This window comes from Thalassospira sp. MIT1004, assembly GCF_001858545.1.
Lineage (GTDB): Bacteria > Pseudomonadota > Alphaproteobacteria > Rhodospirillales > Thalassospiraceae > Thalassospira > Thalassospira xiamenensis.
Map to the genome: position 1 here is coordinate 1 of NZ_MCAO01000042.1, position 115,343 is coordinate 115,343.

A 115,343-nucleotide genomic window follows, 5' to 3' on the forward strand; every position below is an offset into this window, starting at 1 on the left:
GATCGGCGCGCGCCTTGCCGATCTGAACCGCAGCCGCACCATTGCCCAAACCACCAGCGGGTCCCTTGTCACCGCCATTGCCACTATTTGATCCACCGGTTGCCCCGCTGCCAAGGCCGCCGCCGCCGCCGTTAGTGCCACTGACAACCGTGCCGCCATCGCCCCCCATGCCGCCGCCCCCGCCGGTGACCCCACTTGCGGTTTGTGCACCGCCATCACCGCCGGTTGCGGCGTTGTTTTGCGCGACAAGGTTGCTGATGGTGACGTTGGCGCCATCCTTGACGAACAGGGCCCCGCCAAGCCCGGCCCCGCCGCCGGCGGCCTGACCTGCGTCGCCGCCGGCCGCAACGGCGTTTTCAATGGTCAGGTCGTTGATTGCCACGGTGCCGGAATAAACGAACAGGCCGCGAAACGCGTTATTGCCACTCAGCGTATTGCCATTCCCGTTCAGCGTGATGTTGCTGTTCAGCGCGTTCAGATCGCCGCTGGTCAGCGTGATGGTGCCAAGGCCATTTTGGACATCGATGGTGTTGCTACCACCCGCAGCGTTGGCATCAAAAATCGCCTGACGCAGGGAACCGGCACCGCTATCGGCGGTGTTGGTCACGTTGAACGTTGCGGCCTGTGCCGATCCGATTGGTGCGGCGCATGACAGGATCAGGGGGACAAGACCGTATCGGGTGTGCGCAAAGATACCACGCCAGCAGGAGAATTGACGTGCCCGCCGGGATGGTTGATGCGGATCCATATGACAGCACGCCTTCGGTCATGAGAAATGATGATTTCCCAATCCTTTGGGCGACTTTTGCCAAGGGGACAACCCGCTATCTGGGGCCTTAGGCTTTATTCTGCGCAATCTGGATAAGGGGTTGCGCAAAGTGGATATTTGGCAGGTTTTTAAAAGATAAAAAGACCATCCGCCGGGCCGGATCATTCGGGATCAGTTTGCCGGTCTGGCATCGGCCCGTTGGGAAAGATCATCCATATAGGCCAGAAGATCGGCGATGGTTTCCGACGTGAAGGTGAATTCCGGCATGGTCAGTTGATCATGCGACACGGTGATGCCCTCGGCCAAGGCTTCTTCGAGGTTTTCAATCGGCCAGCGCTGGCCGAAGCTTGCGAGCGGTGGGGCGGTGGTGATTTCGGGGTCGGGATAGGGATCACCGGCAAATTCCATATGGCAGCGCAGGCAGGTCTGTTCTGCAATCGATTTGCCGCGCGCGATATCGCCCTGTTCCTCGCCGCGATGGGCCAGCTGGTTGCTGACGATCAGGAAGGTGGCGGCGGCGGCCCCGGTGATCAGGATGACGAGGCTGCTTTTGCGGATTCTGGTTTTCATGGCGGTTTCCCCCTTTCTTGCTTGCGCGGAGTATAGCGCCATTTGGTAAAGGAACGTTTTCGAATGTGGCGGGGAAGATTGCGAAAGATATTGATAATCAGTCTTAATATCTGTTAGTGACGTTTCCGGTTTCCGATACGCCATTGTTTGTGCCGGTCCAGAAGGAAGATACGGCTTTGTCCGCGAACCCCAATGCCCTTGTCCTTTTCATGTCGCACCGTCCGGCGCTGGTGAATTATGCCAGCAGCATCACGGGCAATCGCGTGCAGGCCGAGGATCTGGTGCAGGAAGCGTGGTTGCGGTTTGATGCGGCATCGGACGGGCGGCTGATCGAGGATGCGACCGGGTATCTTTACCGGATCGTGCGCAACCTGGCGCTCGATAGCAAACGCAGGCTGGTGCGTGAAAGCCGCCTGACATCGGCGGGGGATTATGACGAAGCCGCCCGGACATCGCCCGATGTCGCCCCGGACCCGGAAACCGTCGCCCTTTACAAGGATGAATATGCGATCGTGATGGCGGCGATGGATGAATTGCCCGAACGTACCCGCATTGCATGTGAAATGCATCGGTTTGGCGGCGCAAAGCTTAAGGAAATTGCCGCCTTCCTTGATATTTCCGTGCCGCTGGCGCACAAGCTGGTGGCGGACGGGATCGAGCATTGCAAGCAGCGGCTGGATCAGGCATGAGCCGGTTTCACAATATTTATAGAAAAAAGTTCCGCAAATGCGTTTAGTAGTTGCAGGGATTTTGGCTTTGGTTTTTTTCGGGGCAGGCCGGTCCGCACCCGCAATTTGCGAGACCGACCGGGGATAGAGACGAGAATGGCAGCGAACACAGATGCGATCCCGCCGCAGGCCTCACGGGAGGCGACCGACTGGCTGATCCTGTTGCAGGAAGAGCCGGACGATCAGGATATTCTGCGCGCATTCGCGGCATGGTGTGATGCCGACCCGGCCCATATGCAGGCATGGAATGCAACCCGCCTGGCAGCCGATGTGATGGCGGCAGGTGTGCCCGAACATGCCGACCGATGGCAGCCATTTGTGCATGAGATGCGGGCGGGCGGTGACGGATCATCTGTTTCATCATCATCGCGTAAAGACAATATTGTCCGCCCGACGTTCGGACGGCGGAAGATGCTGCTTGGTGGCGGGCTTGCAATTGCCGCATCGCTTTTTGCCGCCGTGGTCGGGCCGGGGATCGTTAGCCGTGCCGTGACCGGCTGGCAGGCCGATTATGTGACCGACACCGCCGAAATGCGGACCATCACCCTTGCCGATGCCAGCACGGTGACGATGGCACCGGAAAGTGCGATCCGGGTGCGGTTTGAGGCGGGGGAGCGCCATATCGCGCTTTTGGGCGGTGAAGCGTTTTTTGACGTGACGCCCGACCCCGAGCGGCCATTTCGGGTATCGTCGGAGGATGTCGATGTCACGGTGCTGGGCACCGGGTTTGACGTGCGGCGCAATGATGTCGGTACGCTGGTTGCGGTCGAACATGGATTGGTGCGGGTCGGATTTGATGCGATTAACCCGCCGGTTCATGAAATGCTTGAAGCCGGACAAAGTGCCAGTGTGACATGGCAGGGGGCGGTGGCGCGTGGCAGCCTTCCGGCCGGGCAGATCGCGAGTTGGCGTCAGAACCAGCTGATTGCGCAGGATCAGCCGTTGGGCACCGTGATTGACGGGCTGCGGCGTTATTATGCGGGCCGGATCATCATTACCGATGATACGCTGGCGACCCGGACGGTGACGGGGGTTTATAACCTTGCCGATCCGCTGGCGGCCCTTCGCGGGATTGCGCGGGCGCAAAATGCGGTGGTGCGGCAGGTGACGCCGTGGGTTTTGCTGGTGTCGGCATCCTGAGAACGGCCTGACGCAGGCCGTTTGACAAAAATCTGAAAAATTTTCCGAAGTTTTTTTGAAAAAAAATCCCCGAGGCACGTTTTGTGTTTTAAGCGCAAATGAGAAGCGTTTTTATTCTCATTTGCGATCATGGATATGACGCAGAACGGAGATGACGGAATGACCACAGGGGGTAAGGCGGGCATGCGGAGCCGCAGCAGACAGACGGTTTTTGCAGGCGCGCTTTTGGTGACAAGCGCATTGGTGCCGGTATTGATCGCGGCACCGGCGACGGCACAGCAGCAGGTGGCGCAAAGCGGGGCGGGGGTCCTTGGCGCGTCACATGCGTTTGAAATTCCGGCGCAGTCGATGACCAGTGCGTTGGCCCTGTTCGGGCAGCAGTCGGGGCTTCAGATCACGGTGGATGGGGCGCTTGTGCGCGGGATTGATGCGCCTGCGGTCAGCGGCAGCATGACATCGCAGCAGGCGCTGGACCGGCTGTTTGCCGGAAGTGGCCTGAGTTACAATATTTCCGATGACGGCACGGTGGTGGTCGAGCAGATCGTAACCGGTGCGGCGGCCGAAGGCGAAGTTCTTGATCCGATCCGGGTCGAGGGCAATGCAGAGCGGGCCTATGGCCCGATGGGCCCGACACGCGACAGCGTTGTTGCCAGCCGGTCGCGCACGGCATCGAAAACCGATACACCCATTCTGGATGATTCCGCCGCCGTGTCCGTGGTGACGCAGAAGGAACTGGAAACGCGGAATGTGCAGGATGTGCAGCAGGCGGTGGCCTATAGTGCAGGCGTGCAGGCGGGCGAATACGGATCGGATGTGCGGTATGACTATATCCGTATCCGGGGATTTTATTCGTCGCTTTCGACCTATCGCGATGGATTGTCGTCGCGGACCTATAACTTCACAACCGCCCGCCAGGAACCCTATGGCCTTCAGCAGGTTGATGTCCTGAAAGGATCGACATCAAGCCTGTTTGGCATGAACGGGCCGGGGGGCCTGGTGAATTTGATTACCAAGCGCCCTCAGGATGAAGCGGGGGGAGAGGTTTTCACGACCTTTGGCGAAGATCACGTAAGGGGTGGCGGGGATGTGACCGGGCCGGTCGCGGAAGGCAGCAACTGGACCTATCGCCTGACCGGGCTTTGGCAGGATGCGGAACGCGAACAGGATTATTCGCAGGATGACCGCATTTATGTGGCGCCTGCCTTTACCTATAAGCCGAAGGCAGGTACGGAATTGACGATCCTGACCAGTTACAGCAACCGCGAAAGCAATCTGGGTTATGGTTTCCCGACCGGGATCGAAACCAGCCGCAATGCGTTTTTCGGTGAACCGGATTTCAACACTTTCGATACCGAAGAAACCAATATCGGTTACGAGTTTTCACACCAGATTACCGACAAACTGCAATTCCGCCAGAATGCGCGATATACCCATGTCGATCTGGATTACGAGACGGTTTATCTGAACGACACCACGCCGCTTGGCAATCGTTGGGCTTTTGCGATTTACGGCGAGCTTGACCGTTTCGCCGTCGACAACCAGGTGCAATACGATACCGCACTGAATGAAACGTTCGATAGCAAGACGCTGGTGGGTTTTGACTTCAACCGGGATCAGAACCGGGAAAAACGTTTTGACGGGACGGCATCGCCGATTGATCCCTATAACCCGGCTTATTGCGGGCTTTCATGCATCAACTTTACCAGCAGTTCGGACACGGAAATCACGCAGTCGGCCTATGGGCTTTATGCACAGGAACAGCTTACGATTGCCGATGACTGGATCGCGACCGTGGGTGGGCGTTTCGATTATGTCCAAAGCGATACGGACACGATCAGCAGTGGCACGCTTGACGAACGTGATGACCACAAATTCACATCGCGCGTTGGCCTGACCTATAAGGCGACGGACGAGGTTTCGGTTTACGGGAACTATTCGGAATCCTTCCAACCGGTTTATGGCAGTGCGGCATCCCGCCCGGACGGGACCGCGCCACAGGAAGGCACACAATACGAGGTTGGTATCAAATATCAGCCGACCGCGATTGATGCGATGTTCACCGCGGCCCTGTTTGATCTGACGCAGGAAAACGTTTCGCAGTGGAATTCCACGACATCGACCTATCAGCAGATTGGCGAGATCAATTCGCGGGGGCTTGAGCTTGAAGGCAAGATGTCGCTTGACGCGCGGACCAACCTGACGCTGGCCTATACCTATCTTGATGCCGAAATCAAAGACGATGTGGTGACGGCCAATGTCGGTAACCGTCCGTCAAACGTTCCTGAACATACCGCGTCGGCGTGGCTGGATTATACCATTCCCGAACATGGGGTGTTTGGTGATCTGACGATTGGTGGGGGCCTGCGATTTGTCGGGTCACGCTATAACAACGATGCCAATGCCGATCTGCTGGGATCGCATACGGTGCTGGATGCCATGGTGAATTATATGGTGACGGACAATGTCAGCCTTGCGGTCAATGCGACCAACCTGCTTGATCGGGAATATGTATCGTCCAACACGTTTGGCAGCCGTTTCTATGGCGAGGGTCGCACGGTTCTGGCGACGTTGAAATATAGCTGGTAAGCCAAGGTGCTTTGAAGCATCCGCCGGTTTGCAAAAGACGGTCGTCCCATCGGGGCGGCCGTTTTTGGTTTGCGCATTTTCGCGCCGGGAGGAAGGAGGAAGTGAACTGGTTCACCGATAGCGGATTTGTGATTTGCTTGCCGATGCGGATTGCCGAAAACTTTTCGCATTCCTGCCACCGCATTCATGATTTCCGCCCCGGTTAATACCGAAGGGAGCCTGTGATGAACCGTTTGACGGCCAAAGATTTCTCGCCGCAATTGCTTGAACTTTATGATTTTTATGCGCACGGGATCATTTCGCGGCGCGAATTCCTTGACCGGGCCGCGAAATATACCGTCGGCGGGGTCACCGCGATGTCGGTTCTGGCGTCGCTTAGCCCGGATTATGCACTTGCGACACAGGTCGAGTTTACAGATCCCGATATTGCCGCCGAATATATCATGTATCCGTCGCCCAACGGTCATGGCGAGGTGCGCGGCTATTTCGTCAAACCGGCGAACGCGACCGGCAAGCTGCCCGGTGTGGTGGTGGTGCACGAAAATCGCGGGCTTAATCCCTATATCGAGGATGTCGCGCGCCGGGTGGCCAAGGCGGGCTTTATTGCCCTTGCCCCGGATGGTTTGACATCGGTTGGCGGATATCCCGGCAATGATGACAAGGGCCGGGAATTGCAGCGACAGGTCGACCCGACCAAATTGATGAATGATTTCTTTGCCGCCATCGAATTCCTGACCGCGCACGAGGCGACCACCGGCAAGATCGGCATTACCGGTTTTTGTTATGGCGGGGGTGTTTCGAATGCGGCGGCGGTGGCCTATCCGGAACTGGGTGCTGCCGTGCCGTTCTATGGCCGTCAGGCGGACGTGGCCGATGTGCCGCGCATTCAGGTGCCGTTGCTGTTGCATTTTGGCGAACTGGACACGCGGATCAATGAAGGCTGGCCCGCATATGAGGCGGCATTAAAGGAACATAACAAGGTCTATGAGGCCTATATCTATCCCGGTGCCAATCACGGGTTCCATAATGATTCAACACCCCGCTATGACGAGGAACAGGCGAAGCTGGCGTGGGATCGCACGATTGCGTGGTTTAATAAGTATCTGATCTAAGCGCGTCGCAGCCCGCACATCCATGACAGCCCGGTGGTTACTATTCCGCCGGGCTGTTTTGTTTTCGATGCGTGCTTGACGGGGACTGCTATTACGATACATCATAAGTTACATGATTCGATATGGCTTGTGATGAAGGAGCATTTCCGATGCAAAACGCGACCGAAAGGGCGGAAAACCCGGTTGAATTCTGGGAAGATCATTACCGGACAAAAAAGACCGATTATTCCGGCAATCCGGGAGAATTTCTAGTGCGGTATGTGGCCGACCTGACGCCGGGGCGGGCATTGGATATTGGCTGTTCGCACGGGGATGATGCGCTTTGGCTGGCCGGGCGGGGCTGGGATGTGACGGGGGCGGATATTTCGCAAACCGCGATAGAGCGGGCGCAGAAACGTCTGGTGGGGAGTGATTTTTCTGGCCGGGTGCTGTTTGTCGCCTGCGATCTGGAACGCGAAATACCGGATGGGGAATATGACCTTGTCACCGCGTCCTATTTCCAGTCACCGGTCGCCCTTGCACGGGCCGACATCCTTCGGCGTGCGATGGCAAAGCTTGTGCCGGGCGGATATCTCATGTGTATCGCGCACGCATCGGCCCCGCCGTGGCGGAAGGGCAATGGCGAACACCAATTCCCGACCCTTCAGGAAGAGCTGGACGGGCTTGATCTTAGACCCGATGAGTGGATTTTGCACAAGGCCGGGTACGCGGTGCGCAACGTTACCGGGCCGGAGGGGGAGAAAGCGGAAGTGAAGGATATCGTGCTGTTTTTGCAGCGCGGTTGATTTCTGACGACATGGAAAGGGCGGGGCCAATTGACCCCGCCCTTGTCTTTCATTCGCGGAACTTTTCGCGGGCGGGTGTGCCGCCACGCCCGCGTTTGAGGCTGGGCAGGGCCAGCATGGCAAGCACGAAAAGCCCGGTTGCCAGTTTCAGATCGGGCGGGGGCATACCGGCGGCCAAACAGAGTGACACCAGTTGATAATAGATGATCGCGCCGACAAACGGGGCGAGGAGCTGGCGAAAGACGCTGTGTTTACCAACGATGGCCTCGCCGATCATGAGGGCGGCCAAGCCATTGATCAGGATGCCAAGGCCCATATTCACATCGGCAAAGCCCTGTGACTGAACCATAAGCGCGCCGCTGGTGGCCGAAAAGGCGCTGGCAAGGCCGACACCGCCGATGGTCGAAACCCAGACGGAAATGCCTTGTGCCTCTGCCATTGCCGGGTTGGCCCCGACCGCGCGCATGGCTGTGCCCTTTTCGGTTTTGAAGAACCAGTTAAGCGCCACAAACACCGCCGCCCCGATGATCCCGGCAATGATGATCTTGGCCGCCGGGAAGCCCGGCGTGACAAAGGGCGCCCAGTCAAACACCGAACCGGTGCCAAAGATCGACAGGTTCGATTTGCCCATGATGCGCAGATTGATGCTGTAAAGCATCGTCATCATCAGGATCCCGGCCAGAAGCGTGTGAATGCGAAACCGCAGATGGATGAGTGCCGTACAGCACCCGGCAGCAAAACCGCACAGAAGGGCCGCGATGATGGCGAGTGCCGGATTGACCCCGGCGGCAATCAGAACCCCGGCAACACAGCCGCCCAGCGGATAGGCGCCTTCGCTGGTGAGGTCGGGAAAATGCAGGGTGCGGAACGGGATCATGATGCCCATGACGACGAAAGCCAGGATCAGGCTTTGTGCCAGCGTGACCGGCACCAGCGCCATATAGCTTGTGAAGGTCGAAGAAAGGAATTCCATCATCAATCAGGCCCCCAGCAACATGGCGTCAGACTTGACCGAGAAATGATCGATCAGCTTTGCCACCGTGACACCGGCCTTTTCTTCGCCGCCGATTTCCAGTTTGACCTTTCCGGCATCCAGCATGATGACGCGATGGCCGTAATCAACCGCGTGCTGCATGTTATGGGTGACCATCAGGGTGGTGAGTTTAAGGGCGTCAACCGCACGCACGGTTGCCCCCATGACAAGATCAGCGGTGCGCGGATCAAGGGCGGCGGTATGTTCATCAAGCAACAGCAGATCGGGCGATCCGCCGACCGCCATGATGAGGGATAGCGATTGACGTTGCCCGCCGGAGAGCAGTTCAACGCGGGTATCAAGCCGGTTTTCAAGACCAAGACCCAGGATCGACAGGCGTTCCTTGTAATCCGAAAGGCGTTTGGCATTAAGCCCACGGGCGAAGGTGCGGCTTTTGCTGCGCAGTTCGGCCAGAAGCATGTTTTCGGCCACCGTCATGCTGGCAGCAGTGCCGAGCATCGGGTCCTGAAACACACGTGCAATGCGCATGGCGCGTTTATGCACGGGCATATTGGTGACATCATCGCCATTGATCAGGATCTGGCCGCGATCAAGGGGCATTGCGCCGGAAATGGCGTTTAGCATCGTGCTTTTGCCCGCCCCGTTGGAGCCGATGACAACACCGAATTCGCCGGTCTGGAGAGCAAGCGACAGGTCGTCCAGCGCGATCTTTTCGTCGGGCTGGCCTTTATAAAAGGTTTTTCGTGCAGACCGGATTTCAAGCATCCGTATCCTCCGTAAAGCAAAATTGGCGCCCCCCGGACAGGCCGGAATGCGGGGCGCCAACAAAAAGACAAGGCCGGAATTTATTCGACGATGCAGCCGCAATCGTTGAATTCGGCCGGGATTTCGATGCCAAAGGCGGCGGAGGCCTTTTTCGAAATCATCGGGGCGTGGTTTTCATAGGATGGTGCGGATGGCGGAATGGTCGCCGGGTCCTTGCCATTGAGGATTTCGGCGGCAATCTTACCGGCATTCAGGCCGACCTGTTCGTAATCGACCGAGAAGCTGGCGGGCACGGTGCCATTGGCAACCGCCGAGCTATCGGAATTGACAATCGGAATGCCGATCTGACGCGCAGCGGCGGATACCGCAGCAATTGCCGGCTGGATCAGGTTTGAGGCCGGGGTATAGATGACATCGGCCTTGCCGGCGACGGCGGTGATGCGTTGCTGTATGTCATTGACGTTATCGATGCCGACCGGAACAACGGTAAAGCCCGCGGCGGGGGCGAGTTCCTGAACCTTTTCAAGCAGGGCAACATCATTGGCTTCGCCCGGGTTATAGGGCACGGCAAGACGTTTGGCATCGGGCAGGAATTTGTGGGTGAATTCAAGAACGGCTGCGATGTCCTGAAGATCGGACGCGCCGGTCATGCCTTCGTCGCCCTTATCCCATGACGGGACCAGTTTGGCGGCCACCGGATCGGTCACGGCGGAAAACACGATTGGAATGCCCGAACCCGCCAGTGCCTTTTTGGCGATCTGGGAGACCGGGGTGGTGATGGTATAGATCAGTTTGGGATTTTCGGCCTGCAATTTCGCGATCATCTGGGGCACCAGAGACGCATCGAAATTGGTGTGGCTTTCGGAATAGACAACGTCGGTGCCCTCGGCAAAGCCGTTGGCGGCCATGGCTTCCTTGAAGCCCACGATGGACGCGTTAAGCTGCGGGTGTTCACCGAAATTGGCAATGCCGACCCTGATCGGTTCGGCGGATGCGCTGTTCATGGCGGCAATCATTGTACCCGCGATCAGAAGGCCTGAAAGCGCACCGGATTTGAAAAGTTTCATGGAATGAGGCTCCCTGATTTATTGGGTCGGCATGTGGCAGGCCGACCGTGCCACCGGATCATGCGAAGTTCCGCATTATCCGTCAACAGGATGTCGCAAGGGGCGCAAAGCATTGCCGGGAATGAGGGAGCATACGGACAGGGTATCTAAGCCCGGTCAGGAACCGACTGCAAAGGCCCGGCTGGAAATCGAAACCGGATTTCCGGACGGGTCTTTCATATTGGCGAATTGATAGCCATCCGCCTGATGGATCGGGCCGACATCAACGCCATGGGCCACCAGTTGCTTGCGGAAGGCTTCAACATTCTTGACGTCAAATACCAGTTTGATGAGCGACTGGCCTTCTTTCTGGCCCTTGCCCGCGGGATGGAGCATCAGGATCAGCCCATCAAGGGCAGGCCTGAGTTCGACGATGCGGTCACCTTCGAAGCGGATGGCCTGATAGACGAAAAGATCGCAGTAGAAATGGACCATTTCGTCGATCTTTTTCGTGTAGATCACGATCCGGTTGCAGGTCGTCGGCATCAGGTTTTCCGTTGTTATCAGCTGCCACTTGCGGCGCTGAATACCGTTACGCCATTCACGACAATCCGGCCATCGCGCAACAGTTCGACATCGTAATTCGTCATGCCTTGTTGACCGGGTTCACCGGCGGCAAGGCCATCGACGGCAAAGGGCACCAGCGCGCCCAGCAGGGTCGGGCTTTGCGGGGTGCCGATCAGGTCCTGAAGGCGTTCGCGTCCGATCAGGTCAAGGTCAAGCTGGCCTGCAAAGCCGTAGCGCGCGGCCTGCTGGGCGATGAATTCACCCTTGCCCAGTGCTTCGAGGCCGCGGCCTTCGACATAGATTTCATCAATCTTGACCGGGGCACCGTTATCGGCGGCCTTTTGCCAAAGCTCGTTGGCGATCTGGCGGCGGGCAGCGCGCGGCGCAAGACCGGTCAGCATATCATTGAAGCCCTTTTCAATGATTGGTTTGGCTTCGAGCCAGGGCAGGCCGGTGCTGCTGCTTTTGATGCGCACGGTGCGCGGTTGCAGCAGGCTTGGCAGCCAAAGGCCATCATGGGCGTAGTCAAGATGGGTTTCGCCATTTTCGCCGGGATAGAGCAGGAAGCTTGTCGATTTGACCGCGCCGCGTTTTTCCCGGTTCGGGCCGGTCCATTCGGCGGCCTGCCAGGAAATGCGGGCTTCGTCGGGCATCCAGCGAATGACAAGCCCGTTCATCAGCCAGTGTTTGCGCGTGATCGGTTCATCGCCAATCAGGAAATCGGCCGCACCCGTGAAATTGACCGCGGTGCCGTTTATGTAGTTCCAGCGCAGGCTGCCGAGCGCCTTGCGCATGGTCAGTTCGCGCTGGTCACTGGTGGCATCGGCCAGCATCTTGCCGCGTTCGGGCAGGGCAATGTCGATATCGACCTGATTGGCGATATCGGTATCGCTTAGCGTTACCCGGACATCTTCAAGGGCCAGTTCACGCGCGGTGCTGTAGCCACTGAGATCAAGGCGCACACCGTCATAGGTAAAGGTGACCGCACCGTTGCTGTTTTCCGCGGATGTTTCGGTTGCGGAAATGCCGTTTTGCATCAGGATTCCATCCATGATTTCGCGCGCCTTTTGCGTTTCAAGCGCAAAGGCATTTGCACCGGCGGCGCAAATGGAAATCAGAGAAACACCAATGCCGATGACAATACGGCGTACAGGCATGATCAAGACCCCTATGGGTAATGGTTTGAACGGTTCCATTGTTTAGCGCAAATTTGGTGAAGATGGGGCAGGGATTATGGTGAGGGCAGGCGAAGCACAGCAGAAAGACACAAGTGTGACATGGATCACATCTTGTCCTGGCTGTCATCTGGAAAGCATGGAGGCGTTGCCGGTCAGTCGGTGGCGCAGCCGATTTTGTCACGCTTGCTTTCGACGGTGACCCCACACAGGAAGACGTCGACGGCGCGTCTGACCCTTTTTGTGATCTCTTCCTCGCTGAGTTTCGGAGGAGAGATCATTTTCATCACCTGATTCTGCCAGTCGCCGACAATCATCGCATTGAAGATTTCGGCGTAATGGTTGGGGTCGTCGATGGCAAGATTCCCAAGGTCGTTCTGGCGTTTCAGGTAGTTTGCAAGGTGTTTGCGCGTGCTTTCGGGCCCGACTTCAAGGAACTTCTCAACCATTGGTATGAAATGCTGTCCTTCGGAGCACAGAATCTGCGTGAAGCGAACGGCTTCCTCGGTTAGTATCTTGGTCGATAGTTTAAAGGCGAAGTCGGTCAAAGCGTCACGAGGGGGGAGATTGGATTCCAGCGAAATATGCAGTTCGGCGGAAAACGCCATGCACCGTTCTGTCATAACGGCAGTCAGCAACCCATCCTTTCCGCCAAATGCCTCGTAGAGAGTTGTACGGGAGCCACCGGATCGAGAAATTACGTCATTTAGCGTAACGCCAGAAAAGCCTTTCTCTAGCAGAATCTGCCATGCAGCATCCATCATCGCGCGTCGCCGTGCGAAGCCGCGACTGGATTGTTTTCCTTGGGTTTCTGACGTTTCGCTCATGGTTTTTCGATCTTTTCTGTCGACGTTGGTTTTTGGCTCTTGATCGTGCAGCGCACAATGTGTACTGTACCGTACAGTATTTAATAATTCAATGGCAAAGCTGCCTGATATTCCCCGGCACGGCGGCGCTGCTTACAGGACTGTGAGAAGGAAAATCATTTTGTCGATGCGATCTTGTTTGAAACTTGCAGGCGTTGCTGTGCTTGCATTGATGGTTGCGGCCTGTGACGAGCAGAAAGAAGCGCAACAGTCGGATGCCAGCGCACAGCAGCAACCGCAGGCAACGCCGGTTGGTACCATGACACTTGAAGCGCAGACCGTTGGTCTGATCGAGGAAATGCCGGGTCGTACCGTTGCCTTCCGCAAGGCTGCCGTGCGCCCGCAGGTCGATGGTATCATCAAGGAACGCAACTTTACCGAAGGCGCGTTTGTTGAAGCCGGTCAGCAGCTTTATATGATTGATCAGGCCGTTTATATGGCGGAACTTGACGCGGCACAGGCGGAACTTGCCAAGCAGCGCGCAACCCTTGATCAGACGACCAAGACGCTGGCGCGTTATGAAAAGCTGGTCAAGACACAGGCCGTTTCAGAACAGACCTATGATGACGCCGTTGCCGCCAAGGCACAGTCAAATGCAGATGTTGCCGCCGCACGTGCACAGGTCGATCAGGCGCGGATCAATGTGGAATATACCACGGTGACCGCCCCGATTTCCGGCCAGATCAGTTCGTCTGATGTGACCGAAGGTGCGCTTGTGACCGCCAACCAGACGGACGCATTGACCACGATTACCCAGCTTGATCCGATCTATGTCGATGTGACACAGGCGGGTGGCCGGTTAATGAAGATCAAGCAGGCGATCCAGAGCGGCCGCATTCAGGGTGTTGAAAACGGCAAGATCGAAGTTGCCCTGATCATTGATGCGACCGGTGTTGAATATCCCCATACCGGGACGTTGCAGTTTTCCGACGTATCGGTGAATGAAACCACCGGAACGGTTCGTTTGCGTGCGGTTTTCCCGAACCCCGACGGTGTTTTGCTGCCGGGCATGTTCGTGCGTGGACAAGTGCGTCAGGGCAAGCTTGAAGGGGCCTTCCTTGTGCCGCAGAAAGCCGTGATGCGCCGTCCGGATGGCACAGCATATGTTTACACCATCGGTGACGGCAAGGTCGTTTCCAAGGATATCCAGATCGAACAGTCACAGGGTGAAAACTGGCTGGTGACCGCGGGTGTCGAAGATGGCGAACAGCTGATCGTCGATGGCATTCAGCGTATCGCACCGGGGGCACCGGTAACGGCGCAGCCTGTCGAGAATGCGAATGCTGCCCAGGGTGCCGCCCAAGGTTCAGCCCAGTAAGCTGACGATTAAGGACGATTTCTAATGGCAAAGTTTTTTATTGATCGCCCCGTCTTCGCCTGGGTTGTGGCCCTGGTGATCATGCTGGCGGGGGGGCTGTCCATTTTGCAGCTACCGATCGAGCAATATCCGTCGATTGCACCGCCCTCAGTAGAGGTCGAGGCAACTTATCCGGGCGCTTCGGCGGAAACCGTTGAAAACACGGTGACGCAGGTTATCGAGCAGGAAATGAACGGGCTCGACCATCTGCGATACATATCGTCAAACAGTAGCGCGACGGGCAGTGCGAGCATCACGCTGACCTTTGAGCCGGAAGCCAATCCCGATATCGCGCAGGTTCAGGTGCAGAACAAGCTGCAGGCCGCGATGTCACGTCTGCCTGCGGAGGTGCAGGAGCAGGGTGTTACCGTTTCCAAATCAAGCGGTTCGTTCCTGATGGTGGTTGGTTTCGTGTCTGCCGATGGTTCGATGAACGCCGAGGACCTTTCGGACTTTGTGGTGTCAACCATCGAAGACCCGATTGCACGTGTGAATGGTGTCGGTTCGGTTCAGGTGTTTGGTGCGCAGCACGCGATGCGCATCTGGCTCGATCCGAACAAGCTGATTTCCTATAACCTGACGGTTTCCGATGTCAGTTCGGCAATCGAAGCGCAGAACACGGAAGTCACGGCCGGTCAGATCGGCGGCGCACCGTCGGTGCCGGGCCAGCAGATCAACGCGACGATTACGGCGCAAAGCAAGCTTCAGACCGTTGACCAGTTTGCCAACATTCTGCTGCGTGTGAATACCGATGGATCGCAGGTCCGTCTGGGGGATGTTGCGAGTATCGAGATCGGCGGCGAAAGCTATAACGTCGTTGCGCGTTATAATGGGCAGGGTGCGACCGGTATCGGTATCAACCTTGCGACCGGGGCCAACGCACTTGATACCGCCGAGGCGGTGAAAGCCCGTCTAGAGGAGCTTAAACCTTTCTTCCCGCAGGGGATGGAAGTTGTTTATCCGTATGACACGACCCCATTCGTCAAGGTTTCGATCGAGGAAGTGGTCCGGACCCTGTTTGAGGCCATCGCGCTTGTTTTCGTCGTGATGTTCGTCTTCCTGCAAAACTGGCGCGCGACCCTGATCCCGACGATTGCGGTGCCGGTGGTTCTGCTTGGTACGTTTGGCGTTCTGGCGGCGTTCGGATATTCGATCAACACGCTGACCATGTTTGGCATGGTGCTGGCGATTGGTCTTCTGGTCGATGACGCCATTGTTGTGGTCGAAAACGTCGAACGCGTGATGCATGAAGACGGCTTGCCGCCGCGTGAAGCAACGCGCAAATCCATGAGCCAGATTACCGGTGCACTTGTCGGTATTGCGCTGGTTCTGTCGGCGGTGTTTGTGCCGATGGCGTTCTTTGCCGGTTCGACTGGGGCGATTTATCGCCAGTTCTCGATCACCATTGTTTCGGCGATGGTGCTTTCGGTGATCGTGGCGATTGTCCTGACACCGGCCCTTTGCGCGACCATGCTTAAGCCGTCCAAAACCGATCCGCATGCCAAGAAAGGTTTCTTTGGCTGGTTCAACCGCGGGTTTGATAAAACCAACAATTTCTATCAGGGCAGTGTTGGCCATGTGGTGAACCGCAAATGGCGTTATCTGTTCGTGTATGGCATTCTTGTCGGGGCTTTGGCCTTCCTGTTCGTGCGTCTGCCGGGTTCGTTCCTGCCGGAAGAGGATCAGGGGATCATGTTCTCGATGGTTCAGCTGCCGGCCGGTGCCTCGCAGGAGCGGACGGTCGAGGTTCTCAAGAAGCTTGAAAAGCACTTCATGGAGGACGAGAAGGAAGTGGTGAACGGTATCTTTACCGTTGCGGGCTTCTCGTTTGCAGGTAGCGGCCAGAATGCCGGTCTTGCCTTCGTCAACCTCAAGGACTGGTCGGAACGTACCGGGCCGGGACAGTCGGTTGAAGGGGTGATCGGGCGGGCCTATGGTGCCTTTGCCCAGATCCGCGAAGCCATGGTGTTTGCCTTTGCCCCGCCTGCGATTATCGAACTGGGGACGGCAAACGGTTTTGACATGCAGTTGGTGGATCGTGGTGGTGCGGGGCATGACGCCCTGATGGCGGCACGCAACCAGTTGCTTGGTATGGCGGCACAGGACCCGCGTCTGGTCGGTGTGCGTCCGAACGGCCTTGACGATATGCCGCAGTTTGACATCAATATCGATCAGGAAAAAGCAAGTGCACTGGGCATTGATCTGGCAAGCGTCAATCGGACGCTGGCGGCGGCCTGGGGGTCAAGCTATGTCAACGACTTCATCGAAAAAGGCCGCGTGAAAAAGGTCTATATTCAGGCCGATGCGAAATACCGCATGATGCCCGAAGATATGGATCATTGGTATGTCCGCAACAGCCATGGTGAGATGGTGCCGATTTCGGCTTTCTCGACCACGCAGTGGACTTATGGCTCGCCGCGACTGGAGCGCTTTAACGGTCTTTCGTCTGTCAATATTCAGGGGCAGGCGGCACCGGGCGTTGCATCGGGTGATGCGATGACGGCAATGCAGGAAATCGTTGCCAAGCTTCCGGGCGGCATGGGGCTTGAATGGCAGGGGCTTTCCTATGAGGAACGCGAGGCAGGCGAACAGGGCCCGGCCCTTTATGCCTTGTCGATGATCGTGGTCTTCCTGTGTCTTGCCGCACTGTATGAAAGCTGGGCCATTCCGGTTTCGGTGATGATGGTCGTGCCACTGGGCGTTTTGGGGGCCGTGATTGCAGCGCTGCTGCGCGGGCTTCCCGATGACGTTTACTTCCAGGTGGCGATCCTGACCACGATTGGTCTGTCGGCCAAGAACGCCATTCTGATCGTCGAGTTCGCGCGCGAACTTTATGATCAGGGGATGGGCCTGCTTGAGGCAACGGTCGAGGCCGCGCGTCAGCGTCTGCGTCCGATCATCATGACCTCGATGGCGTTCACGCTGGGCGTTCTGCCGCTTGCGATCAGTACCGGTGCCGGTGCGGGGGCGCGTGTTGCGGTGGGGACCGGGGTGATGGGCGGCATGATTGCTGCCACGATCCTTGCGATCTTCTTCGTGCCGCTGTTCTTCGTGCTGATTGTTGGCACCTTCGCCAAAAGCCGTTCGAAACGCGGTGATGTGAAGGCCGCCCACGAACATCCGGCGGAATAAACCAAAAAGCAAAGCCGGTCTGAATTAACAGACCGGCTTTGTCGGCGCGCTCGCGACGGTTGCAGACTTGTCTGCGCAGTCCCCCGACCCCGCCGTTGCGCGTGCGTAAGAAGGGCTGGTGCATTGCACCAGCCCTTTTGTTTTGACCGTAACGCCGATGGGCGTCAAGTCGCTTGCGCAAGGCAAAGGTCATTCCGGGGCCAAGTGTTTGATAGTTTTTCAATAAAAAAGCCCCCAACGCGGGGGCTTTTACGTTTGTTTGGCAGGTGATTTGCTACTTTCGTACCAATACTGCCAAAAGCTTGTCGAGGAACGCTTCGCAGCGTGCGAGCTGGTCGAGTTCGATGAATTCGTCGGGTTTGTGCGCCTGTTCGATGCTGCCGGGGCCGCAGACGACGGTGGGAATATCGCCCATTGCCGAGAATACACCGGCTTCGGTGCCGAAGCTGACCTTGCCGGTGGTGTTCGCCCCGGTCAGTTCCATGACCAGTCTGGTGACTTCCTCGTCATCCCCGGTGGCGAGGCCGGGCATGTCGGAGACGACTTCGATTTCGACCCCGACATCGTCATAGGTTTCGCGCATTTGCGGGATCAGGGTGTTGTCGAGATAATCGAAAATCAGGCCTTTGAGTTCGTTGCGATCATGATTGGGAAGATTGCGGAATTCGAAATCGACATAGCAATTCTGCGGGATGATGTTGAGCTGCGTGCCGCCATGGATAACCCCACTGTGGAAGGTCGTGTGATTGGGCACGAATTCATCATCATGCGGGCCTTCATTGCGGAATTTTTGGCCAAGGCGGCGCAGGAACACCACGAATTCGGATGCGAATTCAACCGCATTGACACCTTCGCCCGGAAGCGACGAATGGCCCGACCGGCCGGTGAAATGCGCGCGGGCGGAATATTTGCCTTTATGCTGGGTAATGACCTGCATGTTGGTGGGTTCGCCCACGATGCACATGGCGGGCTTGTGGGGCAGGGCGTTGATTGCCTCGACCAGGCTTGGCACGCCAAGGCAGCCGACTTCCTCGTCATAGGTGAAGGCCAGATGGATCGGCACGCGCAGATCGGCATTTTTGAAGGTTTCTGCCTTGGCCAGCAGGCAAGCAAGGAAACCCTTCATGTCGCAGGCCCCGCGGCCATAAAGTTTGTCGCCGCGGATATCGGTGGTGAACGGGTCGGATGCCCAGTTCTGGCCTTCGACCGGGACCACGTCGCTGTGACCTGACAGGATCACGCCGCCATCGACCGCCGGGCCGATGGTGGCATACAGGTTGGCCTTGCTTCTGGTTTCGTCAAACACGACCGCGCACAGATAGCCAAGGCTTTCCAGATAGCTTTGCGCCTGTTCGATCAGGGCAAGGTTCGGTGTCAGGCTGACACTTGGATGGCTGATCAGTTTGGCAAGCCAGTCAAGGGTTGCAGCAGACGGTATGGCGGTGGTGTTGGCGGCACTCATTCGACGAATTGTTCCTTAAGAATGCGTTCTTCCAGATTGTGTTCGGGATCGAACAGCAATTTGATTTTCATGTTGCTGTCTTCGCGGATGATTACGCGGGAGACATCGCGAACCTCGGTGTAGTCGGCCACGGCGGAAACCGGACGTTTTTGCGGATCCTGCACATCAAAAACGACTTCGGCCCCATGCGGCAGAAGCGCGCCGCGCCAGCGACGCGGGCGAAACGGGCTGATCGGGGTCAGGGCCATAAGGCCGCTTCCCATCGGCAGGATCGGACCGTGGGCCGACAGGTTATAGGCCGTACTTCCGGCCGGTGTGCAAACCAGTGCGCCGTCGCAGACCAGTTCGGCCAGCCGTTCGACCCCGTCGATCTTGATGCGAAGTTTTGCCGCCTGTCGGGTTTCGCGCAGAAGCGAGACTTCGTTGATCGCAAGCGCGCACATGCTTTCGCCCTGCATGGTGTGGGCTTCCATCTGAAGCGGGTGCAGTTGCACGGTCTGGGCCTCGGCAATGCGCTCGGGCAGGTCCATTTCACGGAATTCATTCATCAGAAATCCGACCGTGCCCCGGTTCATGCCATAGATCGGCACCTTGCGGCCCATATAGCGATGCAGGGTTTCCAGCATGAAGCCATCCCCGCCAAGTGCGACAATCACATCCGCCGTTTCCGGCGATACATGGCCATAGCGATGCTTTAACCGATACATCGCGTCCTGGGCAATTTTGGTGTCGGCGGCGACAAAGGCGATGGAATGAATATGCATCTGCTTTCCGATCGAATGCGATCCTGTCATCGCATGCCACCATAATCGTGTCAGGGTGGCGTTGGGCGTGGTTCCGGGCGTGGTTCTGAACGTTTCCGGTTTTATTTCTGGCCGGATATGGGGGCCGTATCACCGGCCCGCAATCCCGTAATAGAGACTGGTTTACATGTAATTGCAAGGGGCTGCATCATCGCACGCGCGGGGATACTGTGCGCAAGGTCACGTTGGGTTCGATGTGCTCTCATATTGACCTTGGGGCAAAAACAGGGGAACCTTGGACAGCCTTATCGAACATGGCACAAGATATAAAAATCATGAGCAAACCGCCCTTTAGCATTACTGCCGCACTGGCCCGGATTTCCCATCCGGATGATCCGGTCGATGAGGGCACGATTGAAAATGCCATTGCCGACCATGCGCAAAATGCGCTGGCGACGACCCGACAACCCCGCAATCCGCAGGCAACCCGCAAGCTGATCCTTGATGCGGCGTTCTATGAAATCCGCATGGCCGGGTTTGCCGGGGCATCGATCAATCAGATCCTGGAACGGACCGGCACGACCAAGGGCGCGCTTTATCATCATTTCCCCGGCAAGGCCAAACTTGCCCATGCCGTGATCGAGGAATGCCTGCCGCAATATATTGATGGTGTGTGGCTGCGGCCGCTTGACGGGGCGGATGATATCCTGCCGGTGATGATGGGGCAGGTGGATTGCCTTGGTACCAAGGATGCGCCAAAACTGCTTGAAGGCGGTTGTCCGCTGGCACGGCTGGCATCGGGGGCGGCGGAACTTGATGAAAATCTGCGCAAGCGGATTGATGGAGTTTACCGATACTGGCGGCGCGGTCTGGCGCTGCATCTGGGCCATGGGCAGTTCAATAAAACCATCCGCACCGATATCGAACCGTCTTCGGTGGCAGAATTCATCATCGCCGCCCTGCATGGCTTCCTGACCCGCCCGCCTGCCTTGCGCAACAGCGAAACCCATGGTGCGTTTGCGCGCGAATATGCGCGGTATCTTAATGGGTTGCGGCCCTAGCGTTTAAAGGTTGCGGTGGATGCTCAATCACTAATGTTTGTCATTATAACAAAAAATAACTGTTATTATATCTTAATTGACATCAGATGGATGGTGATTATATAGATTTCACAGATTTCTAATTCACCATATCGGAGACAGGCCCCATGCGTTCTCTTATTCTTTCTGCTGCTGCGGCAGTGGCGATTGTCTTTGCGGGTGCGGCAGCACAGGCCGAGCGCCTGACCGAAAAGCCGCTGGTTGATGCCGCGTGGCTTTCGGATAATCTTGAAAACCCGTCTTTGGTGGTGGTCGATATCCGTTCGCTGACCAAGGAAGGCAGCCCCTATGATGCCGGGCATATTCCGGGTGCGGTTTTTGCGCCCTATGGCAAGTTCGGCTGGCGCGCCAAGGTTGGCGATGTTGTCGGCCAGTTGCCGCCGGTTGATGTGATATCGGCCCGGATCGGCAGCCTTGGCATTGATAATGACAAACAGGTTGTTGTCGTGCCGGCCGGTCAGAATAGCTCGGATTTCGGTTCGGCGACCCGTGTTTACTGGACCTTTAAGGTGCTGGGCCATGATGCGGTGACCATCCTTGATGGCGGGCAGCGTGCCTGGGAAGCAGCCGGGAAGCCGGTTTCAACCGACGCAGTCGCCCCACAGACCTTGGCATTCAATGCCAATTTCCGTCCGGAGCTTCTGGCGACGGCCGATGATGTTGCCAAGGCGCGTGAAAATGGTGTCGCGCTGGTTGATGCGCGTCCGTCGGCACAGTTCCGCGGCGAGCAGACCAGCCCCGTCGTGGCGCGTGCCGGTGCGATCCCCGGTGCGGTCAATATCGAACAGTCGGCGTTTTATGATGATCAGAAAGGCCAGTTTGTTGCATCCGATGTGATCAGCGGCCTTGTTGAAAATGCCGGTGTGTCGAAAGACGGTGATGAAATCACCTATTGCAATACCGGCCATTGGGCATCGGTTGCGTGGTTTGGCCTTTCGGAAGTGATGGGCAACAAAAACACCCGGATGTATGACGGCTCCATGACCGAATGGGCGGCTGATCCGTCGCGCGACGTGGTTGTTCCGGAATAATTCGGAAATACGGCGTAACACCCCTATAATACACGATGTTTTGACGGAACCGGTTTGCCCGGTTCCGTTCGTTTTCAGGTTTCCAGTCAGATAGAGCGTCACCACCATGTCTGAAACGACCCTTAATGTCCGCGCTTCGGGCTTTAGTTTTGACAAAGGGCCCGCAGCCGTCACGGCCATCCTGTTTGTGATTGTCGCGTTGCTGATTGCGCAGGCCGTCGATATCCATCAGGCCGCGCTTTATGGCCTTGGCGGGTTGCTGGGCATTGCCCTTTATCATGCGTCATTCGGTTTTACCGGCGGCTGGCGGCGGTTTTCGGTCGAAAAGCGCGGCCGCGCGATGCGGGCCCAGCTTTTGATGATCGGCATTGCCGCGGCGGCGTTTATTCCCTTGCTTGCCATCGGCGCACCACTTGGCACCCCAATTGTCGGCGCGGTGGCACCGGTTGGCGTTTCGGTTCTGGTCGGCGCGTTCATGTTCGGCCTTGGCATGCAGCTTGGCGGCGGATGCGGATCGGGGACGCTGTTTACGGTTGGCGGCGGCAGTGCGCGCATGTTGCTGACGCTTGTGTTCTTTATCGTGGGGGCTGTGATCGGCACCGCACATTTGCCGATGTGGCTTGAACTGCCTTCCATGCCGCCCATGAGCCTCGGAACCGAATTTGGCATCTGGGGCGGGTTGGGCGTGACCTTTGCCGGTCTGGCTTTGGTGGCGTTGATCACGATCTGGGTTGAAAAACGCGCCCATGGTTCGATTGAAACCGCACCGGTGGCACCGCGTGCGGGCTTTGCCCGGTTGCTGCATGGTCCATGGCCATTGGTCGGGACGGGTATCCTTCTGGCCGGGCTTAATGTTGCAACGCTTCTGAGTGCGGGGCATCCGTGGTCGATCACGTTCGGGTTCGGGCTTTGGGGGGCGAAGATCGCCCAAGGTATCGGCATTCCGGTTGAAACCTGGGAATTCTGGAACTGGGCCGGTCCGGCCAAGGCGCTTTCAAATTCGGTGCTGGCGGATAATACCTCGGTGATGAATTTCGGCATCGTGATCGGGGCGGCATTGGCGGCAAGCCTTGCGGGCAAATTCGCGCCCAAAGTGAAGGTGCCGTTTGCATCCCTTCTGGCGGCGGCAGTTGGCGGGATTTTGATGGGCTATGGGGCGCGGCTGGCGTTTGGCTGCAATATCGGGGCGTTGTTTAGCGGCATCGCCTCGGGCAGCGTGCATGGCTGGCTCTGGTTTGTGATGGCCTTTGCCGGTAGCTGGATCGGTATTGCGCTGCGCCCGGTATTTGGCATGGACGGATTTAAAAAGTCATGAGCGAGAAAAATACAATCCTGTTTGGTGCGGTGTTCCTCGCGGCCAGCGGTGCGGTGGCGTTTGATCATTATCATCACACCAGCGCGCCCGCCAATCCACCGGCAATATCCAACCCGGCCAACAGTCCGGCGGTCGGGTGTAATCCGTGTGCGGGTAATCCGTGCGGATCGAACCCCTGTGCGGCGAACCCTTGTGCCGCGAATCCTTGTGCGGGCTATAACCCATGTGCCGCGAATCCCTGTGCCGCGAATCCTTGTGCCGCAGCGCCGTGCGGTGCCAACCCGTGCGCTGCATATAACCCATGCGGCGCGGGAAACCCCTGTGCGGCGTTTAACCCGTGCGCAGCAGAAAATCCGTGTGCGGCATCCAGTCCGTGCGAGGCGGGGAGCCGATAAATTCTTGAACGACGACAGGGCGGAAAGATCGCTCTGTCGTTCCATGGTTTTCAGACATCGCCTTGGCATAAGAACAAAACGTGATTCTTTGCTTGCGCAGAGCGATGGAAATACGGCATTCTTGTTTTGTTCACCCCGAAGGCAAAGCAGGCTTGACCCTATGGAAAACAGGTTCAATTTCCTCCGCGAACAGAATTGTTGGTCAATTGATGACGTGGCCGGTTGTTTCGGTGTATCAACTGATATTGTCGCCAGATGGGATAGTGGTGCTTGTGAAGCGGACCCTGAATGTCTGCTCGAGCTTGAAAACACGCTGAAATATAAAAAGAACTTTGACCGGGGCCTGCCGATGCACGATTTTACATTCATTGATTTATTCGCGGGAATCGGCGGAGTTCGAAAAGGTTTCGAGGCGGCGGGCGGTAAGTGCGTTTTTACCAGTGAATGGGATACATATGCGCAGCAGACCTACCGCGATAACTTTGATGTAGACCACGAAATTGCTGGCGACATTACTGAAGTGGAGGCCGAAGATATTCCGGCTCATGATGTATTGCTTGCCGGGTTTCCGTGTCAGCCGTTTTCCATTGCGGGTGTTTCAAAAAAGAATGCTCTTGGTCGTGCCCATGGGTTTATGGACAAGGCGCAAGGAACCCTGTTCTTCGATGTTCTCCGTATCCTGAAACATCACCGCCCTGCGGCTTTCATGCTTGAGAATGTCAAAAACCTGCGCAGTCACAATAAGGGCGACACATTCCGCACCATTATGGGCGCATTGCAACACGAGCTTGGCTATCACGTCCAGGCACGCGTGATAGACGGCAAAGGTTACGTTCCGCAGCATCGCGAACGCATTTTTATCGTCGGTTTCCGGCAGAATGTCGGGTTCGACTTCGATGCCTGCAAATTTGCCGATCCGCAGAATGGCCCGACGCTTGAGAGTATCTTGCATGCGCCTGGCGAGTTGCCGGAAGCGCAGTATACGCTGGCACCGGAAGATACGGGTGTAAATGAAGCAAGTGTTGTGAACGCGAAATACACATTATCTGACAAGCTCTGGAAATACCTTTTCGATTACGCGGCCAAGCATAAGGCAAAGGGGAACGGTTTCGGTTTCGGCCTTTGCGGACCAGAGGACAAGGCCAGAACCTTGTCGGCGAGGTATTACAAGGACGGTAGCGAAATTCTGATCCGTCAGGATGGGAAAAATCCGCGTCGTCTTACGCCGCGTGAATGCGCGCGGCTGATGGGGTTTGACTGTGGCGAAGAGAAAATGAAAATCACGGTTTCCGACACCAGGGCTTACAAGCAGTTCGGCAATTCTGTCGTTGTTCCGGTGATCAAGGAAATAGCTTGGCATATGAAGCCGTATGTCCTGAAAAGCATGGAAGCCAAGCCCGAGCGGGCAAAAATCCTGAGTGAAAACGTCGCCGCGGAGTAAGTCTTGACCGATATCGTTTCGCCCCGTAAACGCAGCGAGATGATGGCGGGTATCCGCGCGAAAAATACAAAGCCGGAAATGTTTGTTCGCAAAGCCCTGCACGCGCGGGGTTTTCGTTTTCGTCTGCACAACAAAAAACTTCCGGGCAAACCGGACCTTGTGCTGCCCAAATATCGGGCGGTGATTTTTGTGCACGGCTGTTTCTGGCATGGACATGATTGCAATCTTTTCAGGCTTCCCTCAACTCGTCGAGACTGGTGGCTCAATAAAATCAACGCTAACCGTACGCGTGACAGTCGGGTGGAATCTGAATTAGCGAAGCTCGGATGGCGATGGGCAATTGTCTGGGAGTGTGCGTTGAGGGGAAAATTTCGCCTGGAAGCGGGGGATGTTACCGAGGCATTGGCTGTCTGGCTTTTCGGTAGTATGGAAAATCTGGAACTTAAGGGGAATCCGGATGATTGACTCTCTGGCCAGTTTGCTGGCTCTCATGAAATTGCGCGGGGCGAAACGCTTTTATGCCAAGAAGCTTGCGGCTAATGATAATTCCAAGAACCAGGTTTACCTGGGAGGTGATTTTTCCGCATTGAACATTCTTCCGCATCAGGGTGTCTATACTGATGCGGCTGAGATGGCGGGAAGCAAGCGGGACCGGGCAAAGGCCGGAATCAGATTGTTTTGGGTCGACGAGGATGGGTGTTATCCGGCTCCAAACGCACAACTGATTTTGTATCCTAAATATCCCGAAGTCAGAATGTCCGGCTTTTTAAAGGGATGCGCTAAAAGTCCGTCAGACATTATGAGAGTTCGGGATGAAGGCCGTATCCTGTTCTTTGGAATATCCGATGACGGTGTGATCCTTTGCCACGCGGTTGGCGGAGATCATCCTCTTGCGCATGCCCTTCGGGCAATGGGCGAACTGACCGAGGCTGGTGTGTTTCTTGAAATTCCGGCAGGCCCGGACGAAGCCGATACACGTCAGCTTCTGCTTGCCAAGTTAACTGAAATCTATGAGCGAAACTGGATTCCTTCTCAAAAGCTTGGAGCAGACGGGATTCGTCATCCCTACAGGGCTGCGAACGGTGGTGGGTACACTCTTGAGGCTGAGTTGGGAATTACTCCGAATGGTTATTCGGAGCCGGACTATCTTGGTTGGGAGATCAAACAATACGGGGTTTCTGATTTTAAAGGTTTTCGGTCGAAAAGCCCGGTGACGCTTATGACGCCAGAGCCTACAGGAGGGATATATCGGGATCATGGTGTTGCCGTTTTTATGCAAAGCTATGGGTATCCTGACAAAAGCGGCAAAATCGACAGGATAAATTTCGGCGGCATCTATTCGGTTGGCAAAGATTTCCACATTGATACGTCCCTGCGCCTTGAATTGCTGGGATATGATCGCGAGAAGGGGGTAATCACAGATATGAGTGGTGGGATAGCGCTCCTGTCGCGAACTGGTGAAGTTGCTGCTCTCTGGGGATTCGCTGGCATAATGGATCACTGGAACCGAAAACATGCCAAGGCAGCCTATGTCCCCTCTCTGTTTCGCAAGCCACCGCCTGAGTATTCTTATGGTCCCAGAGTCCTTTTGTGCGAGCGGACCGATTTTAGTCTTTTCCTCCGTGCGATTTCGGAAAGCATTGTCTATTATGACCCGGCGATCAAAGTGGAAGGAGCTTCATCCCCAAAGCCTATCACCAAACGCCGCAGTCAATTTCGTGTCCGGCACGCCCAGCTTGTTCAAATGTATCATCGACATGAATACGTGGATCTGGTCGCGAGTAACGGGTTGCTCTGAAAGATAAATCCGGGCTCATCCAAACATGGTGTTTGACAAGCAGACAAAACTCTGCGCATGTTGCCCTTGTTATCTGATCGCTCCAGAAGCGTAGAGGGGACTTTATTGGCCTCGCCTGTTGAGTGATCTACCGGAAAACCGCATTGAAGGGCCCTACTACGCGGGCTTTTCCGAAAGAATATGCAAGGCGCAGAGCTGACGTAATACATTCAAGGGCCGATTCCCTTCCCTCTGCTGCCGCAATACCAAGAGATACTTTTATTTGACCCAATTTTCGGATCTCGGCCTGGCCGAGCCCGTCCTTCGCGCTCTCAAGCATGAAGGCTATGATGCGCCAACGCCGATCCAGGCACAGGCCATCCCATCTCTCCTTGAAGGCAAAGACCTTCTGGGGATCGCACAGACCGGCACTGGCAAGACTGCTGCTTTTGCGCTGCCGATCTTGGACCGTCTTTCCAAAAACGAAACCCGTACCCCGGCGAAATCATGCCGTGTGCTTGTGCTGGCGCCGACGCGTGAACTGGCCGCCCAGATTGGCGACAGCTTCCGTGCCTATGGCCGCTTCATGAACACCACGGTTGCCGTTGTTGTTGGCGGGGTTGCACATGGTCCGCAGATCAAGGCGATCACGCCGGGTGTTGACGTTCTTGTCGCAACACCGGGCCGTTTGCTTGATCACATTGATGCAGGCAAGCTGAAACTTAACAATGTTGATGTCGTCGTGCTCGACGAGGCCGATCACATGCTTGATCTTGGCTTCCTGCCGCCGATCAAACGCATTATCAAGATGCTGCCGCGTTCGCGCCAGAACCTGTTCTTCTCGGCCACGATGCCGTCGCAGATCGGGCAGCTTGCCGGTGATATGCTTTCCGATCCGGTCAAGGTTTCGGTGACCCCGGTTGCCACGACCCAGGAACGAGTCGAGCAGTCGGTCTATATGATCGAAAAAAATCGCAAGCGTCAGCTTCTGGCGGAATTGCTTGATAACCCGCTTTTCAAACGCACCCTTGTTTTCACCCGCACCAAGCGCGGGGCGGATCGTGTGGCGCGTCATCTTGAAAGCTGCAAAATCAGTGCTGCTGCGATTCATGGCAACAAAAGCCAGAATCAGCGCGAACGTGCCTTGAACGCGTTCAAGGATGGTCAGATCGGCGTTCTGGTCGCAACCGACATTGCCGCACGCGGTATTGATGTCGACGGTGTGACCCACGTTGTGAATTTCGAACTTCCGAATGTTCCGGAAAGCTATGTTCACCGTATCGGTCGTACCGCACGCGGTGGGGCCAGCGGTTCGGCGATTGCATTCTGTGATGAAGAAGAGCGCGGTCTTCTGCGTGATATCGAAAAAACCACCCGTCAGTCGATCCCGGTAATCGATCGTCGCGATGCAAAGGCAGCCGCCGAGCAGGACGCTATTTCAAAAGCCGAACGCGATGCCAATCCCGATCGTCGTGCCAGCAATGGTAACGGTAATGGGCGTGGCCGGAATGGCGGTGGTCGTCCGGGTGCAGGTGGCCGTAACGGTCAGGGGCGCAATGACGCCCGTGGTCGTAATGATCGCAATGACCGGAGCAATGATCGTCGTCGCACCGAAGAAACCACGCGCGATGTCGCCAGCGGATCGGAAAATTCCGGCCGTTACAAGGGCGGCATCAAGGGTGGTGCGGATCGTAACGAACGCAATGATCGCAATAACGAGCGTCCTGATCGCGCAGCGGCCCGTCCGCAGGCCCGCGACGGCGCGCGTCGTGACAGTCGCGATGCCCGTGATACCCGTAACGCCAATGGCGATAACCGGGTTCGGACACCGAAAAAGGTGACTTCGAACGGGACGGGCGGCGGTGACAACCGCATTGCATCCAACCTTTCATTCCTTGGCAGCTCGGACGAGCGCCGCACAACCGGCAACGGTGCGACTGCAAATGGTAAACCGGGTCAGTCCGGCAAACCGGCAACCCGCAACGCACGTCCGGGTCGTGCGCGCCCCGGCAAGCCAGTCGGTGGTCGTCCGGGCGCACGCCCGAATGGCGAACGCCGTTCTGAAAACAATTCCGGAAACCGCAGCAGGCGCGAAATCGCCTGAGGCAGCTTTCCAAACTGATTGGTGCATCCACGCGGGATGCGCCGTAACGCCAATCGACACTCTAAAGGAGATTTAAAGATGGCAACTGGTACCGTTAAATGGTTCAACGCAACCAAAGGCTTTGGTTTCATTCAGCCGGACGAAGGCGGAAATGACGTATTCCTGCACATCAGCGCCGTTGAACGCGCTGGTATGAACCACCCGCAGGAAGGCGACAAGATCAACTACGAACTGCGCACCGACTCACGTTCGGGCCGCGTTTCGGCTGACGATCTGACCGCTGCCTAATTCGGTTTGCCTTCGCTTGCGAAGGCGCTGATTTGCGAAACCCCCATCCGGGCAACCGGGTGGGGGTTTTGTTTTCGGGCCTGCTTTTTTATGGGCGCAGAAAGGCAATATTGGCCCGGGTCGCGGCACTGAGCACATGAAAGTGCATGGCATCGCGCGCACCCGATGGATTGCGGTCGCGTACATAGCGCAGGATCTGTTCATGTTCGCGCAACGGTGCCTTGATCGCGGCTGCATTGGCAAAGGGCAGCATCTGGTTTTCATGGATGGTTTGTGCGGCGGGAAAGATCGCAGCGGTAAATAACGGATTGCCCGATGCGGATAGCAATATTTCATGAAATTCGGTATCGGCATTGGCGGCCGTGATCAGGTCGTCAGCCTCGAACGCGGTTTGCATGTCATCGATGCTGCGTTGAAGGGCGATGAGATGATCGCGGGTGCGGGCCTGTGCGGCGAGGCCCGCGACATAGGGTTCTATGGCAAGGCGGAACTGATAGACCTGCGCGGCCTGACGTTTCTGATTGTCATCGCGCGGCATTCCGTCATGGGGATCGGCGACATAGGCGCCCTTGCCAGCCAGAACCCGGATCAGTCCCATGGCTTCAAGCGTTGCGAGCGCCTCGCGCAGGCTGGCGCGGCTGATGCCAAGGTCGGTTGCCAGTTCGCGCTGGGCCGGTAAAGAGTCGCCAGGACCTAAGCCGTTGCTTTTAATCAGGTTGCGAATGGCGCGCGCGGCGCGTTCTGGGGCAGTTTCAATGCGTGTCATGCGTTTTCCATAACTGGTCTGACCAGTTGTATCAAAATTTATCCGGCGCAAAAATCCAATATATTTAAGGGTTATAGCTTTAATCAGCTGGTGATTTTTCGCAAGTGCGAAATTTACCCATGGACAATAGCATAAATTTTATGCAGTTATTTTATGCAGATTAAAAATAAGTCTAATAATCCACTTTCATACGGGTAGAGGCAAATGAACAAATTTCTGAAATCAACCATCGCCGCGATTGCCATGATTGCGGCCCCGCTGGCAGGCGCATCAGCAGGGGCACTTGATACCATCAAGGAAGCAGGCGTTTTGAAAGTCGCCGTGCCGCAGGACTTTCCGCCGTTCGGAAGCGTTGGCACCGACATGCAGCCCAAAGGCTATGACATCGATATGGCGGCCCTGATCGCAAGCGACCTTGGTGTGAAGCTTGAACTGGTGCCGGTCGCGTCCAGCAACCGCATCCCTTATCTGACCACCGGCAAGGTCGATCTGGTGATTTCCAGCCTTGGCAAAAACCCGGACCGTGAAAAGGTGATTGATTTCACCGATGCTTATGCACCGTTCTATAACGGCGTTTTTGGCCCGGCTGATATCGACGTCAAGGGTGCCGAAGACCTTGCGGGGCATTCGGTTGGTGTGACGCGCGGCGCGATTGAAGATCTGGAACTGACCAAAATTGCCCCGGCGGATCTCGAAATCAAACGGTATGAGGATAATAACGGCACGATTTCGGCCTTCCTTTCGGGCCAGGTTGACCTGATTGCGACCGGCAATGTCACGGCGGCCGCCATCATCGAACGCAACCCGCCGCGCAAGCCGGAGCCGAAATTCCTGATCAAAAACTCCCCTTGCTATGTGGGGTTGAACAAGGAAGAGGATGCATTCAAAGCCAAGGTCAACGAGATCATTGCGGCGTCGATTGCCGATGGCCGTTTGAATGCGATTGCCGAAAAGTGGCTTGGCATTCCGCTGCCGGAAAAGCTCTGATCCTGACTTGATTGACTGATGGCTTCAGCCCTGACCGGATTGCTTGGTTTCAATGGCTTATGAATTCGATTTCGGTGCAATTGTCCCGCATTGGCAATTGCTGCTTGACGGGGTTGTCCTGACAACCGAACTGACCGTCATCGGAGCTGTGGTTGGCGTCAGTCTGGGGACTTTGGGGGCGTGGGCGCGCGCATCGCGTGCCCCCGTCATCAGCCAGATCGTTGGCATATATGTGGAACTGATCCGCAATACGCCGTTTCTGGTGCAGTTGTTCTTTATCTTTTTCGGGCTTCCGGCGCTTGGCGTGAAGCTAAGTGAATTTCAGGCTGCGGTTTTGGCAATGATCGTCAATCTTGGTGCCTATTCGACCGAAATCATCCGGGCGGGTATCCTTGCGATCCCCAAGGGGCAGATCGAGGCCGCCCAAAGCCTTGCGATGAACCGGGTGCAGATTTTCCGCTATGTCATTATACGACCGGCGCTCAAGAAAATCTGGCCGGCATTATCAAGCCAGATCGTGATTGTCATGTTGGGGTCGTCGGTCTGTTCGCAGATCGCGGCCGAGGAACTGACCTTTGCGGCGAACTATATTCAGGCCGTCAATTTCCGTGCCTTCGAGGTCTATTTCGTGGCGACCGCGCTTTATCTGGTGATGTCGGTACTGCTGCGCTGGGGTTTGAAGATATTTGGCAACTTCCTGTTTGAACGGCGCAGTCATGTCTGAATTCAGCCTTTGGGATATTGTTTATAATCTGCTGTTGGCCGCACGTTGGACGGTGTTGCTGTCACTTACCGCCTTTGTGCTGGGCGGGATTGTCGGGCTTTTGCTTTTGATGGTTCGGACCGCCGGTAATCCGTGGGCGATGCGACTGGTGCGCGGCTATGTCGAACTGTTTCAGGGCACGCCGCTTTTGATGCAGCTATTCATCGTGTTCTTCGGTCTGCCGCTGATCGGGATTGATGTGTCGCCCTGGATCGCGGCGATGTTGGGGTTAACGCTGTTTACCAGTGCGTTTCTGACCGAAATCTGGCGGGGGTGCGTTGAATCCATCGGGCTTGGCCAATGGGAAGCATCGGCAAGCCTTGGCATGAATTTCCGCCAGCAGATGCGCTATATCATTCTGCCGCAGGCGCTTCGTATTGCGGTGCCGCCGACGGTCGGTTTTTCGGTGCAGGTGGTCAAGGGGACGGCGGTTGCCTCGATCATCGGGTTTGTCGAACTGACCAAGGCCGGGACCATGATCACCAACGCGACCTATGCGCCCTTTACGGTCTATGGCTGTGTGGCGGTGATGTATTTCCTGATCTGTTTCCCGCTTTCGCTTTATGCCCGCCATCTGGAAGGAAAACTTCGTCATGTCGCTCGTTGAACTGCACGCTATCCACAAAAGCTTTGGCGAGCTCGAGGTCCTTAAAGGCATTGATCTTAAGATCGAGGAGGGGCAGGTGATTGCCCTGATCGGGAAAAGCGGGTCGGGCAAAAGCACGCTTTTGCGCACCATCAACGGCCTTGAAACCATCAATGACGGGACGATCATGGTGGCGCGCAAGAAGGTTGGTGACCGCGATACGGATGTGCTTACGCTTCGGCTTAACGTTGGCATGGTGTTTCAGCAGTTCAATCTGTTCCCGCATTACACAGCACTTGAAAACGTCATGCTGTCGCCGCAGGTCGTGAAAAAGCAGTCAAAGGCCGAGGCGAAAGAAGTGGCCGAGGAAATGCTGGCCAAGGTCGGGCTTGCCGACAAGATGATGCATTACCCCGATCAGCTTTCAGGCGGGCAGCAGCAGCGTGTGGCGATTGCGCGGGCGCTGGCCATGAAGCCACGTGTGTTGCTGTGTGACGAGGTCACATCGGCCCTTGATCCCGAGCTGGTGAACGAGGTTCTGGCTGTCGTGCGCCAGCTTGCCGAGGAGGGCATGACATTGGTGATGGTGACGCATGAAATGCGTTTCGCGCGCGAGGTTTGCGATAAACTGGTCTTCATGCATCAGGGCCGCATTCATGAAAGTGGTGCCCCCGAAGACGTTTTTGCCAACCCGAAAACCCCGGAACTTGCCAGCTTTGTTGGTGGGTTGGCGTGATCGCAGCCGGACAGGCTGTGATGGTTTTGTGACATCCTGATCGCGGGACGCGGAAAAAATTTCACTCTTTTTAGTTGAAACGCTAGAACGGTTCTTTGATATCGCCACCCGATAACAAGGACATCAGTGAAATGCGCGACGGGGTTACAGGACCGGATAGTCCCAATGAACAGCCTGCCATGAATGCCATGCTGGCACGGCTTGACCGATATCCGTTGCTGGTTCTTGCACTGGTGCTGATCGGGGCGTTTGCAACAAGCTGTGTTGCTCCCCTGACCGGGCTTTATATTGTTGAAGGACTGGGCGAACCACCCTGGAAAACCAGCCTTGTTGCGATTGTGCAGGTTTGCGTCACGCTTTTGACCAACCGGGCATACGGGCGCGCGATTGATCGCGGTGTGCCGATCCGTTTCCTTGTGATCCCGAGTATTACCTGCTTTGCCGCGGGTATGCTGTTGCTGGGTACTTTTCAGGTTTACTGGGTGTATCTGGCGATTGTGTCGGTGTTGCTGGGTGTCGGGTCCGGGGTTTTGTCGGTTGTCTATTCGTTTGGACGGCTCTTTGCCGAGCAGACCGGGCGCAATATCGCCAAATTCAACGGATTCCTGCGGATGCAGACATCGCTTGGCTGGATGGTCGGACCTGCGGTGTCGCTGACGGTTTTCGGGGCATATGGCTTTGCCGTGACCTATTACGCGATTGCGGCATTGGCGGTGATCTGGTTTGGCGTCTGTTTGATGGTTGTGCCTGCTGCGTTTCGGACCCACCATCCCGGAATGCTTGATCCCAATGCAAAGATTCCGTTCAATCGCGGGCTTTTGGTTGCCTGTATTCCGGTGTTCTTGCTGGGTTCCGGGAATGTGGTTTTTGTGTCGGCCATGCCGCTTTATTTCTCGACCGAGCTTGGTTTGATGCCGTCTGCAGCCGGTCTTGAGCTGACCGTTAAATGCTTTGTCGAAGTGGTGGTGATTTATTACTGCGCATCAATCATTCGCAAGGTCGGCGAACGCAAGGGCATGGTGATTGCAGCGATCCTTGCCATCATCTTCTTTGGGGCAATCCACAGTGCCGACAGTCTGGCCGATGTTCTTGTTCTGTCGGTGCTTGACGGGCTTTATTACGGCATCTTCGCAGGGATCAGCATGACGTTTGTTCAAAACTTTGCCCCCGAGCAGCCCGGTGTCGCGACCAGCTATTATATGAGTTCGCTTTTTGTTGGGGGACTGGTCGGCAATCTTTTGACCGGGCTTGTGGCCAGTGCATTTGATTTCCGCACGACAACACTTTTTGCCTGTGGCCTTGCGGCGATTGGCTGTTTTGTTTTGATGTTGATGCGCGAAGCAAAGCATTCAGAGCGGACAATAGGGACAGCGTGAAGATGGCTTGACTTTCATCGTGTCCCGGCGATGATCGCGCCATGTCAGAACAAACCCAAAATACGCGCCCGCGTTTGTTTGTCGATGCCGATGCCTGCCCGGTGAAGGCGGAATGCGAACGTGTGGCCGAACGCCATCGTCTGGAAATGATCATGGTGTCAAACGGCGGTATTCGCCCGTCGCGCAATCCGTTGGTCCAGATCGTGATTGTGCCACCGGAACCCGATGCCGCCGATGACTGGATTGCCGAAAATGCGGTTAGAAACGATGTAATCGTAACCAACGATATTCCGCTGGCATCGCGGGGGCTTGAAATCGGGGCACGTGTTTTGCGACCCAATGGTCAGGAATTTACCGAGGCGAATATCGGCAATGCGCTGGCGGGGCGTGAAATTGCCGCCCATATGCGCGAAGTCACCGGCGAGCAGGGCCGCAATGCGGGCTTTACCCAGAAGGACCGGTCGCGGTTTTCCAACATGCTGGAAGTCACGATACAGGCCGCCCTGCGCGGTTAAACGCAAGGCGGCCTGCCACAGGTCCCGGCCGATCATCTGAGGGAGTGCGACCGGGCTTCCCCCCTGCGGAATGTGATATTCCTAGAACGGATAGTGGCGTTTGCCGCTTTGGATCGTGATCCAGCGCATTTCGGTGAATTCATCAATTGATGCCTGCGATCCGAAGCGGCCATAGCCGCTGGCTTTCACCCCGCCAAACGGCATCTGGGCTTCGTCCTGAACGGTCGGGCTGTTGATGTGGCAGATGCCGCTTTCGATCCGTTTGGCGACTTCCATCGCACGCGGGATGTTGGTCGAGAAGACGGCCGATGACAGGCCATATTCGCTGTCATTGGCGATGCGAACTGCTTCGTCTTCGTTCCCGGCACGGATAACGACACAGACCGGGCCAAAGCTTTCCTCGGCATAAATCCGCATGGCGGGTGTGACGTGATCAAGCAGGGTCGCATCCATCAGCACGCCATCACGTGCCTTGCCGGAACCAGCGACCAGTTTTGCACCCTTGGAAACCGCGTCTTCGACCAGCTCTTCGATCCGGTTGACGGCCTCGACATTCACGACACCGCCCAGAATATGTTCGGCCTTTGCCGGGTCGCCAGCGGTCAGCGTTTTGGCCTTGGCGGCCAGTTTGGCAACGAAATCATCGGCAACCGCATTGTCAACGATCAGGCGTTCGGTCGACATGCAAATCTGGCCCTGGTTCATATAGGCCCCGAATGCGGCACCATTGACCGCTTCGTCAATGTCGGCATCGTCCAGCACAAGGAATGGTGCCTTGCCACCCAGTTCAAGCAGAACCGGTTTAAGGTGTTCGGCCCCCAGTTTGGCGATGATGCGGCCAACCCGGGTGGAGCCGGTAAAGTTGATGCGGCGCACCGCCGGATGGGCGATCAGGGTTTCGACGATTTCCGGGGCATCTTCCGGGGCGTTGGTCACGACATTGATGACACCGGCCGGGGCGCCAGCCTCGACCAGGCATTGCCCGATCAGGCGATGCAGGGCGGGGCACAGTTCGGATGCCTTGAGCACCACGGTGTTGCCACAGGCAAGCGGCATGGCAATCGCGCGCGTGCCAAGGATGACCGGCGCATTCCATGGCGCAATGCCCAGAACCACGCCAACCGGCTGTCGAATGCCCATGGCCATCAGGCCCGGCGTGTCGGACGGGATCAGGTTGCCCTGAATCTGGGTTGTCATTGCACCGGCCTCGCGCAGCATATTGGCCGCAAGATGGGCGTTGAAACCGCCCCACATGCGGGTACTGCCGGTTTCTTCAAGGACGAGACGACCAAACTCGTCGCCTTTGGCTTCCATGATGTCGGCGGCTTTGAGCAAAATCTTGCGCCGTGCGCCCGGACCCATTTTTGACCATTCAGGGAATGCGGCGGCGGCGGCATCGGCGGCCTTGCGCGCATCGGCGAGGCTGGCGGCAGCAGCAGAGGTTGCGACCTTGCCGGTGACCGGGTTCTTGCGTTCGAATGTCCGGTTGCTGGTGGCATTCACGGCTTCGTTGTTGATCAATAGCTTGGCATCGTTCACGACGTTTCTCCTGATTTCTTCTTTATGTTCTGCTGTGCTGCGGCGAAAGGCAGCTTTGCGCCGGGCAAGACCCGGAAAGGTCTTTGGGCGGTGATTCCGGTTTTCCCGCTTTAGCGTTACCTCAGGAAGATGGATACAGAAAATCTGTTATCTACTTTGATGTTCAAAGTAAAAATGTGACGTATCCTCCTGTCCGTTTACTCGCATGTGCAAAATAACGGAAACGCATTGTTCAATATGTCTTGTTGTTATTGGCGGTTGCTTTGACCGCAATATTAGTAAGCGCTGTAAGCGTTCCGATGTAAAGATGGTCAAATTGACATTTTAAGACGAAAAATTGTACTATTTTACATATAACCATTTGGAATGTTTCAGGATCAAAAAGGCATGGTTTCGCCGGTGATTGCAAAAAATCAATACCCGGAAGCGTTTGGCATCCAACCGTTCGGTGATCCGGTGCCGGTCACGACACAGGCAGTGATGTACCGTTTTGATCATGCATTGTCGTCCCAGGACTGGGTGATGAATGACCGGGCACGTCGGGACCGGTGCCATGCAGTTTTGATGCTGTCGGGGCGGGCGCATATCCGGTTGCGTCAGGGCACGATTGACTGTCATGCCCCGGCACTTGTGTGGTTGCCGCTTGGCGAAACGCAGGCGATATCCGTCAATGCCGGGGCGGATGGCTATCTGCTGTCGGTGGCGGACGATCTGGTGGCACGCCATTGCGGGGGCGGTTCAACCGGCACAAGTGTGCCGCCAGTGCCGGGCGGGGGGCTGCCGTTACGGTTTGCCGCCGATACGGTTCATAACGTCACCCCGGCGGAGGGCAGTAATAACCTGGCGTTACTTGCGCGCAGCTTTGATGCGATCCGGGCGGAGCTTATGCAAAATGGGCTTGGCGCTGGGATCGTGGTTGGTGCGCATCTTCAGATCATCCTGACGATGGTTTTGCGACTGGCCAAAGGGATGATCGAACAGCGCGATAAACATCGCCCCGGATCGATCACGTTTCAGCGGTTTTTGCAGGTGCTGGAGTTGCATTTTCGCGAACATTGGAACATTGCCGACTATGCCAAGGCCCTTGGCGTCAGCGAGAGGCGGCTGGGGTCGGCAGTGATGCGGGCGACCGGAAAGCCGCCCCTGACACTCGTGCATGAGCGGGTCATTCGCGAAGCCTGCATGCGGCTGGAACAAAGTCCGCTGGCGGTCGCGCAGATCGCCTATGGGCTTGGTTTTCGTGATCCGACCTATTTCAGCCGGTTTTTCAAACGTTACATGGGCGAGGCACCGGGCGCTTACCGCCGACTGCGCCGGGCTGAGGAACGGGTACGCGACCATACCTTTGCCGCGTGGCCATAAGGGCGCGCAAGGCAATTGTCGCAGAATTGTCGCAAAGTCTCACCGTTTTTTGATGCTGCTTTGCAAACCAATTGCCATTTTTTGATCTTATTTGTCGTTTCACATCGTAACATTAATGAAACGTGACATCTGACAGGATTGATTGGTGAGAAAAGGCAGAAATTTCATTCTGGGCCTTCTGGCGATGCTTGTGCTGCCGTTTGGCATCAGCCTTGCGCAGGATCCGCCCGCCGAAAAGGCCGAAAAACGCCAGACATGGCGTAATGCGCCGCGACATTCATCGGGCGTTGCCGCCGATCCGGTGGCAAATGCCGATATTGCGATTGTGCAGGTCATGGCGGCCCATACCTATGGCTGGCGCGGTTATTTCGCGGTTCATCCGTGGATCATCTATAAGCGGGCCGGTGAAACCAGTTACACGCGATATGACGTTGTTGGCTGGGGCGGGGGCAATGTGGTGCGCAAGAACTATGCGTTGCCCGATGGCCTGTGGTTTGGATCTGAACCACAAATTCTTGCCGATCATCGCGGCGAGGGTGTGGATGATCTGATTGATCAGATCGAAGCCGCGATCAAGGATTATCCCTATCCGGATCAGTATCGCAGCTATCCGGGGCCAAACAGCAACACCTTTGTAGCCCATATCGGGCGCAGCGTGCCCGACCTTGATCTTGATATGCCGGCGAACGCGATTGGCAAGGATTTCCGTGCGATCACCGATCCTGTCGGATTGTCATCCAGTGGTCAGGGCATTCAGGCCAATCTTTTGGGGCTGCTTGGTTTTTCCATTGGTCTTGAAGAAGGGATCGAGTTGAACCTGCTGGGTCTTAACCTTGGCATTGATTTCAATCGCCCGGCCCTGCGTCTGCCGTCTGTCGGTAGGTTGGGCATGGATAATGTTGCCCCGGTTGGCGATGTCGAGACGGTTAAAGCCGCAGAAGCCGAAGAAGCAGCGGATGCCGACGGTGCCGGAACGCCAGCGTATTGAGAGCATGAACCCAACGACAAAGCCCCGCTCATTCTGATTTGGCGGGGCTTTGTTTTTTTAAGGGCTTCTATGGCGGATCACTCGGCGAGTTTAACCAGCATCTTGCCGGTATTCTTACCCTTGAACAGATCGATAAAGGCCTCGGGGGCGTTTTCCAGCCCTTCGATCACGGTTTCACGGCTTTTGAGCTGCCCACTTCGGACCAGATCAGCCCCTTCGCGTACGAAATCGGGGTAACTGCCCCAATGGTCGCTAACGATGAAGCCTTCCATCTTCGCGCGTTGTGTCGTTAACCTGAACAGGTTGCGTGGGCCGGGTTGCGGGGATTTGTCATTATAGTTTGAAATCATGCCGCATACGGCAATCCGCCCGCCAGTATTGATATGATCAAGGGCGGCCTCAAGATGCGCGCCGCCGACATTTTCATAATAAACATCAATGCCCTGCGGGGCGACTTCGCCAAGGCTTCCTGAAAGGTCGTCGGTATCGCGGTAATTTATTACCGCATCAACGTTCAATTCGGTGCGCAGCCATTTTGCCTTTTCCGTATCACCGGTCGATCCGATAACCCGGCATCCCTTGGCTTTGGCGAGTTGGCAAACCACAGATCCAACCGCCCCGGCGGCGGCGGAAACAAAGACGGTATCGCCCGCCTTGCAATTGGCGATCCGGTTCAACCCCACCCATGCCGTCATACCGGGCATGCCCAGCACGCCCAGAAACTTTTCGGGCGGAATATCAGGCATATCGGGGATGGGATGCAGGTAATCACGTTCAAGCAGTGCATGGCTGCGCCAGCCGGTCATCGAGGTAACAAGCGACCCTTCGGCAAAGCGTGGGTCGCGGCTTTGCATGACCCGGCCAATCGCGTGGCCTTCAAGCGGGGCATTCAGTTCGAACGGCGGGATATAGCTTTTGCGTTTGGTCATGCGACCGCGCATATAGGGATCGACCGACATCCAGATATTTTCAATCAGGACTTCCCCGTCAAGCGGATTTGGCAGGGCGCTGTCTCTTACCGCGAAGTCTTCCGTGGTGGGAACGCCATCGGGGTAATGTAAAAGGTGGATTTCCTTTGCTGCAATGCTCATCTGGGCCTCCTCAGTCGGTTTTATGCACGCTAAGATGTGCCCGACGTAGGATTCTGACCGTCATTTCGCAATGGCGGATTTCGGTCGAATTTCAAAAGCCCTTTGGTTTCAGGAGTGTTTCAGGGGTTAAGAAAATAAATCGATCCGTTGAGCAATGTAGCGAAGCCAACCCACAATGCATAGGGCACCAGAAGCATCCCCGCCAGACGATCAATCCGCCAGAACATCGCGCAATTAATGATGATCAGGATCAGAAGCGGGATGATATCGACCAGCCCGAGAAATGGTGACTGCGCCCCGAAAAACAGGAATGACCACAGAAGGTTCAGGGTCAGTTGGGCGGCGTAGATGGCAAAGGGGCCCTTTGCACCGTAAATCCCGCGTTTAAGCCAGACGCGCCAGCCGCTAAAAGCGATCAGGAAATAAATCAGGCTCCATGCCGGACCAAACAGCCAGTTTGGCGGATTGAAAAACGGCTTTTCCAGTGTCGGATACCAGTCATGGACGCTGGTTGCCGTGACGGCCCCGCCTGCTGCCGAGATGATCAGACACAGCACCATGAATGCAATCAGCGCAAAAACGCGCGTGCGGTGATTGGGGTTAAAGATGGTGCCGGTTTGATTGGTCATGGTTTTATCCCTGTTTGCCATTGGACATCCAATAGATCGGACCAGAAGGCTTATCCGCAAGGGGAGGGAGTCCACGCGGGTATGAAGTCACAATAAATATAGCCGCATAAGTGATTAGTATCACAGCTGAAACATGTCTGGATATTGTATGCGCTTGCTATAATCTGATTATTCCCTCTGCCGGAAATGTAAAATACGGTGCGCTGGTGGTGGGATACTTGAAAAGAACAAAACGTTGCCAACATGTTGGCAACGATTAGGCACTGGCTTATGGGGATGGAAATGTTCAATCTGAATTCAATGAAGATCGGCACGCGAATGCTGATCATCGTCGCGGGGGCGATCCTTGCGGCACTGCTGGTTGGGGCGTTCGGTCTGACCGAATTGCGCAGCAATATGCTTGAAGATCGTAAGGCAAAAACCAAAAATCTGGTTGAATCAACAATCAGCCTGATTGGGCATTTCCATGCAATGGAACAGTCCGGCGAAATGACCACCGAACAGGCGCAAAATGCGGCCAAGGCGGCGGTGGCGGCCCTTCGGTATGACGAAACCAACTATTTCTTTGTGTTTGATTACACGCCGGTGGTTCTGATCCATGACATCAAGAAGGATCTTGTTGGCAAGAATCTGAGTGATGCGGTTGATGGATCGGGTAAACACCATTATCGCGAATTCGCCCGTGTCGCCAAAGAAGAGGGGCAGGGCTTTGTCGATTATACCTATCAGGTGCCAAAGTCTGACAAGCTCCGTCCGAAGCTTTCCTTCGTCAAGGCGTTCAAGCCGTGGGGCTGGGTTGTTGCCACCGGTATTTACATTGATGATGTGAATGCTGTCTTCATGCAGAGCATGCTGGTGATGGGACTGGTGGCATTGGCGGTCTTGTGTGCGGTTGTCGGTGTTTCGCTGATGATCAGCCGGGGCATTACCCGTCCGCTTTATGCCATTTCGGAAAACATGCTGCGTCTGTCGCAGGGCGATCACAAGATCGACGTCAAATATACCGATCAGAAAAGCGAGATCGGCGATCTGGCCCGCGCCATGGATATCTTCAAATCGAAAACAATCGAAATGGAAGAAATGCGCGAAGCGCGTGAAGAGCAGGAGCGTGTTGCCGAGGAAGAAAAACGCGCCGCACTTCGCAAAATGGCCGACAGTTTCGAGGCCAGCGTCGGGCAGGTGGTTGCACAGGTTATTCAGGCATCGGGTAACATGCAGCATTCCGCCAATGCGATGACCGATACCTCTAAACAGGTCGGACAGCGTTCGACCATTGTTTCCGCGGCTTCGCAGGAAATGTCGAGCAACGTGGAAACCGTTGCATCGGCAGCCGAGGAATTGAGTGCCTCGATTGCGGAAATCAGCAATCAGGTCGCGCAATCATCTTCCATTGCAAATGGTGCGGTTCGCACATCCGAAGACACCCACCAGAAGATCGAACTGCTGGCCGAGGCGGCAAACCAGATTGGCGAGGTCGTTTCGCTGATTACCGATATTGCCGAACAGACCAACCTTCTGGCGCTTAACGCTACCATCGAGGCGGCGCGAGCCGGTGATGCAGGCAAAGGCTTTGCCGTGGTGGCCAACGAGGTCAAAAACCTTGCCAACCAGACCGCACGCGCAACCGAGGATATCCGATCCCAGGTCGGTGATATTCAGGTTGCGACATCCAACGCGGTAACGGCCATTGCCGAGATTGCCGAAACCATCCGCCGTCTTGACGGTGCGACAACCACGATTGCAGCAGCCGTTGAAGAACAGGGTGCCGCAACCCAGGAAATCGCACGCAATGTCGAGCAGGCCGCACATGGCACCCGTGATGTTTCGGAAAACATCACGGGCGTTTCTTCGGCCGCGGATGATGCTGAAAAGCTTTCGAACGAGGTGCTTGGCCTTGCCGAAGGACTTGGACGTCAGGCGGCGGTTCTGAATGATGCCGTCGAAGCGTTCCTGGCCGAGGTTCGAAGCGCCTAAGCGGTCGGTTCGCAAGGGACATTATTGCCGCCAGCCTTGTTGAAAGGCTGGCGGTTTTTTTTTAAGCTGCGGCTTTGCGGCCCCAAACCGGGAACGGATCAGGCAGGGATTTATAGCGGTCGGGTTCAAAGATTCCGGCGTCCAATGCCGCGTCCTCGTCAATCAGGCAGGCGGCAAGGCGGGCGCGAAGGGTTGCTTCGTTCATCTGATCGGCAAGGCCGATAAAGACGATTTCCTGCCGACGGTCGCCGAAAGTCGGATCCCAGTTCGACAGCACCTTATCGCGCCATTCATTGTTGTCGGGCCAGCGATCACGCGGTACCGCACACCACCATGTGCCAAGGGCTTCGTGCTTTACCGCGGCACCGGCCTGACTGATTTCGCCAACCCAGTTCGGGCGGGTGGCGATCCAGAAATGCCCCTTGGCGCGGATGATGCCCGGCCATTCGGAATGGATGAAATCGTAAAAACGTTTGGGGTGAAACGGCAAAGGCGTGCGGAAGGTAAAGCTTTTGATGCCGTATTCTTCGGTTTCGGGCACATGATCGGCAAAGCCATATAGTTCCTTGGCCCAAAGCGGATGATCCTGCGCGCGGTCGAAATCAAACAGCCCGGTATTCAGGATTTCATGCGGATCAACCCGGCCATGATCGGTTTCGATGATTTTGGCATCGGCATTGAGTGCGCGAATGATGCCAAGAACGATTTTGCGTTCGTCTGCACCAATCAGATCAAGTTTGTTCAGCACAATCACATCGGCAAATTCGATCTGATCGACCAGAAGATCGACGATGCTGCGATCATCATCGTCGCCAAGGCTTTCGCCCCGGTCATTAAGGAAATCGGTACTGCTGTAATCGGCAATCATGCGCGCGGCATCAACAACCGTCACCATGGTATCGAGCCGGGCGATATCGCCCAGCGACTGGCCGTTTTCATCGCGGAAGTCGAATGTCGCGGCGACTGGTAGCGGTTCGGATATGCCGGTTGATTCGATCAGCAGATAGTCAAACCGGCCTTCCTCGGCCAGACGGCGGACCTCGATCAAAAGATCGTCACGCAGCGTGCAGCAGATGCAGCCATTGGTCATTTCAACCAGCTTTTCATCCATTGCCGAAAGTGCTGCCCCGCTATCGCGGATCAGGTCGGCATCTATATTGACCTCGCTCATATCATTGACGATTACCGCGACCTTCAGCCCGGCGCGATTGTTCAGCACATGATTAAGCAGGGTGGTTTTGCCCGCACCGAGAAACCCGGACAAAACCGTAACAGGAAGGCGTTGCATGATGGCTCCTTTTAAATGTTATGTTATAACATAACATTTATTGGGTTTGGGATTACGATGCAACCGGTTTTAAATGCCCCCGCCCGAACGGGCAGGGGCATTGCGCATAACAAATTGGATCAGGTGTTTTGGGTGCTTCTGGCGGTTTGGCCGAACAGGACTTTTTTGTCCTCTTCGCTCATCTCGCCAGATCGCAGACCTTCGCCGGCCTTATAGGCCGCGATGGTTGCCGGGCGGGCTTGGATGTTTTCAAACCAGCGTTTCAGGTTGGGGAAATCATTCAGGTCCTGCTGCTGTTTTTCATGGCTGACAATCCACGGATAGCAGGCCATATCGGCAATCGAATAATCGTCCCCGGCGATGAAAGTGCGGCCATCAAGGCGCTTGTTCAGTACACCGTAAAGGCGGTTGGTTTCATTGACATAGCGCGTGATGGCATAAGGGATTTTTTCCGGCGCGTAACCGCTGAAATGATGGTTTTGACCTGCCATCGGGCCAAGCCCGCCCATCTGCCAGAACAGCCATTCCATCACGGTTTTCTTGGCCCGCACATCGGTCGGCAGGAACTTGCCGGTTTTTTCCGCCAGATATTGCAGGATGGCACCGGATTCAAAAACCGTAATCGGATCGCCGCCATCTGCCGGGTTCTGATCAATGATCGCAGGCATGCGGTTATTGGGCGAAAAGGCGAGGAATTCCGGTTTGAACTGATCCCCGGCACCGATATTGACCGGATGGATTTTGTATTCAAGTCCCGCTTCTTCAAGGAAAAGCGTGATTTTGTGGCCGTTCGGGGTTGGCCAGTAATAAAGATCAATCATGGGGCGAAGCCTCCTTTGACTTTCATGATGTGTGGCTCATCTCAAACTATGACCTTGCCAACACGTTTCTGATACGTCAATTTAAACTGATCGTTCCATAATTCAAGGGCAGGCGAAAAATACGGTTTCGCGCCCTTATCAGGAGACCCCGATGATCCGCTTTTACTTCCACCCGACCCCGAACCCGGCCAAGATTTCGCTTTTCCTTGAAGAATCTGGTCTGCCTTATGAAATCCATCCGGTCGACACCAAAAAAGGCGAACAGCACAGCCCGGAATTCCTGGCAATCAACCCGAATGGCAAGGTCCCGGCGATTGTTGACACCGACGGGGCGGGTGGCAAGGAAACCCGCGTTTTTGATTCAAACGCCATCCTGATTTATCTGGCAGAAAAGACCGGAAAGTTCCTTGGTACGGCGGAAGATCGCGGTGAACTGCTGTCATGGTTGATGTTCATTGCATCGGGCCTTGGCCCGTTTTCCGGGCAGGCGGTGCATTTTCAGCATGTGGCACCGGCGGGCAACGATTACGGTGTGAACCGCTATCGCAAGGAAATCGAACGCCATTACAAGGTGATGGATGATCACTTGGCCCAGCGCGAATTTGTTGCCGGTGACAGTTACACCATTGCCGATATGTCACTTTGGGGCTGGATCGAGCGGGCGGCATTCGTCATGAAAAATGATGCGCCGCTTGATCCTTATCCGAACCTAAAAAAATGGTATCAGGGCATCTGTACCCGCCCTGCGGTGGAACGGGCACGCAAGGTTGGCAGTGACCATGCCTTCAAATCGGAAATGGATGACGTTGCCAAACGGGCACTGTTCCCGTCGAATTACAGCTGATAGTCCGATTTTAACAAAAACACCCCCGGTAGATGACTGCCGGGGGTGTTTCGTTTCACATAGGGTAAAGATCAATCAGTCGGTGTTTTTCTGTCCGAACTGCTTGTTGAAATGCAGGACGAGCAGAGTGACCGCCGCCCCCGAAAGCAGATACGCCCCAACGCCAATCGGGCCATAAGCCACGCAGAGCAGAAGGGCAATCAGCGGGGCGAAGCCGGCACCGAGCAACCACGCAAGATCGGATGTCAGGGCCGAACCGGTATAGCGATATTCACGTTTGAAGTTCGATGCCAGTGTCCCGGCCGCCTGACCAAAGCACAGACCCAGAACCGCAAAACCGCCCAGAACGATCATGCCTTCATTGATGATGTTATAGGCATAAAGCAGCGGGGTCAGGAGCGCACCGACCGCGATGATGGCTGCCGAATATCCCAGCAGGCGGCGGCGGCCGATCTGATCGGCAATGAAGCCCGATGCGATAATGCCAAGCGCGCAAAGCACCGCACCGACACCCTGGGTCAACAGGAACTGCCCCGGATTGGCCGGGGTGTAAAGCACGACCCAGCTAAGCGCGAAGACAGTGACCAGATGGAAAAGCGCGTAGCTGACGAGTGGCACAAGCGCGCCGAGAAGCACGGTCCGGCCGTGATGGCGGATGGTGTCGCGGACACGGACGGCCTGCAATTCGTTCTTTTCAAGCAGGCTTCCGAATTCGGACGTTGCGACCAGACGCAGACGGGCAAACAGCGCCACCACGTTGATCGCAAAGGCAACAAAGAAGGCATAGCGCCAGCCGAATGCGAGGAAATCCTCGGGCGACAGGGTCAGGATCAGGTAGGCAAACAGCGAGGATGCCAGAATGAAGCCAAGCGGTGCGCCAAGCTGTGGCATCATGGCATACCAGCCCTTACGATTATCAGGCGCGTTGAGTGCCAGCAGGGAGGCAAGACCATCCCATGCACCGCCAAGTGCCAGCCCCTGCGTAAAGCGAAGCACGCACAGCAGATAGATCGCAAACATGCCCGCACTGTCAAAGCTTGGCAAAAAGGCCATCGCGGCGGTTGAACCGCCCAGCAGGAACATGGCAACCGTCAGCTTTGTGCCGCGGCCATAGCGCCGGTCCACTGTCATGAAGACGAGGGACCCGATCGGGCGGGCGATGAAAGCCAGCGAGAATATAAAGAAGGAATGGATGGTACCGACGATCGCGCTTTCGCCGGGGAACAGGAGTTGGGGGAACACCAGCACAGAGGCGATGCAATAAACGAAGAAATCGAAAAACTCCGATGACCGGCCGATAATCACGCCAAGCGCGATCTGTCCGGGGTCGTTGACTGTGCCAGCCGAGTGTTGGCGTGCGTCGCGTTCCAGTCCAGAGGAGGTGGAGGTCGCTAAGGTATGAGTGGGTTGATTCACGCCTGTCTCCCTAATTATCTGACTTCATTGCTTCTCATTGGACCCATCTTGATTGGCCATCTTGATTGGATCGAGTCTAATTATAGACATGTGAATTGCAAACGTCAGTGTCAATTATTGTGTTGCGTTGCACAACGCATGGTTTACAGCTTTTTGATAATTATCATAAACACCAGCCGATGTTTGGCGGCCTGCTTGACATTGTTGCGGCGCAGCTATAGCTAGTGAGCGAAATTTTCTGCTGGTGATCTTTAAGAAAAAAGTTCGCCAAATTTGTGTCTCTTCCGTGGAAGTTTGGAATTTTAATTCCTATATGCCGCTACGGTTGGGGTACGACGTGTGCCGGTCCGGTGGGCTGGTTATGCGGCTCGCAAGCATATGGTTGCTTGTGAGAACATCTTCCAGAGACTGACAAAGTAGAAGCGCATGCTCTCAAAACTTGCACGCGGCGTCGCAATTGCTTCTGTGTTCACGTTACTGACCGGATGTAATCTGGTCGTGATGGATCCGTCTGGCGATATTGCGTCACAGCAAGCCGACCTTATCGTTGTTTCCACGATCCTGATGCTGATCATCATCCTTCCGGTGATGGCGCTGACTGTGTTCTTTGCCTGGAAATATCGTCAATCCAATAAGGATGCAGAGTACGATCCTGAATGGCACCATTCCACCAAGCTGGAAATTGTCATCTGGTCCGCCCCGCTTGCGATCATTATCGCGCTGGGTGCGATCACCTGGGTCAGTACGCACACCCTGGACCCATACCGCCCGCTGGATCGTATCGATGCGGAACGTCCGCTTGAGAAAGATCACAAGCCGATGGTGGTAGAAGTCGTTTCCCTCGATTGGAAATGGCTGTTCATCTATCCCGAGCAAGGGATTGCGACCATCAATGAGCTGGCCGCACCGATTGATACGCCGATCCAGTTCAAAATCACCTCTTCGGGGATCATGAACTCCTTCTATGTTCCGGCACTGGCCGGGATGATCTATTCGATGGCCGGTATGGAAACCAAGCTCCATGCCGTGATCAACGAGGAAGGCGTCTATGACGGGTTTTCGGCGAACTATAGTGGCGAGGGTTTCTCGCATATGCGCTTCAAGTTCCATGGGCTGAGCGACGCAGGCTTTGATGACTGGGTTGCCAAGGTCAAATCCGATAGCGCCACTTTGGGCCGTTCGGAATATCTGGAACTTGAAAAGCCAAGCATTGCGGAACCGGTCCACTATTTCGGTAATGTCGATCCGGAACTGTACACGGCCATCCTGAATATGTGCGTCGATCAGTCGAAAATGTGCATGAACGAAATGATGCATATCGACAAAAATGGCGGTGGCGGACTTGCGGGTATCTATAACGTTATGTCGCTGACATACGACACCCCGCGCGAACGTGGCAGCCAGCCTTTGCCGTTGACCGAATCATTCGTGGCAACGCTTTGCACGACGCCGACAGGCGGTCTGAGCCAGGAAATTTCTTCGATCCCGCTGTTTGAAAACGGGTCTGAAGACAGCCGGTTCAGCCCCGTTCCTGCCAGCGTATCGACAGGGTTCTGAAGCAGTGCCGGTTGATGTAAGTCGACCGGCCCTTCGCGGCTTGCGCACCGGCCTGGCCGGTGCGTTGCCGCATCGAAAAGAAGAGTAATCCGATGTTTTCAAATCCGGACCTTTTGCATTTTATATTTGGCCGGCTTTCACTCGACTCCTTCCCGATGTTCCACGAGCCGATCCTGGCTGTGACATTCGCGGGGGTTGTTCTGGGTGGTATCGTCGTTGTTGGCGCGCTGACCTATTTCAAACTGTGGGGTTACCTGTGGCATGAATGGATTACATCTATCGATCATAAAAAGATCGGTATCATGTATATCATTCTGGCCCTGATCATGCTTTTGCGCGGCTTTGCCGACGCGATCATGATGCGTGCCCAGCAGGCGATTGCCTTTGGCGATGTTGCTGGCTATCTGCCGCCCGATCACTACGACCAGATCTTTACCGCCCACGGCGTGATCATGATCTTCTTCGTGGCGATGCCGCTGGTGACAGGGCTTATGAACTTCGTCGTGCCGCTTCAGATTGGAGCGCGTGACGTTGCCTTCCCGTTCCTGAACAATTTCAGCTTCTGGATGACGGCGGCGGGTGCGATCACGGTGATGATCTCGCTGTTTGTTGGCGAGTTTGCCAAAACCGGCTGGCTGGCCTATCCGCCGCTTTCGGACATTGTTTACAGTCCGGGGGTCGGGGTTGATTACTATATCTGGGCCTTGCAGATTGCCGGTGTCGGTACATTGTTGTCGGGCGTGAACCTGATTGTGACCATCGTCAAGATGCGCGCACCGGGCATGTCGATGATGAAAATGCCGGTCTTCACCTGGACCGCGCTTTGCACCAACATCCTGATCGTTGCCGCCTTCCCGGTTCTGACCGCAGTTCTGGTTCTGCTGTCGCTTGACCGTTATGTCGGCACGAACTTCTTCACCAATGATCTTGGCGGTAACGCCATGATGTATGTGAACCTGATCTGGATCTGGGGTCACCCGGAAGTTTACATCCTGATCCTGCCGGCATTTGGCGTATTTTCGGAAGTGGTTTCGACCTTCTGCCGCAAACGCCTGTTCGGTTACAGCTCGATGGTTTACGCAACGATCGTTATTACCATCCTGTCCTATCTGGTCTGGCTGCATCACTTCTTCACCATGGGGTCGGGTGCCAGTGTGAACGCCTTCTTTGGTATCACCACGATGATCATCTCGATCCCGACCGGGGCCAAGATATTCAACTGGCTGTTCACCATGTATAAGGGCCGCATCAGCTTTGACGTCCCGATGCTGTGGACGATGGGCTTTATGCTGACCTTCGTGATTGGTGGCATGACCGGTGTGATGCTGGCGGTTCCGCCTGCAGACTTCGTGCTGCATAACAGCCTGTTCCTGATTGCGCATTTCCACAATGTCATCATCGGTGGTGTGGTGTTCGGGATGTTTGCCGGTATCGTGTACTGGTTCCCGAAGGCGTTCGGTTACAAGCTTGACCCGTTCTGGGGCAAAATGTCCTTCTGGTTCTGGCTGGTCGGGTTCTATTTCGCCTTCATGCCGCTTTATGTTCTTGGCCTGATGGGCGTTACCCGCCGCATGAACCATTTCGATGACGGCTCGCTGCAAATCTGGTTCATCATTGCTGCCTTTGGTGCGGTTCTGATTGCCATCGGTATTGCATCGTTCCTGATGTCGCTGGTCGTGTCCTTCATCAAGCGTGAAGAACTGCGTGATGAAACGGGCGATCCGTGGGATGGCCGTACGCTGGAATGGTCGACCTCGTCGCCGCCCCCGGCATACAACTTTGCCTTCACCCCGGTCGTTCACGATCTTGATGCCTGGGCTGATATGAAGAAACGCGGCTTTGTGCGTCCGACTTCCGGTTTCCTCGACATTCACATGCCGAAAAACACCGGTGCCGGTGCGATCCTTGCCGGTATGTCGCTTGTCCTTGGTTTCGCGCTGATCTGGCATATCTGGTGGCTTGTCGCCGTCAGCTTCATCGCCCTGATCGGTACCGCGATTGCGCACACCTTCAACTACAACCGCGATTACCACATCCCGGCCAGCGAAGTTGTCGCAACCGAAGACGAGCGTACCGCCCTTTTGGCAAAGCAGCAGGCGTAAGGGAATGACAATGGCGAATACAACTGCCTCTCAGACCGAAGCGCCGGTCTTTTATCTGAAGGAAGAGCATCACCCGCAGAACGGGACGATGCTTGGCTTCTGGCTCTATCTGATGAGCGACTGCCTCATCTTTGCGATCCTGTTTGCAACTCATGGCGTGCTTGGCCGCAATTATGCGGCCGGGCCGGCACCGGTGGATCTGTTTGATCTGGAACTGGTTGCGATCAACACCTCCATGCTGCTGTTTTCCTCGATCACCTATGGCTTTGCCATGCTGGCGATGGAAAAGGGCAGCATCAAGGGAACCCAGATGTGGCTGGCGATTACCGGCCTGTTCGGTGTTGCCTTCGTCGGGTTGGAAATTTACGAGTTCCATCATCTTTGGAGTCTCGGCGCCACACCGATGCGCAGTGGTTTCCTGTCGTCGTTCTACACGCTGGTTGCGACGCACGGGCTTCATGTGACGTTTGGCATCATCTGGCTTGTCACCCTGATGGTTCAGGTTGCCAAGCGTGGTCTGATCGTCGAAAACAAGCGTCGTTTGATGTGCCTTTCGCTGTTCTGGCACTTCCTTGACGTGATCTGGATCGGCGTCTTTTCCGTTGTTTACCTGTTGGGAGTTCTGGGATGAGCACGCATTCTCATGCACATGATGACCATCACGGTCATGATCATGCTGACGGTGCCAGCCACGGCACCTTCAACAGCTATCTGATCGGCTTCATCCTGTCGGTAATCCTGACCGCCATCCCGTTCTGGCTGGTGATGGATGGAGTTCTTGACAGCAAGGTGGCAACCGCGGCCTGGGTCATGGGCCTTGGTGTCGTGCAGATTGTCGTCCATATGGTCTACTTCCTGCACATGAACACCAAGTCCGAAGGCGGCTGGAACATGCTGGCGCTGATCTTTACCCTTGTGATCGTGGCGATTGCCATCGCCGGTTCGCTGTGGGTGATGTATCACCTGAACACCAACATGATGCCGCAGATGGATCATGAAATGATCCGAAGCTTCGGCTAGGTTTTGCTGATGTAATTGGGGCGCGATACTTTCACCGGTATCGCGCCCTTTTTTGTTCCGATGATGTTTTGAAGGTCATGAAGATTATGGCTGATACGGATATGTCTACCGCCAAGGGACCGTCGATCAGGACCCGCATCGTGGTTTGCATTCTGGCCGCGATCCTGTTTTCGGGTTTTGCGGCCCTTGGTGTCTGGCAGGTTGAACGCCGGGCGTGGAAGCTTGATCTGATTGAACGGGTTGATGCCCGCGTTCATGGTGACCCGTTAACCGCACCGGACCGGGCGGATTGGGAAAATGTTACCCGCGAACGTGACGAATACCGCAAGGTTACGTTGCTAGGCCGTTATCGCAACGATCTGGAAAGCCACGTTTATGCTGCCACGGATTATGGTGCGGGATACTGGGTCATGACCCCGTTCGAACGGGTCGATGGCACCATTATCATGATCAATCGCGGCTTTGTCCCAACCGACCGCCGCGAACCTGATAGCCGGACGGATGGCTTGGTTTCGGGCGATACGCGCGTCACTGGTCTTTTGCGGATGGATGAGCCGGGCGGTACCTTTATCCGGGACAACGTGCCTGACGAAGACCGCTGGTATTCGCGCGATGTGCGCGCCATGGCCGCGAAACGCGGCCTTAACCCGGATGATGTCGCACCATATTTCATTGATGCCAATGGAAGTAACAATCCCGGAAAACTGCCGGTGGGCGGGCTGACACGGATCAGTTTCCCCAACAATCATCTGATGTATGCGATAACGTGGTTTGGCATGGCGGCGCTGACGCTGGTGGCGGCATGGATCGTTCTGCGTCCAAGGCGTAGCAGAGATGATGACAGTGATCCTGAATAGAGTGATCGCTGTCGCTACTGTCTTGCCGTGGATCACATGCGGCTATCAAAATTCCCGCGGTCTTCGGCGATAACCCGAAGAGCTATCGAAACAAAAGGGCCGGTTTCTGCGAAATGAAACCGGCCGTTTCGTTTTTCAAAGTGTCACCGCGCAGTGATCAGATATTTGTATGATCAATGACTTCGCCGCGTGCCGGATAGTTTTTGGCAATGACAAAATCAAGCGCCCCCAGAATCTCGGCAAAGGCCGGGCGGGCGAATGGCATGGTTTGAACGGTGCCAAAATAAAGTGTGCCATCAGGCCGGACAAGGAACAGGCCCGGTTCGGAAAACAGGGCCGGTTCTTCTAACCCGGACGAGGTCACGCCGTTGCTTGACGAAATATACAGGCCCCATTCGCGGGCTTGTTCGAGGCTGAGGCCATAACCGAGATCAAGGTTTTCAAGGGCCCATTTTTCTCTGGCCGTTTCTGCGCGGTCCTGTGTATCCGATGACAGGACAATCACATTGACACCTCGTTTGGCGAAGTCGGCCAGCTTGTCATCAAGGTCTTTAAGGTATTTGCCGCAGATCGGGCAATGCAGGCCGCGATAGAACACGACCATGGTAAAGCTTTCCGGCGTCTGATCGGCAAGCGACCATGTGCCGCCACCGACAAGCGGAACGGACAGGGCAGGGACCTTTTGGCGCGGCATCAGGGGCGTAATTGTGGACATTTCGTTCCTCATGAATGTTATCTGGCTGAATGACGAATAATATGGAATGATCATTCCGAAATAACAACAAACAAATGATTCTATCACTGAACTGTGATGGCGGATGGTCTGGAATCAGAGTTTGCGGGCAACCACGAAACGGGCATGGTCCGAGGCAGGGTAAAGGCCGGTTTCGATGATTTCGAAACCCTCGCTTGTGATCATTGCGTCCAGTTCGCCATAGCGCAGGGAATGGACAAACGGCGCAAAACCAAGCTTGCGCATTACGACAATGACAAGGGCCAGGAACCGACCGGCTTCACCAAGGCAGCCGGTTTTTGAAATGAACAGCCCGCCGGGTTCCAGTCGCTGATGAATTGCACGGATTTCAGCAGGAATATCGCGGACAAGATGCAGGACATTAAACGCCAGAACGGCATCAAATACCTGATCGGCAAGATCGCCATCGGACAGGCGGGCGGTGCGGAAATGGACATTCGGGTGTTTCCCGTCGGCAAGCTTATTCTGTGCAATGGCGATCATGGCAGGGGACAGGTCGGTTGCTGTGATCTGTCCGACCGACGGGGCTAGCAGCAAGGCGGTTGAACCAGTGCCGCATCCGATTTCAAGAACATTTTGGTCCGGTCTCAGATAATGACGGGTGCGATCCAGAGTTTCGGCATAAGCCGACTGATTCCTGACCGGTTTTCGGGCATATTTCGTCGCGGCCTTGTCCCAGAATTTTGTATCTTGGTCCATGCCATCCCCCGTATATGGTTCCGTGACCCGCGATGGGTATACACGCAAAACGGGTGAATGTGAATTCACCCATCCGGGGAAGGGCGACATTTTGCAGAGATCTGGGTTCAGTCGAGCGTGGACAGGATGATATCGACGTAATCGTCAAGTGTATCCTTGTCCGCACCACGGCGCGCCATCAGATGTACGCCCTGAATGGAGCCGGCCAGAAAGCGCGAGAAGGAGCGGATATTTTTATCCTTGCTGATGGTGCCCTGTTCAACGCCGCGATGAAGTGCGCGGGCAAACATATCTTCGACCCGGCGGAATGACGCCTGTGCAATTGCTGCGGTTTCGGGATCGTGTGGGGCCAGTTCCATGCCGGAATTGACGATCAGGCAACCCTTGTGGCGGCCTTCGCCGCAGCCCTGTCGTCCGGCATCGCGGAAGGTCGCGACGATGGCCTCGCGGCCATCGACGGTTTCGCGCAGTTTGGCAAAGCGAACCGTGCTGACCTTCTGGCTGTAATGGTCTAGAACACGGAGGAACAGGGCCTTTTTATCGCCGAAGCTTGAATACATACTGGCACGGTTAATACCGGTTTCCTCGACGAGATCCTGCACCGAGGTCGCCTCGAAGCCTTTGCTCCAGAAAATGTTCATGGCGTTATCAAGAACGCTTTCTTCGTCAAATGTGCGGGGGCGGGCCATCGGCAATCCTTCCTTGTTCCAGTAACTGGAATGGATGTTCTGAAACATATTCAAAAATAGGCGCGGGAGCGCGCAATATCAACTGACAAAGTCAGAAACAACCGGTAGTGCGCACATTCCCGATATCTATTGTTCCTTGCGCTCTGCCAGCAGGTCGCGGATTTCGCGCAGAAGGGCGACATCCTCGGGTGTTGCGGGTGGGGGCGTTTCACCGGCTTTTTCGTCTTCTTTTTTCTTGGCCTTGTTGATTGCCTTGACGACAAGGAACAAGACCCAGGCAATGATTGCGAAATTAAGCGCAATGGTGATGAATGCTCCATAGCCGATCACGGCACCCTGTGCCTTGGCATCGGCGTAATTCGTTGCGGTTACGGCGTCCGACAGAGCAATGAAATAGTTGGAAAAATCGAGCCCGCCAGAAACATAACCGATCACCGGCATGATGACGTCCCCGACAAGAGATGTGACAATCCGCCCGAATGCCGCCCCGATGATCACACCGATTGCCAGATCGACAACATTGCCGCGCAGGGCAAATTTCTTGAATTCTTCAAACATGTTTACCTGTCCTCTTTCATTCTTGGTTTTATCGGACAGGCGGTTTGATGCCCTGCCGATAAAAAAAACTTTAGAATTGAAATGCGAAAACAGGAATTGTTTTGTTTGGTTGAGGAGGGCTATCCAATCAGCTCGCCACCAAAAGGCGATTTAACGTGACAAAGCTGTAATCCGGTCCATCGGGATTTTTAATGGTGGCACGCGAGGTTTCCTGCCATTTTTCGGCGGGCAGGGGATCAAGAAACGCATCGCCATCAATATCATCATGGACTTCGGTCAATTCATACCGCGTGGTGTAAGGCAGGGCGAGTTTGTAAATCTGCGCCCCACCGGCAATGATGACCTCGTTGACATCATCCTGTGCAGCGATCTGATCGGCCAGTTTTATCGCACTTTCGATGTCATGGCAGACGCGGACATTTTCGTGATCAAATGTCCAGTCCTTATCGCGTGTCACCACGATGGTGGTGCGTTTGGGAAGCGGTTTGCCAATCGCCTCGAACGTCACGCGGCCCATGATCATTGGTTTGCCAAGGGTGAGCGCCTTGAACCGTTTAAGGTCCTCGGGCAGGTGCCAGGGCATCCAGCCATCCTTGCCAATCGCACCGTTTTGGGCGGCGGCAACCACAGCAACCCGTTCGATCCGGTCGTTATTGTTGGCGGGCATCAGACGGCCACCTTGCCCGCGATATGCGGATGCGGGTCATAGTTGGTCAGTTCGAAATCGTCATACTTGAAATCAAAGATCGATTTGACTGCCGGATTGATTTTCATGGTCGGCAACGGGCGCGGTTCACGCGACAGCTGCAATTCGACCTGTTCAATATGGTTGGTGTAAAGATGGGCATCGCCCAGTGTGTGGACGAAATCACCAACACCAAGATCGCAGACCTGCGCGATCATCATGGTCAGCAATGCATAGGATGCGATATTGAACGGCACGCCCAGAAAGATATCGGCACTGCGTTGATAAAGCTGGCAGGAAAGTTTGCCATTCGCGACATAGAACTGGAACAGGCAGTGGCAGGGCGGCAGCGCCATGTTGGGCACATCGGCCACATTCCATGCCGAAACGATCAGGCGACGGCTGTCGGGATTGTTTTTGATCTGGTCGATCAACTGGGTGATCTGGTCGATGGTTTCGCCGTTTGCCCCGCGCCATGACCGCCACTGGCCGCCATAAACCGGGCCAAGTTCACCGTTTTCATCGGCCCATTCGTTCCAGATGCGTACTCCATTGTCCTGAAGATATTTGACATTGGTGTCACCGGCCAGGAACCAGAGCAATTCATGGATGATCGATTTCAGATGCAGCTTTTTGGTGGTGACCATCGGAAAGCCCTTTGACAGGTCAAACCGCATCTGGTGACCAAAGACCGATACCGTGCCGGTGCCGGTGCGATCTTCCTTATGTGCGCCAGTATCGCGCACCAGTCGCATCAGATCGAGATATTGCTGCATGCCGCATCCTGTTGTTCGGAATCGTGTTTGGGGCAGCATAGTTGGCAATGGATGGGGCGGCAAGTCACCCGGTGACGGTATCAGGGCTTGGGTGCTGTATGGCAGGGCGTCGTTCGTTTGCTTTGTCGGCTTAAAGGTCGATCTGGTGAAAGTTTTTGCCAATTCCCTTGCGAAAGCAGACCCATTTGCCCTATATAGGGGCTGTCGGGGCAACCCGACTATGGCGTTACACGACTTGGCAGAATAGACATTACGGACCCGGGGGCGGTACCCGGCGGCTCCACCAACTTTCATCTATCTGACTTCGTCCGACTCAGGCGAAGATGTTGGGGCCGAAATAGGATCGACGTGTGTAGTAAAAGCCTCTGTTGGCGCTCGGCATGGTACCACCGTTATCGGGCTAATGTTTGTAAACGCAAACGACAACAATGCTCCGGTTGCTGTTGCCGCCTAAGCGGTACTAGCACCAAAGCGAAATTCCGATTGCCGGGAGCGGTAGTCTGGTGGGGGATGGGGCACCTAGCAACAGAACGCCCCGCTCTTGTATTTTTTCCCCTCTCCGTTATGAATAGAAGCAATTCAATTGCGTCATCTGCAAATGACGCGATCAGGTGCCATATATAAATGACGGGCATATCCTGAAATCATCAGGGAACCCGCCAGACACAGGATTATCGATGCAGGAACCGGAAGAATTCCGTTACGACCTTATGGTCGATCAGGCGCTGCGCGGCGTGGTGAAGCAGATCCTTTCGCGCGTGGCCGAAGAAGGCCTTTTCGGCGAGCATCACTATTACATCACGTTCCAGACCAATCATCCCGGCGTTGCTTTGCCTGAAGGACAGCGCAAGGCACACCCGGACAATATCACCGTGGTATTGCAGCACCGGTTCTGGGACCTGAAAGCGGAAGACGATCATTTTTCAGTCGGCATGAGCTTTGATGGCATGCCAACCACGGTGGTTGTCCCGTATGATGCCATGCTGGCTTTTGTCGATCCGTCCGCCAACTTCATGCTGACCTTTAGCGTCGAAGAAGAGATGGGTGACGATGATTTCGATTACGACGAAGATGACGATCTTGACTCCGATCTGGTCGATGGTGACGAGGATGCAACCCCGCAGCTGGTCACCGAACCCGCCAAACGCAAAAAGAAAAAACCTGCCGAGCAGGGTGAAACCGGCGAAGTCATCGCCCTTGATGCGTTTCGTAAAAAATGAGTTTCAAAGGGGCGGGCATTTGGCTCGCCCTTTTTTCTTTCCCGCATGCCCGGTCCGGTTTCCCGCCGATTGCCGGAAGTCTGTTCATCTAACGTATCGTGGAAATTTACCGCGTTTGGCGTTATGAACGGCACAAATTAAAACAAACCCACCTTGTTTTTGAGAGAGACGAGAACTTATCCCATGAGTGATTTTGTCTATAAACCCATGTTCGAGCAGGGTAAGGACACGACCCCTTACCGCAAGATCGGTGACGAAGGCGTTTCAACCGTTGAGGTCAATGGCGAGACGTTTTTGAAAGTCGAACCCGAAGCGATTGAGAAACTGACCCTTCAGGCGTTTTTCGATTGTTCGCATTTGCTGCGCCCGGGCCATCTCGAACAGTTGCGCAAGATCCTTGATGACCCGGAAGCAACGCCGAACGACAAGTTCGTTGCGATGGACCTTCTGAAAAACGCCAATATCGCATCTGGCGGCGTTTTGCCGATGTGTCAGGATACCGGTACGGCGATTGTCATGGGCAAGCGCGGTGGCAAGGTCATCACCAATGGTGCCGATGAAGAAGCCCTGTCGAGGGGGATCTGGCGCGCCTATCAGGAACATAACCTCCGTTATTCCCAGGTTTCTCCGGTCAATATGTTCGAAGAAAAGAACACCGGTTCGAACCTTCCGGCGCAGATTGATCTGTATGCGACGCCGGGCGATGAATACAAATTCATGTTCATGGCAAAGGGCGGCGGTTCGGCCAACAAGACGTTTTTGTATCAGCAGACCAAGGCGCTTCTGAACCCGGAAAGCCTGCGAAAGTTTCTGGACGAGAAAATCAGAACGCTTGGTACCTCTGCCTGCCCGCCCTATCATCTTGCCATCGTGATTGGCGGGACGTCGGCGGAGGCGGCCCTTAAGACCGTTAAAATGGCATCGGCGCGGTATTACGATAACCTGCCGACCGAGGGCGGGGTGTATGGTCAGGCCTATCGTGATCTTGAATGGGAACAGAAGGTCCTTGAGATGACGCGCGAAATGGGCATTGGCGCACAGTTCGGCGGCAAGTATTTCTGCCACGACGTGCGGGTTGTCCGCCTGCCGCGTCACGGGGCAAGCTGCCCGGTGGCGATTGGTGTTTCGTGCTCTGCCGACCGTCAGGTTCTGGGCAAGATCACAAAGGACGGTATTTTCATCGAAGACCTTGAACACAATCCGGCAAAATACCTACCGGAAGTGTCGGACGAGCATCTTGATGACAATGTGGTCAAGGTTGACCTGAACCGTCCGATGGATGAAATCCGCAAACAGCTTTCGCAATATGCAGTCAAGGCGCGTCTGGCTCTGACCGGGACCGTGATCGTGGCGCGCGATATTGCACATGCCAAGATCAAGGAACGTCTTGATGCCGGTGAAGGCATGCCCGATTACATGAAAAAACACCCGGTTTATTATGCGGGCCCGGCCAAAACGCCCGAAGGCATGCCGTCGGGTTCGTTCGGCCCGACCACGGCGGGCCGCATGGATGCCTATGTCGAACAGTTCCAAGCCGCAGGCGGGTCGTTTGTCATGCTTGCCAAAGGCAACCGTTCGAAACAGGTCAAGGATGCCTGCAAAAACCACGGCGGGTTCTATCTTGGTTCCATCGGTGGCCCGGCCGCGCGCCTTGCACAGGATTGCATCAAGAAGGTCGAAGTCCTTGAATATCCGGAACTGGGCATGGAAGCCGTCTGGAAGATCGAGGTCGAAGATTTCCCGGCCTTTATCGTGATCGATGACAAGGGCAATGACTTCTTTGCCGAATTCGGCATCTGATATCGATATTGATGATTTGAAACAGGGCAGTGCGGGCAATCCGTGCTGCCCTGTTTTCGTTTCCGGCCGGCTATGCATAGCTGACCCACAGTCAAAATTCTTGCCATGATCCGTGGTGCATGGTCTGATTTTTGCAAAATCAACCCTTTAGCGGGAATGCTGATATGTCTCGAACTTCTGCTGTTGCTGTTTCACCGGCAACGGAAAGCCGTCTGGTCGGTGTGGCATCGGCCCTGGCGACGGTGACGATCTGGGCGGCGTGGCTGATTGTCACGCGCTATGCCATGACATCGGATTTTACCGCGGTCGATATCGGGCTTTTGCGCTTTGTCGTGCCGTTTGTGCTGCTGGCCCCGATCTGGCTTAAACGCGGTATCTGGCCCAAGGGGCTTTCGATTGCCAATGGTCTGATCATGCTGGTGGGATCGGGGGCGTTTTATACGTTACTGGTCGCCAGTGCCCTGCAATATGTTCCGGCGAGCCATGTGGGCATTTTGCTGCCCGGTGTGATGGCGGTCTGGGCGGTTCTGATTGCGGTTGTGATGTTTGGCGAACGTCCGGGCTGGGTCCGACTGGCGGGTTATGCCACGGTGATTACCGGTATCGTCCTTCTGGCGGTGCTTAAACCCGGTCATTCGACCGGCGACACGATCCTTTGTGGGTATGGGCTTGTATCGGCGGGGGCGTTTATGTGGGCGTGTTATACCCATGCGATGCGCCAAAGCGGCCTTGGCGCGCTGGAAGCGGCAGCATTTGTCGGCTTCTGGTCGTTTGTGATCATGGCAATAGTGGCCCTGTTCACCGGAAGCCATATCCCCGATGCGCCGATGGATGATGTGTTGCTGTTGCTTGTGACACAGGGATTGCTGGCGGGATGCGTTGCGGTGGTCACCTATGGGCTTGCGGTGCGTCACATCGGATCGACCGGTGCATCAGCCTTTGGCGCGATGACCCCGGCATTGACCGCGTTGGGCGGTGTGTTCCTGCTTGGCGAGGAAGGCAACCTTGCGCTGGCGATTGCGGTGGGATTGGTAATTTTCGGGGTGATGGTCGCATCGGGTGTTTTCCGCAGGGTCTTGCGTTAGTCACCTGCTACCAAACACATGTTTTAAGGCACCGGTGGCGGGATCATTCAGCCCGCTGCCGGTGCTTTTTTCTTTGGGATGCGCAGTTCTGCCTATGCATACAGAAAATTCTTTTCGCAGGTGCAAAATGACGTTAGCATCATATTCTTGATTGCAAAGGCGCAGTCACGAACAATCGGCAGGCAACGAGGCTTGCAAGACAATCGCGCGACCAGATGGCGTTATGCCGGGTCGATTTCAGATGTCCCATGCCTCGGAGAAGATCAATGTTTGCCGGTTTTATGCGTTCCGTTTCCCCCGATGATGATGTCCGTTCAAAACAAGGCCGCGAGGCAGGTCTTGGCGATATTCTGCGCCTGTTGCGCACGGTCGGAACGATTGCCGATGATGCAAGGCAAAGTGACATCGCGATTGCCGGTATCCTTGATGCGGTTTGCGATTATTGCCATTGGCCGGTCGGGCATGCCTATCTGCGGCGTGACAATGATACATTGTCGTCGGCGGGTATCTGGTCCATCGGGCGGGGCGTATCACCGGGTGATATGGCAGATTTTCGGTCGCAGTCGGAGGCAACGGTTTTCACCATCGGGCAGGGCCTGATCGGGTCGGTGGCAAAGACGGGGGAACCTGTCTGCATCGAAAACGTTACAACAAAGGACGGCTTCCTGCGCGCCAGCGGGGCTGCCCGGAACGGGTTGCAGGGCTGTTTCGCGCTACCGGTCAAAATGGCTGGTAAAGTGGTTGCCGTCATCGAATTTCTCAGTCGCGATATCGCCCGTCTTGATGACGAGATGCTTGAACTGCTTGGCTTTGTCGGCGGGCAGGTCGCCCGCGTGCTTGAACGCGATGCTGCACTGGTTGCACGCGAAAAGCTGGCATCGGATTTTGAAAATCAGGTTCAGGGTACGGTCGGCATGCTTGGTGCTGCGGTCAGCCAGATGCGAAGTGCGCTTGATGTGCTGGGTGATAGCAATCGGCGGACGGACGAATGCAGCAAGGGCATTGATCAGGCGGCCCATGCTGCCCTTTCCCGGATTGAAAATGTCGCCGGGCAGATGGATGCCCTTCAGGCTGCGTTGACCACGATTGGCGACGATGCCGGGATGAATGTTGAAACCACCCGTACCCTTGGGACGCAGGCACGTGACATGAGCGATGAATTTGCCAAACTGCAGGCGCGTGCGGCCGATGCGGGCAAGATGCTGGCGACGATTTCGGCCATCGCCAGCCAGATCAAATTGCTGGGGCTGAATGCCTCGATCGAGGCGGCACGTGTTGGCGAAGCAGGTAAAGGATTTGCCATTGTCGCCAAGGAGGTCAAGGCGCTGGCAGGGCAATCCGAAGCCGCAACCGCCGAAATCGCCCAATGGATGGATGGTGTCACCGGCGCCATTTCAAAGGCCGGTGGGGATATTGATCGGATTTCCGATGCGATGGGCGATTTGCAGGCACGTGCCGAAATTACCGCGGATCAAACAGGCGGGCAGGTTGAAATTTGCCGCACGGTGGCGGGGAATGCGCTTGATGCGTTTAAACAGGCGCGTGTAGTCGGTGCCAGTGTTGCCGATATCGCAGGCGCGATTTCCCATAACGGGCAGGTCGCGGGCGAACTTTCCGATGCGGCGCGGAACCTTGAAAAGCAAGGATCGGACCTTAGCCATCGGGTGGAGGGCTTTGTTGGTCAGATCCTTGCGATGTGAGGGTTAGACTATCCTGTCGGGGAATTTCGATGTGCGCTTTGCCACCATGCGGGCCAATGGTGGACCAAACAGCAGAACCATGAAAAAGCGCGTTGCCTGTAACACCAGGATGAAGGACAGGTCGACATTGGTGCTGGCCGCGATGATGGCGACCGAGTCAAGTCCGCCGGGGCTGGTGGCGAGATAGGCGGTCAGTGGATCGACATCCATGAAGATCACCAGCAAAACCGAAATCCCGGCACAGAACGCAATCAGAACGAAAATCGAAATCAGGATTTTCGGCAGTGCATAGGCCGCGTGACGCAATACCGCAGGGGTGAATTTCAATCCGATCATCCAGCCGATCACGGCATAGGTCAGACCAAGAAACCATTCGGGCAGGACGATATCGACCATACCGGTGATGCTTAGTACCATCACGACGATCATCGGCACCAGAAGTGGCCCCGATGGCAAACGTGACTTTGCCCCGACAATGCAGAGGATGACGGCAATTGCCAATGTGATGCCAAAATCGCCGATATCAAACGGGCTAAACCATTGATGCGGATTGGCCGCGGCAAGTGCCGGATCGACCCAGAAATTGGCAACACTTGACGCCACGGCAACCACAATCACCACCCGGACATATTGCATGAAGGCCACAAGCCTGGCGTCGGCGCCAAAGGCCTCGGCCATAATGACCATGGCGGAGGCGGCACCCGGTGATGATCCCCAGATACCCGCCGTCCCCGGCAGAACCTGCTTGATGCAAAGAACCCAACCCAGAAAGCTGCTGGCGATCAATGTCAGTGCCGTAACGCCCAGAACAAGCGGCCAGTCATGCATGAAGGATGTGATGATCCCGGCGGTCATCGACCCGCCAACCATGCAGCCAAGCACCGATTGTGCGCCAAGATAGATCGGCTTTGGCATGGCAATGGTGGCGCCATTGGTACCCATGGCAATACCGACAATCATCGGGCCGAGCAAAAGGGCGGCGGGGATATCGGCATCATGCAGAATGACGGACAGGACAAGAGAAACACCGATCAGCAATCCCCATTGCAGCAGATGGGGCATTTTACCGAGCTTTTCCCGATCTGATGGTGGTTCGGATTTTGGGGGCTGGGGCGCGTGGGGAGAGGTATCTGGCACGGGGAAGCCTTTGTTGGGGGCAGCGATGATTATTGGGTGGCAAAGGTCAGTTCGGTTGATTGGCGGATGAGCGCAATACGTGGCAGGATTTCAGTGATTGAAAACTGGTGCATTTCGGCTGATTTGGTGGCTGTGGTATCTTCGGCAATCACGACGTTATAGCCGTGTTCCCAGGCGCAACGTGCGGTCGACTCAACGCCGAAATTGGTGACAACACCGCCAAGAATGATGGTGTCGATGCCGCGACGGCGAAGCTGAAGATCAAGATCGGTGCCGTAAAACGCGCCCCATTGATGTTTGGTAATCAGGATATCGTCGGGCTGTTGCAGGCCATCAGCAAGGGTGCCCCAATCTTCGGGCGGGCATTTCTGTGGGACGGATGGCAGATCGACCATTTGTTGCGGGGCATCGGCCATATAAGAAGACCAGTACACGCGGACCAGAACGATGGGGGCGTTGGCCGAACGGAATTTGGCGATCAGATTGCGGGCATTTTCGAGCACCGCATCACCGCTTCGCGGATGCAGAGGCTGGGCCAGAATGCCGTTTTGCAGATCAATCATGACAAGGGCGGTACGCGCCGGGTCCAGCAGGATTTGATCTTTGGACATGGGAACACCTGATTGGGGTAAGGTATCGGATCGGGGCAGATAGTGACGCCATTTGGGTTGGCGCACAGCTTTGGGGAGTGTGATGATAAACCGAAACATACTGATATGGCGAGTTTTTCGGATGAATAGCGGGGAAACAGCGGGCAAGCAGGGGATTGGAACTTGGCCCGGTTAATCGCGATGGCTTATGTTTTTGAACACCGTAAGAACAGGAAAACCCGATTGCCATGACCATCGATTTTGTCTTTGACGGGCCTGATGATGCCAGGCAGACCATTGTTCTGGCGCATGGGGCGGGGGCCGCGATGGACAGCCCGTTCATGAATGAAATGGCCTTGGGACTTGCCGGGTGTGGTTATCGCGTGGTGCGGTTTGAATTTCCCTATATGGCGAAATGCCGATTGGACGGGAAAAAGCGTGGGCCGGATAGGGCCCCGGTTCTGATCGAAACTTATCAACAGGTTGTGGAACAGCTTGGCACACCTGAAAATCTTGTGATCGGTGGCAAATCAATGGGCGGACGGATTGCCAGTATGGCCGCAGATGATCTTGGCGTGCGCGGTGTTGTCTGCCTTGGTTATCCCTTCCATCCGCCGGGAAAGTCCGAAAACCTGCGGACTGCGCATTTACAGAAAACGAAAACACCAACCCTGATCTGCCACGGAACGCGCGATCCGTTTGGTAGCCCGAACGAAGTGGCGGGTTATGGTCTTTCGGATGCGGTGGCGGTGCACTGGGTTTCTGACGGCAATCATGATTTTGAACCACGCAAGAAGTCGGGCCACACACAGGAAGGCAATATTGCCGGTGTGGTCGCCGCGATTGATAACTTTGTCAAGACAACGGGATGATGCAATGACTGCATCATCCCGCTTTTGATGTTTGTGGCAAAAACATCGATTGGTGGTGACGCGAAGGGGATTAGGCTGGGATGCTTTCGACCGGCATCAGGAAATCCTTGGCATATTCATCACTCATTTCCGCTTCCTGACTGGCGATATCGATCCTTACTCCATTGGGGTCAAGCAGGGTGAAATGACGTTGGCCCCATGGTTCATCGCGGAGTTCAAGGGCGAATTCAAAACCCTTGGCGCGAAGTTCTTCGGCGGCGGATTTGGCGTTGTCGACGCTGATTCCAAAGATACTGCCTTCGCCCATTGTGCGACCCTGAAACAGGGGCGGCTGGGTCGGGTGGTCTGGCTGCATCAATCCGATCTGCACTTCCATGCAGTCGGGCCAGACAAGGTGAATGTACCAGTCGCCGGCAAAGACAGCGACAAAGCCCAGTTTTTCGTAAAAAGTCCGGCTTTCTGTCAGTTTCTCGGTGACAATAATCGGAAAGGCGCTGGTGATTTTCATTGGTTTGTTCCTGACGAATGTTGAAACCCTGTTCCCGATAATTGTCATGTTTGCACATGCCTCCTGACAGGAGCCTGTCAGGAGCGTTATGATAAATTCTCGGTCATGCTGAGAAAGGAGCGAACATGAGAAGGGCCGACCGACTTTTCCGTCTTGTGCAGATTTTACGCCGTCGCAAACTGTGCCGGGCGCGCGAACTTGCCGAGGAACTGGAAGTTTCCGAACGCACGATTTACCGCGATATTCGCGATCTTGCCGCGTCCGGTGTTCCGGTCGAAGGGGAGGCGGGTGTGGGGTATATCCTGCGCGATGGATATGACTTGCCGCCATTGATGTTTGATGCCGACGAGATCGAGGCATTGGTGGTCGCCGCCCGCATGGTGCAAAGCTGGACCGATCCGCAAATGGCACGTGCCGCAGGCGATGCCCTGACCAAGATCGAGGCGGTCTTGCCGGAAAAAATGCGGGGCCTTATTGGCGGGGTGCCGATTGCGATTGCCGAAATCGCCCAGGCCCCGATTGCAATTTCGATGCCCGATTTGCGGCGTGCCATTCGCGAACGGCATCTGATCAATATCGATTACACCGATGCCAAGGGGGATGACACCAACCGGCGGGTCTGGCCGTTGGGGATGCTGTTTTTTGGCACCATCTGGCTGTTGGCAAGCTGGTGCGAGCTGCGCCAGGCCTTCCGCGTTTTCCGTGCAGACCGGATCAAGAACATGCAGATCACCGCAGATCATTTCCGACCGACACCAGGGCGGACATTGCGCGATTACCTGATTTCCGAAGGGGTAGAGGGGGAAAATCTGAATGGCATCGGACGATAACGAATTTGTCCATATGGCACTTGGCGCGGCGCATCGTGTGGCATCGGCAAAGGTTGCCAAAGCCAGGCGCAAAAAATCGAAACCCGGCAGCAAAGGATAAAAGTTTTCAGGGAAATCGCGGCAAAATCATCCGATTGTTTAAGGTCGCACTGAAAGGGCTGCATTTGCCGCGGGTTTTCGTATAAGGTTTTCCTGTAGTAAGAAAACCACGGGGAAAGCGCATCGGTGTGGCGTTAAAGGATTTGTGCCGGAACATTGTCGGGACGTTCCGCGTTCGGGAAGATCAACCCGAACTGGTTCGCGCACAGGTCAAGGCCCTTTCCCGTCAAATCCCGCTGCTATACATCCTTCTTTTTGCCAATGCGGTCGCGCTGGCTTTCACGCATTACGGAACCGCACCTGACTGGATGACGGTTTATATTCCAGCCGTTCTGGGGATTGTGTGTCTGATCCGCGGACTTGCGTGGATGCGATTGCGTGATACGGCAAATGATTTTGCCAGTGCGGTGCTGCATTTGCGCCGTATCCGCATTCTGGCCGTCGTGATCAGCGTTGTCTTCACCGCATGGGCAATCAAGATGTTTGGCTATGGGGACGCCTATCAGCAGGGGCATGTCGCCTATTTCATATCGATCACCGTGGTCGGTTGTATCTTTTGCCTTCTGCATTTTCCCCCGGCAGCCCTTTTGGTCGTCATCATCGTTCTGGGATCTTTCATCCTGCATTTCGGGACCACCGGGAACGAGGTCTATGTCGCGATTGCGGCCAATATGGCGATGGTGTCGTTGATGATCGTCCAGATCATCCGAAGCTATTACGCGGCGTTTTCCGGACTGGTGGAATCCCAAATCGATTTGGAAAGGCAGCACGCTAAAACCATCGAGCTTTCCAACCAGAACCGTGAACTGGCCTTTCTTGATGCGTTGACCGGGCTTTCCAACCGACGTGCATTCTTTTCCCATCTTGACGAAGCGGTAGCACGCGCAAAGGACATCGGGCGTTTTGCGATTGCGATGATTGATCTGGACGGGTTCAAGCCGGTCAATGACGTGCATGGCCATCCGGCTGGTGATGATGTGCTGGTCAAAGCCAGCGCCCGCCTGCGCGAGATTCTGGGGCCGGATGTCCTGTTGGCGCGGTTGGGCGGTGATGAATTCGGTGTGATCCTTGACGGTGTCACGGATGCGACTGAACTGATTCGCATCGGACGGGAGTTGTGCGGAACGTTAAACGATCCATTCGAAGTTGGCGGGGGTACGGTACAGCTTTCCGCATCGCTTGGTTTTGCGACTTATCCGGCGGTGGCACGCGAACCCAATGCCCTGTTCGAGCGCGCCGATTTCGCGCTTTATTACGCCAAGAAAAACATGCCCGGTCATCCGGTTCTGTTTGCCGCCCATCATGAAACCCTGATCCGTCATGACAGTCAGATTGAACAGGCGTTGCGCAAGGCCGATCTGGAAAGAGAATTGTCGATCCACTATCAGCCGGTTTTTGATTTGCGCAGCGGCAAACTGCATTCGGTCGAGGTTTTGGCGCGGTGGGACAATGACAAAATGGGGCGGGTTTCGCCGGAAATGTTTTTCCCGGTGGCCGAAAAAACCGGACAGGTCGGAACTTTGTCGGCAGTCCTGTTTCAGAAGGCCCTGAAATCCATGATCACCTGGCCGCAGGATGTGCCGCTGTCGTTTAACCTGTCGGCCCGCGATATTGTTCTGCCCGACATGGCTCACTGGCTGATTGACCAGATCAAATTCTTTGGAATTGATTCGGGACGTTTGACATTTGAAGTGACGGAAACGGCTTTGCTGCGGGATTTTGTGTCGGCCCGTGCCAGCATTCGTTATCTGCGTCGCCATGGTGCAAAGGTTGCGCTGGATGATTTCGGGATCGGATATTCCAGCCTGCGCTATGTTCATGAACTGGAATTTGACTGTCTGAAGATTGATCGCAGTTTTATCGAACCGATTGTTACCAGCGAACGCAGCCAGCGGATTGTCAAAACCGTGATCGACATGTGTGACAATCTGGGCACCGATTGCGTGATCGAAGGGATCGAGACACCCGAACAGCGCGACCAGGTCCTGCGTCTTGGCGGGCGTCTCGCACAGGGATATTTCTTTGCCCGGCCATCGGCCAGCATTGATTGGGATGCCTTGCCCAATGTGGCAGATCGGGATTGGACAGAAACCCCATCGGATGTCCGACAGGTCGACGCAAAATCATAACGTTTCCTTCATGAAGCGGGTGATCGCAAATAGGGCAAAACCGGCTGCATCTTTGCCCTATTGATGTCGGTTTCCCGGTTAATCTTCCCGCAACCCAATCAGGGTATTCTTCTGGTCATCCGGCATGGCAGATAGTGGCATATGCCCGCGTCGCGCGCCGGACTGCACCGGATACCGATTTTGCGGCCGATCTAAGCAATTGAAACGACTCGTTGTTTTTATTGGCTATTGCAAGGATTCAGGCGAGTCGTTACGATTCTCCATCTTAGACGGGAACAGGGCTTCGGACAGATGTCAGGCCAGACGCACATTTCATCCCAGATAGCCGCTGTCAAGATTGATGGCATTGATCTGGCGCCTGAAATTCGCACCCGTCTTCGCAATCTGATCGACACACTGCCTGACCAACCCGCCCGATTACGGGTAATGGGGCATGTTCTGCTGGATATGGGGCTTGGCAGTCTTGCACTTGATGCGTTTGGACGGGCCCTGTTGCTGGATGATCTTGATCCGACAACGCATCTGGGATTGACCCGGACCTATTTGCAGAACGGATCACGCGACATCGCGCTTGAACATCTGGAAATCGCAATCAGCCTGCGGCCTGATGCCCGCGAGTTGCGCGTGGTGGCCGCCGATCTTGTCTCTTGCTGTGATCGCATGAAGGCATTCGATCAATTGGGTGCGGTCCTGTCGAGAGATCCGGATCACGCGGGCGCACGCAAGGGGCTTGCGGCATTGATACGATCCGTGATCACAAGCCGCATTCAGGAAAGCAGATCTTCTGCGTTAAAGGTTACGACCGATACCACCCATATCTGGGATTTACAGGATCATATGCCGGAACGGGAACTCTCACCGCCCCAGCCGTGGTTTTTGAATTAGCTGATTGTGCCTGATGTTATTTTCCTGACCGGGTAAGGGCATTGGGCTGTAATGACACGACGGTGAAGTCGTCATGCAGCTTGACCGGTGCGCGATCCATGAATTGATCGGCAAGGTGGGATGCCAGGTCGGTCATGCCACCGGTTTCGGAAATTATGTCCTGAACCATTTTCAAAAGCCGTTCACCTTCAAGAAAAGCCCCATCATCAAGCACGGTTTCGATCAACGCATCGCTGTAAAGCAGCAGGAAATTATCGATCCCGAAGGGTATTTCGCGGGTTTCATATCTGGCATCGCGGATAACGCCAAGCGGCACACCAGAGCCATCAAGAAACGTGGTTTCACCGGTTTTGATGTTACCCAGAACTGGCGAGGTGCAGGCCGCACTGGCGTAGCGGAATGTTTCGGCGGTTCGATTGATAACACCATACAGCATCGTGGCGTATTGGCCGACCGGGAGCAGACCCTTGAGGTGGCGGTTAAGAGATTCCAGATAGACACCCGGATCATCATCATGCTGGTCATCCGACCATATCAGGGAATGAAGGCGGAATGTATTGAGTGCGGCACCAAGTCCGTGACCGGCAAAGTCAACGATGTAAACACCCAGCCGGTCGTCATCAATCGGGGCCAGTCCCCACATGTCACCGCCAAGTTCAGATGACATCTGGAAGCTGGCACTGATGGTCATGCCATATTCAAGGCCGGTCCCCCGATATTGTTCCGCCTTGGGGATCAGCATTTCCTGCATGTCACGCGCCATTTCCAGTTCGGACTGCGTACGTTCCTGATAGGCCTGCAACTGTTTGACCAGCAGGCGATTTTCAAGATGGATACGCGTACGCGCGATCATTTCCGCCTTGTTTAGCGGCTTTAAAATAAGGTCGGTCGCTCCGTCCTCGAAAATCCGCGTGCGCCCTTCGTTTTCTTCAAGCGCGGTCTGGGCAATGATCGGGGTTTCGGCAAATAGCGGGTCGGCACGCAGGGCCTTGCATACCTCGTAACCATCCATTTTGGGCATGATGATATCAAGGATGATCAGGTCGGGATTATGCTTTTGCGCCTGTGCCAGTGCATCTTCGCCGTCCTTGGCGAAAACCAGATTGGTAAACCCGTCCGAACGCAAATACGACGCGATGATTTCACGCGATATCATGGTGTCATCGGCAATCAGGATCATCGCATCACGCGGGTTGCGAAGGTCTCCTTCCCCGGCGGCCCGTTCGGCGGCCTCGAGACCCGCGACGAAATTGGTATTAAGCGGCAGGGCTGCCGATGCATCGGGGGCAAAAGTCAGCCGGATTGTCCGCCCGCCACGATCAAAGGTGACATCGTGGCAAAGGCTTCGGATCAATGGCAGGCCACGGCCAAAGGTGGATTCAGCGCCGGGTAATTTTGGAAGCGGTGTCTCATCGGGCGGGACAAAGCCTCTGCCCTGATCATGGATCGAAATTTCGACATTGCCGTTGCGCCGTTTTTTCGCCGTCAGCATGATCGCGCGGCCACCATGGATCGGGGATGCCAGGCGGCGCGCCGTTTCCTCGCCCAATTCGTTGAAGCGGTCCATCGACAGATGGCCTGTCGTATTCATTTCCAGGTTGCCGTGAAGCATCGAATTTGCAAACGCTTCCTGAACGGCCATTTCGACCGTCGGCGCGATGGTATCGTGAATGATGTCGCGGTGGCGAAGGGCGGTGACGAATTTTCGTGCCATTGGCAGTTGATAGGCACTTTGCGTCGACATGCAGACCAGAAGGTCCCAATTCGCGCCCCGTTTGGCGGTTCGCAACGGTCCAAGATCACCCAGATCAAGCCCGTCATAGCATTCGACAAAATAATTGCAGTTGAGGCGCACCAGCGCGCCAAGCCATTCCCGACCGGTTTCGGACGGTATCAGGCATAATTGATATCGGTTGCGGTGTTCAAAATCTTCGGGGCTTCGGCCAAAGAAAAGTTCCGCATTCGCGCCTGCGCCATCACCGAAAATATGCTGCCCCCCCAGAACCTTTGCCGCGCGGGCTTGGTCAAGCGGTTCGGCAACCGCAACAAGGGGGCGCGGGTTGGCCTCGCCGGTTGTCGGCATGTGTCAGTCTTCCAGCTTGAACAGGGTATCGAAGCGGGCAACTTCGAGCATGCGTTTTACCTGTCCCTGCGCGCCTTTGAGAATGACCGTTGCACGCGACTTCTCACCTTCGTCACGGGCGAGCAGCAGCATGCCGAGCCCGGCTGAGTCGATGAACTCGACCCCGGAAAGGTCAAGGATTTGTGTTTCGGCTTCCTGACTGCGGATTTCTTCGATCAGTTTGCGAAAACTGGAATGGTCCCCAAATGTAAATCGGCCATTCAGTTCGACCTTGATCGTGTCGCCGGATTTTTCGGTGGTGTAATTCAAGCCGTGATACTCCCGGATGCGAGCAATGTTACTGAAACTATGCCTTTTTTAACCAAAAGCTGATTTCTATGAGATAACGAATCAGCTGACTAGAGGTTAGCAGTTGTGCATGTAATGTCACTATCGGTATGGTTCCGGTAGATGAATAGATCGGGACGTGAACGGCAAAATGCCAGAACAGGCACGCATTATCGTTGTCGAAGACACGCTGTCGCTTGCGCGGGTGTATCAGGACTACTTGCGCGCGGATGGCCACAAGGTCGAGCATGTCGTCACTGGTCGTGATGCTATTCAAAGACTGCGAAATAATCCGCCTGACGTTCTGGTTCTTGATCTTATCCTGCCGGACATGGATGGGCGTGATGTTCTGCGCGCCGCCCATCAGGCCGCACCGGAATGCAAGGTGGTTGTGATTACCGCCCACGGTTCGGTCAATGTCGCGGTCGAGGCGATGCGTGACGGGGCGTGGGATTTTCTTCTGAAGCCTTTTACCGCCGACAAGCTTCGGATCACGGTCAGTGATGCCTTGGAAGGCCGGTCTGCTATCAGTCATGCGGTCCAAAAATCTGATGGCGTCGATACCGTCGACGAGATGTATTTTGACATCATCGGCGCGTCGGACACGATGCATGATATCTATCGTATCATTGAAAATGCGGCCCCCAGTCGGGCAACAGTTTTCATCACTGGTGAGTCAGGGACCGGTAAGGAACTTGCGGCAGAAGCCATTCACCGTCGGTCCGAGCGGGTTAACGAGCCGTTTATTCCGCTAAACTGTGGTGCGATCCCCAAAGACCTGATGGAAAGCGAGATTTTCGGTCACGTCAAAGGCGCGTTCACCGGTGCCGTAATCGACCGCGAAGGGGCCGCACACCGGGCCGATGGCGGGACCCTTTTTCTGGATGAAATATGCGAGATGGATCTGGATCTGCAGACCAAGCTTTTGAGGTTCATTCAGACTGGTACATTCCAGAAAGTCGGTGGCAGTTCGATTGAAAGCGTGGATGTAAGGTTTGTTTGTGCAACAAACCGTGATCCGCTTGAAGAAGTGCGTGCCGGGCGTTTCCGAGAAGATCTGTATTACCGTCTTCATGTGATTCCGCTTCACATGCCGCCCTTACGTGATCGCGATGACGATATCCTGCAGATCGCCAATTTCTATCTGCAACGCTTTACCCGAGAAGAAGGGCGCGATTTTCAACGCTTCAGCCCCGATGTCGCCGCCCTGTTTGCGCGCTATGCCTGGCCGGGCAACATTCGTCAGCTTCAGAACATCATCCGCAACATTGTCGTTCTGAATAATGGCACCGAAGTCACCATGTCGATGGTGCCCCGACCGGTTAACAGCGGCACGGACGACGAACGTTTTGGGTCGGAATCCATCGAAGCACCTCCGCCTCATCCGGTCGTCTCAAACGGGTTGGAGGATGCCGGTCGATTTTGGGAAGGGGACCCGGATGCGTTGGCCTTTTTGGCCGGTGCGCGCAACCTGCGCGACGGGGTGGAACCAAAGCATATGGATATGGCCCCTGCCATGATTGGCGCGAATGGCCGGTTTGGCATGGCACCGATGCCAACCGGTTTGCCGATAGACAGCAGCTATGCCGGGATCAAGCCGCTTTGGCTGGTGGAAAAGCAGGCGATTGAAGAAGCAATTGTGCGATGCGGTGGATCGATCCCGCGTGCAGCGGATGCCCTGGGCGTCAGTCCATCGACGATTTATCGCAAGAAACAGGCGTGGGAAGAAAACGGGGCGAAATAGACAAGGCAGCTTTTAAGTGATTGCCTTTAAAGGCCTGCCAACGCCTTTTCCAGTCTGATCCAGTCCTTTTCCGTGCCCGGCAGACCAAACCGGACACGGTCAGCATGATCATCAAACAACCGGACCAGAATGCCCTGCGTGCCCAGATGGTGCGCAAGCTTTGCGGCATTCTTGCCGTGATATAGCCGAAACAGTATGGTGCCGCCGATCCGTTCCAGATCGGTCAGGCTGGCAATCAGATTATCAAGGCGGTTTGCATCAATCGACAACTGTTGGCGCATATCGGTTTGCCATACCCGATCTTCAAATGCCGCCCGCGCGATGGTTAGTGCCGGACCCGCGATAGCCCATGGACCGATCCGGTCGGTTAGATCAGCGGCCAGTTCCGGGGGCATGACGGCACATCCAAGACGTAATCCTGCAAGGCCGAAAAACTTGCCAAATGAACGCAGGACAATCATGTGTTCGAATTTATGGCTTTGTCTGCAAATGCTGTATTCCGGGCTGCAATCCATAAAGGCCTCGTCAATCAGAAGCCATTTGCCATGTTCTGTTGCCAGTTGGGCAAGTTCTGTCAGTGTGGTCTGGTCTATCAGGCCGCCATCGGGATTGTTTGGATTAACCAGAATGACAATGTCATCGTGGCCGCCAGGGGATTGCAGGATATCGGCCATGTTCGATACCCGGTTTTCCGGTGTTGTTGTGACGGTTTCCGTTCTGAACCCCGCACGTTTCCAGCCCAGTGCATGTTCGGCATATGTCGGGCCGATAATGTGGACGGTTGCGGTTCTGCCCTGATCGGCAAACCAGAAGGGAATGGTCTGGATCAATGCCTGCGTTCCCGGCGCACAGGCAATCTGGTTGGGATGTGAAATGCCGTAATAGTCCGCTGCGGCCTGTTTCAGGGCGTCCAGTTCACTTGCCAGCGGCAATCGTTGCCAATGGATGGCATCAATCGCTGTGATCGGCCAGGCGGTTGCATTGATCCCCGTCGACAGATCAAGCCAGTCCGGTGCGGCAATGCCGTATTTTTCGGCCGCCGCATCGATAGCGCCACCATGGGATGGGGATTGCAGGATCATGAATGTGCCTTTGGCCCGAAATGGGGATACAGAGCGGTAAAACTTAATGCTATCTGCGTAACGCGTGACAGGATCGGGCGCAAGTCGGACTTGCGCGGCAGCAGGTGACTTCGTATCGTCCGCCAGACCCTGCATTGGATTTTCCGACATGATGACTGCGTTTCAGGCCTGCCAACGTGAAAGTTGGCTTTCGATCAACCCGCAACTGACAATTTCCGCCGCCGGTGCGGGGATCTGTGATGTGCCGTCGGTCGGTTATGACAAGGGCGGATTTGACGGTTCGGCGCATTCCGACCGGTTCTGGCAGGATGGATATTTCCTGATTGATGATCTGTTGCCTGTTGAAAGTCTGGCGCAATTGCGCACCGGGATTGAAACATTGGTGGTCAACGGTTTGCCGCCAGCGATGATCTATCTGTATGACGAGGCATGGCAGGTTTTCATTCGGCTTCGCCCATTGCTGACCCATTTTCTGGGGGATCGGGTAAAGCTGCTTCCGCATTTCTGGGCATGGCATGTCGATCCGGGGCAGGGCGGGCGCGGGTGGCCGCCGCATCGCGATTATCAGGGGGAAAGTGTTATTGGCGATGACATGCTGATCAGCCTGTCACTTTGGGTGCCACTGGGCGTTGCGAGCCCCGACAACGGCTGTATGTACGTATTGCCGCGTTCATTTGAAAAGTGTTATCCTTTCCCTGTTGCTAAACCGGAAGATGTTGTTTTGCAAGATGTTCGGGCACTACCCGCGAGACCGGGGACCGTGATGGGATGGCGGCAGGACTTGTATCATTGGGGTGGGCGCGCCAGTACCTTTGCCACCGAACCAAGGATCAGTCTGTCGCTTGAATTTCAGAATGCAGCATTTGATCCCCTGGCGGATCGTCTGCTTGATCTGGACCAGCCACCGGCGTTTCATGAACGGCTTGAACTGATCGTGCAGCAATTTGCGAAATACCGGCATATGCAATCGATGGACGACGATACCCTGCGATGGGCAAACAGCATTCATGCCGAACTGTCAGGTTGGGCATGACAAAAGCCCTGCATCGCGTTCCAGATGCCGGAATGGCACACTAACAACGGTCAAAAAGACCAGAACCGGGGTCGATGCCAATATGCCAAAAATGCTGAGCCTTCCCGGTGTCGCATTTCTTGCCTTCTGTGCCATCGCTCCTGTGTTTCTGCTTTTCTCGTCGCTTGATGACGATCTGGTGTCGGGCATTACCGTCTCGGTTCTGGTGGTCGTGGAATTCATCGCGCTGCTGTCAATGTGCATTGGCTGGATCCTGTTCGACATCACCAAGCGCAAGCAGATTTTCTATTTGGCGGCCGCGATGGGGGTGCTGCTGATCAGCGACCTTTTGGGTATTCCCAACCTTCTTGCGGCCAGCAGCCTGTTGGGGCAGGAACAGGCACTTGGTTCCTTTACCGGCCTTCTGGTTCTTGTGTTACGACTGGGCTCTTTCTGGCTGGTTGTCATGAGCTGGCATGTCGCAAACCGTCATGAAAGCCGTCAGGGTACTGATCAGGTGTGGGCAATGGTGCCCGGGCTGATCATCGCCGGTGTCGCGGTTCAGGCATTTCTGGTCTGGTTCATGCCCGGTGTTTCAAGCGATGTCAGCGGGGCATTGCAAAATATCAGCACGCTTATCCTGTTTCCGACGACAATCATGATTTTTGCCGGGGCGGCGGGGTATCTGGTACGGTGCCATTACCGGTTTTCCCTTTCCGAAAGCCTGATCTGTTTCACGCTGCTGATTGGCTGCTTCAATCATCTGGCATTTTTCGTATTCGGTCCGGAACACGCCGATATTGTCGCGCGATTCATTATTCCATCTCGCCTGATCAGTTACAGTTTTGCCCTGGCTTTCATGTTGCTGGAATTGCGCAGCCATTATCGACAGTCATTTCAGGCAAGTTCGGCCAAAAGCGAATTTCTGGCGACCATGAGCCACGAAATCAGAACGCCGTTAAATGGCATTCTGGGCATGGCGCAATTGTTGCGGCAAAGTCAGCTTGACGATGCGCAAAAGGAACGGGTCAGTGCGATCTTGTCATCCGGGCGGGCGCTGATGGCGCTTTTGAACGATATCCTTGATATGAGCAAGATCGAGGCCGGTCGGGTCGAGTTGGAAAAACGCCCCTTTCACCCATCCGATATTACCTATGATCTGTTTCGTGCGATTGCCGACATGGCACGCGAAAAGAACCTTTCCCTGCATTGTGACGATGCACCGTTGGCAACAAGGGTGTTTACCGGTGATGAAGTCCGGTTTCGCCAGATACTGTGGAACCTGTTGTCAAATGCAGTGAAATTCACCCGGAAGGGATCGGTAAGGTTGGAAGTCACCCGGGAGGAAAATGTACCGGAACGGGTGCGCGACCTGATTGCGGATGAGGAAGTTTACCATTTTGCCGTTATCGATACCGGCATCGGAATTCCGCGGGATCGTCAGGAACAGATATTTTCCCCCTTTAGCCAGGCCGACAATTCCACCATGCGGCAATATGGTGGAACGGGGCTTGGTCTTTCGATTGCACGCAGTCTGACGGAATTGATGGGCGGCTTCATGAAGGTCGATAGTACCGAGGGCAAGGGGACGCGATTTGATGTGTGGCTGCCGTTTGAAGCCCGCCGATCGGAACGGCATGAGCATATTGGCAGCCAGATTGTCGAGAGCAGGGGCGACAGTGTTGTTTCGGGTAGTCGCATTCTTGTTGCCGAGGATAACGAGATTAATGCCAACGTGATCCGCGGGCTGTTGCTGCGTTATGGATTGGTTGTCGATATCGTCCCCAATGGTCGCCAGGCCGTGCATGCCTTTCAGCAGAATGACTATGATGCGATCCTGATGGATGCCCATATGCCGGTTCTGGATGGTGAGGGGGCGACCCGCCATATCCGTGAACTGGAACGTGTCACCAGAGGTGGACGTGTTCCGATCATTTGTGTAACGGCCGAAGCATTCAGTGATCGCCATCGTGATTTTCTGGCGGCGGGCATGGACGAGGTTATGACCAAGCCTGTCGAAGAACGCAGGCTTTACGGTGTTCTGTTACGCTTCCTGAGAAACCGTGGCGGCGGGTATTCTGTAACATCCGGTTTGCAGGATAAAGATGCCGATATGGAAGTGAACCTGCCCGACGCCTTGCCCGTAGATAGTCCGGCGCGAACGGTTAACAGGGATAACGCAACGGGAGACACAAAACCCGTGCCCGAGCCGGCTAAAGCAAACATATCTGCCAAAGAGACAAAAATGAATCTGATCGACAAAACACGTTTCGAGGAAATGAGTCGTGCCTTGGGCGCCGATCAGATGGCCAGCCTGATTGACCTGCTGCCGGCGTCCTATCAGGAAGAACGCGAAAAGATCATCGCAGCAATTGCCGATGGTGACCGCGAAAGCCTTCGCCGTGCGGCACACACGATCAAGGGAATGGCGGCAAACCTTGCGGCAGAAAAGCTGGCGGTCGATGCCCGCCAGTTGGAACTTTATGAAGGCGACTTTGATGGGGCGATCCATGACCGGATTGCCAAACTGGATCGTCTTGCCGAAGACACGGCAGATGCCATGCGCAAGGCATTGCAGGACTGATAGCTGCAATACACGAAAAGGCCCGCTTCATATTCGAGCAGGCCTTTTTGTGGAAAACTGCTTTGTATATCAGCGCGTGACCAGGTCGAGTTGATGACGTGATATGGCTTCGTTGCTGGTTTCGGTAACAATTACCGAATGGCCGGGGCACATGGCGATGCCGCTTTCGCTGTCCATCAGGATCATATGCAGGAAGTAAACCATGCCCGGTTCGGCGATCACCGGATTGCCATGATAAAACATCGGCCAGTCCATCCAGTTCGGGGCAAAGGTCGTCCCCATTGAATAACCGCACGCGTTTAGACGGTGGGCTTTCATGCCGCCTGCATCGCAAACCCTGGCATAGGCATCGAATACCTTGCCGATTGGTTCGCCGGGTTTAAGCGCATCGCGGCAGGCGACCATGGCATCCGTTGCGACCTTGTGCATTTCAACGTGGCGCGATGTTGCCTTGCCGATTGGGATGGTGCGCATCATCGCAGCATGATAATGCCGATAGGCTCCCGCCCATTCCAGCGTGATCTGATCCGTGTCAGCCAGATGTTTGCGCCCGGTGAAGTAACGGCAAAGCAGTGCATCGCGTCCGGCACCGATAATGAATTCATTGCCGGGATAATCCCCGCCCCCTTTGAAAATAGCGCCCTGCATGGCGGCCAGTATGTCGCCTTCAAACGCACCTGCATGGACGGTTTCAAGGGCGGCATCCCATGCGTCATCGGCAAGACTGGCGGCGGTGCGGATATAATCGAGTTCCGCCGGGCTTTTGACAACGCGCAGTTCCGATACCAGACGGGATGCATCGGTAAGCGTGCAGAAACCGTCAAGTGCTGCATCAAGCTTTTTACCATTGGCGGCGGTCAACCCATAGGCATCGTATTCAACGCCAAGTTTTTTGCCGCCACAGCCAAACTCCGCCAGCATGTCGCGCAGTTGCAATGCAGGGTTCACATCCGGGCCATCGACCCAGATACGGATATCTTCGATGTCGGATGTATGTTGTGCCTGACGCAAATCTGGTGCGCGGGTAATAAGGGCAATGCGACCGTCAGCACCCAGATACAGGCACTGGAAAAAGACATAACCGAACGTGTCATACCCCGTCAGATAGAACATGCTTTCCTGGCGGAACATCAGCAGGCCATCAAGACCGGCGGCTTCAAGACGTGCAACCGTTTTTGCGCGGCGGGCCGACAGTTCGGCGCGTTCAAAATGCAATGCCATGGGGGCTTCCCTGATTGTGATTGTTGATTTGCCAATGACGCTAACAAACTCCGTGAACACGAAATAGTAAAAAATACGATCCAATGATGTTTTGTTGATAAATTGCAATTGTTGGGCGGCGACCTTTCCGGGATTGTCGTTTCAGATCATGATATTACTGAAAGAAGTCAGTAAATTTTGTTCGAAACCGTAGACATTTTTTTATTCCATCCCACATGAAATGTAATGGCAGTGTCACAAAGGGCATCGAAATTGCCCGATGCCAGTTCCGCTTAAGACCATCCCCCTCAGGAGGCAAAAGTGGCTAGCTATCAGAAATTTTCTGGAAATGCGCCGGCAACGTCATCGCGAGAAAGACAGTTCGAACCGGCCTATGAAAAATGGCGGCGCGACGATCTTTATCACCTTGCCAAGCAGCACGGGATCGAGAACCGCGCGAGTATGTCGACTGACGAACTGGCCCGTGCGTTGCGCGATATTGGTTAGACAGGGCTTCCTTTCGGTGACTTTTGGGTGTCCTGCTGTTTGCGGGACGCCGCATAATTTTCGTGCCTGATATCTTCCGGATGCGGTTTTGGGAGGTAACAGGCAAGGTAACAGTAAGGTTAAATTGACCTGACATGCTTGCTGCGCGCGGGACTGTCGCCCTACCTTCCCTGTGGCCAGTCGAGCCATATGGAGGATCCCGTGAAGCCAGTACAACTTGTTTATCACCGTGGCGACAGCCTTAATGCGCCGGAAAATACCTTTGCCAGCGCCGAAAGTGCGATTGTGGCGGGGGCGGACTATATCGAATTCGATGTGCGTCAGTCCGCCGACGAAGTTCTGTATGTCATGCATGACGCAACCGTGGATCGGACAACCGATGGCACCGGTGCCATTGCGGAAATGACCAGCGCGGAAATTGACCGGCTGGATGCCGGGTCTTGGTTCAATCCGGCATTCGCAGGCGAGCCGGTGCCGCGGCTTGAAGACTTTCTGCGCCGTCTAAAGGGGCGGGTGAAAATATATTGCGAGATCAAGCAGGCAGATGCGGGCAGGGTTGTCGACATGCTTGATGGTTTTGCCTTCGGAAACGACGTTTTTGTCAGTTCTTTTTCTGCCGACATTCGTGACGACCTGCGCCGGATTGCACCGGATATCCGGCGCAATGTGCAGCTTCATATTGCCGGTTCGCTAGAACAGGCGATCCATCATGAACAGGCACATATTTTCGAATTTCTTGAGGAAAATGTGACACGCGACGCAATACATGAAGCAAAGGCGCGTGGTCTTGAGACGATGATTTTCATTGATACACCCAATGCGGAACTTTTTGCCAAACTTGTCGAATGGCAGATTGACTATGTCAATCTGGATTATGCGGCGCTTTTCCGCGCGGTTCAGCAGGAAGTCATGTTGCGTTTGGATGGTGCAGCCCAGTCGATCTGATCCTTCCGTAGGCCAACTTGATTTGACCTTTCGGATATAATTGGTTAATGCGGCGACACTGAAAATAAACAGGCGATCATCGTCCTTTGCACGGTGGGAAAGGCCTGTGACCGGTGTCGAGGGAATAGTCTTTGAAACTTGTAAGCTGGATCGCTGCGCTGTGTGCGATTTTGGGGGGCGCGATGCATGTTGATGCGCGTGACCTGAACAATGTTTCCGAACCGCGCATCGCTTTTATCAATCCGGGTTATGGTGATCGCGGTTTCTGGAAAGACGTGCGCGACACCATGCAGGCCGCAGCCGATCAGTTCGGTTTTGATCTTGTTGTGTTTGACAGTGACCGTGACTGGAAACAGATGGCCGAAAGCGCCAATCGTGTTTTTGCCATGAATCCCCGGCCCGATTACATCATCGCGGTTAATGAACATCAGCAAGGTACCCGGATCGTTCTTGAGGCGCAGGAACGCAGCATCCCGGTTCTGATGCTGCTCAATGATCTGACCGATGAACAAAAGCAGCGATTTGGCCGACCGGGCAGGGAACTCGGCTTCTGGATTGCGACGCTGGTTCCTGATAACGAGCGTGCCGGATTTGAAATTGCCCAGTCGTTGGCTATTGCCGCAAAGGACGCACATAATGGCGGTTTGCGCAAAGACCTTTGCCTTTTGTCTTTGGCCGGGGACAGCATGACACCGGCGTCGCTGCAGCGGCTCCGGGGGCTTGATATGGCATTGGAACAGTATCCCTTGCTTCGTGAACAGCGTCGCCTTGTGGTCAATTGGTCATTTGAGGAGGCCTATCGCAGGACTGCGGAATGGCTTGCCACAGGTGGCTGTCTGGATGCGGTGTGGGCTGCCAATGACAGTATCGCCCTTGGTGCAATCAAGGCGATCGAAGAATTCGGAAAAGTTCCCGGGAAGGATGTCTTTGTTGGCGGCTTGAACTGGTCCACCGAAGGATTGGAAAATGTTGCCAGTGGCAAAATGACGATGACGCATGGCGGACATTTTCTGGCGGGTGCGTGGATTATGGTATTGCTAAAAGATTACCTTGAAGGCATTGAAAAACTGACAACAAATCCCGAAGTATCTTTCGGAATGCAGGCAATAACACGGGATAATTTCGAGACCTACAAGCAGGTTCTTGGCGACCGTGACTGGAATAAGATTGATTTTTCACAGTTCAGCCTTGTCAGCAATCCGGAACAAAGGGACTATCGGTTCAGGATCGAGGAACTGAATTCGGCGCAGGAACGTGATTGGCCAATACCGTCGCGCTGATTGGACTGGCTTTAATGGAAAGGGTGCCGTGTGTCTAAGACAGGAAAGGATACCGTTCAGGACCTGTCTGGACTGAAGCTTGGCAGTTCTGTTGCGACAAGGCAGCTTAAATATTCCCTGTTGGCCGCAATGCTACTTGGTTTTGTTATCACGGCTTTTCAGATTTTCACCGACTATCAATGGCTTGAGGGTGTCTATCAGCAGGCCAACGAGCGTGTTGTTGATAGCAGCTTGCCTGTGGCGGCCGAAGCGGTGACAAAAAAGGATGCAGCATTGGCCGAGGTCATGGCGCGCGGCATGATGCTGCAAAGATCCATTTCCAGTGTCAAAATACAGCTTGGCGATGGCTCCGTTCTTTATCAAAGAAAACGTCCGTTAGGGGAAATTCCAACCTCGCGATGGGCGGAAAAGTTGTTTGGCGGTTTGCAGCAGCTTGAAATCCCGCTTCAAAATGAAAACAACCCGTCTGCCGATGCCCTGGGAACACTGGTCGTTGGCCTGAATCCCCAGGTTTATGTAACTGCGTTCATGTCGCGGTCTGCCTGGTCGTTTTTGGCCAACATGGTTTTTGCGGTCACCATGGCGGTGGTATTTGCCTCGCTCAGTTATTTTGTGTTTTCGCGCCCTTTGGTGAAGCTGGCGCATTACATCGTCAATTCCGATCCGTCGGATGTTAAACGGTCGCTGGATATGCCGCCAACGTACCGTCATGACGATGAAGTGCAATTGCTGAGTTCGGTTACGGTAGGGCTTTTTGGCATGATACGGGGGCAAATCGGGCAGTTGCAGCGCGCGCGTGATGATTTGCAGGACGCAAATGTCAATCTGGAAACGCGGGTTGAAAGTCGGACGCGCGCATTGAATGAAGCCATGGGCAAGCTTGAAGTGCTGGCTTCGACAGATCCGTTGACCGGTCTTGCCAACCGTCGCATTTTTATGATGCGTCTTGAAGAAAACCTTTCGATCTGGAAGCGTCGCGATACGCCGATGAGTATCATTTTGCTCGATATTGATAGGTTCAAGCTTTTGAATGACACCTATGGTCATCAGGCCGGAGATGCGGTTTTGGTATCACTGGCAAAGCTTTTGAAATACAGCCTGCGTGATATCGATTTACCAGCCCGACTGGGCGGGGAAGAATTTGCGGTTCTTCTTCCGGGGGAGGGGGCGGAAGGTGCCATTATCCTTGCAGAGCGTCTTCGGAGCGCGGTTGAACAGGATGCTGTTGCCTTCGGCGGCAAGCATTTGAACTACACGTCAAGTTTCGGGGTGATATCCCTGCCTGCACAGGGAACGGCTGGCAAATTGGATGCGCAAGTTGCCAAAAACGTTGCATTGCTGAAATCCCGCGAAAACACAGATGTTGCCGACATTCTTTATTCGCTGGTCGATGCCGCACTTTATCAAGCCAAGGAAACAGGGCGAAATCGCTGTGTGCCTGTCGACCTTGCCAATCTGGCCGATCAGATCAGCGCCTGAGTTGAGGTCTATTGACGGCCGTCGTCATTTCCCTGTCTTGAAATCCGTATATCGCGGTGGATTGATACACTCATCAGAAGGCCAAAGCTGACAAGAATGGTCATCATCACCGTGCCGCCGTACGATACCAGCGGCAACGGAACACCGACCACAGGGATAAGTCCCATCACCATGGCGATGTTGATGAAGACATACAGGAAAAAGGTCGAGGTGATCCCGATTGCGACAAGGCGACCGAACTGGTTGCGGCACCGAAGCGCAATCACATAACCATACATGATTACCATGGTATAAAGCAGCAGCAACGCCAATCCGCCAACCAGCCCGAACTCTTCACCCAGCATGGTAAAGATAAAGTCTGTCTGTTTTTCCGGCAGGAAGTTCAGATGGCTTTGTGATCCCAGCATATAACCCTTGCCAAACAGGCCGCCGGACCCAAGGGCAATCTTTGACTGGGTAATGTGATAGCCCGCGCCAAGCGGATCATTTTCAGGGTTCAGGAACGTCAGAACGCGGTTTTTCTGATAATCGCGCAGAAACTGCCAGCCGATGGGAATGATTGCCAGAACCGCGCCAAGTATCAGGGCGAATTTCCACATCCGAACCCCGGCAAGCCAGAAGATGACGCCGCCACCGGCAATCAGCAATAGGGCAGTACCCAGATCAGGCTGGCGCAACACCAGTGCCGCAGGAGCCAGAACCATTAAAAGTGGCGGTATCAAAAGCGGAATGCGCCCCACTTCTTCGACAGTCAGGCCGTGGAAATAACGCGCAAGTGCCAGCACAAGCGAGATTTTCATCAGTTCGGATGGTTGCAACTGGAAGAAACCAAGATTGATCCAGCGTTGCGCCCCCATGCCAATATCCCCCTTGATTTCAACCCCAATCAGAAGGATCAGCGCGACGAAATAGGAAAAATAGGCAAGTTTCAACCAGACACGGACATCGGTAACCGCGATGCCAATCATCACGATGGCGCCAACAGCAAAACGCATCATCTGACGTTCCGCCCATGGTTCAACCGAACCGTTGGCCGCCGAATACAGCATGGCAAAACCGATCCCCGCCAGTGTGGAAATCAGCAATACCAACGTCCAGTTAAGCATTAAAAGACGGCGACCGATTGGCACGTAATCCGGATCTTCGCCGATACGATATCTGCGGCTTGCCATCGTTCTAGCCTTCTTCTTCGCGGTCTGTCTGTGACGGGTGCGATAATTGCGCGGTGGATTGAATGTTGGCCGCCGATATGCCTGGGCGTGCAGATTTCAGTTCCTGCGCCTTGATCAGAATGTCACGTGCAATCGGTGCAGCGATGCCTGAACCGGATCCACCGTGATCCACAACAACCGCGCAGGCATAGCGGGGATTGTCGACCGGTGCAAAGGCAACAAACAGCGCATGATCACGGTATTTCCACGGCAGATCATTGTTATCAAGAACCCCGGTGGTTTGGCGTTCGCGCATGGTAATGCGGCGGACCTGACTGGTGCCTGTCTTACCGGCCATCTCCATGCCCTTGATATCAATCCGCGACCGATGTGCCGTGCCGCGCAATTCGTTGGTGACACCATTCATGCCGTCGCGAATACGCGCCAGATGGGCACGGTTGACCTGAAGTTCGGGGAATTCCTCATTCGCCCGGCTGGTGATGCCTTCTGCGGTGACATGATCGCGTGTCAGATGCGGCTTAACAGCCTTGCCCGATGCGATGCGTGCAACCATGGTCGCGAGTTGCAATGGCGTTGCCAGAACGTATCCCTGACCGATTGACGAAATCAGGGTTTCACCACCCTGCCAGCGTTTGCCGAGCTGGATTTCCTTCCAGTCCTTGGTCGGGATCAGGCCGGAACGTTCATTGGGAAGGTCGATACCGGTCAATTCGCCAAGGCCCAGTTTATTGGCCATGGCGGCGATACGGTCGATGCCGATCTTTTGCGATATTTCATAGTAATAAACATCGCAGGAATGTTTCATCGAGTCATGCATATCGACCCAGCCATGCCCGCCACGTTTCCAGCAATGGAACCGTGCATTGCCAAGATCAAGATGACCCGGGCAGAAGAAACGCTGATTGGCTGTAACCACACCGGCTTCAAGTCCGGCAAGGGCGACACACATCTTGAATGTCGAACCCGGTGCATAGGTCCCGGTGACGGCCTTGTTAGACAGTGGTGCGTATTCGTTATTGACCAGACTGTTCCATAGCTTGTGCGAAATGCCGTTGGTAAAGGCGTTCGGGTCGTATGTCGGATGCGATGCCATCGCAAGCACTTCGCCGTTATGAATATCAAGCACAACGGCAGATGCGCTTTCCTTGTTTGACAGGCGCTGGTTGGCGTAACGCTGCAATTCAAGATCAAGGGTCATGACAACCGTGTTGCCACTGTCGCCTTCTTCGCGGTCAAGTTCGCGGATGACACGGCCAAGTGCATTGACTTCGACCTGGCTGGTGCCAGCACTGCCGCGAAGTGCCAGATCGTAAACTTTCTCGATCCCGCTTTTGCCAATCCGGAACCCGGGCAGTTCAAGCAATGGATCGCCGGTCAGTTCTTTTTCCGACACGGCCGCCACATAGCCCAAAGTATGCGCCAGATGCGGACCTTCGGGATAATCGCGCGAACGACCGGCATCAATGATCAGACCGGGCAGGTCCGGGGCGTTAACGCCGACGCGTGCAACTTCTTCCCAAGTTAAATTGTCGCGCACCGTAACCGGGACAAAGGACCGTCTGCGCGCGACGTCACGTTCAACCCGTTCGATGGTGTCGGGGCCAAGTTCGATGATCTGACCCAGAATTTCCAGGGTCCTCCGAACATCCTGCGCCTGTTCGCGAACGATCATGATGTGATAGTTCTGCCGGTTTACCGCGACCGGAGCACCAAAACGGTCGGTAATCAGGCCGCGCGGTGGCGGCAAAAGGCGATGGGATATCCGGTTTTCATCGGCAAGGACCCTGTAACGGTCGCTTTCCATTACCTGCAGATAGTACATGCGTGCGGCAAGACCGGTCAGCAATATACCCTGCCCCGCGCCGAGCATCAGGGCGCGGCGGGTAAACATGCGATATCTGTCTGAGTCACGGTGCCACATCGGCGTCGTCAAACCTGCTGGTCGGAGTGCCCCGACGGAATTCCGGAAACTTGCGTGCCCGTTTTATCCTGTGCGGTGCATGTTGAAAACTGTCTTTCAAACATAGCCGGTAGCTATTGCCAAAACATCAATATTGATCCAGCTGGTGCTGTTCTAGATATGGCGCAGAAGCGTATTTTGCGCCCGTGCCAGAACCCATGCAACAAGCGGGAAAAGTGCCGCAGTCAGTACATAGCTAATCAATGTCGACTTGATCGGCAAGAAGGCCCCGATTAATGCCGAACTCAAAAGCCACTGAACCAGCAGTGCCGGGATCGCGACCAACGCAAAACCCCACCACATTACGCTGAACGGCTTGTTATGGAAAAAACGGCCCTGGCTTGCAGATCCGGTCTGCACGAGCAGCAAGACCAGCGAACTGACGCCAAGGGGCAGGCCTGTCAGCAAATCCTGCAACAGTCCAAGAAAGAATGCCGTCAGCGCGGTTAGCAAATCCGGGCGGTTCACCGACCAGTAAAATACAGCCATCAAAGGCAATGCAGGTGATGCGGTGCTGAGCAATGGCACGCTGATCGGCAGCAGATTAAACAGCAACAGAATGAAAACGCTGAATGCCGGAAACAAGCCTCGCGCAATGATATCCAGCCTGTGCCAGACACCGGGCTTCACGGAAGTCGATCCGTTGGCTGTGCGGGGCCAAGCGTTGGCATATTTGCTGCCGCATCGTTCCCGTCATTGGGTACGATGCCAACACCGTTGGGGATAACGCCATCATTCTGCTGATCACGGCGCATGGCCTGATCGCTCAGGATGCCTTGCAGGCCATAATCCGCGACGCGCAGATATTCAAGTTGGTGGCGGCGGAACAGTGGCGCGACACGCACGGCATTTTCCGAAACGGATGAAACGACACCAACCGGAATGCCAGGCGGGAAGGCACCACCATGACCGGATGTCAGAATGCGATCACCCGGCGCAACCGCCGCATCCGCAGTCAGGAAGGTCAAAAGCGGGCGGTCTGTGTTGTCGCCCGACAGAAACGCACGGTCACGCGAATTTTCAACAATCACCGGGACGCGTGAATTGATGTCTGTAATCAACAGAACGCGCGAAGCCTGATAGCCTGCTTCGGCAACACGTCCGACAAGCCCTTCGTCGGACATAACTGCCTGTCCTTTGATCACGCCATCGCGCGAACCGGCCGATACCATCAGGCTGTGCGCATAGGCACCGCCCATATCGGCAATCACGCGGGTGGTGACAAGGCGCAATGGCGGCGGGCTTGTATAATCGGCAAGGTCGCGCAGGCGGGCATTTTCATGCGCTAGATTACGGGCAACCTGCTGCCACGCCAGCAATTCGCGGTTTTCGCGACGCAGGCGTTCGTTCTGTTCATAGAGATTGAAGATATTGGTCGCCTGTTCCGTCAGCTCGTTGATGCTGGCGGCGGGACGGGAAACAACATTCATGATCGGGGATACAAGATCGGCCGAAGCGGCTCGTATCCTTTCGATCAGAACGGTATCAGCCTTGCCCAGAAGCATAAGGCCAAACGCCGAAACGATCAGAAGGATGAAGGCGAAGCGGTGAAGCGCCGTACGTAACGGCGAAAAGATACGCTGCTGCGGACCGCCATGCTGAGCCACTATATTCCCCGCATTAGATCAGAAAAGTTGTCCCGAAATCCCCGTGGGATATTCAACCTTAACGAAATCACCGAGTCGCGTCCAGTCAGGACATGACCCGGTGAGATGTTTTTTGCCATTTCGCCTTAGTAGGCGGTGTGCAACACGTTGCGAAGCATCTTCTTTTCTTCGAGTGCACGACCCGTACCAAGCGCAACGCAGGACAGGGGATCATCGGCAATCGAAACCGGAAGACCGGTTGCATGGCGCAGGACATAGTCCAGATTGCCAAGCATTGCGCCACCACCGGTAAGAACGATACCCTTGTCGACGATGTCGGCTGCCAGTTCCGGCGGGGTCTGTTCAAGGGCGACTTTCACCGCCTCGATGATTGCCGAAACAGGTTCTGCAAGGCTTTCTGCGATCTGGCGTTCGGAAATGATCAGTTCCTTCGGAACGCCATTCATCAGATCACGGCCACGGATTTCAACCGTTGCACCATCACCATCGTCTGGTGCGCAGGCCGAACCGATTTCTTTCTTGATGCGTTCTGCGGTGCTTTCACCTACCAGCAGGTTATGGGTGCGACGGATATAGGCGATGATCGCCTCGTCCATCTTGTCGCCACCAACACGCACCGAACGGGCATAAACGATACCGCCAAGCGACAGGACTGCGACCTCGGTGGTGCCACCGCCGATGTCGACAACCATGGAGCCGGTCGGCTCGGTGACCGGAAGACCCGCGCCAATGGCGGCTGCCATCGGTTCGTCAATCAGCCAGACCTTGCGGGCGCCGGCACTTTCAGCACTTTCCTGAATGGCGCGGCGTTCAACGGCGGTCGAGCCAGACGGAACGCAAATGATGACTTCCGGGCTTGCGAAGTTGCGACGGCCATGCACTTTACGGATAAAGTGTTTGATCATCTCTTCGGCGATGTGGAATTCGGCAATCACGCCATCGCGCAGCGGGCGAATGGCCTGAATGTAACCGGGCGTACGCCCGAGCATCTGCTTAGCTTCTTCCCCGACGGCAAGTACCTGTTTCTTGCCTTTTTCGTCGGTGATGGCTACCACGGATGGTTCGTTAAGGACGATGCCACGCCCTTTGACGTAAACCAGTGTGTTGGCGGTGCCCAAATCCACCGCCATGTCGGAGGATAAAACCCCAAGAAGCTTGGAAAACATTCCTGCCCTATGCCCCGGTTAATAGTAAAATCTTGAATACGAATGTACCGGCTTTGATAGCGTAACGCGCCAGTCGATGCACGAATAATCTGCTCAGGGAATTGAGGAATAATTAAGACGGGTCACAAGACTTGAAATAAGATGCAAAAAGATGATCCGCCATATGGTGTTGGCGTTTTCATTCAAGGTTTATCTTCCTTGAGAATTATTCCAGTTTTAAGTAGGAAATCCATGATCAGGGCAGTTGTCTCGGGGCCGGTTTCCACTTTCAGAAATTTGCGAGTCGCTTGTTTTTCCGGTGTTTCATTGCTTTGAAGCATCTTAAACATTACCGGTTCGCGATCCGCATGCAGGTCCCGATCCATGCGCCACTGGCACCATGCCGGCGGGTTTAGCCGATCCCCCGTTACCGTCACCAGCAATGCGGGAACGAAATTATCCATTTCCGACATGCATTGGGCACGCAGTCCCACCATCGAGACGAACCGCTGATCAAATCGTTTGGCGTGACCGTGGCGATAGATCGCGAATTGGGCGGCAGCCGCACCGTATCCGTAACCGAAAATCGCAATCCGATCAGGATCGATACCATCCTGTCCTGCCAGATACTCAAGCGCGCTTAGTGCATCAAAGGCCCAATAGGTCACGCCGTGTTTCGGATTATCAAGTGTTCCGGCCGTGCAATAGCTTTGCGAAGGGTGGGCTTTTCCGGGCGATATGCGAAGAACCGCAAGGCCTGCATCATGCAGCGCGGTAATCCAGTCTTCCGGAAAACGGTCGTCACAATCAGGAACAGCAATTACCGCTGCGGTTTTAGCGTTTTCATCCACAGGCGGGTAATAGAGGCCGGGAATATCGAATTGCAGGCTGCTATCGACATCAGGAATGGCTTTTCCCGCGTCAATCAAACGCTGCCGCAGTCCGCTTACCGGATAAGGTTGAGATGGTATGTCGATTTTCTGCACATCATTAATCGCAGCGGCTTTTGCGTGTGGCGTCATAGCGACAATTACGACTGCACAAAACGCCAATACCGTAATGGCTACAGATCGGTGATGAAACTGAAGGACAGGCTGCATGGTCATGGCTTTGGCCCCTTCGTTCAAGAGGCATAATGTATCACAGAATGCGCGGGTTCACAGCGATCTTACCTGCTAAACAGCGGGGGCACCTGACGGAAACCGGGCCTGAAACGGAAAAAGGGGCGGCAAATACCACCCCTTTATTCTCAAAATGCAGAATGCCTGATCAGGAAGCCATGGCGTCCGGTGCCGTTTTCTGGCTTTTCTCGATCAGCTTGTTGACCGCGGTGACATAGGCCACGCAGGATGCGACAACGGTGTCGGTATCCGATGCATTGCCAACCACGGTGCGGTCTTCACCATCCAGCTTGACGGTAACCGTACCCTGTGCGTCCGTGCCTTCGGTGACAGCATGAACCTGATAGAGTTTCAGCTTCCAGTCATGGGGATAGATTGCCTTGATGGCGTTGAAGGTTGCATCAATCGGGCCATCGCCGGTGGTTTTGGCAGTGCGGGTTTCCCCATTCACATTCAGTTCCAGTTCGGCGGTCTGCGGACCTTTGGAGCCACAGGTGACAGCCAGCGATACGAACTTGATATGTTCGTTATCACGCATGCCATCATCGACCAGTGCGACGATGTCGTCGTCATAGACTTCTTTCTTCTTGTCGGCCAGTTCCTTGAAGCGGGCGAACGCGTCTTCGATGGCATTGTCGCCCAGTTCGGCAAAGCCCAGTTCCTTGAGCTTTTCCTTGAAGGCATGACGGCCGGAATGCTTGCCCATCACCAGACTTGATTTGTTCAGGCCGATGCTTTCCGGTTTCATGATTTCATAGGTTTCGGAATTCTTCAGGAAGCCGTCCTGATGAATGCCGCTTTCATGGGCGAAGGCGTTTGCGCCGACAATCGCCTTGTTCGGTTGGACGACGAAGCCCGACACAGCCGACACCAGGCGTGATGCGTTCATGATTTTGGTTGAATCGATCCCGGTTTCATACGGGAAGGCATCGTTGCGCGTTTTCAGCGCCATGACGATTTCTTCCAGTGCCGCGTTGCCTGCGCGTTCGCCCAGACCGTTGATCGTGCATTCGATCTGGCGAGCACCAGCATGGACAGCCGCCAGCGAGTTTGCAACCGCCATGCCCAAATCGTTGTGGCAGTGAACCGACAGGATCGCCTCGTCGATATTTGGCACACGGTTAAACAGCATGGTCATCAGGTCGGCGTACTCGGTAGGGGTGGTGTAGCCAACCGTATCGGGGATGTTGATGGTGGTCGCGCCGGCATCAATCGCGGCTTCAACGCAACGGCACAGGAAGTCATGCTCGGTGCGCGATCCGTCCTCGGCCGACCATTCAACGTCGTCGGTAAATTTGCGTGCCAGTGTAACACTTTCAATCACCTTTTCCAGAACGCGTTCCGGTTCCATCTGCAATTTGAATTTCATATGCAGGGGGCTTGTGGAAATGAAGGTGTGGATGCGTTTGTTTTCTGCCGGTTCCAATGCTTCGGCGGCCCGTTCGATGTCGCCTTTGGCCGCGCGGGCCAGCGAACAGATGGTCGGGCCCTTGATTTGTTTGGCGATTTCATTGACTGACCGGAAGTCGCCATTCGATGCGATGGCAAAGCCTGCCTCGATGATGTCGACTTTCATTTCTGCCAATGCGTGTGCCACACGCAGTTTTTCATCGAGCGTCATTGATGCACCCGGGGACTGTTCGCCGTCACGCAGGGTGGTGTCAAAAATGATGACGCGATTGTCGTTAGCACTAGCCATTACCGTAATTCCTGATCAAGCGGGACTTTGCCCGAAATTTGAAACGTCAATTTGGAAAGAGTGCGGGCCTTGTGGCGCGACTTGTTCCCCTGAGCTGCGGTAAATGGATTGACCTATTTGGTAATCCGAACCGTCTTCGTACGCTCAGGGGCGGGTAAGTCGTAGCGACCCGAGCGCTGCGAGACCAAGGAGACCGAGAATTAGGTTTAGAGCAGACAGCACAAAGGCACCCGAAGCATCGGCTTCGGTGCGATCGGCAATTGCAGGAATGTTGCAAATGTCTGCGGTCATCGGTCTTCATCAAATGGTATCGAAGTGCCAGGCTGTGCTGGCGACTCACCCAATTTCATCGGACGGCCCGCCAAGGTCAAGTAATTTTTGTATCTTTGATGCGCTTTTAAGGGTGGAAATTAGCGCGGCGGTATTGTCGCGGGCCCATATGGCGGCGTGCAGCATAGGATAGAGCTACATTGATCAAATACGAGAATGGCAAACCACCCAAGCCAAAGATTGCGCTTGAAGTGTTCAAATTCTTGGTTATCTGTTGCAGTATCGATGCGAAATGCCCCAGAAAATTTTCCGATAACGTTTCGTATCAAGTGCCGCCACCAACTTACGGATATACACGATGGTAAGCCTGTCTTTGATCGGGGCCTTTATCCCGACGGCCTTCTTTGTCTCGATCACGCCGGGCATGTGCATGACCCTTGCGCTGACAATGGGAATGACGATTGGCGTGCGCCGTACCGTCTGGATGATGATGGGCGAACTTGTCGGCGTGGGGATTGTCGTGGTGGCCTCGGCCCTTGGCGTTGCAACGGTGATGCTGGAATATCCGGCGGTCTTTGCTGTTTTCAAATATGTGGGTGGCGCCTATCTGGCGTGGCTGGGTATCCAGATGTGGCGTTCGCGAGGACGCATGGCATTTAACGCTGAAATTGATGCCTCCCGCCCGGCAACACCGTTTGCGCTTGCTTCTCAGGGGTTTGTGACTGCGATTGCCAATCCGAAGGGCTGGGCGTTTATGGTGGCTCTATTGCCACCCTTTATCAGTCTGGATCATGCTATCGCGCCGCAGCTTTCCGTGCTGGTGGCAATCATTCTGGTGACAGAACTGATTTGCATGACGCTTTATGCGACCGGCGGCCGGTCGTTGCGACACTTTCTGGAAAAAAGCGGCAATGTCCGTATCCTTAATCGGATCGCCGGGACGCTGATGATTGCGGTCGGGATTTGGCTGGCGTCAAGCTAGGGGCCTATTTGTTTGTAAAACCTCTTTAAATCGGATTATCCTGCCTTATATCGTTGTATAAGTTTATTTGCAGGAAGAGCCATTATGCGCGAATTGCGCTGCATCATTTTCGAGGAAAGCGAGCTGATCAAGGCGCTGGTCGGATATCGCCGCCGCACCGGAAAGCCGTTGCCGCCCGGTCAGATCGGGAGGCTCGAAATTGAAAAATCTCCTGAAATTGCCGCGCGGCTCAATATCATTGCCGATCATGGTGACCCGATAATTGTCCCGGCGGCAGGTGCAGAACTGGCGGCAGCCCTGATTGCCTATTGCATTGATGTGCGCGTGCCGGTACCGGCATCTTCGAAAAAGTCGATTACCATGATTGATGGGCATGTCGCGCTAAAGATCATGAAGCAATAGGGACGACTTTAACGCCCAAAAGAAAAAGCGCGGCATTGGCTGCGCTTTTGCAATTGAGGGCAGGGCGATCAAGGTCGGATCAGTGTTACCACTGCATCATCTTGCCTTTGAGAGCGCCCATGCGTTCGTCTTCATTCTTGAAGCTTTGGCCTGCGGCAATCCCGTCCTGCACCTTTGTCATCATCAGCCATTCCTTGACCTTCATGAAACGTGGGGCAAGGAACTGATATGTATCGCGGACCAGACGCACCGCCGGTGCGCCCCGTTCCAGTGCCATCGTATCCCAGCGTTCAAAAAGCGGTTCCCATGCCCGCAGACGGCGATACAGATCATCGCGCTTGTTGCGGATATACTGGCGCTGGGTCGTGAAGTTACGCAGGACTGACATGATTTCGCCGGTATTGGCGTCAATCTCGTCAAAGCTGGTTTCAAACTTTTTCATCGCATCATCAATAAGGCGAATGACCTGTGTGACCGTTTCCAGAACGCCCTTTTCATGTGCATAGATACGGCGCAGTTCCTGCAGCTTCGTGTCGATCTTTTTCACATTGCGGTACTTGTCGCGCAGCGTTTCGACATAAGAAAGTTCCTCGGCGACCTGATGAACCAGATTGACGACTTCCTCGCGGTTTTCGCGGCCGATATTGAGTTTATCGGCGACTTCGTCGAATGCCTGATTGATCTTTTTCTTGGTGCCGGGGTCTTCGGCGATCTGCATCAGCTGTTCGGGATCAGTGATCAGTTCTTCATTCCCGGACATCCAGGTGACAAGCTGCATGGTCAGGCGGTTATAGGCGATTGCACGGTGATCTTCATCGACATCCCACGACGCCTCGCCCGTCAGAACTTCGAGCGGCAAATCATCGCCGGGGCGCAGCACATTGACGAAATCCAGTGACTTGTCGACAAGGCCGATCAGTTCACCATCATTTGAATCCGGGTCGATCCCGAATTCCTTGCAAACCGCCTTAAGGGGCAGGGATACAACCGATCCTTCGGCCATTTTCAGCACAAAAAGAGCCTCTTCCGAAAGGTCGGACTTTTGGAAATGGCATTCCTCGAACGATTTGAAGACCTTGTGTTCAAGATCAAGTTTCCGTTCGCGCATCGGTTTGTTCATTTATTTGCTCCGCCCGGATTGGTACTGCTGGTCTGATTTATCGTCAGCTCCTGCGATAGGGCTGACGGTCAGTTTATTGCAGCAGCCCCCGGGACTGGTAGTGTCCATATTCTCATACCGATAAGGTTGGGAGAACGTATCGATGTTTCCAGTCTCAACCTGACAGATATGTCACATTATCATAATGCAGGTATTTCTGCCTTCCTGTTTGGCTTGATAAAGGGCGCCGTCAGCACGGTCAACAAACTCCAGTATATTCTCGCCAAGCTTATAAGACGTCAAGCCGATTGAAACGGTTAACTTACCGAAATCCTTGCCTGTTTTCTTGTTGATAATTCTTTGACCTGAAACATTGTCGCGCAATTTGTTGGCAAGCTTCGTGGCGTTTTCCAATGTCGTATCGGGCAGGATGACGGCAAATTCTTCGCCACCGTAACGCGCAACGGTATCCGCCCCTTTGGTCGAATTGACCAGAACCCGTGCAACAGCCTTCAAAACCCCGTCCCCGGCACGATGGCCGTGATTGTCATTGAAGTTTTTGAAATGATCAATATCGATCATCAAAAGGCTTAACGGGGCGCCGGTTTCCATCGTTGTCGTGACCGCATCACGAAGCGATGCATCAAAATTCTTACGGTTGGCTATCCCGGTCAGGGTATCGGTCAATGCATCACGGCGGACCAGTTCCAGTTCGCTGCGAACCCGGCGAACTTCATTGTGGTACTCGTCAAGGCAACCGTTGAATTCACTATAACGGCCATGCGCATCGCGGGTGGCACTTGAAAGTCCGCGTGTGACATCGCGCGCGATTTCAAGCGTGATATCGTCCGAGCTTAACCGATCTGACGCATTGTCGAGATGCTCGCAGAAGCCTTCGGTTTCACGAAGGACGCTGTGAACAGCTTCTTCGACCCGTTCTACCGCAGCCTGTAATCCTTCGACCCCCATATTCAGTCGTTGTTGCAGGGCATGTGTGCCAAGGAATTTGTGGTAAATCCGGAAAACGGTTTCTTCATCCAATTCCTGAGTGTTGCGGATCAAGACCTTGATCAGTTGGCTCAGTTCGGGAATCTCATCGGTCAGATAGCTGTAAAATACGTGATAAACCTGCGGCGTGGGCTGCAGATTCAACTCGGAGATCAGCGTCATGACATTGTGCGCAATGTCGCGTGGATTGGCGATCTTTGTCGTGGCAGTCAATTTATGTTTTCCGATCCGGTCTTCGGCTTAACCTTTTTACCAACTGCTTATGTCCCAATCCGTCCGGAATTATCCGGTTTGCTCGTTTTTTTAATATGTTGTGACTGCGTGCTGCTTTTCACACATTTATTTCTATCTTCAACCGAATTGCCTCTGCTTGTCACGAGAAACCGCGTCAACAATTATGACAAAATCGAACATTCGAAATACGAACGGACAGGGACGCCAGAAATCCTAACGGCTACAGGTGGTTGGTTCTTTTGATTGAATATTGATGTTTTATATTCCCGTTTTATTGTTCGGGGAAAGCATCGTGTATTTGCGGGTGGTACTTCGTGTGGAGCCGGGGCAAGCGCCATGTGATTCGCTTTTGGCCTCTCGTTTGGTTTTGGAAAACTATCGAGGGACTCGGTGCAATAAAGTGATTTCTGACATATGGTGGGGCATTGAAAAACAATCTTTCTATGTTCAATTTTGTGAAAATGTTCACATTTGGCCGTTGCGCCTGATGCGACGGATGGCCCGCTCTGTTGCTTGTTAAATCCGGTATGGCCAGATTGATCCGGCCTGCCTTCTTGCGTGTGGGGGGGCTGAATGGGAATGGTGAAGGATCTGAGGTCGGAAAAATGTGGTTCGAATAATGCCGCTTCCGTCTGAAGCCAAGGGAAATACAAGCGTTTGGGCCGGGTTCACTGATCTTGATCAGGTTGCCAGGCGGTAGCTTGTCACGACAAGGCAGGTCAAAATTGAAATTCGTTCGAAATCAATGTGCCCCCCCGGCGCGATCAGGTTGTGCTGAAAGTTGAACGTCGATCAGCAAGCAATATTCGCAAAATACCGGCTAACCATCAGGGTTGAATAAAGAACTTCAAACACGAATTCGTTGCGTGAAGGTCCAAATTCGCGTAAATGTTGAAACGATGCAGTGCATCTTTGGTCTGTGTTGTTGCCTTCTGGTTGAGGTTTCTAACGCTGGTTCAAAAGCGTATTGCAGGGACGTAACTTAAGCATTTTCCGCGCTTGGGAAATGCGATTACCAAAACTAAGGACGACTACGGATATGGCTACCGGAACGGTTAAGTGGTTCAATGCGACCAAGGGTTATGGCTTCATCACCCCGGACGAAGGCGGCAAGGATGCATTCGTGCACATCACCGCTGTTCAGCGCGCTGGTTTGCAGGGACTTGATGAGGGTCAGAAGGTTCAATTCGAGCTGATTGAAGGTCGTAACGGCCGCATGTCGGCAGAAGAACTCTCCATCATGTAATTTGATTTTGGATTGCAGCTTTTGCTGACAACCGTTAACGCGCCGGTCTCCGGCGCGTTATTCGTTTCAGGGCCTTTTTGCGTTAAATTTGTCTATCACGCCCGTTTCCGACATCGCCATCAGGTTACGCCCCATGACCCGGATCATTTTGCCCGCCCCGCCTAATGTTTCAGACGATGCCGTAATATCTGAGTGGCGCAAGAGTGTGCGCAAGAAGTTGCTGGCATGGCGCGGCAGTATCGATCCGGCCATCCACAGGCAATGGTCCGTATCCGTTTGCAATGGAATGACGGCCATTCTTGCCGAACGGCCAAAGGCGACGGTCGGCTTTTACTGGCCGATCCAGAATGAAATCGATCTGCGCCCGGTGATTGTCGATCATATCGCGCGCGGCGGAAAGGCTGCCTTGCCAGTCGTACCGGCTAAGGCACAGCCGATGATTTTTCATGATTGGACACCGCAAACCGAAATAGCCCCGGGCTTTGCAAGCATTCCCGAACCGGTCGGGACCAAAGAAGCCGTGCCTATCCATGTCATGATCGCGCCACTGGTCGGATTTGACGGTCGTGGCTATCGGTTGGGATATGGTGGCGGATTTTTTGACCGGACACTTGCCGCGATGGCGGTTCGTCCACTTGTTATCGGTGTCGGCTTTGAAGCCACGCGCATCGCCGATATCTTTCCCCATGAATATGACATTCCGGTCGATATCATCCTGACCGAGGCTGGCATACGCCCGGTAAGCGAAAAGGCAACCGGCGATTTCAACAGGGCGGAGGGAGCGTCGCCGCCCTGCTTCCTGTCATCCTGAGCGGGTTATTCGGCGGCCTGTATTTTTTGACGGCCGCTACGTACCGGAACAATATCTTTGCGCGCGGCAAGAAAGTTCGGTCTTGGCTTCGTACCACCAAATGGCGCAACCAGCCTGTTTGACATCGCATTATAAACGAAAAACAGGTTCGACCGCGGGTAGGGGGTGATGTTGTTGCCCGACCCGTGCAGTGTGTTGCATTCGAAAATCAGAACCGACCCGGCGGGGCCGACTGGTGCGACAATCCCGTTCTCATCGACCATTTCCGAGAGGTTTTTCTGATCAGGAGTGCCGATTTCCTGTATCTTGAGCGAGTTTTTGTAGTTCTGATCGGGAGTTTCTCCGACGCAGGAAATGAACTTTTTATGCGATCCCGGGATCAGCATTAACGGGCCATTATGGGCCGAGTTATCCGTCAAAGTGATCGACATCGAAAGGGCACGCATGCGGGGCATGCCGTCTTCGGTGTGCCAGGTTTCAAAATCCGAATGCCAGAAGAATTCCTTGCCTTTGAAGGCAGGTTTGAAATTGACCCGTGATTGATGAATATAAACATCGTCATCAAGGAAATGTTCGGCAATCGCGACCAAGCGGTCATCTGATATCAGCTTCGAAAACACATCGCTTTTGTCATGAACACGGAAAACGCTACGGACTTCGTCGCTGCCCGGTTCCGAGATGACCTCTTCGTCGGTCGGGTCGGAATTTTCGACCAGCCCTGCCTCGCGGCGGAGCTTGGCGATTTCCCCATCGCTGAAAACATTTTTCAGAAACAGAAATCCGTTCTTTTCATAAAACTTCTCATCCTCGGCCGTGATCATCGGGCAATGGCCATGATCGGACCAGATTACCGGATCAACACGATCGATGATGGTCGGATGGGAAGCGTTTCGGGATCGGTACATATCGGTAAGCATCTCATGCTCCTTTGTTGCCAAATGTGCATTCGTTGCCTGTGATTTGTCACAGATCGTGATAGCCCAACGTGCCGCATAGGCGGCAGGTTCCAAAAAGCGTGAAATATCTTTTCTCTGCGTTCCCGGCTTTCCTGCCTGACAGGAAAAGGACTGTTGCACCACATAAGACAATCACGGCTTTGTGCTGCAAAAAAAAATCGTAAAGGTTCGGGATATGCAGATCAGAAAGATGGCTGGGGAACCTGGACTCGAACCAGGACTAGCGGAGTCAGAGTCCGCGGGTCTACCATTAACCTATTCCCCAGCAGGGGTTTTGGTGCGATTTACTGTTCGGTACATATTTGTACGAGACGAACCTCACCATAGCTTGCAAAGCAAGCAAAGGCTGGCTGGGGAACCTGGATTCGAACCAGGACTGACGGAGTCAGAGTCCGTAGGTCTACCGTTAACCTATTCCCCAACAGAGCCTTGAACGCTGTGTGGCGTGGGCCGCTATTTATTAAACCGATGGCACTTTGGCAAGACCTTTTTTGCCCGTTACGTCTTTGGGCACGGGGGTGAAGCCGCTGCTCCATGAGTTAAATGCATACGGGATTTGCCTTGTGCAACATTGTCGGTAAACTCATATGTGTGATTCGCGGGAACGTCATATAATTGTCGTGTTGATGCGATCAAAGAATTTGTAACCGACAAGCAAGGCAGATCAGAGCAGGTGAAACAGGTATCTCCCCATAGCGACACGCACAGGGCTATCCGCCCTGAAGGCGGTGCTGCCATGGCCGGAAATGCCGTGATGGATGCGCCGTGCGTTGTGCCATCATCGAGTTTGCCTGCCGACAGCCTTGTTGTGGATCGCCCGCTGCACCCCACGACCAGTCATCCCCCGCTTTATGCCGCGATTGATCTGGGCAGTTCGAATTGCCGTCTGCTGGTCGCGCGCCCTTGCAAAGACGGGTTCAAGGTGATTGACGCGTTTTCGCGCGTTGTGCGTCTTGGCGAAGGTGTGCGGGAAAAAGGTTATCTTTGTCAGGCGGCAATGGATCGCGCGATTGACGCGTTAAAGGTCTGTTCGAAAAAACTGCGCAAGCATCCCGGTGCAAAACTGCATGCGGTGGCGACAGAAGCCTGTCGGACGGCCAAAAATCGCGATGAATTTGTCCGGAAGGTCTTTGACGAAACTGGTATTGAACTTAAAATCATCAATCCGGACGAAGAAAGCCGTTTGGCACTTCAGGCCTGCTCTGCCTTGCTTGACGAGCGCCCATATGCGGTGGTGTTTGACATTGGCGGTGGCAGCACGGAAATCTGCTGGATCAAGGTCGACAATATGGGCCAGACCCAGTGCATTGAAACGCTTTCGATGCCCTGCGGGGTTCTGTGCCTGACCGAACGTTATGCCGGGATCGAGCAGCGCCGCGAACGGTTCGAAGCAATGCGCACTGAAATTCGCGACCGCCTGCGCGATTTCGCCAGCCGCAATTGCTGCTCGGATATTCTTGACGATGGCAAGGTGCAGATGGTTGGTACATCGGGCACCGTGACCACATTCTGCGGTATTGCGCTTGGCCTTGAACGGTACGAACGTCACAAGGTTGATGGATCGGATTTGCGGTTCGATGATGCGGAACGCGTCACCGAATTGCTGCTGCGCATGGAAGCTGACAAACGCAAAGGCCATCCCTGCATCGGGAATCAGCGGGCCGAGCTGATGGATGCGGGGGCGGCGATCTTTGCCGCGATTCGCGATATCTGGCCCTTGGCGACGCTAAAAGTTGCCGATCGTGGCCTTCGCGAGGGAATCTTGGTCGATTTGATGCGCGCAGACGGTCATGCTATTGACCCGTGCGATGCGCGACGTCATACAGTGTCCCATATCTCGGCCAATCCATGATCGGCATCGCGCCATCGGATCGTACTGGCCTTTAACACGTTTCAGTTCAGGTAAAGAACATGACCGACAATAGCAGCGGAAAAGGCGGGACGCGCCGCCGCAAGGGTTCAGCCATTGCTGCGATCGATACCGGCGCACGGCGCGGGCTGCGGACGCGCGTCAAAAGTGCCAAGGGACGCAAGATTTCCTCGACCCGCTGGCTCGACCGGCAACTGAACGATCCCTATGTGCAGGAAGCCAAGCGCCTTGGCTATCGGTCGCGTGCGGCCTTCAAGCTGATTGAAATCAACAATCAGTTCGATCTGCTGCGTCCGGGCATGCGCATTGTCGACCTTGGCGCGGCACCGGGCGGCTGGACGCAGGTTGCGGTTGACATGGTCGGTTCAAAACAGGGACGCGGTCAGGTCGTCGGGCTTGATATTCTGGAATGGGAAGGTCTTTCCGGTGCAACCTGTTTGCAGGCCGACTTCCTTGACCCGGCAGCACCCGACATGATCAAGCAGGCCCTTGATGGGCCGGTTGATGCTGTGATTTCCGATATGTCGCCCGAAACCACCGGCCATCGCCAGACCGACCATATCCGTATTATCGATCTGGTCGAACATGCATTGCTGTTTGCCGAAGAAGTTCTGGCACCGGGCGGTATTTTCATCGCCAAGGTGTTCAAGGGCGGTACGGAAAATGATCTTTTGAATCGGGTCAAAAAGAACTTCCGCGTATCCAAACATGCCAAACCACCGGCATCACGCCCCGAAAGCCCGGAAGCTTATCTGATTGCAACCGGCTTCCGCGGGCAGAACAATGCCGCCGATGACATTGCCAATGCAGAGTTGCGCGAAGACGACGGCTGGTCGCCGGTCGGCTAAGTTCATGAAAAGGTAAAATGCAAAGCGCGCCACAAGATCGGCGCGCTTTTTTATTTGCAAAAATTCGCTTTCATCCCGCTTGGGTTGTGTCGCGGGTGAAATATTCCGCAATCCGATTGCGCTAAGTCAAGAAGTGGCAATCCGGCATCTTCTATACATTGGTCTAGCAAATAGTCTCCGCACCGGATGAAATTGACGCAGAATTGCGCGACCCGGGCGGGGTTTCGCTATGTCAGGATCGGTTGTGGGACCATTGATCCGTGAACGGGGTGCAATTGATGAAACAGGATCAGCTTTTTCTGACCGGTGTTGAACGTCATTTTGGCGATAATGAAATTATCGTCAGCAAGACCGACACCAAGGGACGTATTACTTACGCAAATGATGTCTTTCTGCGGGTCGCAGGATATCGTGAAAAGGATATTCTGGGCCAGCCGCACAGCATTATCCGCCATCCCGACATGCCGCGCTGCGTGTTCGCCTTACTGTGGGACACGATTTCCAAGGGGCGCGAGATTTTCGCCTATGTGATCAATCGCTCGGCGAACGGGGATCATTACTGGGTGCTGGCCAATGTCACACCGACCTTCGGGCCGAATGGCAATATCGTTGGTTATCATTCCAATCGTCGGGTACCTCGCCGCGAAGCGGTTGAACAGGTTATCCCGCTTTATGCCGATCTTCGTGCAGAAGAAGAACGCGAACGTAATCGCAAGGACGGCATGGCGCGCAGTACACAAAAACTTGGTAATCTTCTGGGGCAGGCAGGCATCGACTATGATCAGTTTGTTTTCACTCTCTAATCTGCGACGGATTTTGATTTCTGGCCTGATGCTGGCCTTTGGTCTGATTGGTGCACTTCTGATGGCGCCAACGCATGCACCGTTTGTTTCTTTGATTGCGACGATTGCGCTTCTGGTCATGGCGTTGATTGGTGCGGTTGCCATCACGCGTCACAAGCGGATCATTGATGAACTGTACGATATCGTCCATGACGCTGCCGATGGAAAAATGGGTGTCAGGGTCAATAATCGTCAAACACAGGGTTATCTTGCGCCCCTGCAAAATGCGGTGAACCAGTTGCTTGACCTGACCGAGGCGTTCGCCAAGGAAGCCGCAGGTGCCATGGGCCATGCATCGCGGGGATCCTATTATCGCAAAATCCTGCCAAGGGGACTGCGCGGTGATCTGATCGGCTATGCCGGGACGGTCAATGCCGCCCTTGATGCCATGCATGAAAAAACCAGAAACTTCAGCGATAGCGCCGGGCGTATCGGTGATGATATCCAGTCGGTGGTTGGTTCGGTCTCGAACAGTGCAAAACAGCTAAGTGACAGTTCCGATTTTCTGTCCCGGCAGGTCAGTCGCATCGCCGAACAGGCCAACGATATGCGCCTTGCTGCCGATGACAGTACCGAGGCCCTGAACGGCATCGCGGTTGCCACCGAACAATTCAGTGCCTCCATTCGTCAGATCGGCGCGCAGATCAATGGTTCCGCCGAACTGGCCGAAGCCGCGGTTAGCCGGGCCCGTGTTGCCGATAATCACATCACGCGTCTTGATGACATGGCGCTTCGCGTGACCAAGGTGGTCGAACTGATCACCGATGTCGCCGATCAGACCAATCTTCTGGCCCTGAACGCCACCATAGAGGCCGCCCGTGCCGGCGAAGCAGGCAAGGGTTTTGCCGTTGTCGCGACCGAGGTCAAAAACCTGGCGTCCCAGACATCGCGTGCCGCCGAACAGGTGATTGGTGAAATCGGCGAAATGCAGTCAATGACCCGCGAAGCCGTTTCATCGGTGCGCGAGATCAATGAAAAGATCAGCGAAATCGATAGCGGTGCGCGTCTGGTTGCCGAAGCCGCCCGCGAACAGACCGAAGTTGTCGGTGCGATCAGTGACCGGATCGATCAGGCGGTGCGACGCATGCAAACCATTGCGGCCATCCTTGCTGACGTTGCCAGCGGCACGACCGAGTCCGGCTCTGTCGTCCTGCAACTCCATAGCGAGGCGACAAATCTTCTGGGGCAGGCCGATTCACTTGATGGTGATGTACGCCGGTTTATCGACAAGGTGCTCAACGTTCCGGATGCTGCGACCGCGTAAAACAGGGGCGGGCGGCTTTCGCGATTGCGGCAAACGCTTGGTCTGCCTTGCAAAATTCGGGGGTGATCCGGGCATAAAAATGGGGCTGCGCCAGATAGCAGCCCCATCTACCAGTTTCTAACGGAACTGCCCGGATAATGCAGCAATAAAATAACAGGGCTGCTATGGGCGCAGAAAACTTGGCATAAAGGCCATAACGTGTATAAGTTCCGCGCCAACTCAGATTAACGAGGTGGCCCCATATGACCCGCATTGCAGAAGCCCTGACGTTTGATGACGTTTTGATCAAACCCGCCGCCAGCGAAGTGCTGCCGGCACAGGTGCAGACCAATACCCGCATTACCAAAAATATCGACCTGCGCATTCCGCTTCTGTCGTCCGCAATGGACACAGTGACCGAAAGCCCGATGGCGATTGTTATGGCGCAGCATGGTGGTATGGGGGTCATTCACAAGAACCTCGATATCGCACAGCAGGCCGAACAAGTTCGCCGCGTAAAGAAATTTGAATCCGGTATGGTCGTCAACCCGATCACCATTCACCCGGATCAGACGCTCGCCGATGCGCTGGACCTGATGGACATCAACCACATTTCCGGTATTCCGGTTGTTGAACGCGCCAGCAACAAGCTGGTCGGCATTCTGACCAACCGCGATGTGCGTTTTGCGTCCAACCGTTCGCAACCGGTTTCCGAACTGATGACCCACGAAAATCTGGTTACGGTAACGGAAAATGTCGAAACCGAAGAAGCCAAAAAACTTCTGCACCAGCATCGCATTGAAAAGCTTCTGGTGGTTGACGAAGCCTATCGCTGCACCGGCCTGATTACCGTCAAGGACATCGAAAAAGCCAAATTGCACCCGAATGCGTGCAAGGATGAAAGCGGTCGTCTGCGTGTTGCCGCGGCAACCGGCGTTGGCGAAAGCGGCTTTGAACGTGCGATGGCGCTGGTTGAAGCCGGTGTTGACGTACTGGTCATTGATACCGCACATGGCCATTCCGCCGGTGTGATCAAGGCAGTCGAATATATAAAATCAAAGATCGGCAATACCCAGATCATCGCCGGTAACGTTGCCACCCCCGAAGCCGTCAAGGCACTGGCCGAAGCCGGTGCGGACGCGGTCAAGGTCGGCATCGGTCCGGGGTCGATCTGCACCACCCGCATTGTTGCCGGTGTGGGTGTGCCGCAATTGACGGCCATCCTTGAATGTGCGGAAATCGGTCACAAGCTTGACGTTCCGATCATCGCCGATGGCGGTATCAAGTTTTCGGGCGACATTGCCAAGGCAATGGCCGCCGGTGCCAGCACCTGCATGGTTGGCTCGCTTCTGGCCGGTACCGACGAAGCGCCAGGCGAAGTCATCCTGTATCAAGGCCGTTCGTACAAATCCTATCGCGGGATGGGTTCGGTCGGTGCGATGGCACGCGGGTCTGCGGACCGTTACTTCCAGCAGGACGTTCAGGATAACCTGAAACTCGTCCCCGAGGGCATCGAAGGCCGCGTCCCTTACAAGGGCCCGGCTGGTCAGATCATCCATCAGATGGTTGGCGGTCTTAAGGCATCGATGGGCTATACCGGTTCGGCAACGCTTGCCGATTTCCGTGAACGGGCCCAGTTCGTTCGCATCACCAATGCGGGCCTGCGCGAAAGCCATGCCCATGACGTGACCATCACCCGCGAGGCCCCGAATTACCGTCCTGGTAACTAATCGGGGCACGCTGATCAATTGGCTGGGCTGCCTTGCGCTTGTCGCTGTTGGCGAATGGCCCAACCCGTGATATCAGCGGGCACAAATTTCAGGTGACGGCAGGCAATCCTGCCGTCATCGCCTTTTTTATCGTATGGTGTTTGCTTGAGTTCCCATATCGGGACAGGAACATCACACTCAGACAGGTTGGACATTCGTTTTGAAACCCGGTGCACGTATCGCGGCTGTCATTGAACTTTATGATGGCTGGACCCAGACCAGAGACGACGCAGACCGCGTCATTTCCGGCTATTTTGGCAATCGCCGTTATATCGGTGGTGGCGATCGTCGCGAGATCAGCGAACGTTTCTATAACCTGATCCGTCATCAGGCGCGTCTGGGCTGGTGGCTTGCCGAATGCGGATATGAGTTTCAGGATGGTCGTGCGCGCATGATCGCCGAACTGGTCTTGCAGGACAAACGCAAGGCCGAAGATATTTCAAGCATGTTCAATGGTGAAGAATTCTGCCCGAACCCGCTGCATCCGGCAGAAAATCATCTGATCAACAAGCTGACCGGTAAAACCCTTGACCATGACGGGCAGCCGGGCGCAGTCAAAACCGAATTGCCGAAATGGCTGTATGCCGAGCTGCTAAAGCTCCATCACGAAAATCTTCCGGCGGAAATGGTGGCCTATAATCAGCCTGCCAAGCTCGATCTGCGTGTCAACCGCCTGCGTGGTACGGTCGAGGACGCCATCAAATCGCTTCAGGCCGATGGCATCCACAATATCGAAAAGCTTCCCTATGCACCGAACGGCCTGCGTCTGCCGCTTGGCGTCAATATGCTGGTCACTGCGGCTTACAAGGATGGCCTGATCGAAATTCAGGATGAAGCATCGCAGATTTGCGTGCGTCTGGTCGATGCCAAGCCGGGCATGCATATCCTTGATATGTGTGCGGGCGGTGGCGGCAAGACGCTTGGCATGGCATCCGACATGCGCGGCAAGGGCCGTATCCTTGCCTGCGATACCCATGGCGGTCGTCTGGATAATTCGCGCAAACGTGCCAAACGTGCCGGTGCCGGGGACTGCATCCAGCAGCGCATCATTTCCGATGAACGTGATAGCTGGCTTCGCAATAAATCCGGTTTCTTTGATCGTGTTCTGCTTGATGTTCCCTGTTCGGGGCTTGGCACCCTGCGCCGCAACCCGGCGCTGCGCTGGCGCATCGGGCAGCGCGATATTCGCACGCTGATGGCAAGCCAAAGCAAGATTTTGAAGGCCGGTGCGGCAAAGGTCACCAAGGGCGGGCGTCTGATTTACGCGACCTGTTCGATCATGCCCGAAGAAAACGAACGCCTGATCGAAACCTTCATGCGTGATCGCAAGGATTTCCGACCGGTCCCGGTCAGTGAAATCTGGCCCGACGCCCCGAAATCCGTTCCGGTCCCCGGTGGCAAGGACAAGCCGTGGCTTCGCCTGTCGCCTAATGTTCACGGTACGGACGGTTTCTTTGTTGCGGTGTTTGAACGCACAGCCAAAGGCAAGGTGAAATAATGACAATGGCGGCCATGGTCATCGCAAACAACCCGATGTCCGATGCCGCCCTTGGTCTGCTTGCAAACTGTAAAATTGCGGCAAGAAAAATGGCCCTGTCCCGAATGGGGACAGGGCCAGTTCTTTCCACAAGTGCATTTTACCGTGAACGCGATGTGAAGATTGGATCTTCCACAGTTTACCCGACCGGTTTTTTATTCCGTCTTGGGCGCAGTTTCGCCACCGGAGGTGCCGCCATCATCCTGCGGCATCAGTTCCAGCGGGCTGCTATCTTCGCCTGCATTGCCATCAAGACCCTTCATGCCCGGAACTTCCTGATTGTCGTCCGGCAGGACGGTGTTCGGCGCTTCGCCGGTTTCGGCTGCCGGGGCATCAGGTGCCGGGGTCATGGTGTCGCTCTTCTCGGTACCGGTTTCAGTGCCAAACAGCGACGCAGGGTTATTGCTCTCGGACTGGGTCATTGCAATGGCCGTTGCCGCACCGGCGACCAGAAGAAGGCCAGCGACGGCAAGCGCGATTTTACTGCCTTTGTTCTGTGTCATTTGTCTGTGTCCCTTTGCATGGTCAAACTTGATTTGCTCATGATTTCTGATTCTGTCGGACGCGGTTATCTCCGTGCTCCGTTGGAAACCAAGTTACAGACGCATTGCGCAGGAAAAAGGGACCAATTGTGCTCTTTTCGGGGGCGTTCCGGCAAGAAAAGGCCGCAATTGTCCCCAAATGCCGGAATTCGGCATCAGAATTTCATGAATGCATCCCAAGGTAACCGTTTGCGCCGGGTTGCCGAGACGGATGGTTTGGCGTATGTACGGCGCAACCCCATACTCGACGGAGATACGGCCCGATGACAGATCGCGTGCTGATTATTGATTTTGGATCGCAGGTCACCCAGCTGATTGCACGCCGCGTGCGCGAAAGCGGTGTCTATAGCGAAATCCACCCCTTCAACAATGTCTCGGATGCTTTCCTTGACGAATACGCGCCCAAGGCCGTGATCCTGTCTGGTGGTCCGGCATCGGTCCATTGGGACAAGGCACCCTCGGCTCCGGCAAAGGTCTTTGAACTTGGCGTGCCGGTGCTTGGCATCTGCTATGGTCAGCAGACCATGGTCAATCAGCTTGGCGGCAAGGTCGCAACGTCCGATCACCGCGAATTCGGTCGTGCCTTTGTCGATGTGATCGAAGACTGTGCACTGTTCACCGGCATCTGGGCCGAAGGTGCACGCGAACAGGTCTGGATGAGCCACGGCGACCGCGTCGATGCCCTTCCTGACGGGTTCCGCGTTGTTGGTAAATCCGAAGGCGCACCATTTGCTGCCATCGCCAATGACGACAAGAAATTCTATGCCGTCCAGTTCCACCCCGAAGTGGTCCACACCCCGCATGGTGCGCAGCTGCTTAAAAACTTCACGCATGGTGTTGCCGGTTGCTCTGGCGACTGGACGATGAACGCTTATAAAGACGACGCCATTGCCAAAATCCGCAAACAGGTCGGCGATGGCAAGGTCATTTGCGGTCTTTCAGGCGGTGTTGACAGCTCCGTCACCGCGGTTCTGATCCACGAAGCGATTGGCGATCAGCTGACCTGCGTGTTCGTTGATCATGGTTTCATGCGCTCGGGCGAGGCCGATCAGGTGGTCACCCTGTTCCGTGACCATTACAACATTCCGCTGGTCCATGTTGATGCCTCGGAAACCTTCATTGGTGCGATCGAAGGCGAAATCGATCCGGAAACCAAACGCAAAACCATTGGTCGCCTGTTCATCGAAGTCTTCGAAGAAGAGGCTAGGAAAATCGGCGGTGCTGATTTCCTTGCTCAGGGGACCCTTTACCCGGACGTCATCGAAAGCGTGTCTTTCACCGGCGGCCCGTCGGTCACCATCAAGTCACACCACAATGTCGGCGGCCTTCCGGAACGCATGAACATGCAACTGGTCGAACCGCTGCGTGAACTGTTCAAGGACGAAGTCCGTGACCTTGGTCGTGAACTGGGCCTGCCCGACAGCTTTGTTGGCCGTCACCCGTTTCCTGGCCCGGGCCTTGCCATCCGTATCCCCGGCCAGCCGATCACGCGCGAAAAGCTCGATATCCTGCGCAAGGCCGATGCGATCTATCTCGAAGAAATCCGTAATGCCGGTCTCTATGACGCCATCTGGCAGGCCTTCGCTGTGCTGCTTCCGGTCCGTACCGTTGGCGTGATGGGCGATGGTCGCACCTATGATTATGCCTGTGCGCTGCGCGCGGTCACCTCGACCGACGGCATGACCGCCGACTTCTTCGCCTTCCCGCCGGAACTCCTTGGCCGCATCGCCAACCGGATCATCAACGAGGTCAACGGTATCAACCGCGTCACTTATGACTACACCTCGAAACCACCGGGAACGATCGAGTGGGAATAAGCTTTCCGATCACCAGAAACAACAAACGGCGCGTCCATTGGGCGCGCCGTTTTTACTTCTTGCTGAATCTATCTTGATAGGAAGTAAGAGGTTATAACTAATACTTTATCTGCTTGTGCTAACTACGTCAGGAAAATAGGGATGACTTTCGGCCCTGTTGTTTTGGATCTTCTTGAGACAGTTTTGACAGAAAGTTGGGAATTTCACGACCAGTTAGACAAGTTTGTCATCCGGTCTGGCGTTCCAAGGAAATGGCTCGACGATGCGAGGTCAAGAGCTGAGCAAAGAGCACAAAACTCTCGGCGAGAATATGAGCGAGCACCAAAAAGGTTTGTTGTGCAAGAGCTTCTGGAACTTGCGCAAGGGCAAAAGGATTCAGGGCAGAAAGCTATTAGCAATCTCGTTTCTTTTGCTGTGAAACTTGATGAAAGTGGATTCCCAGTCCGAGCGAAAGAGGCATTGAGTGGATTACGAGAACAGTTTGAGATCGCGCAATCGATTAGAAAAGAAAATGAAAAAGCAGAGCAACGGAGGAAAGAAGAAGGCATACAAAGAAAGAAAGACCAAAAATACGAGCAGAAAGAGGCAACCAGAGCAGAGATTTTGAATGAATTTAACTTGCTAGTGGTAGAAGAAAACTCTCAGAAAAGAGGTTATGCGCTAGAACAGTTACTAAAAAAATTATTTGAGTTGGAGGGGCTTTCGCCACGGGGGTCCTTCCGCAATAAAGGTGAGCAAATTGATGGTAGTTTTGAATGGCAAGGCCATACCATTGTTCTTGAGGCAAAATGGGTATCCTCACCTGTCTCTGGAGCGGAGTTTGGAGCTTTCATCTCGAAAATTAGCGGTAAAAGTGCAAATACGCGTGGATTGTACGTTTCAGTGAATGGTTACTCGACCGAAGCTCTTGAGGGTCTCCAAACAAAAGGCGAGTTAAGATTTGTAAGTATCGATGGGGCCCATTTGTATCGCGCGTTACAGCCAGGTCAGAGCCTAAGTGCAATTTTGCGTTTGGTCTGGCGTCATGCAGATGAGACTGGAAGTTCTTACTTGCCAGTAAGCAATATTTAGTTGAATCACTGATTTTCAATAGTTGGCCATTGGCCCATCCGAGCCGCAATCCCCTGTCGAATTGCATGCATTCGATAGCACCTGCTGAACGCTTCGCTGCCAGTTAAAGGTCAGGCAGGAAGATAGCGACAGGGTCGCAAGTAGTGCGGCGATAAGGGCAAGGTGGCGCATGGTGGCCCCCCGTTTCCTTTGGATGGTTCAGGCCAGTATCAGACGACGACATTATACCAGAACCCGGTCGCAATGTCGTCGGCGCAGAGTTTACAGGGCGAAGCCCGCAATCAGATCTTTTTGACGAATTCGGATTTAAGCTTCATCGGGCCAAATCCGTCGATCTTGCAATCGATATTGTGGTCGCCTTCGACAAGGCGGATATTTTTGACCTTGGTGCCGACCTTAAGCGGTTGAGACGCGCCCTTGACCTTCAGATCCTTGATGATCGAAACCGTATCGCCGTCAACAAGCACATTGCCATTGGCATCCTTGTATTCGGTTTCGTCTCCGCCCGTTGCGGTTTGCTGCGACCATTCATGGGCGCATTCCGGGCAAATCAGCAATTCGCCATCTTCGTAGGTATAGGGCGACTGGCATTTGGGGCAGGGGGGTAACGTGCTCACGGCAGATCCTTGGGTAAAAGCGTTAAGTCATGACCCTACCCGTTCCGGTTTGGCCGCCTATCTCGTAACGCCCGAAACCCGACTTGTCGAGAGTTTGCGCCGACAATTACGACCAGAATAATTGCAAGGCAAAGACAAGCATCGCAAACAGGCTGACAAAATAGGCAATGGATCGCACGCCATTGATCCCCGGAACGCGCGTGATTCCGGCAAAATAGAACCCGGTATGGGCAAGGCGGGCGATGGTAAAGACAACCGCGCAAGCCACGGTGACAGTGTTTGAAATACCGATGGCGTGCGCGACCAGAACGATGATCGCAAACGGCACCAGATTTTCCAGATGGTTCTGATGGGCACGAAGGCCGCGGGCGGCCAAGCCCTGCCGTTCGGGCAGGTTGTCGCGATTGCCCATCAGGCGTTTGCCACCGACCTGCCTGCCATAGGACCAGTTGTAAACCCACGGAAATGCAAGGCAGAAAAGAGCATTGAGGACGAGAAGGGCAAATTCGATTGGCAAGGAAATACCTTTGAGTGGTGGCGTTTCCCTGCCATACGCAGGAAGAAGGGAAAGCGATCACACTTTTGTGCAATGAAGCTTGCGCATTCAGCCAAAGGTGATCGCCTGTAATTGCTTATTCTTCGGCAGCCTTGCGAAGGGCCGGAAGCCCGACACCAGCCGTTTCAAACCCGCCATCGGCGGCGATCACCTGACCGGTAACGTAGCTCGCTTTGTCGGAGCATAGAAACGCAATCACTTCGGCGATTTCGCGTTCGCTGCCATACCGGCCAAGCGGCATGGCATCAAGATAGGCTGATATGATTTCCGGCGAATGGACAGCCATGGCAAGCTTGGTCTTGACCGGGCCGGGGCAGACGCAATTGGCTCGAACACCAAAATCACCAAGCTCGATCGCCTGTTGTTTTGTCAGATGAATGACAGCGGCCTTCGATGTGCCATAGGCCACCCGGAGGGTTGATGCCCGAAGCCCGGAAATCGAGCCGATATTGACAATCGCACCCTTGGTCTGCTTGAGCGCTGGGATTGCCGCCTGCGAAACAAGAAAGACCCCATCAAGGTTGGTTTCCATGATCCGGCGCCACGCGCTGAAATCAGTTTCATGGATCGGCAGGAAATCGGCAACCCCGGCATTATTGACGACCGCATCAATCTGTCCGAACTCGGTCAGGACCTCGTCGATCATCAGATCGACCTGTTCGGGGATCGATACGTCATATTCAAATGCCTTGGCATTTGCGATATCGCGACATGCGCTGCGAAGTTCCGCGCTGTCGCGGTCAATCATCGCAACCTGCCAGCCCTGTTCGATAAAAAGATGTGTGGTGGCGAGTCCGATGCCGCGTGCGGCACCTGTTACGAGGGCAACCTTGTTTTCCATTCACGTCTTCCCTGATAACAGCCGTTAAACAGGCTGCTTTGTTTCTTATGAAGGACGCCCCGTGTTAACCGGGCCGTCATGATCACAAGAGCTTACAGGTCGTCGGCAACGAATTCCAGAAGATCACCGGGTTGGCAATCAAGTTCCCGGCAAATTGCGGCAAGTGTTTCAAACCTGACCCCGCGCACCTTGCCCGATTTCAGAAGCGACAGGTTCTGTTCGCTCACCCCGATCCGCGCGGCGAGGTCCTTGGACTTCATCTTTCGCAGGGCAAGCATCACGTCAAGCCGGACAATGATCGCCATCAGACGAAGCTCCTGTTCTCGTCCTCGATCCGGGTGGCTTCTCCCAATACCCAAGCAATCACCAAAAGCAACCCGCCCAGAAACAGGGTGCTGGCCTCGGCATCGCTGAGCCCGATAGACAGCATCCTTTCGCCTTCAGGGCGGGTTATGGTTGCCAGTACGGATGTCAGTGCGCCTGAAAGCGGCTTGATCAGGGTTTGCGCCATAAGGGCCACGGAAAATGCTTTCAGATGGGCAATCGGGGCAGGCTGGAAAATATGGTTTTCGGCAAAGGACAGGAACATCTTGCGCAATCGCCAAAGCCCATAGGCCATAACAAGTGTCGGCAGCATCATCGATGCCATCACGGCATATTTCTGCCATCCGGAAAGGGCGCGCAATTCTTCAATGCTGATGGTCATCTGGCTGGCGCTGGTATCAACCCAGCCATCGACATGCCATATCAGCGGCACGAGACAGATTTCGAAAACAACGCCGATAAGGCACACCCAGCCAAGAATGCGGCTGACGGTGCGGACATTTTTCAGGGTGTCGGACATGACGGGGCTCCATTCGGAAACAATCGGGGGACATTTTAATGACGAATCAAATTCATTAATTAAAGTAAAACATGAATTTTTTATCGAAATGAGTCAATCCGGATTTTTGTCCGTAGTCGCGCTTTGATCGTCAGGCGGGCGATGCCCGGCCAAAATTCAGACAAAAAAAATGCAGCCGGGGCGGTTGAAACACCCGGCTGCAGGAGGAATGGCGGGGAGGGGAGGAAAACCCGCCAGGGAAGAGAGGGAGACGAAAAAGTCTGGCTGCTTCCAGCGCGGCGTCGTTAATGCCGTTTGGAAGAGATCATCGCGTCCCACGCACCTTGCAAACGTTGTTTGGCTTCACGAAAACGCTGCAGGGATTCTTGCGGGATATCACCGCTATGATCCTTGATCTCGCTCCAGGCGGCATCCATGTCATCCCACGCTTGAACAACCTCGCTTGGCAATTGTTCAAGCCCGGCTTCGGATTCCTTGCAATGTGCAGCAAGGCCGAACTCCCAATCCTTGAATTCCTGATGGAGCTTGGCGTGCTCCGGAAGGGGACGGGCTGTCATGGGAGCCTCCTTTTGCTTTTCCAGACAGGTTCAATCTGGCGTGTAATCATGTCATCGATTTGCAATGAAAAGGCGATTTTGGGGCATTTGGGTTGCCGGACCTGAAACCGGTCATTTACCCACCATGTTGTCCCATGCCTTTTCAAGCTTTGCAGTTGCCTTGTGGAATTGCTGCGCGGTGGCGTTGCTTGCGCTTTCACCCTCGGATTTAAGCTTTTCCCAAGCCTCGTTCATTTCGTCATATGGGCCGGAAACTTCCTTGGGCAGGTTGCCGACCTGCATGTTGTTGTCCTTGCAATAACCGGCAACATTCTTTTCCCAGCTATCGCGCGACTGCTGCAGATTAAAAAGATCAAGTGCAGTTTGCTCTTGCATCGCTGTTTCTCCTCGGTTTCAGGGGCACATTTGATGGTGTCTTGTCCATGAAACGCCTCCTCATGGCCGGGGTTCCATGGCAACCGCGATCAAGTCCCCTTGCCAAGTCATTCAGGGCATGGAAAATAGGGGCATGTCACAAAGCAAAACAAATTCCCGCAAAGTCGAAATTGCCCCGACGCGTCCCGTGATCGCCCGGGATGAAAACGGCGACGATTGTCAGGAATGCGATACAGCCGCACGTCTTGGCCTTTCCACCGAACAGGGGGAAGCCGTAACGCGTGACGCGTCGCGTGCGACTGGTCATAACCTGTCGCTGCCCGATATCGAGGCGGCGGCAAAAATCTTTGCGCTTTTGGGGGATGCCGGGCGGTTGCAGCTTGTTCTGCGCTGCATGGAAAAACCGCAAACCGTCGGCGAACTGGCCGAGGCATCAGGTATGTCACAATCGCTTACCAGTCATCATCTGCGTCAGTTGCGCGATCAGCGCATTCTGGCATCGGAACGAAACGGGCGTCATATCTTCTATCAGATTGATGACGAACATATTTCCCGTGTTGTTCGGGACGTCTTTGCCC

General features: G+C 54.9%; 106 protein-coding genes, 2 tRNA genes, 1 other RNA gene and 1 pseudogene (1 of these 110 running past the window's edge). 59 read left to right on the top strand and 51 right to left on the bottom strand.

Translation table 11 applies throughout. From position 1 onward, the window contains the following. Together BC440_RS22970 and BC440_RS14020 are read right to left on the bottom strand one after the other, a co-directional pair. A pseudogene (locus tag BC440_RS22970) lies at positions 1-748 on the bottom strand (hypothetical protein); the annotation flags it as partial. Positions 749-940: 192 nt separating this feature from the next. Beyond that, complete coding sequence (locus BC440_RS14020; RefSeq protein ID WP_071240293.1) at positions 941-1,339, bottom strand: cytochrome c; 399 nt, start codon at positions 1,337-1,339, stop codon at positions 941-943. Positions 1,340-1,515: 176 nt separating this feature from the next. On the opposite strand from BC440_RS14020, the gene BC440_RS14025 reads away from it, so the two are divergent. From BC440_RS14025 to BC440_RS14045, 5 genes are all read left to right on the top strand, one after another. After that, positions 1,516-2,028, top strand: a complete 513-nt coding sequence (locus tag BC440_RS14025; protein ID WP_083379392.1) for a sigma-70 family RNA polymerase sigma factor — start codon at positions 1,516-1,518, stop codon at positions 2,026-2,028. A gap of 135 nt (positions 2,029-2,163) precedes the next feature. Then, the gene (locus BC440_RS14030) at positions 2,164-3,207 is read left to right on the top strand and encodes a FecR family protein (RefSeq protein ID WP_071240294.1); all 1,044 of its coding nucleotides are present in this window, start codon (positions 2,164-2,166) and stop codon (positions 3,205-3,207) included. A gap of 159 nt (positions 3,208-3,366) precedes the next feature. Beyond that, the gene (locus tag BC440_RS14035; protein WP_071240295.1) at positions 3,367-5,793 is read left to right on the top strand and encodes a TonB-dependent siderophore receptor; all 2,427 of its coding nucleotides are present in this window, start codon (positions 3,367-3,369) and stop codon (positions 5,791-5,793) included. Between the two features lie 224 nt (positions 5,794-6,017). Next, the gene (gene yghX / locus BC440_RS14040; protein ID WP_071240296.1) at positions 6,018-6,905 is read left to right on the top strand and encodes a YghX family hydrolase; all 888 of its coding nucleotides are present in this window, start codon (positions 6,018-6,020) and stop codon (positions 6,903-6,905) included. A 149-nt stretch (positions 6,906-7,054) separates the two neighbouring features. Beyond that, positions 7,055-7,690 (top strand): class I SAM-dependent methyltransferase, encoded by a 636-nt coding sequence (locus BC440_RS14045; RefSeq protein ID WP_071240297.1) that lies wholly within the window; start codon positions 7,055-7,057, stop codon positions 7,688-7,690. A gap of 49 nt (positions 7,691-7,739) precedes the next feature. Here the strand turns inward: BC440_RS14045 and BC440_RS14050 are convergent, their stop codons facing one another. The 6 genes from BC440_RS14050 to BC440_RS14075 form a co-directional block, all read right to left on the bottom strand. Then, positions 7,740-8,666 carry an ABC transporter permease gene (locus tag BC440_RS14050; protein WP_210766358.1) on the bottom strand — a complete coding sequence of 309 codons (927 nt, stop codon included), beginning with the start codon at positions 8,664-8,666 and terminating at the stop codon, positions 7,740-7,742. Between the two features lie 3 nt (positions 8,667-8,669). Continuing rightward, the gene (locus BC440_RS14055) at positions 8,670-9,449 is read right to left on the bottom strand and encodes an ABC transporter ATP-binding protein (protein ID WP_071240298.1); all 780 of its coding nucleotides are present in this window, start codon (positions 9,447-9,449) and stop codon (positions 8,670-8,672) included. 80 nt (positions 9,450-9,529) lie between these two features. Then, entirely contained in the window at positions 9,530-10,516 is a 987-nt protein-coding gene (locus BC440_RS14060) for an ABC transporter substrate-binding protein (RefSeq protein ID WP_071240299.1), read from the bottom strand. A 156-nt stretch (positions 10,517-10,672) separates the two neighbouring features. Further along, on the bottom strand, positions 10,673-11,041 hold the full coding sequence (locus BC440_RS14065; RefSeq protein ID WP_071240300.1) for a VOC family protein: 369 nt from the start codon (positions 11,039-11,041) through the stop codon (positions 10,673-10,675). Positions 11,042-11,058: 17 nt separating this feature from the next. Continuing rightward, a complete protein-coding gene (locus tag BC440_RS14070; RefSeq protein WP_071240301.1) occupies positions 11,059-12,219 on the bottom strand; it encodes a hypothetical protein in 1,161 nt (386 codons plus the stop codon). 173 nt (positions 12,220-12,392) lie between these two features. Then, positions 12,393-13,064: a TetR/AcrR family transcriptional regulator gene (locus BC440_RS14075; RefSeq protein WP_071240302.1), complete on the bottom strand. Its 672-nt coding sequence runs from the start codon at positions 13,062-13,064 to the stop codon at positions 12,393-12,395. A 166-nt stretch (positions 13,065-13,230) separates the two neighbouring features. Between BC440_RS14075 and BC440_RS14080 the strand changes: the two genes are divergently transcribed. Beyond that, a complete protein-coding gene (locus BC440_RS14080) occupies positions 13,231-14,421 on the top strand; it encodes an efflux RND transporter periplasmic adaptor subunit (RefSeq protein ID WP_071240303.1) in 1,191 nt (396 codons plus the stop codon). A gap of 24 nt (positions 14,422-14,445) precedes the next feature. Continuing rightward, positions 14,446-17,592, top strand: coding sequence for an efflux RND transporter permease subunit (locus BC440_RS14085; RefSeq protein ID WP_071240304.1), 3,147 nt, complete (start codon positions 14,446-14,448; stop codon positions 17,590-17,592). A 274-nt stretch (positions 17,593-17,866) separates the two neighbouring features. On the opposite strand, the gene argE is transcribed toward BC440_RS14085, so the two are convergent. Both argE and BC440_RS14095 read right to left on the bottom strand, forming a co-directional pair. Then, positions 17,867-19,054 (bottom strand): acetylornithine deacetylase, encoded by a 1,188-nt coding sequence (gene argE / locus BC440_RS14090; protein ID WP_071240305.1) that lies wholly within the window; start codon positions 19,052-19,054, stop codon positions 17,867-17,869. Continuing rightward, a complete protein-coding gene (locus BC440_RS14095) occupies positions 19,051-19,818 on the bottom strand; it encodes an NAD kinase (RefSeq protein WP_037992041.1) in 768 nt (255 codons plus the stop codon). Before BC440_RS14095 ends, argE begins: the two co-directional genes overlap by 4 nt. A 314-nt stretch (positions 19,819-20,132) precedes the next feature. On the opposite strand from BC440_RS14095, the gene BC440_RS14100 reads away from it, so the two are divergent. The 8 genes from BC440_RS14100 to BC440_RS14135 all read left to right on the top strand — a co-directional run bounded on the left by BC440_RS14100 (position 20,133) and on the right by BC440_RS14135 (position 29,248). Continuing rightward, entirely contained in the window at positions 20,133-20,858 is a 726-nt protein-coding gene (locus BC440_RS14100) for a TetR/AcrR family transcriptional regulator (protein ID WP_247643575.1), read from the top strand. A 146-nt stretch (positions 20,859-21,004) separates the two neighbouring features. Next, complete coding sequence (locus tag BC440_RS14105) at positions 21,005-21,928, top strand: sulfurtransferase (protein WP_071240307.1); 924 nt, start codon at positions 21,005-21,007, stop codon at positions 21,926-21,928. Positions 21,929-22,034: 106 nt separating this feature from the next. After that, the gene (locus tag BC440_RS14110; protein ID WP_071240308.1) at positions 22,035-23,243 is read left to right on the top strand and encodes a YeeE/YedE family protein; all 1,209 of its coding nucleotides are present in this window, start codon (positions 22,035-22,037) and stop codon (positions 23,241-23,243) included. A gap of 555 nt (positions 23,244-23,798) precedes the next feature. After that, complete coding sequence (gene dcm, locus BC440_RS14115) at positions 23,799-25,079, top strand: DNA (cytosine-5-)-methyltransferase (RefSeq protein ID WP_063093531.1); 1,281 nt, start codon at positions 23,799-23,801, stop codon at positions 25,077-25,079. Positions 25,080-25,082: 3 nt separating this feature from the next. Continuing rightward, positions 25,083-25,544, top strand: a complete 462-nt coding sequence (gene vsr, locus BC440_RS14120; protein WP_071240309.1) for a DNA mismatch endonuclease Vsr — start codon at positions 25,083-25,085, stop codon at positions 25,542-25,544. Next, positions 25,537-26,877, top strand: coding sequence for an MvaI/BcnI family restriction endonuclease (locus BC440_RS14125; RefSeq protein ID WP_071240310.1), 1,341 nt, complete (start codon positions 25,537-25,539; stop codon positions 26,875-26,877). The genes vsr and BC440_RS14125 overlap by 8 nt, the downstream gene beginning before the upstream one ends. A 262-nt stretch (positions 26,878-27,139) precedes the next feature. After that, on the top strand, positions 27,140-28,960 hold the full coding sequence (locus BC440_RS14130; protein WP_071240311.1) for a DEAD/DEAH box helicase: 1,821 nt from the start codon (positions 27,140-27,142) through the stop codon (positions 28,958-28,960). 78 nt (positions 28,961-29,038) lie between these two features. After that, positions 29,039-29,248, top strand: coding sequence for a cold-shock protein (locus tag BC440_RS14135; protein WP_007090722.1), 210 nt, complete (start codon positions 29,039-29,041; stop codon positions 29,246-29,248). A gap of 88 nt (positions 29,249-29,336) precedes the next feature. On the opposite strand, the gene BC440_RS14140 is transcribed toward BC440_RS14135, so the two are convergent. Further along, positions 29,337-30,014, bottom strand: a complete 678-nt coding sequence (locus BC440_RS14140; protein WP_071240312.1) for an FCD domain-containing protein — start codon at positions 30,012-30,014, stop codon at positions 29,337-29,339. Between the two features lie 204 nt (positions 30,015-30,218). Between BC440_RS14140 and BC440_RS14145 the strand changes: the two genes are divergently transcribed. The 6 genes from BC440_RS14145 (at position 30,219) to BC440_RS14170 (ending at position 34,977) form a co-directional block, all read left to right on the top strand. Further along, a complete protein-coding gene (locus BC440_RS14145) occupies positions 30,219-31,001 on the top strand; it encodes a transporter substrate-binding domain-containing protein (RefSeq protein WP_071240313.1) in 783 nt (260 codons plus the stop codon). Between the two features lie 52 nt (positions 31,002-31,053). Further along, a complete protein-coding gene (locus tag BC440_RS14150; protein WP_007090725.1) occupies positions 31,054-31,725 on the top strand; it encodes an amino acid ABC transporter permease in 672 nt (223 codons plus the stop codon). Further along, complete coding sequence (locus BC440_RS14155) at positions 31,718-32,371, top strand: amino acid ABC transporter permease (RefSeq protein WP_007090726.1); 654 nt, start codon at positions 31,718-31,720, stop codon at positions 32,369-32,371. Before BC440_RS14150 ends, BC440_RS14155 begins: the two co-directional genes overlap by 8 nt. Then, a complete protein-coding gene (locus BC440_RS14160; protein WP_071240314.1) occupies positions 32,358-33,086 on the top strand; it encodes an amino acid ABC transporter ATP-binding protein in 729 nt (242 codons plus the stop codon). Before BC440_RS14155 ends, BC440_RS14160 begins: the two co-directional genes overlap by 14 nt. 131 nt (positions 33,087-33,217) lie before the next feature. Next, positions 33,218-34,462, top strand: a complete 1,245-nt coding sequence (locus BC440_RS14165; RefSeq protein WP_083379378.1) for an MFS transporter — start codon at positions 33,218-33,220, stop codon at positions 34,460-34,462. Positions 34,463-34,503: 41 nt separating this feature from the next. After that, complete coding sequence (locus BC440_RS14170) at positions 34,504-34,977, top strand: YaiI/YqxD family protein (RefSeq protein ID WP_007090729.1); 474 nt, start codon at positions 34,504-34,506, stop codon at positions 34,975-34,977. 81 nt (positions 34,978-35,058) lie between these two features. Here BC440_RS14170 and BC440_RS14175 read toward each other — a convergent pair whose 3' ends face one another. Next, entirely contained in the window at positions 35,059-36,516 is a 1,458-nt protein-coding gene (locus BC440_RS14175; protein WP_071240315.1) for an aldehyde dehydrogenase, read from the bottom strand. A 387-nt stretch (positions 36,517-36,903) separates the two neighbouring features. Here BC440_RS14175 and BC440_RS14180 point away from each other — a divergent pair, with 387 nt between their 5' ends. Together BC440_RS14180 and BC440_RS14185 are read left to right on the top strand one after the other, a co-directional pair. Next, positions 36,904-37,878, top strand: coding sequence for a helix-turn-helix domain-containing protein (locus BC440_RS14180; protein WP_071240316.1), 975 nt, complete (start codon positions 36,904-36,906; stop codon positions 37,876-37,878). 145 nt (positions 37,879-38,023) lie between these two features. Then, the gene (locus tag BC440_RS14185; protein WP_037991963.1) at positions 38,024-38,866 is read left to right on the top strand and encodes a DUF3750 domain-containing protein; all 843 of its coding nucleotides are present in this window, start codon (positions 38,024-38,026) and stop codon (positions 38,864-38,866) included. 77 nt (positions 38,867-38,943) lie between these two features. On the opposite strand, the gene BC440_RS14190 is transcribed toward BC440_RS14185, so the two are convergent. Both BC440_RS14190 and BC440_RS14195 read right to left on the bottom strand, forming a co-directional pair. Continuing rightward, positions 38,944-39,957: an NADP-dependent oxidoreductase gene (locus BC440_RS14190; protein ID WP_071240317.1), complete on the bottom strand. Its 1,014-nt coding sequence runs from the start codon at positions 39,955-39,957 to the stop codon at positions 38,944-38,946. A gap of 119 nt (positions 39,958-40,076) precedes the next feature. Continuing rightward, positions 40,077-40,586 carry a TspO/MBR family protein gene (locus BC440_RS14195; RefSeq protein ID WP_071240318.1) on the bottom strand — a complete coding sequence of 170 codons (510 nt, stop codon included), beginning with the start codon at positions 40,584-40,586 and terminating at the stop codon, positions 40,077-40,079. Between the two features lie 282 nt (positions 40,587-40,868). Between BC440_RS14195 and BC440_RS23640 the strand changes: the two genes are divergently transcribed. Continuing rightward, complete coding sequence (locus tag BC440_RS23640; RefSeq protein WP_040060594.1) at positions 40,869-42,560, top strand: cache domain-containing protein; 1,692 nt, start codon at positions 40,869-40,871, stop codon at positions 42,558-42,560. A 61-nt stretch (positions 42,561-42,621) separates the two neighbouring features. Here BC440_RS23640 and zigA read toward each other — a convergent pair whose 3' ends face one another. Then, entirely contained in the window at positions 42,622-43,848 is a 1,227-nt protein-coding gene (zigA, locus tag BC440_RS14205) for a zinc metallochaperone GTPase ZigA (RefSeq protein ID WP_071240319.1), read from the bottom strand. 119 nt (positions 43,849-43,967) lie between these two features. Further along, positions 43,968-44,669 carry a glutathione binding-like protein gene (locus BC440_RS14210; RefSeq protein ID WP_063093520.1) on the bottom strand — a complete coding sequence of 234 codons (702 nt, stop codon included), beginning with the start codon at positions 44,667-44,669 and terminating at the stop codon, positions 43,968-43,970. Positions 44,670-44,820: 151 nt separating this feature from the next. On the opposite strand from BC440_RS14210, the gene BC440_RS14215 reads away from it, so the two are divergent. After that, positions 44,821-45,513 carry a glutathione S-transferase family protein gene (locus BC440_RS14215; RefSeq protein WP_071240320.1) on the top strand — a complete coding sequence of 231 codons (693 nt, stop codon included), beginning with the start codon at positions 44,821-44,823 and terminating at the stop codon, positions 45,511-45,513. A gap of 75 nt (positions 45,514-45,588) precedes the next feature. Here BC440_RS14215 and BC440_RS14220 read toward each other — a convergent pair whose 3' ends face one another. Continuing rightward, positions 45,589-46,929 carry an MFS transporter gene (locus BC440_RS14220; protein ID WP_007090739.1) on the bottom strand — a complete coding sequence of 447 codons (1,341 nt, stop codon included), beginning with the start codon at positions 46,927-46,929 and terminating at the stop codon, positions 45,589-45,591. Positions 46,930-47,355: 426 nt separating this feature from the next. On the opposite strand from BC440_RS14220, the gene cyoA reads away from it, so the two are divergent. The 5 genes from cyoA (at position 47,356) to BC440_RS14245 (ending at position 52,465) form a co-directional block, all read left to right on the top strand. Continuing rightward, entirely contained in the window at positions 47,356-48,486 is a 1,131-nt protein-coding gene (cyoA, locus tag BC440_RS14225; RefSeq protein WP_037992314.1) for a ubiquinol oxidase subunit II, read from the top strand. Between the two features lie 92 nt (positions 48,487-48,578). Then, positions 48,579-50,588: a cytochrome o ubiquinol oxidase subunit I gene (gene cyoB, locus BC440_RS14230; RefSeq protein ID WP_071240321.1), complete on the top strand. Its 2,010-nt coding sequence runs from the start codon at positions 48,579-48,581 to the stop codon at positions 50,586-50,588. A gap of 10 nt (positions 50,589-50,598) precedes the next feature. Beyond that, on the top strand, positions 50,599-51,219 hold the full coding sequence (gene cyoC / locus BC440_RS14235; RefSeq protein WP_007090742.1) for a cytochrome o ubiquinol oxidase subunit III: 621 nt from the start codon (positions 50,599-50,601) through the stop codon (positions 51,217-51,219). Next, positions 51,216-51,608, top strand: a complete 393-nt coding sequence (locus BC440_RS14240) for a cytochrome o ubiquinol oxidase subunit IV (RefSeq protein ID WP_007090743.1) — start codon at positions 51,216-51,218, stop codon at positions 51,606-51,608. The genes cyoC and BC440_RS14240 overlap by 4 nt, the downstream gene beginning before the upstream one ends. Positions 51,609-51,694: 86 nt before the next feature. After that, positions 51,695-52,465 carry an SURF1 family protein gene (locus BC440_RS14245; RefSeq protein ID WP_063093581.1) on the top strand — a complete coding sequence of 257 codons (771 nt, stop codon included), beginning with the start codon at positions 51,695-51,697 and terminating at the stop codon, positions 52,463-52,465. 157 nt (positions 52,466-52,622) lie between these two features. On the opposite strand, the gene BC440_RS14250 is transcribed toward BC440_RS14245, so the two are convergent. The 6 genes from BC440_RS14250 to BC440_RS14275 all read right to left on the bottom strand — a co-directional run bounded on the left by BC440_RS14250 (position 52,623) and on the right by BC440_RS14275 (position 56,626). Continuing rightward, entirely contained in the window at positions 52,623-53,180 is a 558-nt protein-coding gene (locus BC440_RS14250; RefSeq protein ID WP_071240322.1) for a peroxiredoxin-like family protein, read from the bottom strand. Between the two features lie 114 nt (positions 53,181-53,294). Continuing rightward, positions 53,295-53,918, bottom strand: coding sequence for a class I SAM-dependent methyltransferase (locus BC440_RS14255; RefSeq protein ID WP_071240323.1), 624 nt, complete (start codon positions 53,916-53,918; stop codon positions 53,295-53,297). Positions 53,919-54,025: 107 nt separating this feature from the next. Beyond that, positions 54,026-54,607 carry a TetR/AcrR family transcriptional regulator gene (locus tag BC440_RS14260; protein WP_007090747.1) on the bottom strand — a complete coding sequence of 194 codons (582 nt, stop codon included), beginning with the start codon at positions 54,605-54,607 and terminating at the stop codon, positions 54,026-54,028. 126 nt (positions 54,608-54,733) lie between these two features. Further along, positions 54,734-55,165, bottom strand: a complete 432-nt coding sequence (gene mscL, locus BC440_RS14265) for a large conductance mechanosensitive channel protein MscL (RefSeq protein ID WP_071240324.1) — start codon at positions 55,163-55,165, stop codon at positions 54,734-54,736. A 127-nt stretch (positions 55,166-55,292) separates the two neighbouring features. After that, positions 55,293-55,832 carry a dihydrofolate reductase gene (locus BC440_RS14270; protein WP_071240325.1) on the bottom strand — a complete coding sequence of 180 codons (540 nt, stop codon included), beginning with the start codon at positions 55,830-55,832 and terminating at the stop codon, positions 55,293-55,295. Then, complete coding sequence (locus BC440_RS14275) at positions 55,832-56,626, bottom strand: thymidylate synthase (RefSeq protein ID WP_071240326.1); 795 nt, start codon at positions 56,624-56,626, stop codon at positions 55,832-55,834. The genes BC440_RS14270 and BC440_RS14275 overlap by 1 nt, the downstream gene beginning before the upstream one ends. Before the next feature lie 163 nt (positions 56,627-56,789). Between BC440_RS14275 and ssrA the strand changes: the two genes are divergently transcribed. From ssrA to BC440_RS14300, 5 genes are all read left to right on the top strand, one after another. Then, positions 56,790-57,166: a transfer-messenger RNA gene (ssrA, locus tag BC440_RS14280) on the top strand. A gap of 137 nt (positions 57,167-57,303) precedes the next feature. Next, the gene (locus BC440_RS14285; protein WP_071240327.1) at positions 57,304-57,846 is read left to right on the top strand and encodes a ClpXP protease specificity-enhancing factor SspB; all 543 of its coding nucleotides are present in this window, start codon (positions 57,304-57,306) and stop codon (positions 57,844-57,846) included. A 183-nt stretch (positions 57,847-58,029) separates the two neighbouring features. Then, on the top strand, positions 58,030-59,646 hold the full coding sequence (locus BC440_RS14290) for a fumarate hydratase (protein ID WP_071240328.1): 1,617 nt from the start codon (positions 58,030-58,032) through the stop codon (positions 59,644-59,646). Between the two features lie 164 nt (positions 59,647-59,810). Next, positions 59,811-60,731 carry a DMT family transporter gene (locus BC440_RS14295; protein ID WP_071240329.1) on the top strand — a complete coding sequence of 307 codons (921 nt, stop codon included), beginning with the start codon at positions 59,811-59,813 and terminating at the stop codon, positions 60,729-60,731. A gap of 266 nt (positions 60,732-60,997) precedes the next feature. Beyond that, positions 60,998-62,431 carry a methyl-accepting chemotaxis protein gene (locus BC440_RS14300; protein ID WP_071240330.1) on the top strand — a complete coding sequence of 478 codons (1,434 nt, stop codon included), beginning with the start codon at positions 60,998-61,000 and terminating at the stop codon, positions 62,429-62,431. 3 nt (positions 62,432-62,434) lie between these two features. On the opposite strand, the gene BC440_RS14305 is transcribed toward BC440_RS14300, so the two are convergent. After that, the gene (locus tag BC440_RS14305) at positions 62,435-63,493 is read right to left on the bottom strand and encodes an AbrB family transcriptional regulator (RefSeq protein ID WP_071240331.1); all 1,059 of its coding nucleotides are present in this window, start codon (positions 63,491-63,493) and stop codon (positions 62,435-62,437) included. Between the two features lie 104 nt (positions 63,494-63,597). After that, positions 63,598-64,179, bottom strand: coding sequence for a hydrolase (locus BC440_RS14310; protein ID WP_071240332.1), 582 nt, complete (start codon positions 64,177-64,179; stop codon positions 63,598-63,600). Between the two features lie 227 nt (positions 64,180-64,406). Between BC440_RS14310 and BC440_RS14315 the strand changes: the two genes are divergently transcribed. Beyond that, positions 64,407-65,030, top strand: coding sequence for an alpha/beta fold hydrolase (locus BC440_RS14315; RefSeq protein ID WP_071240333.1), 624 nt, complete (start codon positions 64,407-64,409; stop codon positions 65,028-65,030). Between the two features lie 70 nt (positions 65,031-65,100). On the opposite strand, the gene BC440_RS14320 is transcribed toward BC440_RS14315, so the two are convergent. After that, positions 65,101-65,538: a VOC family protein gene (locus BC440_RS14320; protein WP_071240334.1), complete on the bottom strand. Its 438-nt coding sequence runs from the start codon at positions 65,536-65,538 to the stop codon at positions 65,101-65,103. A gap of 125 nt (positions 65,539-65,663) precedes the next feature. Between BC440_RS14320 and BC440_RS14325 the strand changes: the two genes are divergently transcribed. The 3 genes from BC440_RS14325 to BC440_RS14335 all read left to right on the top strand — a co-directional run bounded on the left by BC440_RS14325 (position 65,664) and on the right by BC440_RS14335 (position 69,481). After that, positions 65,664-66,368, top strand: coding sequence for a YafY family protein (locus BC440_RS14325; RefSeq protein WP_071240335.1), 705 nt, complete (start codon positions 65,664-65,666; stop codon positions 66,366-66,368). 227 nt (positions 66,369-66,595) lie between these two features. Next, positions 66,596-68,596, top strand: coding sequence for an EAL domain-containing protein (locus tag BC440_RS14330; RefSeq protein ID WP_071240336.1), 2,001 nt, complete (start codon positions 66,596-66,598; stop codon positions 68,594-68,596). Positions 68,597-68,887: 291 nt separating this feature from the next. Continuing rightward, positions 68,888-69,481 carry a tetratricopeptide repeat protein gene (locus BC440_RS14335; protein WP_071240337.1) on the top strand — a complete coding sequence of 198 codons (594 nt, stop codon included), beginning with the start codon at positions 68,888-68,890 and terminating at the stop codon, positions 69,479-69,481. Positions 69,482-69,497: 16 nt separating this feature from the next. Here the strand turns inward: BC440_RS14335 and BC440_RS14340 are convergent, their stop codons facing one another. After that, positions 69,498-71,564, bottom strand: coding sequence for a SpoIIE family protein phosphatase (locus BC440_RS14340; protein ID WP_071240338.1), 2,067 nt, complete (start codon positions 71,562-71,564; stop codon positions 69,498-69,500). A gap of 3 nt (positions 71,565-71,567) precedes the next feature. Further along, positions 71,568-71,873 carry an STAS domain-containing protein gene (locus tag BC440_RS14345; RefSeq protein ID WP_007090765.1) on the bottom strand — a complete coding sequence of 102 codons (306 nt, stop codon included), beginning with the start codon at positions 71,871-71,873 and terminating at the stop codon, positions 71,568-71,570. A 169-nt stretch (positions 71,874-72,042) separates the two neighbouring features. Here BC440_RS14345 and BC440_RS14350 point away from each other — a divergent pair, with 169 nt between their 5' ends. Next, positions 72,043-73,635 (top strand): sigma-54 dependent transcriptional regulator, encoded by a 1,593-nt coding sequence (locus BC440_RS14350; protein ID WP_071240529.1) that lies wholly within the window; start codon positions 72,043-72,045, stop codon positions 73,633-73,635. 26 nt (positions 73,636-73,661) lie between these two features. Here the strand turns inward: BC440_RS14350 and cobD are convergent, their stop codons facing one another. Then, the gene (cobD, locus tag BC440_RS14355; protein WP_247643576.1) at positions 73,662-74,852 is read right to left on the bottom strand and encodes a threonine-phosphate decarboxylase CobD; all 1,191 of its coding nucleotides are present in this window, start codon (positions 74,850-74,852) and stop codon (positions 73,662-73,664) included. Positions 74,853-74,865: 13 nt separating this feature from the next. On the opposite strand from cobD, the gene BC440_RS14360 reads away from it, so the two are divergent. Then, positions 74,866-75,750, top strand: a complete 885-nt coding sequence (locus BC440_RS14360) for a phytanoyl-CoA dioxygenase family protein (protein ID WP_071240340.1) — start codon at positions 74,866-74,868, stop codon at positions 75,748-75,750. Continuing rightward, positions 75,725-78,313, top strand: coding sequence for an ATP-binding protein (locus BC440_RS14365; RefSeq protein WP_071240341.1), 2,589 nt, complete (start codon positions 75,725-75,727; stop codon positions 78,311-78,313). Before BC440_RS14360 ends, BC440_RS14365 begins: the two co-directional genes overlap by 26 nt. A 69-nt stretch (positions 78,314-78,382) precedes the next feature. Here BC440_RS14365 and BC440_RS14370 read toward each other — a convergent pair whose 3' ends face one another. Further along, the gene (locus tag BC440_RS14370) at positions 78,383-79,534 is read right to left on the bottom strand and encodes a Xaa-Pro peptidase family protein (RefSeq protein WP_071240530.1); all 1,152 of its coding nucleotides are present in this window, start codon (positions 79,532-79,534) and stop codon (positions 78,383-78,385) included. Between the two features lie 300 nt (positions 79,535-79,834). Between BC440_RS14370 and BC440_RS14375 the strand changes: the two genes are divergently transcribed. From BC440_RS14375 to BC440_RS14390, 4 genes are all read left to right on the top strand, one after another. Then, positions 79,835-80,020 (top strand): hypothetical protein, encoded by a 186-nt coding sequence (locus BC440_RS14375; RefSeq protein WP_037992343.1) that lies wholly within the window; start codon positions 79,835-79,837, stop codon positions 80,018-80,020. Between the two features lie 201 nt (positions 80,021-80,221). After that, positions 80,222-80,965, top strand: coding sequence for a glycerophosphodiester phosphodiesterase family protein (locus BC440_RS14380; RefSeq protein ID WP_175484494.1), 744 nt, complete (start codon positions 80,222-80,224; stop codon positions 80,963-80,965). A 131-nt stretch (positions 80,966-81,096) separates the two neighbouring features. Next, positions 81,097-82,245 (top strand): ABC transporter substrate-binding protein, encoded by a 1,149-nt coding sequence (locus tag BC440_RS14385; protein ID WP_071240343.1) that lies wholly within the window; start codon positions 81,097-81,099, stop codon positions 82,243-82,245. A gap of 30 nt (positions 82,246-82,275) precedes the next feature. Next, on the top strand, positions 82,276-83,724 hold the full coding sequence (locus BC440_RS14390) for a GGDEF domain-containing protein (RefSeq protein ID WP_071240344.1): 1,449 nt from the start codon (positions 82,276-82,278) through the stop codon (positions 83,722-83,724). Between the two features lie 8 nt (positions 83,725-83,732). On the opposite strand, the gene rodA is transcribed toward BC440_RS14390, so the two are convergent. The 7 genes from rodA to BC440_RS14425 form a co-directional block, all read right to left on the bottom strand. Next, positions 83,733-84,896: a rod shape-determining protein RodA gene (rodA, locus tag BC440_RS14395; RefSeq protein WP_007090775.1), complete on the bottom strand. Its 1,164-nt coding sequence runs from the start codon at positions 84,894-84,896 to the stop codon at positions 83,733-83,735. 4 nt (positions 84,897-84,900) lie between these two features. Further along, a complete protein-coding gene (gene mrdA, locus BC440_RS14400; RefSeq protein ID WP_065701926.1) occupies positions 84,901-86,787 on the bottom strand; it encodes a penicillin-binding protein 2 in 1,887 nt (628 codons plus the stop codon). A 183-nt stretch (positions 86,788-86,970) separates the two neighbouring features. Continuing rightward, on the bottom strand, positions 86,971-87,486 hold the full coding sequence (gene mreD, locus BC440_RS14405; protein WP_007090777.1) for a rod shape-determining protein MreD: 516 nt from the start codon (positions 87,484-87,486) through the stop codon (positions 86,971-86,973). Further along, positions 87,483-88,463: a rod shape-determining protein MreC gene (gene mreC / locus BC440_RS14410; RefSeq protein WP_071240345.1), complete on the bottom strand. Its 981-nt coding sequence runs from the start codon at positions 88,461-88,463 to the stop codon at positions 87,483-87,485. The genes mreD and mreC overlap by 4 nt, the downstream gene beginning before the upstream one ends. A 125-nt stretch (positions 88,464-88,588) precedes the next feature. Beyond that, positions 88,589-89,629, bottom strand: coding sequence for a rod shape-determining protein (locus tag BC440_RS14415; RefSeq protein ID WP_007090779.1), 1,041 nt, complete (start codon positions 89,627-89,629; stop codon positions 88,589-88,591). Positions 89,630-89,811: 182 nt separating this feature from the next. Further along, positions 89,812-90,714 carry an alpha/beta hydrolase gene (locus BC440_RS14420; RefSeq protein WP_071240346.1) on the bottom strand — a complete coding sequence of 301 codons (903 nt, stop codon included), beginning with the start codon at positions 90,712-90,714 and terminating at the stop codon, positions 89,812-89,814. Between the two features lie 163 nt (positions 90,715-90,877). Continuing rightward, positions 90,878-92,428, bottom strand: coding sequence for a 2-isopropylmalate synthase (locus BC440_RS14425; protein WP_071240347.1), 1,551 nt, complete (start codon positions 92,426-92,428; stop codon positions 90,878-90,880). A 628-nt stretch (positions 92,429-93,056) separates the two neighbouring features. On the opposite strand from BC440_RS14425, the gene BC440_RS14430 reads away from it, so the two are divergent. Continuing rightward, positions 93,057-93,680, top strand: coding sequence for a LysE family translocator (locus BC440_RS14430; RefSeq protein WP_007090782.1), 624 nt, complete (start codon positions 93,057-93,059; stop codon positions 93,678-93,680). A gap of 84 nt (positions 93,681-93,764) precedes the next feature. Then, positions 93,765-94,082, top strand: a complete 318-nt coding sequence (locus BC440_RS14435; RefSeq protein ID WP_007090783.1) for a hypothetical protein — start codon at positions 93,765-93,767, stop codon at positions 94,080-94,082. 85 nt (positions 94,083-94,167) lie between these two features. Here the strand turns inward: BC440_RS14435 and BC440_RS14440 are convergent, their stop codons facing one another. Then, positions 94,168-95,202: a hypothetical protein gene (locus tag BC440_RS14440; RefSeq protein ID WP_071240348.1), complete on the bottom strand. Its 1,035-nt coding sequence runs from the start codon at positions 95,200-95,202 to the stop codon at positions 94,168-94,170. 171 nt (positions 95,203-95,373) lie between these two features. Continuing rightward, positions 95,374-96,402, bottom strand: coding sequence for a GGDEF domain-containing protein (locus tag BC440_RS14445; RefSeq protein ID WP_063093496.1), 1,029 nt, complete (start codon positions 96,400-96,402; stop codon positions 95,374-95,376). 1,060 nt (positions 96,403-97,462) lie between these two features. Here BC440_RS14445 and BC440_RS14450 point away from each other — a divergent pair. Together BC440_RS14450 and BC440_RS14455 are read left to right on the top strand one after the other, a co-directional pair. After that, positions 97,463-97,669, top strand: coding sequence for a cold-shock protein (locus BC440_RS14450; protein ID WP_007090786.1), 207 nt, complete (start codon positions 97,463-97,465; stop codon positions 97,667-97,669). 133 nt (positions 97,670-97,802) lie between these two features. Further along, positions 97,803-98,480 carry a 5-formyltetrahydrofolate cyclo-ligase gene (locus BC440_RS14455; protein WP_071240349.1) on the top strand — a complete coding sequence of 226 codons (678 nt, stop codon included), beginning with the start codon at positions 97,803-97,805 and terminating at the stop codon, positions 98,478-98,480. Between the two features lie 5 nt (positions 98,481-98,485). On the opposite strand, the gene thpD is transcribed toward BC440_RS14455, so the two are convergent. From thpD to BC440_RS14470, 3 genes are all read right to left on the bottom strand, one after another. Further along, positions 98,486-99,397, bottom strand: coding sequence for an ectoine hydroxylase (thpD, locus tag BC440_RS14460; protein WP_071240531.1), 912 nt, complete (start codon positions 99,395-99,397; stop codon positions 98,486-98,488). Between the two features lie 230 nt (positions 99,398-99,627). After that, positions 99,628-99,701: transfer RNA gene (locus BC440_RS14465), tRNA-Gln, on the bottom strand. An 82-nt stretch (positions 99,702-99,783) separates the two neighbouring features. After that, a tRNA-Gln gene (locus BC440_RS14470) sits at positions 99,784-99,857 on the bottom strand. A 252-nt stretch (positions 99,858-100,109) separates the two neighbouring features. Between BC440_RS14470 and BC440_RS14475 the strand changes: the two genes are divergently transcribed. From BC440_RS14475 to BC440_RS14500, 6 genes are all read left to right on the top strand, one after another. Continuing rightward, entirely contained in the window at positions 100,110-101,288 is a 1,179-nt protein-coding gene (locus BC440_RS14475; RefSeq protein WP_223305027.1) for a Ppx/GppA phosphatase family protein, read from the top strand. Positions 101,289-101,347: 59 nt separating this feature from the next. Further along, entirely contained in the window at positions 101,348-102,154 is an 807-nt protein-coding gene (locus BC440_RS14480; protein WP_007090790.1) for an RlmE family RNA methyltransferase, read from the top strand. A gap of 278 nt (positions 102,155-102,432) precedes the next feature. Further along, positions 102,433-102,957: a PAS domain-containing protein gene (locus BC440_RS14485; RefSeq protein ID WP_007090791.1), complete on the top strand. Its 525-nt coding sequence runs from the start codon at positions 102,433-102,435 to the stop codon at positions 102,955-102,957. Then, positions 102,932-104,260 carry a methyl-accepting chemotaxis protein gene (locus tag BC440_RS14490; protein ID WP_082822540.1) on the top strand — a complete coding sequence of 443 codons (1,329 nt, stop codon included), beginning with the start codon at positions 102,932-102,934 and terminating at the stop codon, positions 104,258-104,260. Before BC440_RS14485 ends, BC440_RS14490 begins: the two co-directional genes overlap by 26 nt. A 242-nt stretch (positions 104,261-104,502) precedes the next feature. Continuing rightward, positions 104,503-105,969, top strand: a complete 1,467-nt coding sequence (gene guaB / locus BC440_RS14495) for an IMP dehydrogenase (protein WP_037992357.1) — start codon at positions 104,503-104,505, stop codon at positions 105,967-105,969. A gap of 199 nt (positions 105,970-106,168) precedes the next feature. Continuing rightward, on the top strand, positions 106,169-107,506 hold the full coding sequence (locus BC440_RS14500; RefSeq protein WP_071240350.1) for an RsmB/NOP family class I SAM-dependent RNA methyltransferase: 1,338 nt from the start codon (positions 106,169-106,171) through the stop codon (positions 107,504-107,506). Between the two features lie 194 nt (positions 107,507-107,700). On the opposite strand, the gene BC440_RS14505 is transcribed toward BC440_RS14500, so the two are convergent. After that, the gene (locus tag BC440_RS14505) at positions 107,701-108,048 is read right to left on the bottom strand and encodes a hypothetical protein (protein ID WP_071240351.1); all 348 of its coding nucleotides are present in this window, start codon (positions 108,046-108,048) and stop codon (positions 107,701-107,703) included. A 302-nt stretch (positions 108,049-108,350) separates the two neighbouring features. Between BC440_RS14505 and guaA the strand changes: the two genes are divergently transcribed. Continuing rightward, complete coding sequence (gene guaA / locus BC440_RS14510; protein ID WP_062952604.1) at positions 108,351-109,904, top strand: glutamine-hydrolyzing GMP synthase; 1,554 nt, start codon at positions 108,351-108,353, stop codon at positions 109,902-109,904. Positions 109,905-110,045: 141 nt separating this feature from the next. Then, the gene (locus tag BC440_RS22440; protein ID WP_083379380.1) at positions 110,046-110,975 is read left to right on the top strand and encodes a restriction endonuclease; all 930 of its coding nucleotides are present in this window, start codon (positions 110,046-110,048) and stop codon (positions 110,973-110,975) included. A 15-nt stretch (positions 110,976-110,990) separates the two neighbouring features. Here BC440_RS22440 and BC440_RS23185 read toward each other — a convergent pair whose 3' ends face one another. The 8 genes from BC440_RS23185 to BC440_RS14550 all read right to left on the bottom strand — a co-directional run bounded on the left by BC440_RS23185 (position 110,991) and on the right by BC440_RS14550 (position 114,765). Further along, positions 110,991-111,146, bottom strand: a complete 156-nt coding sequence (locus BC440_RS23185; RefSeq protein ID WP_175484495.1) for a hypothetical protein — start codon at positions 111,144-111,146, stop codon at positions 110,991-110,993. A 110-nt stretch (positions 111,147-111,256) separates the two neighbouring features. Next, positions 111,257-111,592 carry a zinc ribbon domain-containing protein YjdM gene (locus BC440_RS14520; protein WP_071240352.1) on the bottom strand — a complete coding sequence of 112 codons (336 nt, stop codon included), beginning with the start codon at positions 111,590-111,592 and terminating at the stop codon, positions 111,257-111,259. Positions 111,593-111,698: 106 nt separating this feature from the next. Then, positions 111,699-112,109 carry an MAPEG family protein gene (locus BC440_RS14525; RefSeq protein WP_071240353.1) on the bottom strand — a complete coding sequence of 137 codons (411 nt, stop codon included), beginning with the start codon at positions 112,107-112,109 and terminating at the stop codon, positions 111,699-111,701. Between the two features lie 115 nt (positions 112,110-112,224). Next, complete coding sequence (locus BC440_RS14530) at positions 112,225-112,989, bottom strand: SDR family NAD(P)-dependent oxidoreductase (RefSeq protein ID WP_071240354.1); 765 nt, start codon at positions 112,987-112,989, stop codon at positions 112,225-112,227. Positions 112,990-113,081: 92 nt separating this feature from the next. Next, entirely contained in the window at positions 113,082-113,294 is a 213-nt protein-coding gene (locus tag BC440_RS14535) for a helix-turn-helix transcriptional regulator (protein WP_063093489.1), read from the bottom strand. Further along, positions 113,294-113,833, bottom strand: a complete 540-nt coding sequence (locus BC440_RS14540) for a DUF2975 domain-containing protein (protein ID WP_071240355.1) — start codon at positions 113,831-113,833, stop codon at positions 113,294-113,296. Before BC440_RS14540 ends, BC440_RS14535 begins: the two co-directional genes overlap by 1 nt. A gap of 284 nt (positions 113,834-114,117) precedes the next feature. After that, positions 114,118-114,390 (bottom strand): hypothetical protein, encoded by a 273-nt coding sequence (locus BC440_RS14545; protein WP_071240356.1) that lies wholly within the window; start codon positions 114,388-114,390, stop codon positions 114,118-114,120. 111 nt (positions 114,391-114,501) lie between these two features. Then, positions 114,502-114,765, bottom strand: coding sequence for a hypothetical protein (locus BC440_RS14550; protein ID WP_071240357.1), 264 nt, complete (start codon positions 114,763-114,765; stop codon positions 114,502-114,504). 133 nt (positions 114,766-114,898) lie between these two features. Between BC440_RS14550 and BC440_RS14555 the strand changes: the two genes are divergently transcribed. Continuing rightward, positions 114,899-115,343, top strand: the 5' portion of a protein-coding gene (locus BC440_RS14555) for a metalloregulator ArsR/SmtB family transcription factor (RefSeq protein ID WP_071240358.1). Its footprint extends 17 nt past the window's final position; the window shows 445 of its 462 coding nt (coding positions 1-445); the start codon lies at positions 114,899-114,901; its stop codon lies beyond the right edge, outside the window.

Coding starts and splice junctions, on each gene's coding strand:
- BC440_RS14020 (WP_071240293.1), bottom strand. CDS start 1,339: ATGAAAACCAGAATCCGCAAAAGCAGCCTCGTCATCCTGATCACCGGG.
- BC440_RS14030 (WP_071240294.1), top strand. CDS start 2,164: ATGGCAGCGAACACAGATGCGATCCCGCCGCAGGCCTCACGGGAGGCG.
- BC440_RS14035 (WP_071240295.1), top strand. CDS start 3,367: ATGACCACAGGGGGTAAGGCGGGCATGCGGAGCCGCAGCAGACAGACG.
- yghX (WP_071240296.1), top strand. CDS start 6,018: ATGAACCGTTTGACGGCCAAAGATTTCTCGCCGCAATTGCTTGAACTT.
- BC440_RS14045 (WP_071240297.1), top strand. CDS start 7,055: ATGCAAAACGCGACCGAAAGGGCGGAAAACCCGGTTGAATTCTGGGAA.
- BC440_RS14050 (WP_210766358.1), bottom strand. CDS start 8,666: ATGATGGAATTCCTTTCTTCGACCTTCACAAGCTATATGGCGCTGGTG.
- BC440_RS14055 (WP_071240298.1), bottom strand. CDS start 9,449: ATGCTTGAAATCCGGTCTGCACGAAAAACCTTTTATAAAGGCCAGCCC.
- BC440_RS14060 (WP_071240299.1), bottom strand. CDS start 10,516: ATGAAACTTTTCAAATCCGGTGCGCTTTCAGGCCTTCTGATCGCGGGT.
- BC440_RS14065 (WP_071240300.1), bottom strand. CDS start 11,041: ATGCCGACGACCTGCAACCGGATCGTGATCTACACGAAAAAGATCGAC.
- BC440_RS14070 (WP_071240301.1), bottom strand. CDS start 12,219: ATGCCTGTACGCCGTATTGTCATCGGCATTGGTGTTTCTCTGATTTCC.
- BC440_RS14075 (WP_071240302.1), bottom strand. CDS start 13,064: ATGAGCGAAACGTCAGAAACCCAAGGAAAACAATCCAGTCGCGGCTTC.
- BC440_RS14080 (WP_071240303.1), top strand. CDS start 13,231: ATGCGATCTTGTTTGAAACTTGCAGGCGTTGCTGTGCTTGCATTGATG.
- BC440_RS14085 (WP_071240304.1), top strand. CDS start 14,446: ATGGCAAAGTTTTTTATTGATCGCCCCGTCTTCGCCTGGGTTGTGGCC.
- argE (WP_071240305.1), bottom strand. CDS start 19,054: ATGAGTGCCGCCAACACCACCGCCATACCGTCTGCTGCAACCCTTGAC.
- BC440_RS14095 (WP_037992041.1), bottom strand. CDS start 19,818: ATGCATATTCATTCCATCGCCTTTGTCGCCGCCGACACCAAAATTGCC.
- BC440_RS14100 (WP_247643575.1), top strand. CDS start 20,133: ATGAGCAAACCGCCCTTTAGCATTACTGCCGCACTGGCCCGGATTTCC.
- BC440_RS14105 (WP_071240307.1), top strand. CDS start 21,005: ATGCGTTCTCTTATTCTTTCTGCTGCTGCGGCAGTGGCGATTGTCTTT.
- BC440_RS14110 (WP_071240308.1), top strand. CDS start 22,035: ATGTCTGAAACGACCCTTAATGTCCGCGCTTCGGGCTTTAGTTTTGAC.
- dcm (WP_063093531.1), top strand. CDS start 23,799: ATGGAAAACAGGTTCAATTTCCTCCGCGAACAGAATTGTTGGTCAATT.
- BC440_RS14125 (WP_071240310.1), top strand. CDS start 25,537: ATGATTGACTCTCTGGCCAGTTTGCTGGCTCTCATGAAATTGCGCGGG.
- BC440_RS14135 (WP_007090722.1), top strand. CDS start 29,039: ATGGCAACTGGTACCGTTAAATGGTTCAACGCAACCAAAGGCTTTGGT.
- BC440_RS14140 (WP_071240312.1), bottom strand. CDS start 30,014: ATGACACGCATTGAAACTGCCCCAGAACGCGCCGCGCGCGCCATTCGC.
- BC440_RS14145 (WP_071240313.1), top strand. CDS start 30,219: ATGAACAAATTTCTGAAATCAACCATCGCCGCGATTGCCATGATTGCG.
- BC440_RS14150 (WP_007090725.1), top strand. CDS start 31,054: ATGGCTTATGAATTCGATTTCGGTGCAATTGTCCCGCATTGGCAATTG.
- BC440_RS14155 (WP_007090726.1), top strand. CDS start 31,718: ATGTCTGAATTCAGCCTTTGGGATATTGTTTATAATCTGCTGTTGGCC.
- BC440_RS14160 (WP_071240314.1), top strand. CDS start 32,358: ATGTCGCTCGTTGAACTGCACGCTATCCACAAAAGCTTTGGCGAGCTC.
- BC440_RS14165 (WP_083379378.1), top strand. CDS start 33,218: ATGCGCGACGGGGTTACAGGACCGGATAGTCCCAATGAACAGCCTGCC.
- BC440_RS14170 (WP_007090729.1), top strand. CDS start 34,504: ATGTCAGAACAAACCCAAAATACGCGCCCGCGTTTGTTTGTCGATGCC.
- BC440_RS14180 (WP_071240316.1), top strand. CDS start 36,904: ATGGTTTCGCCGGTGATTGCAAAAAATCAATACCCGGAAGCGTTTGGC.
- BC440_RS14190 (WP_071240317.1), bottom strand. CDS start 39,957: ATGAGCATTGCAGCAAAGGAAATCCACCTTTTACATTACCCCGATGGC.
- BC440_RS14195 (WP_071240318.1), bottom strand. CDS start 40,586: ATGACCAATCAAACCGGCACCATCTTTAACCCCAATCACCGCACGCGC.
- BC440_RS23640 (WP_040060594.1), top strand. CDS start 40,869: ATGTTCAATCTGAATTCAATGAAGATCGGCACGCGAATGCTGATCATC.
- zigA (WP_071240319.1), bottom strand. CDS start 43,848: ATGCAACGCCTTCCTGTTACGGTTTTGTCCGGGTTTCTCGGTGCGGGC.
- BC440_RS14210 (WP_063093520.1), bottom strand. CDS start 44,669: ATGATTGATCTTTATTACTGGCCAACCCCGAACGGCCACAAAATCACG.
- BC440_RS14215 (WP_071240320.1), top strand. CDS start 44,821: ATGATCCGCTTTTACTTCCACCCGACCCCGAACCCGGCCAAGATTTCG.
- cyoA (WP_037992314.1), top strand. CDS start 47,356: ATGCTCTCAAAACTTGCACGCGGCGTCGCAATTGCTTCTGTGTTCACG.
- cyoB (WP_071240321.1), top strand. CDS start 48,579: ATGTTTTCAAATCCGGACCTTTTGCATTTTATATTTGGCCGGCTTTCA.
- cyoC (WP_007090742.1), top strand. CDS start 50,599: ATGGCGAATACAACTGCCTCTCAGACCGAAGCGCCGGTCTTTTATCTG.
- BC440_RS14240 (WP_007090743.1), top strand. CDS start 51,216: ATGAGCACGCATTCTCATGCACATGATGACCATCACGGTCATGATCAT.
- BC440_RS14245 (WP_063093581.1), top strand. CDS start 51,695: ATGGCTGATACGGATATGTCTACCGCCAAGGGACCGTCGATCAGGACC.
- BC440_RS14250 (WP_071240322.1), bottom strand. CDS start 53,180: ATGTCCACAATTACGCCCCTGATGCCGCGCCAAAAGGTCCCTGCCCTG.
- BC440_RS14255 (WP_071240323.1), bottom strand. CDS start 53,918: ATGGACCAAGATACAAAATTCTGGGACAAGGCCGCGACGAAATATGCC.
- BC440_RS14260 (WP_007090747.1), bottom strand. CDS start 54,607: ATGGCCCGCCCCCGCACATTTGACGAAGAAAGCGTTCTTGATAACGCC.
- mscL (WP_071240324.1), bottom strand. CDS start 55,165: ATGTTTGAAGAATTCAAGAAATTTGCCCTGCGCGGCAATGTTGTCGAT.
- BC440_RS14270 (WP_071240325.1), bottom strand. CDS start 55,832: ATGCCCGCCAACAATAACGACCGGATCGAACGGGTTGCTGTGGTTGCC.
- BC440_RS14275 (WP_071240326.1), bottom strand. CDS start 56,626: ATGCAGCAATATCTCGATCTGATGCGACTGGTGCGCGATACTGGCGCA.
- BC440_RS14285 (WP_071240327.1), top strand. CDS start 57,304: ATGCAGGAACCGGAAGAATTCCGTTACGACCTTATGGTCGATCAGGCG.
- BC440_RS14290 (WP_071240328.1), top strand. CDS start 58,030: ATGAGTGATTTTGTCTATAAACCCATGTTCGAGCAGGGTAAGGACACG.
- BC440_RS14295 (WP_071240329.1), top strand. CDS start 59,811: ATGTCTCGAACTTCTGCTGTTGCTGTTTCACCGGCAACGGAAAGCCGT.
- BC440_RS14300 (WP_071240330.1), top strand. CDS start 60,998: ATGTTTGCCGGTTTTATGCGTTCCGTTTCCCCCGATGATGATGTCCGT.
- BC440_RS14305 (WP_071240331.1), bottom strand. CDS start 63,493: ATGCCCCATCTGCTGCAATGGGGATTGCTGATCGGTGTTTCTCTTGTC.
- BC440_RS14310 (WP_071240332.1), bottom strand. CDS start 64,179: ATGTCCAAAGATCAAATCCTGCTGGACCCGGCGCGTACCGCCCTTGTC.
- BC440_RS14315 (WP_071240333.1), top strand. CDS start 64,407: ATGACCATCGATTTTGTCTTTGACGGGCCTGATGATGCCAGGCAGACC.
- BC440_RS14320 (WP_071240334.1), bottom strand. CDS start 65,538: ATGAAAATCACCAGCGCCTTTCCGATTATTGTCACCGAGAAACTGACA.
- BC440_RS14325 (WP_071240335.1), top strand. CDS start 65,664: ATGAGAAGGGCCGACCGACTTTTCCGTCTTGTGCAGATTTTACGCCGT.
- BC440_RS14335 (WP_071240337.1), top strand. CDS start 68,888: ATGTCAGGCCAGACGCACATTTCATCCCAGATAGCCGCTGTCAAGATT.
- BC440_RS14340 (WP_071240338.1), bottom strand. CDS start 71,564: ATGCCGACAACCGGCGAGGCCAACCCGCGCCCCCTTGTTGCGGTTGCC.
- BC440_RS14350 (WP_071240529.1), top strand. CDS start 72,043: ATGCCAGAACAGGCACGCATTATCGTTGTCGAAGACACGCTGTCGCTT.
- cobD (WP_247643576.1), bottom strand. CDS start 74,852: ATGCAGGGTCTGGCGGACGATACGAAGTCACCTGCTGCCGCGCAAGTC.
- BC440_RS14360 (WP_071240340.1), top strand. CDS start 74,866: ATGATGACTGCGTTTCAGGCCTGCCAACGTGAAAGTTGGCTTTCGATC.
- BC440_RS14365 (WP_071240341.1), top strand. CDS start 75,725: ATGCCGAACTGTCAGGTTGGGCATGACAAAAGCCCTGCATCGCGTTCC.
- BC440_RS14370 (WP_071240530.1), bottom strand. CDS start 79,534: ATGGCATTGCATTTTGAACGCGCCGAACTGTCGGCCCGCCGCGCAAAA.
- rodA (WP_007090775.1), bottom strand. CDS start 84,896: ATGGCAAGCCGCAGATATCGTATCGGCGAAGATCCGGATTACGTGCCA.
- mrdA (WP_065701926.1), bottom strand. CDS start 86,787: ATGTTTACCCGCCGCGCCCTGATGCTCGGCGCGGGGCAGGGTATATTG.
- BC440_RS14415 (WP_007090779.1), bottom strand. CDS start 89,629: ATGTTTTCCAAGCTTCTTGGGGTTTTATCCTCCGACATGGCGGTGGAT.
- BC440_RS14420 (WP_071240346.1), bottom strand. CDS start 90,714: ATGACCATGCAGCCTGTCCTTCAGTTTCATCACCGATCTGTAGCCATT.
- BC440_RS14425 (WP_071240347.1), bottom strand. CDS start 92,428: ATGGCTAGTGCTAACGACAATCGCGTCATCATTTTTGACACCACCCTG.
- BC440_RS14430 (WP_007090782.1), top strand. CDS start 93,057: ATGGTAAGCCTGTCTTTGATCGGGGCCTTTATCCCGACGGCCTTCTTT.
- BC440_RS14435 (WP_007090783.1), top strand. CDS start 93,765: ATGCGCGAATTGCGCTGCATCATTTTCGAGGAAAGCGAGCTGATCAAG.
- BC440_RS14440 (WP_071240348.1), bottom strand. CDS start 95,202: ATGAACAAACCGATGCGCGAACGGAAACTTGATCTTGAACACAAGGTC.
- BC440_RS14450 (WP_007090786.1), top strand. CDS start 97,463: ATGGCTACCGGAACGGTTAAGTGGTTCAATGCGACCAAGGGTTATGGC.
- BC440_RS14455 (WP_071240349.1), top strand. CDS start 97,803: ATGACCCGGATCATTTTGCCCGCCCCGCCTAATGTTTCAGACGATGCC.
- thpD (WP_071240531.1), bottom strand. CDS start 99,397: ATGCTTACCGATATGTACCGATCCCGAAACGCTTCCCATCCGACCATC.
- BC440_RS14480 (WP_007090790.1), top strand. CDS start 101,348: ATGACCGACAATAGCAGCGGAAAAGGCGGGACGCGCCGCCGCAAGGGT.
- BC440_RS14485 (WP_007090791.1), top strand. CDS start 102,433: ATGAAACAGGATCAGCTTTTTCTGACCGGTGTTGAACGTCATTTTGGC.
- BC440_RS14490 (WP_082822540.1), top strand. CDS start 102,932: ATGATCAGTTTGTTTTCACTCTCTAATCTGCGACGGATTTTGATTTCT.
- guaB (WP_037992357.1), top strand. CDS start 104,503: ATGACCCGCATTGCAGAAGCCCTGACGTTTGATGACGTTTTGATCAAA.
- BC440_RS14505 (WP_071240351.1), bottom strand. CDS start 108,048: ATGACACAGAACAAAGGCAGTAAAATCGCGCTTGCCGTCGCTGGCCTT.
- guaA (WP_062952604.1), top strand. CDS start 108,351: ATGACAGATCGCGTGCTGATTATTGATTTTGGATCGCAGGTCACCCAG.
- BC440_RS22440 (WP_083379380.1), top strand. CDS start 110,046: ATGACTTTCGGCCCTGTTGTTTTGGATCTTCTTGAGACAGTTTTGACA.
- BC440_RS23185 (WP_175484495.1), bottom strand. CDS start 111,146: ATGCGCCACCTTGCCCTTATCGCCGCACTACTTGCGACCCTGTCGCTA.
- BC440_RS14530 (WP_071240354.1), bottom strand. CDS start 112,989: ATGGAAAACAAGGTTGCCCTCGTAACAGGTGCCGCACGCGGCATCGGA.
- BC440_RS14535 (WP_063093489.1), bottom strand. CDS start 113,294: ATGGCGATCATTGTCCGGCTTGACGTGATGCTTGCCCTGCGAAAGATG.
- BC440_RS14540 (WP_071240355.1), bottom strand. CDS start 113,833: ATGTCCGACACCCTGAAAAATGTCCGCACCGTCAGCCGCATTCTTGGC.
- BC440_RS14545 (WP_071240356.1), bottom strand. CDS start 114,390: ATGACAGCCCGTCCCCTTCCGGAGCACGCCAAGCTCCATCAGGAATTC.
- BC440_RS14550 (WP_071240357.1), bottom strand. CDS start 114,765: ATGCAAGAGCAAACTGCACTTGATCTTTTTAATCTGCAGCAGTCGCGC.